Raw genomic sequence first — 115343 nt, 5'->3', positions numbered from 1 at the left:
AAACTTAAAAAGATATGGTTTGATAGAATTGTAATTTAGCATAGTCATCCACTTATTGAAAATAAGAGAGATTATACTAAATTAAAGGTAATAGTTTAATTATAGTTTTTGTGAGAGAGGAAAAGTTTTTCAAATTCTTCACATTTTAGAGGTTTAGAACAATAGTATCCTTGGTAGATGTGACATCCGAGTTGTTCCAACATAGTAAGTTGAGCTTTGAGTTCAACACCCTCTGCAACTACCGTTAAATTCATGGTTTGTGCAATATCTATAATGATTTGAACGAACATTTTATCTTTTGGATCTTCTAAAATATCATCAATGAAGCTTTTGTCGATCTTGAGAAAATCAAACGGGATGTTTTTAAGATACGATAATGACGAATACCCGGTACCAAAATCATCAAGAGAGAGTGTAAGCCCCATCTCTTTAAGTTTGTGAATTTTAGGAAGATCGTTTTTAAAGTTGTTCATAAGTACAGACTCTGTAAGTTCGATAGAGAGTTTTTTATGGTCAATATCTTGAATACTTTTTTCTACACTGCTTAGGAAATCTTTATGATTAAGTTCCAATGCAGAAACATTGATCGAGAGTTTTAATTCAGACAAAGGGGTGTTTTCCCATTTTTTGAGTTGTGATGTAGCTTCTTTTAGAATCCATTGCCCAAGAGGAACTATTAAGTTGTTCTGTTCAGCAATAGGGATAAATTTATTTGGCGGAACCATCCCCTCAATAGGATCAATCATTCTAATAAGTGCTTCACATCCTATGATCTTCCCTGAGCTAATATCAATCTGGGGCTGGTAATGGAGCTCAAAACCATTGTTTTTTAGAGCAAGTTCAATCATACTTTTTATACGAAGTTTCTCTTTAAGCTCTTCATTAAGCTCATTTGTAAAAAAGCTGAAACTATTTTTTCCTAGAGCTTTTGATTTATACATCGCTATATCTGCATTTTTCAGTAAAGAGGTGGCATCATCACCATCTTTAGGGTAGATAACAACTCCCATACTTGAAGTTGTATTGTATGTAAACTCTTGGTGGCAAATAGGCATAAAAAGCTTTTTCTGGAGTTTTGAAAGGACTTCTACAATATTTGTTACATCTGTAATGTTTGGTAAGATAATGACAAATTCATCACCACCGAATCTTGAGATGATATCGTTACTTCTTAAAGAGGACTGGATCACTTCAGAGATCTCTTTTAAAACCATATCTCCAAACTCATGACCGTAAGAATCATTGATGTTTTTAAAGTCGTCCAAGTCAAGAAAGATAAGGGTAAAACCTTGGTTCGTTCTTTTTGACTGTGCGATAAGCCAGTTGATTTTTTCTATCAGACTTAAGCGGTTGTATAGTCCGCTTAGCGGGTCTTTAGTAGAGAGATCGTAGAGTTTTTGTTGTTCCTCTTTCATCCTTTTAAATGTCATTGTAAGAGAGTAGCGTATACTTTCTATCTCTTGAATGAAAAAATTTAACGGCGGATTTTCACTATAGTAAGCATAATGTTTCAGCTCTTTAAGTGGAGTGATTACAATAGCTTTAAGGCTAAACCATAAAAGGAGTAAAAATATAAACGTTAAGAAGGTAAATAATATTGTATATTTTTCTACCTGTTTTTTTAGAAGAGAATCTTTATAATCTTTATTTGTGTATATATAAGTATAGTAGTAATAAGGCCGCAGTCTATCGTGTAGTTTTACGGTAAAGTAGTAACACTCTTCAGAAAAGATATCGGAACTAAGTGTTTGAGATATCTGTACACATTTTGTATCTTCGTGAAATTTAGAATTCTCTCTGTCTGAAGAGTAGAGTAGTTTGTTATGGTTGTTGACAATATGTACATCTTTCATAATCTCGCTTGATGCTACATAGTTGTCTAAATTGGCAACGATATTATTAACATTATCGATTTTAATGTTTTTCTCAATGATATGTTTGAGATTGATCATATTTGTTTGAATATTTTCTTTTAATAAAGTGGCAATACCAGTTTTTGATTTTTGATAATATGCGTAAAAGGCAATTGACTGATATACGATTGCTGTAATAATAATAAGGGTAAAAAATAGTTTTATAGAGATGGTTTTCATTGAATTAAGATAGTTTCCTCATAGCCTAGTTTGTTGATCTTTTTTAGGAGTTCTTGTGAAGGATTTTTGTTGATCCATTTGATAGATTTTACAGCATCTACATACTCATCATAACTGATGTTTCCAAGATATTTTCCTATAAGCTTATGCGCTTTTTGAGGATTTTGTTCTATCTCTAAAATAGCACGGTCTATCTGTACTTTTAGTTGTTGCAGGCGTGCTTTGTCTGAATTGTATATTGCTTTTTTTGTACAGAGGGCGTCAATTACTACAAGAGAATTAATATCTTTAGTTGAGGCAACTTCCTCAAAACCTCTTTTTTCAAGCTCTGTATTATAAGGAGCATAGGTTACTACAACCATTGCATTTTTTTCATTATTTTCTAAATCTGAGATTTGCAGTTGGTCTTTATTTGTATAGATAAGTTGTTTATTTTCAAGGTGGTGTGTTTGGATAAAAGATTTTAAAAGTTCACTGTTGATAGAGTCAATTTCTAAATAGGCATAAATAGTTTCGGCATTATTGATCTCATCAATAGTTTTATTTGAGAGGATCATATCTCCTCCGTTTGATCTATCGATCAAAATAACAGGAACAACATCTTGTATCACTTCTTTGAGTGTAAGGTATTCATATTGTGTCGTAGTAACCAGATCGGCTTTACCCACTTCAAAAATTTCAGAAGCTTCAGCCAAAGAAACATTTGTGATAAGTTTAATTCCCAGTTTATCAAGTTCACCTGTCTCTTTTGCATAAAATAACGGCGAGTAACCTACCCATGAATTGGTTGCTATTCGTATTTCACGCTGCTTTTCAGAAGAACAAGCACTAAACAGTAATAAAGAAAATAGTATAAATAGAAACTGCTTTATCATAGGTATGAAGCCTTGTTATTTTTCGTAGGGAAATAATAACGATAAAGAGTTTAATTATGCTTTAAAATATTGTTTAGTAGTATTGAGAAAAAAGGATTTTAAATGAATAAAGTATTGGTTCCGCTAGCAAAAGGTTTTGAAGAGATAGAGGGTATTACGATTATAGATGTATTAAGACGTGCAGGAATAGACGTTTTAGTGGCATCTTTAGATGCAAACAAATTGGTAAAAGGTGCAAACGGTATTACTGTGCAAACTGATCTAGAAGTTAAAGATATAACTTCTGATGAGATTGATATGATCGTACTTCCCGGAGGTTGGGACGGTACTCATGCATTAGCCGATGATGTAAATGTACAAAGACTGCTTAAAGAGATGGATGCAAAAGGGAAAAATATAGCTGCTATTTGTGCAGCTCCGTTTGCCCTTAATAAAGCGGGAGTGTTAAAGCAAAACTATACATGTTATCCTTCAGTTGAGGAGCAGATAAGAACTGAGGGATATCAGGGTGAGCGTACAATGGTAGTTGAAGATGCCAATGTCCTTACATCCCGCGGACCTGCTACGGCTATCTGTTTTGCTTTAGAGATCGTAAAGAAGCTCAAAGGTGAGGAAAAATATGAGATGCTTAAAGGCGGGCTTTTAGCGACTTACTGCGGAGAATAAAATGAGATGGTTGGTTGGAGTATCTTTAATATTTTTACTTGTTGGTTGTTCTACGGTTGAAGTGAATGTCGATTATGACCAAAAATTTGACTTTTTAAGTGTTTCTAACTTTAGTATTGAGCATAAGGCAAAAGAGGGTGAAAGCTCTTTGGTAAACGACAGAATAGTTAATGCTATAACAAAACAACTCAAGTTAAAAGGGTATAAAAATGCTGTAACGCCAAATGGACTGATTTTTCATTTTTACTACAGTGCAAAAGAGAAAACCGACTATAGAACAAGCTATGGATTAGCAAGCGGTTTTGGACGAGTAGGATGGGGTGGCGGAGTGATACTCTCAACAACTGATACATATAACTACACTGAAGGAACCTTGGTAATTGATGCACGTAATCCTAAAACAGATAAAATTGTGTGGAGAGGGATAGGGGTTTTAGAACTTAAAGAGCAAAAAACACCGCAAGAAAAGACAGAGTATATCAATAAAATCGTAGCTAAGATTTTAGAAAAATACCCTTCAAAAACATTAAAAGAGTAGGGAGGATTTCCTACTCTCTAATAAAGACAAGATTTTTTAAACTTCTTGCTTCATCTGCACTTTTAAACTCTTCAAGATTATCAAGTCGTTTTACAAATTTAAAGCTCGGTGCATGTCTTTTAATCATGTTGATAATAAATTCACTCTCTAAATCTGGTGAATTTAAACAAGATAATAAGATACAGTTTTCAGAAGCCAGTTGAGGTAATTTTATGATCAGTTTTTCATAATCTTTGGTTGCTTCAAAACTTCCGCGTTGAAAGCTTGGTGGATCGATGATGATAAGATCATACGGCCCTTTGCGTTTAAGCGATGCAAACGATTTTAGAATATTGTAAGGGAGAAAACTTACCCCTTTTGGATCGAGGTTGTTGATCGAGTGATTTGCCATTCCTACTTTGAGTGCACCTTTACTCATATCGACATTGACTACACTTTTTGCTCCACCGAATTTAGCAGCTACTGAAAAGGCACATGTGTATGAAAAGAGGTTTAAAACATGTTTGTCTTTTGCATTCTCTCTTACAAACTCACGTCCGTTTTTCATATCGGGAAAGTAGTAGTTGTTTTTGTTCGAGAGAAGATTAAGTTTTAACTTCATACCGTTTTCCATGATCGTGAGATCATCCGGAATTTCACCCATTAAAACTTCACTTGGAGCCCCTTGAAGGTAACGGCGCTGTACAACTAGGGTTGTATAGCCTGATGTCTCTACAAAACTTTTTAACATTTCGATCAGCTCTGCTTCATTATCCTCTTGGAAATAGAGTGCTACACTTAAAATATCTTTGTTAATATTATCTATCGTGAGGTGTTTTAAACCCTCGTAAAGTCCGCCTCGACCATGAAAAAGGCGTTGAAATTCATCTGTAGCGCTTTGTGCTTTTAAATGTTGTTGTAGTTCAGAAATAGTCATAATTACACTTTTTCCCAGAAAGTTCCTGCTGGTGTGTCCATTAGCTGTACACCGAAAGCTAAAATATCATCACGTAGTGAGTCTGAGAGTTCAAAGTTTTTCTCTTTTTTTGCTTCATTTCTTTGCTCGATCAAGCTGTCAATCTTCTCTTTAGTCTCTGCATCTATTCCGAACTGGAAATACTCAAACGGATTTTTTACGCCAAATCCCAGTACTTTTTCGATGTAAGCAAGGTTTGCCATAGTCTCACGTTTAAGTACTTTGTGTTTTCCTGCAGTGTCTAGTGTTTCATTCGCGTGAGCTGTCATCTCATCTATTAAAGAGAGTGCTTTAGAGATGTTTAGATCATCGCTAAGTGCCTCTAATAAATCTTTTTGAAACTGAGTTTGTTCATCTGATTCGGCAAGTCCGAAAAGGCGTTTTTTCAAACGATAAAGCTTATCGAGTCTTTTTTTACTTGCTTCGAGATCTTCAGTGTTAAAGTTGAAGTTTGAGCGGTAGTGTGTGCTTAAAAGATAGAAACGAAGAACCTCTCCGTCGTACTCTTTAAGGGCATCTTTTAGGAAAAAACTGTTGCCCAAAGATTTAGACATCTTCTCACCTTCAATGTTTACAAAGCCGTTGTGGATCCAGTATTTCGCCAAGTTGTGATCACTTGAACAACGAGTTTGTGCCGCTTCATTTTCGTGGTGTGGAAAAAGAAGATCTGCCCCGCCGCCGTGGATGTCGATCGCATATGGAGTATCTTTATACGCTAGATGCTCTTCGATCATTGCCGAACACTCTAAGTGCCATCCAGGACGCCCTGCACCAAACGGGCTTTCAAACGTCACACTACCGTCTTTTACAGACTTCCATAGTGCAAAATCAGCTGGATTTTTCTTGAAACCTGAAGACTCTACGCGGTTTTGTTTATCCTCCTCATCTTGAACGCGGTTAGAGAGTGAAAGGTATTCACCATCGCTTGCAGTATCGAAATATACATCGCCGTCTTCAGTTTTATAAGCGTGTCCGGAATCTATCAGCTTTTGGATCATTGCAAACATCGCTTGGAGATTCTCAGTCGCTTTTGGCTCTAAGTCGGGACGTTTTACACCGAGCAAGTCCATCTCTTTATGAAACGCTTCAGTGTAAAAGTCTGTAATTGTTTTAATATCTTGTTTTTGTTCAATAGCTTTTTTGATGATCTTATCGTCTATATCTGTAATGTTTCTCGCATACGTCACATCAAGATCGTTTGCTCTTAGAACTCGTGTTAAGAGATCAAAAACAAGGGCTGATTTTGCATGACCTAAATGGGCATCATCATACACTGTAGGACCACACACATAAAGTGTAACCTTACCAGGGACTAAAGGTTCAAACGGAAGTTTTGTTTTTTTGACGGAATCAAATAAATGCAAGTGTTTCCTTTACATATAAGCTTGAATAAAATTTTTAAATATCAATAATAAAAATACAAAAATAGTAGAGCTTATTAGAAGATATATCAGGTTTTTTGAGCGAATTATATCGAAAAAGTTTTTAAGCCCAAAAACTCGCACGGTCAGTGTAAAACTTACAAACCCGCCCATCGTACTAGCGAGTGCCAAACCACCTACACCTAAAGGTTGTATAAGTGCCAAAGCAAAAACAATATAAGTGAGCAGTGAAGCTGTCGCAATTTTGGCGGCACTAAGCTGCATCTGTTTTGCATAGAGCCACAGCACAAGCAGTTTTTGAAGACCGAAAGGGATGAGGCCTATAAGGTACATCATAAGTACAAGTGAAGTGTTTTTTGTATCGTTTGCATCAAAGGCACCGTGTTCAAACAAGAGCCATGTAATCTCATGGGAGAGTATCACTCCTCCAATAGTACTGAAAGTTAAAAGATAGGCTAAAAACCAAAACGCTTTTTTTAGGTTAGCCAGAGCTTTTAGTTCATTATTGTTCTTTAAGTAACGTGCAACACTTGGAAAAAGTGCTATTGAAGTTGCAATGGCAAAAAGAGCTAGAGGGAGTTGAAATATACGGTTTGCATAGTAAAGATATGAGATACTTCCCGTAAGTAAAAAAGAGGCTAAAAAAGTATCTAAAAATGCTGAAACCTGGGCGGTTGAATTTCCCCACATCGCAGGAAAAAACTCACGTTTAAATTTTGAAGTGTCTTTTTTAATAAGTTTGCTTTTTAACCGGAGGTGTTTAAAACCCCCAAAGAGGATCTTTGAAAGACCCAGTTGTCTGATCGCAATAAGATGTACTATCAGCTGTAAGATTCCGCCGATTACAACCCCATAGCTTAGATAGTAAACGATTTCAGGGGAGCTTTTTTCTTGTGCTAAAAGAAGTGCAACAATCAAAGAGATATTTAATAGTGATGTTGCAAACGCGGTAGTTGCAAAGTGGTTTTTATACTGAAGCATTCCGCTTAAAAAAGTCATGGCAAATATAAGTGGCAAATACCAAAAGTTGATCGCTACATAAGGGGATGCAATCTCAATGGTTTCACTTGAAAAACCCACAGCTATCGCTTTGGTAAATAGTGCAGGTAAAAGGTTTACTAATAATGTAAGTATTAAAATTATTGATATAAAAAGAAGAAAAATATTTGCAGAAAAAACCGCTTTTTTTGAAGTGCTTGCAAATGCGGGGATAAATACTTGTGTAAAAGCACCTTCGGCAAAGATACGGCGGAAGAGATTGGGGAGTTTAAAGGCGATAAAAAAGATATCGCTGTATATACTTGCCCCTAATGTTGAAGCAGTTAAAAGATCTCTGATAAACCCTAAAATTCTTGAGAATAATATTCCAAAACTATTGGTGAAAATTGCTTTAAACAAGGTACTTCTTTGTATTTTTACATAATTTTAACAAATTTTTGGTTAAAATGAACCCCTTTAAAATTTAAAATCTATTTGGGATGGTTGAAGTATGGCGTTATTTGGGTCTAAAAAAAAGCAGCAATCTGTCAAGAAAGTTCGTCCGACAGTAATAAGAACTCAAAATGTCGCAAAAGAGATATTTAATCTTGCCAAATCTTACGACGCAGATCCCGAAAAATTAGATTTTAACATTCTTGGAGTCCAAACCTATACGAGAGTAGCTGCCGAAGGCCAAGATATAGAATGGGAAGAGGTTGCTCCGGGTGGACTTCATGAACTAGATAACGACTCAACACTGCTAAACCCTGAATTTCAAATAAAGCAAACTTACGAGATTGAAGTTTTTTCAAGAGATAAAAATATTGAAGATATATGCAGTGAGTTCAAGGCTGCCGTAGGTGCAAATGCTACGAAGTGTAAAGTTTACTTGAGTATCTCTGAAGGCTCAAAACTAACATATGTTGAGAACCTTGAACATATTTTAAAAACATTGATTGATAAAAAGAAGATTCGTGCAGGTATTTTGATCGGTATTTTTGATGAGATGGTAGACGATCTGGTCTCTAAGCTCTCAGCTTCTGCAAGAATCAACGGCGTATTGGAATTTCCAAAGAGGGAGACACATCTGATCGCAGAAGGGTTTGAACCCACTGCGACAATAAATGATGCTTTAATACTTCACTATGAAAATCATAACGAAGTAGATGATAATGCAAAAGTAGATTACGCTTCAAGAGGGTTTATTCAAAGTGTTAAAGAGGGTGAACTCCTTATAGAGTATCAAAAACCGAAAAACGGAAAATACGGGAGAAACTGTCGCGGTGAGTTTATGCATCCTGCGGAACCTGTAGTCTCAAATGAACCCACTTTTAATGTTGAAGATACGATCAAGGTGGTTGAAACAGCGGAGTCTATAAAATATATAGCAAAAGAGAACGGATATATCGCACTTGAAGATAATAAATATATTATCAAGCAAGATGTTGACGTTTCAGAGATTAGTTTTAAAACAACGGGTTCTATCTCAAGCGGAGTTGACTCTGATGTTAATATCTCGGTTAAAGAGAGTGATGCGATCAAAGATGCCATCGGTACGGGTATGGTTGTAGAGGTATCAGAGATAGACATCGACGGAAATGTCGGCTCAAACGCAAAGGTTATAGCCAAGCGCGCAACAGTCGGCGGACAAACACACCAATCGGCATTGGTATCAGCTGATGATTTGGATATCAATGTACATAAAGGGCGTGCTGAAGGGAAAAAGATCCATATCACACGTTTGGAACATGGTTATGTAAAGGGTGATGATATAGAAGTCGCACAAGCATTAGGCGGTAATATATTCGGTAAAAATATTGTACTGGATGTGTGTACGTCACATGTAAAAGCAACGGCTACGAAACTTATTGAGATAAAAAAACTTCACGGAAGCGAGAACACTTTTACAATCGATCCAAAACTTAGTGACGATGTGCAAAAAGATCTCAAAAATAATGAAGATACAATCAAAGAGCTTGAAGTTGAGATACGTGAGCTGAAAAAAGAGGTTGAAAAATATACCAAGCTTGTAAAAGAGGGGACACCTGCATTTTTAGATATTAAAAAAAGACTTGTCCATTACAAGAAAAACGGTGTGAAAATGCCTGAGGCGTTTGTAAAAAAATATAAACAGTTTCAAGCAATGCAAGAACAGCTCAAAAGTTTGGAAGAGAAACTGGTTAAACAGCAGGACCATTTAAATCTGCTCGGCTCAAAAGTCTCCAGTTTTCAAGATAATATTTTCGATGCCAGAATTATTAACAGAGGGGAGTGGATAGGGTATAACGAGATCAAGTTTAAACTTGTTGAACCCCCTATAGAACTAGTGTACAAACCTACTGAGGGCTCAGAGGAGAAAATCTTCGGACTTAAAGAATTAGAAAGCGGCGAATATGTTATTCGCGCACTTATAGACTAAAAAGGAAAATATTTTTTAATGATAGTTGGATTACAAGGGAATGTTGTTTATAAAGAACCTAGTTTTGTACATATAGATGTAAACGGTGTAGTGTATGAGGTGTTTATATCACTTCAGACATTTTCTGCACTACCAAAAGAAAAAGTATCAATTTTTACAATGCAGATATTTCGTGAAGATGCACAGCTACTATTTGGCTTTTTAGATATAGCTGAAAAGAAGATGTTTGAAAGACTTATAAAAATTAACGGTGTAGGGCCGAAGGTAGCTATGGCAATATGTTCTACATATACACCTTCTCAGTTTGCAGTCGTGATCAATAATAACGATATTAACGGTGTAAAAAAAGTACCTGGAATCGGACCGAAGAGTGCAGGGCGTATCTTAGTGGAACTAAATGGCTTTGATACTGAACTCTTACAACAAACTCAGAGTCATGCTGAGGGCTCTAATACACAAGCATATGCACAGGCAAGTGAAGCACTGGAAGCTTTAGGATTTAAAAAAGATAAGATCTCCAAAGCACTCTCTTCACTCGAAGGCAATGATACTGCTGACCTTGTAAAAGGTGCTTTAAAACTATTACAAACAATTTGATAAAAGGATAAATATATTGAAATTAACTATATTATTTGGTGGAGCTAGTTTTGAACATGAAATTAGCATTGTAAGTGCAATCACATTAAAAGAGAAACTATCAAATTTTGATCTGACATTTATTTTTTGCGACAGCGATCATACTTTTTATCTTGTAGAACCTTCAAAAATGAAAGCGATCACTTTCTCAAAGGGCGAGCATAAAAAAATGGCTCAGCTTTCACTTACTCAGGGTGGTTTCATGCAAAAGTCGCTTTTTAGTAAAACTGCGTATACTAACGTTGTATTAAATCTTATCCACGGCGGTGATGGGGAAGATGGTACTATCTCATCTTTACTCGACTTTTATGCGATTAAATATATAGGGCCTCGTACAGATGCTTCTGTGTTTTCTTTCGACAAGGTATATACAAAATATTTGTGTGATGCGATCGGTGTAAAATCTGTACCGTATGAAGTGCTTAAAAAATCGGAGCAAAAAGATATTACTATAGGCTATCCGGTAATTGTAAAACCTTCTCGTCTTGGAAGCTCAATAGGTGTGAGTATAGTAAAAGATGAATCTGAGATGGATTATGCACTTGACACTGCTTTTGAATTTGACGACACTGTATTGGTTGAACCGTTTTTAGAGGGTGTAAAAGAGTACAACTTAGCAGGTTACAAATCAGGTGACGAGATAAAGTTCTCAATTGTTGAAGAGCCCCATAAAGAGGAGTTCTTAGACTTTGAGAAAAAATATATGGATTTCTCAAGAAGCGAGCAGGTTTTAAAAGCTGAGATCCCTGAAGACCTGGTTTTAAAACTACAAACAAACTTTAAAAAAGTGTATGATGGACTCTTTGAAGGTGCACTAATCCGTTGTGACTTCTTTGTTCATAACGATGAGGTATTGCTAAATGAGATTAATCCTATCCCTGGAAGTATGGCAAACTATCTTTTTGAAGATTTTGCAACTGCAATCGAAGAGTTAAGCGGCTCACTTCCACAGAAAAAAATGATCAGTGCGAGTTATGAGTATATTCACTCAATTTCAAAAGCAAAAGGGAAATAGATGGCGGTAAAGTCTATTCAGCATAAGCAACATACGTTTGATATTAGTTACGAGATTGTTAATCCAAGCGGTAAGGTTGATCTTATCATTTTACACGGTTGGGGCAGTAACAAAGAACTTATGAAAAAAACTTTTGCAAAAGAGATGGATAGTTTTAGACATATCTATATCGATCTGCCGGGATTTGGAAAATCAACTTGTCCTATGGCACTTACAACTGCCGATGTTGCAAGAATAGTGGAGCTTTTAATGATCCATATGAATGCTTCAAAAGATATCATTATGGGACACTCTTTCGGTGGTAAAGTAGCTTTACTCTTAGAGCCGAAAGTGTTGGTATTATTATCGAGTGCGGGTATATATATACCGAAGCCGTTGAAAATAAAAGCTAAAATTTTACTATTTAAAGCACTTAAAAATTTAGGTTTTACAAAACTAAGAGAGTTGTTTGTTGCCGATGATGCGAAAAAACTTTCAGAACATATGTACCAGACATTTAAAAACGTAGTTGATGAAGATTACAGCGATGAATTTTCAAAATATGAAGGTAAAGCACTTGTATGTTGGGGGAAAGCAGATACTGCCACACCTCTTAGCTCAGGGGAGAAGATAGCATCACTAATCAAAAACTCTGATTTTGTAGCGTACGAGGGTGATCATTACTTCTTTATGCAACAAAGTGATGACATAGCTCAAAAAATTGAAAAAACTTTTTTAGATACATTGGGACACTAGATGGAAAACTATGAAACTTTAGTCGCTTTTGTCGTAAACATTCTTTTTGTATTAGTACTTGGTTGGTATTTAATTACCAACTTACAGTGGTATGATTATAAACTTTCCCGTGTGGTTTTAAAACACCACAAAGCGCATTGGCATCTGTTCTATTTCATTATCCCTTTTATAGCTTACTATACAACGGGTAAGTTCTTTACGATCTTTTTTGTTTTTGCGGTGTTGCCGGCAATATATATCTGGCATAGAAAGTTGGATAAAAAGCTGGTACTTACATGGAGGGTTAAAAGATTTTTAATTCTTTTAATCGGACTGGTATTTTTTCAAGATATCTTATGTACTCTGAAAGATGGTTGTGCTACTTACGGTGTGTTTATGCCTTTAGCGGTAGCTTATGTAGGGAGTACTTTAATTGAGAAATATCTTTTTGCCGTTTATACAAAACAGGCTAAAGATAAACTCTCATCTATGAAAAATCTTGAGATTGTATGTATTACTGGGAGTTACGGAAAAACAAGTATTAAAAATTTTGTAGCACAGATTTTGGCTCATAAATTCAATGTTTATGCAACTCCAAGAAGTGTCAATACTATCGGCGGGCTTGTAGCAGATGTAAACAATAACCTGCCGCAAGATACACACGTGTATGTAGCAGAGGCTGGAGCGCGTGAAAGTGGTGATATCTATACGATTACAAACTTTTTAGAGCCTCAAACCGTAGTTGTTGGGCGTGTTGGTGAAGCACATATAGAATACTTTAAATCTCTGCAAAATATCATCGCTACCAAGCTTGAGATTATGCAGTCGCCTCGATTGAAAAATGCTTATATCCATACATCGGTAACGAACGAACCGCATGAGAAAGTGACTTTTTTTGGAGACGAGATCAGTGATATAGTTGCAGATATCAACGGAATAGATTTTACTATAGACCTTGACGGCGAAAAACTTACTTTACATACAAACGTATTGGGTGAATTCCAAACAATGAATATAGCTGTTGCCATCCGAATCGCAAAACAGTTTGGTATGAGTAATGATGAGATTAAAGAAGCGGTTGCAAACTTAGAACCGGTTGAACACCGTCTTCAAAAGATCGAAGCGGGCGGAAAAATAATCATAGATGATGGTTATAACGGCAATATTGACGGTATGCTTGAGGGTGTAAGACTTTGTTCCCTTCACTCCGGAGATAAAGTGATTGTAACACCGGGCTTAGTTGAGAGTAGTGATGAGTTAAATCTAAAACTGATTGAAGCGATCAATAAGGTGTTTGATACTGTGATCGTAACAGGTGCACTTAATGCCGACCTTTTTGATAAAAACCTGGATGTTAAACATAAATTTATCCTGGCAGACAAGTCAAAACTTACAGACTTGCTGACAAAACAGACAAAAGCCGGAGATATCATTCTTTTTGCGAATGATGCACCTAACTTTATATAATGAAGTTTATTGACACTCTAACAAAGTATATCTCATACTTTACCGCTTTTATTATGGCTTCGCTTGTAGTACTTGTAGTGTATGATGCAACTCTGAGATATCTTTTCTCGGAAGGCTCAACGGCACTTCAAGAGTTGCAGTGGCATTTTTTTGATGTGGTAATACTACTGAGCATCGCTTATACACTTAAACACAATGCCCATGTGCGGGTAGATATCTTTTATGATAAATTCTCTCGTAAAACACAATTAATGGTCAATCTTTTGGCCTATGTTTTATTTATCCTCCCTTTTGCATTTTTAATCATCTATATCTCTCTTGGGTTTGTTGAGATGAGTTTTGTACAAAATGAAGCTTCAAGTGATCCTGGAGGTCTGCCGTATAGATGGATCGTAAAATCTTTGATCCCTATAGCATTTGGACTAGTGGTATTGCAAGCACTAAAAGAGTTAGTCACTGATATACAAGAGTGGAGAAGTTTATGATAGCACTGATAATGTTTTTAGTAGCTCTTGCTCTTTTACTTTTTGGAATCCCGGTAGCATTTGCATTTGGTGCAGTTGCCATGATCTTTGCTTTTTTTACACCTGATGTAGGATTTGAAGTCTTTAACATCTTGCCGTTTAGAATTTATGGGATTATGAGTAACTCTACTTTGATGGCTGTCCCGCTATTTATAATGATGGGACTTATTTTAGAGAAATCAGGTATGGCTGAAAAGCTTTTACTCTCAATGTCTTCACTTTTTAAGGGTGTACGCGGTGGACTTGGAGTGAGTGTCGTACTGGTTGGAGCTATTCTTGCGGCATCAACGGGGATCGTCTCTGCAAGTGTTGTTATGATGAGTGTGATCGCATTACCATTAATGCTAAAAGCAGGGTACAATAAATCTCTTGCTGGCGGTACGATCGCTTCAAGTGGGACACTCGGTCAGATTATCCCTCCATCTATCATCTTGATTGTCCTTGGTGATGTGATGAGTGTGAGTGTGGGTGAGTTATTTATGGGTGCCGTATTACCGGGACTTGTACTAGTTGGGCTCTATATAGTTTATATTTTAATTCGCGCATTTATTAACAAAGAAGATGCTCCGGCCCTTGTGAGTGAAGAGAAAGTTTCTGTTTTTGAACTTTTATATGCCATTATCCCGCCGCTTCTTTTAATGGTAGCTGTTCTTGGAAGTATTTTTGCCGGAATCGCATCACCTACTGAATCGGCAGCTTTTGGAGTATTGGGTGGTTTTATTTTAGCTACGATAAATAAAACACTTAGTAAAAAAATGGTCAAGTATGCACTTTATGAGACGATGAAGTTAAGTGGTATGATTTTTATGATTTTAATAGGTGCAACCGCTTTTTCATTGGTTTTTAACGAACTTGGCGGAACTGATCTGATATTGGAATTTTTCTCTGAGGATATTGGAGATGTTTGGGTCTTTATAGCGATTGCAATGCTGAGTATTTTTATACTTGGATTTTTTATAGACTTTATAGAGATCAGCTTTATTATTGTCCCTATACTTGTCCCTGTTATGCATGCTTTTGGAATTGATCCTATCTGGTTTGCAATTTTAATAGCACTCAATCTGCAGGCTTCATTTTTAACGCCGCCGTTTGGACTAAGTCTTTTCTTTTTAAAAGGGGCGGCAAAAGATAGTATTACAACTATGCAAATCTATAAAGGGGTTATACCTTTTATTTTACTACAGTTGGTAGCTTTGGCTCTCGTGATCCTTTTCCCTGATTTGGTGTTTGCTTTTATTTAAAAAAGATCACGATATAATCTTTGTAAAAAAGGGAAAGTGTGGAAGATATCTTATATGCACCTTGGCGTGATGAATACGTAACAAACGAAAAGATCGAAGGGTGTGTGTTTTGCCATATAAGCACAAATTCCCAAGATGATGAAAAACTCCATGTAGTATATCGTGACGAACATTGTTTTATAGTTATGAATAGGTATCCTTATACACCTGGACATTTCATGATTATTCCTCATTATCATACAGATAAGTTAGAAGATTTAGAGAGTGATGTTTGGCTCCATATAACAGCTTTAGCACAAAAAGGTGTAAGACTCTTAAAAGAGGGTCTCGGTGCTCATGGTGTCAACCTTGGTATGAATTTAGGGAAAGCTGGCGGAGCAGGGATAGCAGAACATATACACTTACATTTAGTGCCACGTTGGGAGCGAGATACTAACTTTATAACTTCGATCGCAAACAACCGTGTATACTCTACGGATTTTGAAAAGATTTATAGGAAAATCAAAAAACTATCACAAGAGTATATTTAAGCGCAAAAATTCAAAACTCTTTAATAGAAAAGTGCTATAATTTTGCCGGACAATTATTATAATTATATTAAGGAAAATTTATGCAAAGAAGAGAGTTCCTAAAAAGTTCTCTTGTAGCTTCAGCAGCTGTTCTTGGCAGTACTGCTTTATCTGCGGGTGAAACAACACAACCAATCGATGGTAGAAAAGTCTCAAAAATGGCTTTTCCTGAAAAAAAACCACTTATTACATACTCTGACAGACCACCACTTTTAGAATCACCAAGAAGTGTATTTACTCAAGGATTAACACCAAATGATGAGTTCTTCGTAAGATGGCACTTACCGGAGATTCCACTTCATAACGATCCAGACAACTATACTATTAAAGTTAACGGTTTAGTTGAGAAAGAGTTAGAGATCTCACTAAAAGAGTTAAAAACTGAATTTGAACAAGTTGAAGTAACAGCAGTTCTTCAGTGTGGTGGTAACTCACGTTCAGCATTCCATCCGATCGCAGGTGGTATCCAATGGGGTAGCGGTGCTATGGGATGTGCTAAATGGAAAGGTGTAAGACTTCGTGACGTTCTTAATCGTGCAGGTATGAAAAAAGAAGCACACTTTATCGGCTTTAACGGAAAAGATAATGCAGCTTACTATGAAACACCAAACTTTGTTCGTGAGATTGAGACACATGAACTTGATGACCATGTTATCCTTGCTTATGAAATGAACGGTGAAGATTTACCATACTTAAATGGTTATCCGCTACGTCTTGTAATGCCTGGATATTATTCTGATAGCTGGGTTAAGATGTTAAGTAACATTACAGTGACAGATAAATATAAATCTCTTTTCTTTATGGATGTTGCTTATCGTATTCCTGATAATGAGTGTGAGTGTGAAGAGCCGGATAACAAATTCAAGCCTACAAAACCTATTACACATATGAATGTAAAATCTGTAATTGGTTATCCTGAAAACGGAATGAAGGTATATCACAACTCTCATTTAGTTGTTCGTGGTGTTGCATTTGACGACGGTACAGGTATTAGAGACGTTATGATCTCAACTGACGAAGGTAAAACTTGGGAGAAAGCATTGCTTAAACAAGGAAACGGTCGTTACTCATATACTGAATTCAGATATGCATTTAAACCGAATAAATACGGTAAATTATCGTTTATGGCAAAAGCTATCAACCGTTTAGGTGAAGAACAGCCATTTGCAAAAGATATCAAATGGAACCACGGTGGATACAAATATAACGGTATCGATGTAGTAACAGTTGAAGTGGTGTAAGGGTAAGTTATGAAAAAAATATTATTATTAGCAGTTTTATCGGTAGGTTCACTTTTTGCACAAGTAAAAGGTGATGTTGAAGTTCCTTACATAGCATATGAGATCAAGATGGGTCAAGGTTTTGATGCTATTCAGGCAAATTGTCTTATGTGTCACTCTTTTGGTTATATGATTAACCAAGGGCCACAGTCAAAAGAATTTTGGGCGAAAAAAGTAGATAAAATGATCACTCACTTTAAAGCACCAATTACAGATGAAGATGCAAAAATCTGTACTGAGTACCTATTTGAGCATTACGGTAACGGTAAGTTAAAATAAAGAGAGGCTTTTAGCTCTCTTTATCCCCTCCCTTTTTAGATCTTAAAACAAAGAAAAAAATCCCTGCAATAACTAAAAAAATTCCCACTCTGATTGTTAATGTTGTAAAGTCTGTTGTATCGTTCATTTTCTATCCTATTTTAATCTTAGGCGTATTATATAAATTTTTAGTATATAAAAAAGTAAAAGAGATACTTGTATCTTAGTAGCTTAATATTTAAGCTATGAAGCACATATTTCAAAAAGTTTTTATTGTATAATGTTACAAATTAATTTTGGAGAAATAAATGAAATTATTTGTAAAAGTAACTTCAGTATTAGGTTTAATGCTAATGATGGGATGTTCAAACAGTTCAAATGAAATTCGTCCTTTTGGCGGTGTATGTAACAATCCTGATTGTAAATGTGTAAAACCTTGTCAATGTGGTGCAGGTTGTCAGTGTGGTAAAAATGGCAACTCTAAAACTATGGCTGATGATACGGCAAAATAGTAAATCTTAATGTAGGGAGATATTCTCTGCATTAATAAAACCCTATTTGACATATCTTCAAAATATATACGTTTTATGTATATAAAATTGTGGATGTTTAATAATGAAACCAATGCTTGGCAATTTAAAAAGAAATATCTTTATCACTGTAGTAACCACAATAGCTTTACCTATTTTATTTGGTTATCTTTTAAATAGATATTTCCCTCTGAACTTTGTAAATATTCCTCTCCATTCTGCTTTAGAAGTAGCAGGTGGAACTATCGCTATTATTATCTCTTTAATTATTTTTTTAAAGTATGAAAGCAAACTTGTTTTTAATCATTATAACTATACAACAATAGCACTGTTAACGATGGGGATTATAGATATTTTTCATGGCATTATGATGCCTGGAAAGTTATTTGTATGGTTACACTCAACTGCAGTGTTTTTTGGTGGTATATTTTTTATGCTTGTATGGATGAATCAAAAGAAAACATCACAAAAAACATATAAGCTAGTTCCAGCTTCAGCAATTGTATTTGCTCTGTTTTTTTCTCTATTGTCAATTGTTTTTTCGGAATATGTTCCCGAGATGATTAATTCAGACAAATCGTTTAGTAGAGTTTCAAATTGGTTGAATATAGTTGGTGGAATGGGTTTTTTTATAGCATCGCTCAAGTTTGTTAAAGAGTACATAAATACACAAAAGCTAGATGAAATATTATTTGCCGGACACTGTATGTTATTTGGAATTGCCGGTGTATTATTTACATCATCTCTTTTATGGGATATGCAGTGGTGGCTATGGCATATTTTAAGATTTTCTGCTTACAGTGTAGCACTCTATTTTTTATATTTAGAGTTTAATAAAGATATACAGCTTATTGAAAATAAAAACAGGGAATTGGAACTAGCAGATAAAAAAATAAATCAATACCTTAATATACTCGATAAATATGTGATTACATCATCTACAGACCTTCATGGAGAAATAAGCGATGTCTCGGAAGCTTTTTGCAAGATCAGTGGTTATTCAAAAGAAGAGTTGATAGGTCAGTCACATAATATTGTCAGACATCCGGATATGCCGTCTAGTATATATAAAGAGGTATGGAAGAGCTTAGAGCGAGGAAGAACATGGCAAGGGGAAATAAAAAATAGAAAAAAAGATGGTTCAGCTTATTGGGTTGATACTAATATTACACCTGTATATGATGAAGAAGGGAAAAAAGTCGGATATACAGCAGTTAGACAAGATATAACAAATAAAAAAAGAATTGAAGAGATATCTATAAGAGACGGTTTAACAGATATATTTAATAGAAGATATTTTAATGAGATGTTTCCAAAGTATATCAATAGTGCAAAACGTAAAAATGGACTAGTTTCTTTTTTAATTTTAGACATAGATCACTTTAAAGAGTATAACGACACATATGGACATCAAAAGGGTGACGATGTACTTATAAAAGTTGCCAAAACATTGAAAAAATCTCTCAAAAGAGGTGATGATTATTGCTTTAGATTAGGCGGTGAAGAATTTGGGATACTTTTTAGTGTAGAAACAAAAGAGAAAGCAGATTTGTTTTCAAATGAGATTAGGGGAAATATAGAAAATTTAAAAATTGAGCATAAACATAATAGTGCGAGTAGATATATAACTGTATCTGTAGGGGTAGTATCTAGATATGCAAGCGATATCTCCCAAGTTGAAAAAATTTATGCTGAAGCAGATAAATTACTGTATGAAGCGAAAAAGAACGGTAGAAATAAAGTTATTTCAGAGTGAAAATAGCTCAGATTGAACTGAGTTGAGTTATCAAGAGAATAAGATTTATAACTGTCCCAAGGATAGGTACTATTAATGGATAGTTTATAATATTTTCTTCTCTCTTTTTTTGTTGTAGCTTGATCTTTATCAGTGAGATATTCATTATAGTAAAAATAATAAAGATAAAGAAACTAGTTAAACTAGCCAGAGTAATAATTGGAAGCCACAAAGCAAAGATGAGCACTAGTACAGAAGCAACAACTGTTGAGAAAATCGGGGTTGATGTTTTTTCATTGATACTTGAAAATATTTTTGGAAGGAGATTATTATTTGCCATTCCATAGAGTAGTCTTGAAACCATGATGATTTGAACCAATGCACCGTTTATAACAGCAAGTGAACTGATGATAGTTAATAAGTAAGGTTCATTATTTGTTAAGGCTTCATATACATCAGCTAAAGGTGCTTGAGAGTTTGACAAAACTTTTGGTTCTATTGCCAAAATAGATATTAATGCGACTAAGAAATACAATAGAGTGGAAATAAGTAAAGAGAGCATTATAGCTCTAGGCAAAGTTTTCGTCGGAGTTTTGACCTCTTCTGCGATATTGACAATATCTTCAAATCCTATAAAGGCATAGAAGGCCAGAAAAGCACCTAGCGAGATAATATAGAAGCTTGATAGTTCAAAGTTTGGAATAAATTTTTCGTACTGGATAGTTGTAAATTCAATGTTTATCAATCCAAAATAGATAATTATAAAGAGCCCTAAAAGTTCTGCAATAGTAAGTAAGGCGGCAATTTTGACAGATTTTGCAATACCGATCATGGCTGTTATACATAACATTAAAATTATAAAAACAGAGATGAACCAAGAGGGAAGCTCTATCATATTGGAAATATATCCATTGACACCGTTTACAATAGTTGCACTGGATAATATCCCGCTCAGTGCAATCATTGCACCTATACTAATAGAAAGAATATTTGAGTTGAAGGCTTCTTTTGAATATAAAGCTTCTCCTGCACTATATGGAAATCTAGATGAGAGTTCACTGTAACTAAGTGCTGTAAAAAAGACAACTATACAGGCAATGATAAAAGATAGAGGAGCATAGTAGCCTGATATAGAAGCTACTTTACCTACGAGTACATATATCCCTGCACCTAATATATTTCCTAATCCGTAAAAAACAAGTAAAGGTAAAGTTATATCTCTTTTTAGGGGCAAGTTATCTTCTTTTTGATTGTATTGCTAATATTTTATTGCATTGTTTATATTGAAATTCTTAAAAAAATTTATTTCGTTGAATTGAATCGCTATAATGTAGATATGAATAAAACAAAAAGTTTAAAGTTTATTGCTGATTGTCATTTAGGAAAGTTGGCAAAATATTTACGGATGATGGGATTTGACACCCTGTTTTTTAACTCTATTGATGATGACGAACTTATCGCATTATCAGCTCAAGAAGAACGTATAATCCTAACGCGTGACAAGTTGCTGCATGAAAATAAAACTTCCAACACATTTTATCTGCATTCAATCAATCATCTTGAACAGCTTCGTGAACTTAATAGAGCTTTTTTAATTAAAAACAAAAGAGAAAAACCTCGTTGTATTTTATGTAATGTAACACTTAAAGAGATTAATAAAAAAGAGATTTTGGACCAACTTCCTAAAAAGGTAGTAAAGTATTTTGATTTTTTTGAGGTCTGTTCCAAATGCGGACGCGTTTACTGGCATGGAAGTCATTTTAAACGTATGATGAATACAATAGAATCAATATAAAAAAGTAGTGGATGGGGTAGAGGGATTTTATAGTTAATCTCTTATACCCTCTAAAACACCCTAAAATATGAAGTTTTCACATTTAATAAATATTGTAGAAATGTATATAAATGGTATATACTGACACCAAATTGACACCAAAGTTTTGAATAGATTGAATGCTAGAAATAAAAAAACAGTGGCGGACAGAGAGGGAGCACGAATTTGCATTCACTCCATAGCACTTTATCCAAATAATACGGACTTCAAGAAAATAAATTTATTTAAAAAATAGTATTTTTTAGAGACTGTTCAGAGTTTTGTGTCAGGCACGATAGTAGAATAAAATTATAACATTAAAAATACTAAAATTTCGTGTATGATTTCATTCAAAAAGGATCATAATATATGATTGAACTAATTATTCTGGCAATTGCGTTAAGCATGGATGCCTTTGCTGTATCTCTTGGTTTAGGGACTAAAGAGTCTACTTTTAACAGATCGTTAGCCTTGAAAGCTGGATTATATTTTGGATTTTTTCAAGGTTTTATGCCACTGATTGGTTATCTTGCAGGAGTTGGTCTTTCAAGTTTTATTACATCGATCGATCATTGGGTTGCGTTTATTTTGCTTACATTAGTTGGATTAAAAATGATCTATGAAAGCTTTGGTGAACCTGTGGAAGAAGAGATTTCACAAGTTACCAACAAAGTATTGTTGTTACTTGCTATTGCTACCAGTATTGATGCTATGGCAGCAGGCTTTACATTAACTCTAATGGAAACAACTATAACTATTTCAGTCCTGATAATCGGATTCACTACTTTTATTTTTAGCTATATAGGTGTATTGATCGGGTCTCGTGGCGGAGCCTATTTAGAAAGTAAGGCGGAACTTTTGGGAGGTATTGTATTAATTGCAATTGGTTTGAAAATTCTTGTAGAACATACCCTTTTAAATTAAATAGAAAATAATGAAATGATAGATCAGTATTGGGTAGTCCTTCCCCAAGAAGGTCTCCTCTCATGAGCTAGATCCTATCTTTTTCTAAAATTGTTTTTAGATTCTCTCCTTCTTCTTTCATATGTTTTTTTATTGCTTTAACTCTATCTCTGAAAAACATTGAGAATACCCAACTCATTCTGAAAGATAAAGTGGCACTAAAGACAGAACTTTTGTCTTTTTGTTCTATGGTGAATGCCCCTCCTGGGCAAATTAGTGATGCAGGGAATAGTAGTCTAAATTCCACTTTTCTGTTTGGCTCTAAACGGATGCTCTTAAACTTTAGTTTATGTAGTTTTCCATGTAGATATTCCTCTACATAGAGCACTGACCCGACTTCAAATGCATTGCCTTTAAGCCATTGGCATCTTACGTGATCTTTATGCCATGTTTTAAAGTTCTCCGAGGTAGAAAATACCCAGATTAAAGCATTAAATATGGTCTCTGGTGATGCTTTAATTTCTATTGAATCTTTTAGAATCGTCATATCTCATTACCTAACATAACCATTTATTCACTCCTATAGACAGCAGAACATAATGTTCCGCTGAATAGGAAATCAGATTGGAGGGAAGCATAAATTTTGAGATGCATTTCCGAGTTCTGGCCTTTTTTTAACATGTTCTATCTTATTATTATTTCATAATCATAATAAAAAACAAATCAACTTAGATATCCAAATATGTGTTGATTCTTCCCTCAAAAAATATAGACAGCTGAGAGACGGTAAGGCTCCAGTTCCGCATTGGCATCGTCCATTTCTTTTGGGCATTCTGTATTCCCATAAAAAGCAGTTTTAGCAGGCTATTTTCATTAGGGAATGCACCTTTGGTCTTGGTCAGTTTTCTGAACTGTCTATGCACCGACTCTATGATATTGGTTGTATAGATAATACGTCTGATGTCTTCGGGGTATTTGAAATAGGTGGAGAGATTCTCCCATTTGGTTCTCCATGACTGTATCACAATCGGATATTTCGTTCCCCACTTCTCTTCAAGCCTATCAAGTTCCAGTTCGGCAGCTTCTTTGGAGATTGCCTGATAGATCAGTTTAAGGTCTTTCATGAATTCCTTTTGATTTTTGGAAGCAACATACTTAAGAGAGTTTCTGATCTGATGTACGATACATAGCTGTACTTCTGTTTTAGGGAATATAGCATTAATAGCTTCAGGAAATCCTTTGAGACCATCTACTGAAGCAATGAGTATATCTTCTACACCACGATTATTCAGATCAGTAAGCACCTGCAGCCAGAAGTTGGCTCCTTCACTTTCTGAAAGATAAAGGCCCAGTATCTCTTTCCTGCCATCAAGTTTGACACCAAGTATTGTATAAATGGCTTTGGCTACATATTTGCCATTCTCTTTGATCCTGTAGTGTATGGCATCGAGCCATACAAAGGGGTAGATACTCTCTAATGGTCTTTGTTGCCACTCTTTGAGTAATGGTATTACCTTGTCTGTTACAGCACTGATGGTAGCCTTTGAAAAGGAAACACCATAAAGTTCTTCAATATGCTCAGATATTTGTGAATAACTGTTGCCAAGGGCATACAAAGAAAGAATCTTCTGTTCAATATGGTCTGACATATGTGTCTGATGTTTCTTGATCAGCTGTGGTTCAAAAGAACCGTTACGGTCTCTTGGAACATCCAGATCGAATTCTCCGACACTGCTTTTCATGGTCTTGGAGGATTTACCGTTCTTTCTGTTTAGTATTTCTGTAGATAAGTGGGATTCAAGCTCTGCTTCAAGAGCTGCTTGGGTGAGTTGTTTGATAAGTGGAGCAAGGACTCCATCTTTACCTTCTATTTTTGCACCTGCCTTAATTTGTTCAAGGGCTTCATTTAGATCGAACTGTGTGTTCATGTGTTAATCCTTTAGAATATTTTATTCTATCGGACTGACACAAAATTTCTAACGCTCCCTTCAATTGCTCTCTATGTTCCAAAAATAAGAGATTCTTGAGTTAATATTCGTCTGACTCAGGGGAATATTCCACAATACTAAAAACATAATGTAACTTTAGTTCCTATTTCTTCTTTTGAAGAGATAAGAATTGATATGTTCAAGCTATTACATAGTCTATGAACAATATGCATTCCAATCCCATGTCCTAGGTCATTTTCTTTATAGCTTCTCTCAAAAACTTTTTCTGGATACTTTACCCCTTTACCATTATCTTCAATACTAAGACAATCATCTGCAAAATTGATCCATATTTTAGGGTTCTCTTCATTGGCATATTTGCAGGCATTAACAAGCAGATTGTCTAGTATCCTTGAGATAGCTTTCTTATTTGTAAAAAGTTGTGTATTTTTATCTACAGTGACATTAAAAGTGATCTTTGGATAGAGTAACTGAAAATCATCCACTTTATGTTCTAATAGCAGGGTAAGGTCTACTGTCTCTTTTTCAAGTTTGTGATCAAGTAATAGCTCGAGATTTTTATAAAGTGAACTGATTGTATCAGCACCCAGAACTATTCTATTGAGTCTTTTTTGTTTTTTAGGATCGTTTTCATATTCCATCAGGAGGTTTGTATTTAGCAGGATAGAAGTCGCTGGTGTGTTGAGATCATGAATAAGGTCAAGTACAAATCTATCTAAATGGGTAATCACATCTTTCATTGGACGCAGAGCTTGTTTAGCTAAAAAGTAGCTCAATACTAAAAGAATAATTAATAAAGCAACTTGTAAAGAGATAGTGAAAATTTTAACTTTGTCTATTGCATCATCTATCTCTTTTGCATCTTTATATATAACTATATAACCCTCTTTCTTTGCTATTGGAAATGCTTTCACATAGTCTTTTCCTATCTTTTGAGGGAATTCAAATGCCACTTTCTGATTTTTTTCCAAACTGTATGAAAAGCCTTTTTGAAGATGTTGAAAATCTGTTTTAGCCAATAATTCTGAGTATTGAAACATATCTGTAGCAGTTTGTTTTAGAATGAGATGTTTTTGTTGGTAAAAATAGAGGTACCCTAATACAATTACAAAAAATCCAGTAGTAAGGAAATAAATAAGTGTGAACTTGATTAAAGAAGATTTTTCATGGTTTTTCACATCTGTATCCTATTGCTCTAATATTTGTTATATCTAATCCAAGTTTTTTTAGTCGTGAGATTTGAACACGCAAGGAAGAATCACTTCCAAGTCCGCCATCATGTGTAAAATCCAAGATTTCATCTTTTGTGATTACCCGTCCAGTATTTTTGAGAAACAGTTCGAGAATTTTTAATTCCGTAGGTGTTAAGTGTTCTGTATCCCCATCTTTTGTAACGATCTTACTTTCTATATTGTACGATATATCTTTATAATGTACCTGTGTATTGTGTGATAAGAAGCTTTTTTGGATCTGCTTGTTAATTCTAACTAGTAATTCCCTCATATGAAACGGCTTACGAATATAATCATCCGCACCAACTTCAAAACCTTTTTCAAAACTTTCTATATCAACTTTGGCAGTAATAAATATGGCAGGTGTTTTATCACCGCTTTTTCGAAGATCATTTAAAAGTTCCAGACCATTGATAAAGGGTACATTAATATCGAACAAGTACAGATCATATTGATGCTCAAAACTTTTATCTAAAGCTTTTTTCCCATCTTTTACCCATGTAATGTCATAGTAGTTTTCATCTTCTAAAATATCAACTATGGTTTCCCCTAAAACAGTGTCATCTTCTACTAATAATATTTTTTTCATACAGTATTGTAAAAATGTTTTGTTAATGAAGTATTTATATGTAGGAACATTAATACTTTATTAACACTCATTTTTTAGGATTTTGAAAATAAAGAATCCAAATAGGAATTGAAATATGAAGAAAATTCTATTTATAGCAATGATAGGAATAAGCTTATATGCTAACGATAAAGCAAGTACAAACTTATCAGATGAATTGAGAGCACTTTTGTCTCAAGAGATGCAGTTTATAAAATCTGGAATGGATGATATGCTTTATGCGATTGTTTCAAACGATTATAAAACACTAGGTGAAACTGCTAAAAAAATTCAACACAGTTATATTTTAAAACAGGAAATCAAGCCTGAACAAAAACAGGAGATTAACCAGAAGCTTTCAACAAAGTTTATGGAGTTTGATCATGAGTTTCATGAAACTGCTCAAGACTTGGCATCATTTGCAGAGTTTGAAGACAGAGAAAATGTTATGAAGAGTTATTCAAGTATGATTAACCAATGTGTTCGATGTCATGAAAGCTTTGCAACACACAGATTTACAAATTTTGAGTCTGAATAATGCGTTACGTTCTCTTATTAGTGGTCATTCAACTCTCACTCTCTGCTTTAACTCTTGAAGAGGCTATAGAAGAATTAAAGAGTAACAACTTGAATATTCAGATAGCCCAACAAAATACAAGTGCCAGCCAAAGTAAACTTTCAAAAAAAAGATCTTCCTATTTTGGTTCAGTTGATCTTCTTGCCAGTTTTGCAAAGTATAGCGAGGGAAGAACATTGGAGCCGATCACTCCACCTATCACAAGCTCCATAGCTACAAGTGATGCTATAACGAGTGTCGGAGTTGCATATAAGGTAAATCTTTTTAACGGGATGAGAACATTGAACGAAACAGAGATGGAAAAACTCTCTGTTTCGATCGCAAAGGCCAAAGAAAATTTTACACAAAATGAACAGATATATATAACACAATCTATTTATCTTAATATCCTGTCATTGCAAAAGATACTATCTTCGCAAAATGAATACAAAAAAGCACTACAACACCTAAAAGTCATTGTAAATGAAAGTGTAGTGTATGGGAAAAAACCGCAGTTGGATATTTTAAAAATAGAGTCTCAAATACATAATATAGAAGATCAAATCACTCTACTGCAAACAAAGATAAATATCTCAAAGTCAAAACTAAGTCTCATTATATATGGCAGTTTTAAGCCTATTAATACACTTGAAGAAGTAGAACTTTCAGTCATGGAACCAAGCTATACGCTGGAGAACCTTCCCTCTATAAAAATGACACATTATAAGCTTGAAAAAACTAATAAAGCATATAAAAACACCTATAGCTCATACTATCCACAGATAAATTTCCAAGCAAGCTATATCGATAATTACGGTGATGGGAATAAAGAGAATGTTTCAAGTGCAGCGGTAAATCTACAATGGAAAATATTTGATTTTGGTGCTCGTGAGGATGGTGTAGAGCTTGCAAGAATAGAGAAAATTAAAAGTACTATAGAATCAAAACAATCGATATTAGAGTATGAAAATAGGATATATGAGGCTAAAGAAAAGGTACTTCAAAATCAGCAACTTGTACGATCAAGCAAATCACAAACACTAGTCGCAACAAAAATTAGAGAGATAGAAGCTCTCAAATATAATGAAGGGCAAAGCAGTATCAACGATCTGTTGTTTGCAAGTGCCGATGAGACACTTAGCCAATCAAAATTTATCGAGGCGAAGTATAAACTTTTAGAGTCTCAATTTTATTTAGCATTTTTAACAAAGGAATAAGCTATGACATTCACAAAAAAAATAACTATATTGATCTTTTTACTGATTCTGATCGCAGGCGGTTTTATTTTGATCAATTCAAAGAAAAAAGAATTTCAAGAGGAGGCGACTGCATACATCCACAAACATATCCCAATGAATATGGAAACTCAAAAGAGTAAAACAGATAATGAGATTTTTACAGCAAAAGTTGCAGCACAAAAAAATCCAAAGCTTAGTACGAAAATATCAGGATATATAGAAAAAATATATGTAAAAGAGAATCAGAGGGTAAAAAAAGGTCAGATCTTAGTTTCTATTGATGCAGGTGAATACCAAAACTCCTTAAAGCAGTTAGATTACAGTGTTCAGGCTGCAAAGAGAAATATCTCTGCATTGGAAAAAACGGTAGCATTTCAGAAACTTGACATGCAGCAAGCTTTTAAAACATACAAAAGCAATAAAAAGATATTTCAAGCAGGAGGGATCTCGCTAGATCAGCTAACTATCTCTGAAATAGTTTATGAGCAAAAAAATTCAAAATATCTTTCAACATTAGACCAAATCGAATCTAACAAACTTGCTCTGAAGTCACAAGAAGCACTTTTAAGTTCGAAGAAAAGTTTAGAAAAATACTATTCGATATATGCACCCTTTGATGGGATAGTGGAAAGCTTGTACTTATCGCAAGGGGATCTGACACAAGGGAATAAGCCTGTTTTATCTTTATTGTCACACAAACAAAAACTTACTTTTACTTATGCTAACGACTTGATAAAAGATGGGCAAGATGTATATTTTAAAGGGGGTAAGATTGGTAGTATCGGGATAATCTATCCAAGTGCACAAAGATATCTAAAAGTAGCAGAGATCTCGTTGGATAAGCCTTTAGATTTTACATATAACTCTTTAATATCAATTGAGGTAGATATAAAATGATTAAGAAAATTGTTCATGTAATATTAAACCGTCCCTATTTTATATACTCATTTTTAGCTCTGTTTGTATTTTTAGGTATTAATGGTTATTTTAAACTCGATCAAAAACTCTTTCCAAACTCAAATAGACCAGAAATTGCAGTAGTTCTTGTGCAACCTGGAAGCTCTGCAAAAGATATGGCGGCACATATCGCCATTCCTGTCGAAAAAGAGTTATACACGATCGATTATATTCGTAAAGTATCCTCTACAACAATTGATGAAGTAACTGTAGTTAGAGCTGAATTTGAATATGAAAAAGATCTAAATGATGCTGCACTCGATGTATCCAATACTATAGATAAACTAAAGTCACAATTGCCTCAAGATATAAAAGAACCGCAGATTCATAAAATTTCAGCAGCTACAGCTCCTATTATTACAATTGGAATTAGTTCGAGTACTTTTTCTATGATTGACTTACGTGAGCTAATAGAGGATGATATAAAAAGTGATATATTAAAGATCAAAGGTGTAGCCAATGTAGATATATTTGGCGGTTATACAAAAGAGTTGCAGATAATTTTGGATATCAATAAAATCAATGCTTTGCATGTCAGTACCAATGAGATAGTAGAGATTATAAAGGCTAATAACCAAGACTTTGCGATTGGAAATATTCAAGATCAAAAAAACAGAGTACTTCTAAAAAGTACAAATAAAGCAGATGCCCTTTATAAGCTTGAGAATTTGGAAGTAAAGCCCAATATCAGACTAAAAGATATTGCAAAAATCTCTTTTACGCACAATACAAACAATGCACTTTACAGAGGAAACTCTAAAGACAGTATCGCTCTAGCGGTACAAAGAAATTTAGATGCTGATGTTGTAAAAACGATTGAACAAGTAGAAGATGAACTAAAAGTATTAAAAAAACGATATCCGGAACTTAGTTTTGAGATTACAGATACACAAAAAACTACAATCGTACAAAGTAATCAAAACATGCTTGAATCACTTCGAGATGCGATCATAATGTCAACAATTGTAGTATTTATATTTTTGGCTTCTTTTAGACAGATATTGGTTGTACTGCTAACGATTCCAGTCGTATATCTCTCTACAATCGCACTGATGTGGTTATTTGGCTTAGAGTTCAACATCATTACGCTAACAGCAATTATTTTAGCCCTGGGACTCTTGCTTGACGATACCGTGGTTGTAGTAGAAAATATTCAAAGACATTATGAAAACCTTCATGAGAGTATGGAAAAAGCTGTAGAAGATGGAACTACCGAAATTATGTTTGCCGATTTTTCAGGGACGCTTACAACGATGATAGCACTTTTTCCTATTTTATTTGTAGGGGATTATCCTCAGACAATTTTTGGACCGCTTATTACTACTTTATTACTGGCGTTAACCGCTTCTTATATCATTTCGATCACTTTGGTGCCGCTCATTTCAAAATATATTTTAAAGATAAATACTCCTTTGATCATCTATTTGGAAAAAAAATTTCAAATAGTAAGTGATGCAATAAACAATGCCTTTAGTGGATTTTTTACACAGGCAGTTGTACTGGCACTAAAAAGCAGATGGGTATTTACTGGTTATATTGTTTTACTCTTGGCACTTTTCTTTGTAAGTGTAAAAGTGGTTATGCCTCTTGTTGGAAAAGAGTTGATGCCTGCGATGGATACTGGTTCTATCAAAATCAAAATAGCAACAACACCAAATATCAGTATCGATAAATCAAAAGAGATAGTTGTAGAGATTGAAAAAATTTTAAAAGATAATGGACAAATCATTTCTACATCAGCATCTATCGGTTCAGAAGCGGGAGTGTTGAGCATTGGCAGTGGCGGTGGAGCTAACGATATTTTGATATTGGCAAATTATATTAACAGATTTGAAAGATCTAACTCAATTTGGGAAATAGAGGAGAGACTAAAGCGTCAAATTTCAAAACTTGAGGGGATCAAAACCTTAGAGATTAGCGATGCAGGTGCAACAGCAATGGCAAGTATCAAGGCTAACATTGATGTAACTCTTTATGGTGATGACTTTGAAGAGTTGTATAAAAAAGCACAGGAATATGAAGCAGCAATGAATCGTACACAGGGAATAGTGACATCATCTTTGAGTTGGCATATGGATATGAAAACTTATGAATTAGAGATTGATACTCTAAAAGCACTTAATTTCGGGATCTCAAATCAGCAAATTACACGTTCACTTCAATCAGTTTTACGTGGAGCTGTAGTCTCGACATTTGATAAAAAAAACAAACTCTCTTTACCTGTGCGTATATGGGTACAAAACGATCAGATAAATTCTCCTAAAAAAATTGAGAGTCTATTGATACAAACACCTCTGGGTGAGATTCCTCTAAATGCTGTAGCTAAAATTAAAGAGGTGTATCAGCCCAATATCATTACTAGAGAAGGACTTTCTTATACAATCGATATATTTGGCTTTAGAAAGGCACAGAGTATTTCGAGACTAATGGAAAACTTTGCAGAGGCTTCTCGGGATATTGTTTTACCAGAAGGAATAACAATGAAACACTCAGGAGATATCGAACAGTTTAATGATTCATCTATTAGGATTATAAAAAGTGTAGCTATCGGAATAGTGTTGATTTTTCTTATTATGATTCCTTTATTCAACTCTGTAAAAATACCGTTGATGATTATATTTTCTATTCCATTAACAGTTGCAGGTGCATCGTGGATACTTCTGATATTTGATTATCATAGTTCTATGAGTGCGATGGTTGGATTTATTCTCCTTGCTGGTGTAATAGTAAATAATGCAATTCTCCTAATACATTTTGCATCTGAAAAACTTAAAGATGGTGCAGATGCTCAAGAGGCAATGATTGAGAGTATCAAAGTAAGAACTCGTCCCGTCTTAATGACGGCAATAAGTGTAAGCGTAGGGATGGTTCCTGTAGCTTTTGGGTGGGCTATAGGGATTGAACGTTTAGCACCTTTAGCGGCAGTGGTGATCGGAGGTTTGATTGTTGGGACATTTTTAACGTTACTTTTCATCCCTTTACTTTTTATACTAAGTATGAAAAATTCAAAGAAGGCTTAATCGCGATTTGGATAACTTCTATGTTTGGAGATGTTATTAACAAGTAATGCAATAAAGAATAAAATCACTGCCCCTGTAAAAACAGGGTAGAGAACATACAAAAAGCCTAGCTCATGGATCTTCTCGCTCCCTAAAACAGCAATCAATGCAGTTGCCCCTCCCGGAGGGTGTAAAGTTAAACTGAGTTGCATTGCAAGTATTGATGTTGAAACAGCAAAAGCAGCTGCAAAAAGCAAGTGATCGTGAAAGACTTTATAGGATATAACACCTATAATAGCAGATAAAACATGTCCACCTATTAAGTTTCTTGGCTGAGACAAGGGTGAATGTATAGCACCATATACTAAAACTGCACTTGCTCCAAAAGATCCAATGACTAAATTAAGATCATTATCACCTAGAATACCGTTATGTACTACTACAATCGTGAAAATCCCCAAAAAAGAACCGATCCAAGACCAGATCATATTTGATTTTTCAAGAGGTTCGGTATTTATTTTTTTAAACTGTTTAAAAAATTTCTTCATATTTTTTTTTTACACATGCCACATTACTTGCGAAAGGATAACGATAAAAATCACTAAAATAAATGGTAATTTATGGCTCTTAAAGATCAAAGGCTGAATATTAAAAAATACTTGTAGAACTCCTCTTAGTCCTAACCATGAAGCAAGAAAAGCCTTTAGTATAAGTAAAACTTGGAAGTTTGAAAGTCCATCTGCAGATATCTCTCCAAAATTGACATAAAAAAGATATATACCACTCAAAACCACTAAGATTAAAGCTTTTGGAACCAACACTTTTGTAAACTCTTTAAAGTATGATCTTACCTCTGCATATTTTTGTGTGGATAATGTTTTTTGCATTCTCATTAAAATAAGATTATCTGTAAATAAAAAACCTCCATAAATAAGAACAGAAAAAATATGAATAAGTTTCGCAATAAGGTACAACATTAAGAACTCCCTATCTTTTTGCCATTTAATAACACAGACCCATATCGTCCTATCCAAAGTATATAAAGAATCATCCATGCTGTTGCAGCTGCATCAAAAAGCCAAAGTTTATCTATAAAGAGAGAGTAAGCAGCTCTTAAAACTACGATAACCTGAACAAAATAAAAAAGATTTGTCACATAACGATCTGCATGAGGTGCTTGTCCTGAATGTCCAAGTGTTACACGTGTTCCAAAACCTATCAGTATAGTTGTTAAAAACCCTATTGCCATTACATGTAATGACAAAAAGTTTATAGAAATAATACTTACGATTAAAGCTATAGGTACCCAATAAAGAGCTAGATGTAATATCCATAAAATTGCAGGTGATTGTAATGTGTCAAATTTCCATCGACGCAACTCAACGAAAATATAAATACCTAATACAACGTCGATAATCATTTGTGGAAATTGTAAGGCAGTAATTGAAAAAACTGTATGCAACAATAATCCGCTAAAAACGACTGTATTAAATCCGCGTCTTTTTTCGACAGTAACATGACTAAAGAATGGAACCATTCTTTGAGCAACTGTAAAAGCGATAAAAATAAGATAGTTCCAAAAGCCTATAGTAGCTGCAATATTAAATATATTGAGATCATATTGAAAGATTGAAAGATTGCTATCTACTAAGAAAAGAGCATGTGTAAAAAGACCCATATAAAATCCTATTAGAATCCATAAAGTATCACTACTTGCTCTAGAAGTATGCCCTTCATTATATATCTTTTGCAACTCAATCACAACAAGTATATCTGAAAAAAATATTACTAGGATAGATGCATTTACAAGAATAGGATTAGTAAAAGCTCCGATGATAAATAGAATACTGCCAAATTGTAAAAAAGAAAAAATACGTATATAAACCTTTCTTTCTATAACAGAACTTTGGCAAAAACGGGGAAAAGTAGTAAATAGAAAACCAATAAAAAAAGGTGTAAAGATCATAAAAAACATTGTGTATACATGGAAAAATATCGGAGAAATATTTAATGTAAACACTCCATGATACATCAATGCAAAGAACAACATTGAAATCACTGCCCACACCGTTCCTGAAAGAAAAAATGGTTGATGGGGCTGCGATAAAAAATAGTTTTCTTTTATCATACCTTAGTTCCTTGGTTGGCGATCTGTTCCAACGTAGTCTCTTTAAACATTTGTTCAATTAAAGTTTTAGGTTGCATCCATTGATCATGTAAAGCACATTTATTTACTTTATTACAAAAGCCAATTCCTAATATACATTGTTCTTCATGTAAAGGATCATTAAAAACATCTAATATATCTGATATTTTTATTTCTGATGCAGATTTTTTTAGCTCATATCCACCTTCTCGTCCTCTTATTGACGTAACAAAACCTGCTTTAGTAAGTTCACCCATAATTTTTGTTAAAAATTTATATGGTATTTCCAATCTTTCTGCTATCTCTTTAGCGCTCAGTAAATAATTTACACTATCACCTTCTTGTTGAGTCAGATAACTTAAAATTCTTATAGCATATTGTGTTGTATTGTGTAGTTGCATTTCTATTCTCCAATTTAATTATCATAGTTTAATAAAAAAATATTTAATTCTACCTTTAAGTAGTAATTAAATATTTTCCTGTTAGCATTATAATTACCACTAAAAGGTAGTATTTAAATAAGGAGTTTAAAATGATTGATTTAACACTGATTCCAAAAGTTGCCTATGATGAAATGAATGCTGTTCATGCTGAAGAAGTAGAACTACTTAATAATATTGAGAATTTACTTGAAAATAGTGCACCACCAGAGCAGATAAATGTGGCTGTAGACTTACTATTAGACCATACTCGTGAACATTTTGCAAATGAAGAACGTCTCATGCAAGAAATTAATTTCCCTGCATTCAGAATGCACAAGCATGAGCATGACCGTGTATTAACAGAATTTCAATATGTTATTTTAGATTGGCGAAATAAAAAAGACAACTCTATTTTAGAGGAATATTTGACCTCAGATATACCAGCATGGCTACATCAACATATCTCTAGTATGGATACTGTGACAGCACAGTTCATTGCTATGTCAAAAAAGGATATATGATGGATATAGTCTCTTTTTTAAACGTTAGCACTAGTGAAAAAAAAGTGCAAATAGATAAGCTATCCGAAACATCTTTTTCCAAAGAGATACGTATCTGCATGGCAAAAGACAGTGTAATGCAAGAACATACAGCTCCCGATGCCATAACGATTCTAATCATCAAAGGCAGAGTACGTATTGATTCTTTAGAAGAAAGTAAAGAGTTAAACAATGGGGATATGGTTTATTTTAACGCCAAGGTACCACACTCCTTAGAAGCACTTGAAGATAGTGTAATACGCCTTACGCTTTCAAAACATGATTCCGAGCAAAGAGTCTTTTCGCTTGTAGAAAATATTCCAAGCCATAGGACTTTTTGACATCTTATTCATAGCAATTTTCAATAATATTCAAAACCCATAATAACCTCTTTGTTATAGTTCATTTAAACGATAAAACAATATACAAAAGTACTTATTTATGGGAACTTACTGAATTCCGATACATTACCATTTTTATTTAAATTAATAATGGTTAACCATTACATCTTGTTGCAGCATACCAAATATATTGTTTAATTTGAAAAGTTTAAATAAAAAAGTTTCACATTCAAATATTTATATTCTACCTTTAAGTAGTAATTAAATATTTTCTTGTTAGGATTCCAATTACTACTCATAGGTAGAATTTAAATAAGGAGTTAAAAATGAGTGAGCGTATAACGAAAAATATGGCCAGAAACATTTACTTTGGTGGTGGCCTTTTCGCTATTTTGGTATTTACAGGACTTACCTTTGACACTGTCAATCAAATACCAAAGTTAAGTCATGAAAATACAATGACTAAATCCGTAGCTCTAGGTAAAAAGGTTTGGGAAGACAATGACTGTATCGGTTGTCATACTCTCATGGGTGAAGGAGCTTACTATGCACCAGAATTAGGAAATGCGTATAAACGTTTGGGTGCAGGTGATGAAAAAACATTTAAAGAGTATTTATCAGGATGGATGGCAGCACAACCGTTAGACGTTCCAGATAGAAGAAAAATGCCTCAATTTCATTTGACTCCTGAGCAGATAGATAATCTTGCTGATTTCTTGATTTGGACTTCCAAAGTGAACAATCAAGAATGGCCACCAAATATTCAAGGATAAGGGGAATTTATGAAATATTCATCTCAAATGGTCGCAAAACCGTATTTCATTTTTGCATTGATTCTGCTCGCAGGCGAGATTCTTTTCGGTATAAGTATGGGAATACAATATTTATATGGCGATTTTTTATTCCCTGCTATACCGTTTAATGTTTTAAGAATGGTACACGTTAATTTACTAATAGTTCTTTTATTATTTGGATTTATGGGAGCAACTTACTATCTGATTCCAGAAGAAAGTGAAAGAGAATTATGGAGCCCACTATTAGCGAAAATAACATTTTGGGTATTTGCAGTAGCAGGTGTACTTACAATTCTTGGTTATTTATTTGTACCGTATGCAACACTGGCACAAATAACTTTTAATGATTTATGGCCAACTATGGGTCGTGAGTTTCTAGAACAACCTACTATTACAAAAATTGGAATTGTATTTGTAGTATTGTCATATATTTTGAATGTCACTATGACCGTATTAAAAGGACGTAAAACAACTATTTCAATTATATTGTTAACTGGATTATTTGGTTTGGCATTTTTCTTTTTATTTGCTTTTTATGTACCTGACAATCTAGTTATGGATAAATTTTTCTGGTGGTTTGTAGTCCATTTATGGGTTGAAGCTACATGGGAACTTATTTTAGGGGCACTTTTAGCATTTGTATTGATTAAAACCACTGGTGTTGACCGTGAACATATCGATAAATGGCTTTACCTAATTATTGCAATGACACTTATTTCAGGACTTGCAGGAACTGGGCATCACTTTTTCTATATAGGTACTCCAGGTTACTGGTTATGGATAGGTTCTATCGCATCGGCAGCAGAGCCAATACCATTTTTCCTGATGATTCTTTTTGCATGGAATATGGTGAAAAATCGTCGTATTCAACACAATAATCATGCCGCATTGACATGGGCAAAAGGGACAGCTGTAATGGGATTTTTAGGTGCTGGTGTATGGGGATTCTTACACACGCTTGCTCCAGTTAACTATTATACCCATGGTACACAGCTTACTGCTGCACATGGTCACTTGGCATTCTTTGGTGCATACGTAATGATTTGTTTTACATTAATATCATACGCTATGCCAATTCTTCGTGGTCGTCCTCATGGTAACGGTCCTAAAGCACAGAAAGTAGAATTAATTAGTTTTTGGTTGATGGTTATAGGTATGATAGGACTGACTTTGGCATTGACTGTTGCTGGTGTAATGCAAATTGAAATGCAAAGAATTCCTGATTCTGTAAATGCTCTAAGCTTTATGGATACTCAGACTAGAATCGCCACTGTATATACAGTACGTTTATTATTTGGACTTATGGTACTTTCCGGATTGCTGACATACTTTTATAGTTTCTTTGTAAAAGAACCAAAGGTGAGTATGTAACATGGATGAAAAAGTCGGTAAACTCTGGAACAGTTTTATAACAAAAAAAGTCTCTCATCTATATGAAGATGAGCAGATATTTTTTACCCACAAGAGTAGACCGTTAAAACTTTTTTATCATATTTTAGGAGGTGACAAAACTAAAGATATATATATTACTGACAAAAGAAGTATCAAAACTACTCGAACGTTTCTTGAACAAATTTCAGGAGCAGGAAAAACTTTTCATCTTGCTTGGCAGGATGAAAAAGGTATATACCTTCCTGCTTCACTAGCCTACTTCCCATCAAAAAAATATAATGAAATACATTACTATTGGCTTGTAGCAATGATAAGTCATATCAATGTTAATAATCAAAATATTGTCGAAGAAAATATAATTACAACTAATTTACTTTTAAAAAAATATTTTGGTTTTGGAGATTTTTATAAATATGCACAAAAGTTTTTGACACAAAACTATCCACAATTATCAGATCCTCAGTATCCGAATCCTTTATGGATATATCCATCTATGGCCAATAGTGGGAAATCACTTGACTTTGATATTGAAGATGAAGTAAATGCTACAGAAAATAAGCAACATAAACGTGATACATTAACAATGAAAAAAAAGGCTAATCAGATTGATGATACAAAAGAAACGGACGGACTCTTATTGTTTTTACCAGAGTCTGTATTAAGTTTTATGGAGCAAGTAAGTGTAGATAGACAAGAAAATGATAGCTACGATGAAGATGCAATTTATAATGCTGAAGAGTTAGATGAAATAACTCTAGGACAAAAAGATCCGAATCTCTCAGCAAGAGTCAAAATGGATCTCGACATTAAAGGCAATGAGCTCATAGAATATCCCCTTGGAAAAGGTATTCTGATAGATGAATGGGATTACAAAAAAAAGTCTTATTTAGAAAAATATGTTCTCATTCAACCTCATGTTACTCTAAATGTAGGACCAATTAAACTACCACAGAGACTTATCAAGACAATGAAAAAAATTCAAAACGAACTTGATTTAATCCATCTTGATCGTATAAAAAGAAATTATCTTCCTTATGGAGATGATATCAATATCAATACATGGATTGATTATAAAAGTGATAAAAATCAATCAAATTATTCTCAAAAGTTTTTTGAGAGTTATGAGAAATATACAAGAAACATGTCAACACTGATACTAGCAGATGTATCCCTCTCAACAGAAGCTGGAATTACTCAAGAAATACGTGTTATTGATATGATCAAAGATTCTCTTATGGTATTTGCAGAATCACTATATAAACTCAAAGATCAGTTTTCTATATATACCTTTTCATCCGTAAAAAATACGAAGGTTAATTTTCACGTTATCAAGAATTTTAAAGAGAATTACAATGATTTAATACGAGGACGTATAGAAGCAATAAAGCCTGGCTATTACACTCGAATGGGAGCTGCTGTAAGGGAAAGTAGCAAAATTTTAAATCAACAACAAAGCCAAAATAAATTATTACTTATTCTGAGCGATGGCAAACCAAACGATGTCGACAGGTATGATGGACGATACGGTATTGAGGATACTAAAAAAGCGATAGAAGAAGCAAAGAAAAAAGGAATTATCCCTTTTTGTATCACGATTGATACTGATGCCAAAGATTACTTGCCATATCTTTTTGGTAAAAATGGATATGCACTTATTCGTGACCCTAAAAAACTTCCTAAAGTGCTACCAGAAATCTATATGAATTTAACAAAAGGAAATTAATATGTCTAAAATTTACTATTTACCTCAAACAAATGAAGTGGAACTTTTCAAAGCTGCTGCATCAATGAATCTGCCTGTCTTGATAAAAGGGCCTACAGGTTGTGGAAAAACACGTTTTATTGAAGCAATGGGAGAAGAGCTAAAACGTGATGTATATACCGTTGTATGTCATGATGATCTTAGTGCAGCAGATCTAATTGGCCGACATTTAATAGATGAAAATGGTACCTATTGGCAAGATGGACCACTGACAAAAGCTGTACGAAATGGTGGTATATGCTATCTTGATGAGATTATAGAAGCAAGAAAAGACACTACTGTAGTTTTGCATTCACTTGCTGATTATCGTCGTAGTCTGTCTATAGACAGAACAGGCGAAACCATAGAAGCTCATCCCGATTTTATGTTAGTGGTTTCCTACAATCCTGGATATCAAAATATTTTAAAAGGAATGAAGCCCAGTACTAAACAGAGATTTATTTCATTAAGTTTTAGCTATCCAGACCAAAAAGTAGAACAAGAAATCATTATAAAAGAGAGTGGAATTTCTGAGCAACTTGCACAAAAACTTGTCATGATTGCGGGAGAAATTCGTCAACTAGACGACAGTGATATTCAAGAAGTAGTTTCTACAAGACTACTTGTGTATGCGGCCAAACTAATTACGGGAGGGTTCACACCGTATCAGGCTTGTATTCATTGTTTGGTTGAATCTCTTAGCGATGATCATGATCTTCTCGCAGTACTTGAAAAAGTAATATCTTTACATTTTCCAAAGAGTTAAAATGATTCAATCTAAGGCTATTAAAAAACAGTATCCTCCAGGAGATTTTGCTATTTGGATTGTGATCTATATTGAGCTAATAACTTTTGGACTTTTTTTTATAGGATATGCTTTTTCACGTAGACTGAATGTCGATATGTTCAATAATTCACAGCTTTTATTAGATAAAAATTCTGGTTTTATTGATACTCTTTTATTGCTCACCAGTAGTTATTTTATTGTTAAAGCTATTCAAAATATAAAAGATAAAACACTAACAATAAAAAAAGCCAACGAGATTGCTTCGAAATGGTTGTTCTCAGCAATAGGATTTGGTAGTATTTTTTTAATCAATAAATTACTAGAATTCTCAAATTTATTTGAACATGGTATCACTCTTAGTACAAACACTTTTTTTATGTTCTATTTATTGTTGACAATGTTTCATTTTATGCATGTTTGTTTAGGTATTGTAATTCTCATCGCTATCTTCAAACAAACAAAACTTTATAGTTATACTTCTAATGAATGCAGTGGACTAGAAACAGGTGCATCTTATTGGCATTTAATAGATTTATTGTGGATTGTTTTATTTTCACTTGTGTATATAATTCGATAAAGGGCAGAAATGAAACGAACTGTTGATGTGATATGGATAAATTTATTATTACTTTCTCTTGCCTCTTTTTTAATAGGAAAATTTGAGTTATCAAATATCAGTATCTTTATCATACTTCTTATAAGTATTTTCATCAAGGGAGAATTAGTTATCGATTATTTTATGGGACTTAAAGATGTTGATTGGAGATATCGTAGCATTCCTATACTTTGGTTAGTAATCATTTTATTATTAATTTTTATCGCTTATTATCTTCCCGAACAATCTTAATATGAAAAGAATATTCTTATAGCTCGTTAAAATTTGAACTTCTATAATTTTTGTAAAGTTCTTTGTCTTGGATAATCTTTTGTATAATTCACTTTAATCAAATCTAATGAACTATGATTATTGACAGCGGATGAGCAAATTACTTTGAACAAACAAGAGGTGTCTCTAAAATGGTCGCTAGACATGCAAGGTTTAGAATCAATGCAAATGGAAGATACATTTGGCTTGCCTCATATAAAATACTTTTAGAGGATTTAGAAAATGAAGGTATTGATGAAAAATATATTAAATCTTTTTGGAACTATTTAAATAATTTTTCTATGGTACTTGTTAATACATAAAGTAATTTTTGTATTCACTTCCAAGTTGTTCATCAAATAGTTCTTTTTGGAGCATGTTCAATAACCCAAGTCTTTTTAGAGCAAGATTTTTAACAGTAAGATTTGCTCCAAAAGTAAGAATTTATGGAAATATCTGTACAACCATAAAAGGAACCAAAATTCCATCCTTACTATGAGATCAACAGAAAATATTTTAAACAGCTAGAGCATATGATACAGGTGCGCGAGGAAACTTGTAAGTTTATTATTGAGGCTTTGTTGGAGCAGTTGGAAAACAAAGATGAAGCGGAGCTTGAGATCTCAACCAATAAACTCAAAATAAAGTTTGACGGAGATAAGAAAAAGATCTCATTAGAGGGATTTCATCACTCTTTGGTCTATCTTCACGAACTGCTTAAAACGAGTTTTGCACTCAGACGTGGAAGGCTTATATATTACCAAGCGTATAAGATCACTAAAAAAGAGAATATTCAAGAGAATACCCCATACAGAAAAAGAGATCATTACAACAAGAGTTTAAAGCCCTATTATGAAAGAAAGATAGAGTCGATCCATATTCAGATCAGTTTTATAGAGAGGTTGATCAAAGATGGATGGGGGAAAACGTCAGAGTTTGTAAAAGACTACTTTGGGATGGAGTATGCAAAATTTAAAAAGCGATACAAGTTTGATGAGAAACATATAAAACTGCCAGTAACTCAGGAGCGGCTCAAAGAGATTATCTACGATCTCAATAATGAGCAAAAACAGATATTTGAAGATGATAAGAGTGATTCTATAATGGTGTTAGCAGGTCCGGGGAGTGGAAAAACAAAAACTTTAGTGCATAAGATAGCTTCCCTAGTAACTATTGAGAACAATAAACCTGAGTACTTTTTAATGCTTGCACACTCAAGGGTGGCAGTTGCGGAGTTTAGAGACAGACTCCATAAACTTATAGGCAATCAAATATATGAGATGAAGATCTTTACCTTTCACTCTTTTGCGATAAACCTACTAGGGAAAAAACTAGATAACGAAAACATCTCTTTATACAATGTAATTGAAGAAGCTACAAGATTACTTGAAAACGGGGATATAGAACTCCCCTATATTCAGATGCTAGTACTCGATGAGTATCAAGATGTCGGTGCAAAAACATATAGGTTTATACAAGCCATATACTCGCAAATGGCAAAAGATAAAAAGATAATTGCGGTAGGAGATGACGATCAGTGTATAAATAACTTTGGTGCAGATAGTGCAGATATACGCTATATAAATCAGTTTCAAAAAGATTTTAAAGAGTTTGATGAGGAGAAAAACTTTCAGTTTACGCAGTACTCGTTACTGACCAACTATAGAAGTAAAAAAAATATTGTCGATTTCTCCAATAGATACAGAGAACTAATCCCAAATAAACTGAAACTTGAGCCTCTTTTACCAAAAGCGGGAGATGATGGGGAAATAAATATAACTCATTATCAGAACAGAAGTTTTATTCAAAACATAGTAAGAGGTGTGCAAAAAGATGATTCAGAAACTATAGCGGTATTGATGAGAAACAATGAAGATGTTTTAACAATCTTCTCGGAGCTTCTAAACAGTGGCATAAATGTTAAGTACATCACCTCCAAAGATGGTTTTAGTCTGGGGAACTTGATAGAACTACAGGAGTTTTTAGAGTATTGGAAGACAAGTACGCTTACAGATGCAAAAAACTATTTTGATAAGGCCTATAAAAACTCTAAGAACTATAAACTAGCAGATAAAGTGATCGAGAAGTTTATGCACCAGTACGAAGAGGAGATGCAGACGAATCCTGATCATTTTACCTCTTTGTTTGAAGAGTATTTAAAAGAGATAGAGTTTGAGGAGTTTGAGTATACAAAAGCAAATGTACTAGTTTCTACAATGCACAAGGCAAAAGGGAAAGAGTTTGATAGTGTTTATATAGGAATAGAACAAGATTTTATTCAAAACGATTACGATAAAAGGTTATTGTATGTCGCTATGACAAGGGCAAAAAATAGTTTGCATATCCATACTAAAAATCATATGTTCGATTCTTTACATCATTATTGTACGAATAATTTTCAGTATACTCAATTTGATGAAGAACCAAATAGGGTTGTCTTTCTTATGGGACTAGGGGATATCGCACTTTCAGATAAATATTCAGCCGATGGAATAAAAAGAGTTGGTCCGCAAGCGGGAGATAAATGTCAAATAGTTCAAAATAGATTTGGTTTTGAAATTTATAAAGATCATGTGAAAATAGCAAGATTGGCAAAGCCATCCACTTCAGATAAAGAAGATAAATTGTCTAATAAAATATATGAAAAACTTCAAAATGGCTATCAGCTAAAAGAGAAAGTTGAAATAGACTATATTGTTCAATGGTATAACTCAAAAAATGACAAAAATTATCGGCAAGTATTATGTAAAATTTATATGCAAAAGGTTGAAAATAATGATAAATAATATAGATAAGTCTCTTTAAAGTATGTTTACTTAATCAATATTTACCGAAAATTAAGGTGCTAAGCATTGATGACTGAAAAAGGAAAGATAGGAGTTAGTTTAGTATAAAATTAAATACTCCATCTTTTTAATCCTCTGATTGAAGAAGTAATCTCTAATTGTTCAGACACAGCTAAAATCAATTTGTCTTTCCAGCTCTCAGATATTGGATCTAAATTAAAAGAGCTGTATATCTCATGCTCAAATCTGTCAGGGGCATTGTCTTTAACATATTCCCAGTAAGTAATGATCTGATTTTTTTGTTTATGTAATAGCTCACTACTTACCAGCTTATCACTCTTGGTATTGTTTTCCTGTTTTGAAGCAGGAAGAAGATTCCATAAATCATTATTTGAATATATTGAATATGGCAATACATGGTCAACTTCATATGAAGATATCTTGTCTGAACTCCATACAGATCTGAGTTCTCCATGTTCTTTCTTATACTTGTCATATATTTTTCTAGCTAACTGTGTATCCCGTTTCACTTCATAATCTTTTGAAAGAAGTGTAACTATATCTCCAGAAGATATGTTTGAACCGCTGATTTTAGACAAGTTTTCAGTAAATCTAGCCCATCTAAGTGTAATAGAGTCTTCTATCCATGAACCGTATCTGTAGAGTTCATAATAAGCATCCTGTTTTATACCAATAGTTGTACAGCTGTCTATGAGGGATTTTGGATTGATTGACAAATTCTTTTTAGGAAAACTTTTTGCACCGTTGCCGACAATAAAAAAACTCTGGTCATCAAATGAGCTTCCCGAGTATTTTACTGGTCCGCTGATAATTGTATTAATTATCGTATTTACTAAATTTCTAACGATATCATATTCTTCAGTGTTACTAGCTATTCCATTTTGAAATTCATTGTAAAATGAATAATATGAATTGTTTTTATTCTTTGTATTATAAGTATCTATCGCATTTTCCAGTGTTTTTCTGAATGCCAGTTTTTTGGCAGACTTTTCCTCACCGTTTCTCTGGGGGATAAATGTTGTGTTTTCCATTAGTTTCCAATAAGCTTCAATCCATTTTTCAACTATCATACCTATAGGGAAAAAAACATATCCTTCTTTAAATGATGCAAACCTGTTTAACGGTGATGAAGCTATCTGAGCAAAAGACCTGAGTAGTGCAAATTTATATGTTGAGTCTTTTGAATCTTGAGAGAGTATTGACTCTATCTGATCAATACCTTTTTTAGAAATGTCTGTATACTGAAATACTTGTGTAATCCAAGTTATGTTATTTCTACCAAGACCGTCTGCAGAGGTTGTGGTTTCTACTAAACTAAAGCCGAAAGTTTCAAATAAAAGAGACAGTTGTTCCTGATTTATATCTTCAAAATAACGAGGGTCGTTCTCTCTAGTCGTAATTGAATAACTGATTATTACTTTTCCGCCGGGCTTTAAATACTTTTTTATATTTAGTATCGCTTCAAAGTGCTCCTCTTTTGGCAAGTGCATCCATGTTGCAATTGAATATATAACACTGAAAAATTCTTTGAATTCATCTGATAAATTCAGTGATGGTAAAACAGAGTGAAATATTCTTTCTTTAAAAGATTGGTAGTCTGCAGTAAATAGATTTATAAATGATTTAGAACCGTCTACACCCCATCCTGTGATACCTCTGCGTTTTAGATGTAAAAGATCACGTCCTGATCCAAATCCAATATCGAGTACTTTATCGGAACCGTTAATATGCTTATCAAGTACTTTATGAACTTTGGTCATATCTGCTGAATTATAGCGTTCATAGAGGTTTGAAGCATTTTTATTGTAATAATCTAAGGTATTTGATTTCATATTATTAGTTTATCTAAATATTTTTGATTTATTTTATAGTTATATTTTATTTGTATTGAAAGTGTCAGTGGAATTGTCAGTAAAAATCCTATAAAATCAGCTGACAGTTGTTAAATCAATTATGTTGAATTAAATTCAATGTATTGAAAGACAATTATGGGGTAGAGGGATTCGAACCCCCGAATATCGGTACCAAAAACCGAGGCCTTACCGCTTGGCGATACCCCAATATTTAAAAAAATTAGTTTGTTTTGAAGTTTATTTGTGTGGGTGGATGGGGTAGAGGGATTCGAACCCCCGAATATCGGTACCAAAAACCGAGGCCTTACCGCTTGGCGATACCCCAATATATTAATATGTATGCGAAAGTTTAGTTTGGTTGCGGAAGCTGGATTTGAACCAGCGACCTTCGGGTTATGAGCCCGACGAGCTACCGAACTGCTCTATTCCGCGGTGTTTCAAAGACTTCTGTTTGTCTTTGTAGGCGGAATTATAGACGATTTTTTTTTCTATGTCAAGAGTTTTTTGAAAAAATTTCAAATTTCTTTTTGAACTACAATTAATCAATAATTTTATATAATATATGTAACAAAATAAAAAGAGATATAATGACACCAATTGATAGAGTTTTAAAAGCTATAGAAGAGATAAAGAAAGGAAATATGGTCATCATGTGTGATGACGAAGATAGGGAGAATGAAGGCGACTTAGTTTATGCTGCAGCATTTTCGACACCAGAACATGTAAACTTTATGGCTACACACGCACGCGGCCTTATATGTGTAGCACTTTCAAGACAAATTGCTAATAGACTTGAACTGAATCCTATGGTCAGTTCAAATACTTCGTCATATGAAACGGCATTCACTGTTTCAGTAGATGCTACTACCGCAACAACAGGTATATCTGCCAAAGAGAGAGACGATACGATCAAAATACTAGCAAATCCAATTTCAAAGAGTGAAGAGCTAGTACGCCCTGGACACATTTTCCCACTTATTGCAAAAGAGGGTGGTACATTAGTAAGAACAGGGCACACGGAAGGTTCAGTTGATCTTTGTCGTTTAGCAGGTCTGAGTGAAGCAGGTGTTATTTGTGAGATCATTAAAGAAGACGGTACAATGGCTAGACGTGATGATCTTGATATTTTTGCAAAAGAACATAATCTTCATACAGTATTTATTTCTGACCTTGTAGAGTATCGTTTGGCAAACGAATCACTTGTAAAAGAGTTACATGTTGAAGAGGTAGAGTTTTTTGGGGTAAAAGTAAGTCGTCATACATTTGCTGATCATGATGGGATTAACCATACAGCAATCTCATTTTACAATCCTAAAGAGATCGCAAATGTAAGGGTACATAATGTAGTCCCAGACTGTGAGTTACTGCTGAATCAAGATAAATACAATCACTTGATTCATTCTATAGAGTATTTAAAGCAAAATAGCGGGCTTTTAGTATTTATAAACAAGACACATCACCAAGACAACTCAGCTCCAAAAGAGTTTGGAATCGGTGCGCAGATCATTAAACATTTTGGAATCTCTAAAATGAACTTAATTACGTCAATGAAAAAAACAGATTTTGTAGGACTCAGTGGTTTTGGACTTGAGGTTAATGAGCTTATAACAGTATAGTAATGAGATATCTATACCTCCTTCTTCTACCGTTATTTTTATATGCTGTAAAACCTGAGCTTTTACTGCTTCAAAAGTATGATGAAAGTATGGATGTTTCGGGTTGGTTAATGAGTGAAAAACTTGATGGGGTAAGAGCGTATTGGGATGGAGAAAAACTAATCTCAAGAGGTGGTAAGGAATTTTTTGCTCCAAAAGAGTTTACAAAAGACTTTCCACCTTTTGCGATCGATGGGGAACTCTGGAGTAAAAGAGATGATTTTGAAAATATTAGCTCTATCACTTCACAAAAAACTCCCCATAAAGGATGGAAACAGATAACTTATAATATATTTGAAGTACCCTATCAAAAAGGTGGACTTTTACAAAGAATTAACATATTACAAAACTATCTCAAAACACATCCAGAAACTACGATCCGAATGATAAAACAGATCAAATGTAAAAATAAAAATCATCTTAGAAATTTTCTTAAAGAAGTCGAAGAAAAAGGTGGTGAAGGGGTAGTGATCCGAGAACTAAATGCTCCATATATAGCCAAAAGAACAAATAAATCCCTCAAAGTAAAAAGTTTTGATGATACTGAATGTAAAGTTATAGGTTATAAACAGGGGAAGGGAAAGTATAGTCAAAAAGTGGGCTCTTTAACGTGTCAACTAGAAAACGGTAAAGTTATATATTTAGGAAGTGGACTGGATGATTTTCAAAGAGAAAATCCACCAGAGATAGGGACAGTGGTGACTTTTAAATATTATGGCTTGACGAAAAATGGAATTCCCAGGTTTCCAGTGTTTCTTAGACTTAGAAAGCAGTAGTGTTTAGGGTAATTCTAAGAGAGATTGAAGTTGAAACAAAATATAATCAATTTCATTAAACAATAAGGATACAGTTTATGACTAACATAATTTTATGTGGAGGTAACGGTACAAGACTTTGGCCGATAAGTCGTACACTTATGCCAAAACAGTTTGTAAAGTTATTTAACGAACAATCCCTTTTTCAATTAACAGTTCAAAGAAACTCTAAAGTATGTGAATCTCAATTTATAGTCTCAAATGCTGAACAATATTTCCTTGCAATTGATCAGCTTGAAGAGTTAAAACAAGTTAATAATAAATATCTTTTAGAACCTATAGGTAGAAATACAGCTCCAGCTATTGCTTTGGCTTGTTGGGCATTAGACCCAAATGAGACAGTCTTAGTAACTCCATCAGACCATTTAATTAAAAATGAAGTAGAGTATCAAAAAGTAATTTCAAGAGCGAAGGAACTTGCACAAGAAGATAATCTTGTAACATTTGGTATAACTCCAACATTTGCTGAAACAGGTTTTGGATATATTGAAGCACTTAATGAAGATGTAAAAGCCTTCCACGAAAAACCTGATGAACAAACGGCAACCAATTATTTAGCAGCTGGAAATTACTATTGGAATAGTGGAATGTTTATGTTTAAGGCTGGTGTTTTTTTGGAAGAACTTAAAAAATATTCACCTGAAATTTATAATGGATCAATGCAGGCATATAAAAATGTCAACAATCACGGGATGATTAGAATTAAACATGAAGATATGTTAAATATTCCTGAAGATTCTATAGACTATGCCGTTATGGAAAAATCTGACAAAGTAAAAGTAATAGCATCAGATATAGACTGGTCAGATCTTGGAAGTTTTGATGCTCTATATGAAGAGCTTCCAAAAGATGAAAACGGCAACACTGTTAATGAAAATCATGTTGCAATTGATAGTAAAAACAATTTAATCCACGGAGATCAAAGAAAAATAGCGACAGTAGATATTGAAGATACTATTATTGTAGATACGGGAGATGCATTACTTATTAGTAAAAAAGGTTCCTCACAAAAAGTTAAAAAAGTTGTAGAGGAAGTTAGAAAAAATTCTGAACTTCATAATATACACCTTACAGGTTATCGTCCATGGGGTACATATACTATTTTAGAAGATTCTATTGGATATAAAATAAAGAAAATTCTAGTAAAACCGGGAAAAAGACTCTCTTTACAAAAACATTTCCATAGAAATGAGCATTGGATAGTTGTAAGTGGAACTGCAACAGTTCAGGTTGAAGATAAAACGTTTTTAGTACGCCCGAATGAAAGCACTTATATAAAAGCAGGTGAAATTCATAGACTTTCTAATAATGGAAAACTTCCTTTAATACTTATAGAAGCTCAAGTCGGTGAGTATACAGGTGAAGATGATATAGTTCGTCTAGATGATGATTATAAAAGAGATTAAATGATTCCTGATAGAGAATTTAAAATAATTATTAAACATACACCTTTAGTTTCTATAGATTTCATTGTGCAATCTCATAATAAAGTATTACTTGGAAAAAGAGTGAATAAACCTGCCCAGAATTATTATTTTACAATGGGTGGTATTGTAAAAAAAAATGAAAAGTTTCAAGATGCAATGAAAAGAATTGCTCAAAATGAATTAGGTATTGAATTATGTCAGAAACCAAAATATATTGGTGTATTTGAACATTTCTATGACGATAGTATTTTTGAAAGTGTTTCTACACATTATGTAAATCATGGATATTTACTTGAAATGAAAGAAAAACTTGTCAATCTGCCTATAGAACAGCACAATAATTATAAATGGTTTAGTGTAGAAGAATTACTTCAAAGCAATGAAGTACATCAATATGTAAAAGATTATTTTACTAAAGGAGAAATTTAGATATATGTCACAACAAAAAGTAGCATTAATAACGGGAATTACAGGTCAAGATGGTTCATATTTAGCGGAGTTTTTACTTAAAAAGGGTTATATTGTTCATGGTATAAAAAGAAGAAGTTCTTTATTTAATACGGATCGTATAGATCATCTTTACCAAGATCTACATGAAAAAGATGTAAAGCTTCATCTTCATTATGGTGATATGACAGACTCTATGAACTTAACTCGTATTATTCAAGAAACGCAACCTGATGAGATTTATAATCTTGCAGCAATGTCTCATGTACATGTTTCATTTGAAACACCTGAATATGTAGCCAATGCTGACGGAACAGGAACACTTAGAATCCTTGAAGCAGTAAAATTACTAGGTTTTGAGAAAAAAACAAAAATATATCAAGCATCTACTTCTGAACTTTATGGAAAAGTTCAAGAAACTCCTCAAAGCGAAACAACACCATTTTATCCACGATCTCCTTATGCAGTAGCAAAAATGTATGCTTACTGGATTACAGTAAATTACCGTGAAGCTTATGGAATGTTTGCTTGTAATGGAATTCTCTTTAATCATGAATCACCGGTACGTGGTGAAACATTTGTAACAAGAAAAATTACTCGTGCAGCATCAAAAATAGCTTTAGGACTTCAAGATAAACTTTTTCTTGGAAATCTTGATGCTAAACGTGACTGGGGACATGCAAAAGACTATGTAAGAATGATGTGGATGATTCTGCAAGCTGATGAACCGGAAGATTGGGTAATTGCAACTGGGCAGACTACAGCAGTTCGTGACTTCGTAAAATTTGCATTTGCATATGCAGGAGTTAACTTAAGGTTTGAAGGTGAAGGTATAGATGAAAAAGGTATCATTGAAAGTTTTAATGAAGAAAAAACAAAAGCATTAAGTTTAGATTTGACTCATTTATCTATTGGTCAAGAAATAGTGGTAGTAGATCCTAGATATTTTAGACCTACTGAAGTTGATTTACTTTTAGGAGATCCTACAAAAGCGGAACAAAAATTAGGTTGGAATAGAGAATACAATTTACAAGATTTAGTGAATGATATGATGAAATCAGATTTAAAGTTAATGACAAAAGACCAATACTTAAAAGATGGCGGATACACAATTATGAATTATTTTGAGTAAGGAAGTAATTTGAAAAAAATACTTGTAACAGGTGCTAATGGAATGGTTGGAAGAAATATAGTTGAGTTTGAAAAATCAAAAAACTATATGCTTTTAACTCCATCAAGTAAAGAGCTTAATCTATTAGATAGAAGCTCTGTTGACTCTTACATACTTAAACATCAACCAGACATTGTAATTCATTGTGCAGGAAGAGTTGGTGGTATTCAAGCAAATATGGCACACCCTGTAGATTTCCTAGTCCAGAATACTCAAATGGGTTTAAATATTATTATGGGTGCATACGAAGCCGGTATAAAAAAGTTTGTCAATATGAGTAGTTCTTGTATGTATCCAAGAAACGCTCAAAATCCTTTAAGTGAAGAATTGATTTTACTGGGGGAGCTTGAACCGACAAATGAAGGTTATGCTATAGCAAAAGTAACTTCAACAAGACTTTGCGAATATATAAATAGAGAACATCAAGAGTGTCAATATAAAACGATTATCCCTTGTAATCTTTATGGTAGATATGATAAATTTGATCCAAAACATTCCCATATGCTTCCGGCAGTTATAAAAAAAATATATGAAGCAAAACAGAATAACTTAGATGAAATAGATATTTGGGGTGACGGTAAAGCAAGACGTGAGTTTATGTATGCTCAAGATTTAGCTGACTTTATATACTATGCGATTGAAAATTTTGAATCTATGCCACAAAATATTAATGTAGGTCTTGGACATGATTATACTATTAACGAATATTACCAGGCTATTGCAGATGTAATTGGATTTGAAGGAAAATTTATTCACGATTTAAGTAAGCCTGTCGGTATGAAACAAAAACTTATAGATGATACCAAATTACAAAAATTTGGCTGGAAATATAAAACATCTTTACAAGATGGAATAGAGAAAACATATAAATATTTTATAAACGAGGTATTAAATGGTAAATAGTTATCCATTAGCATCTTCAACATGGAATGAAAAAGAATTAGCAGCTATTCAATCTGTTATTAATAGAGATATGTATACAATGGGTGAGAGTGTAGCCCAATTTGAAAAGGATTTTTGTAAATTTACGGGAAGTAAATATGCTGTAATGGTCAGTTCAGGTTCTACTGCAAATCTAATAGCAACTGCTTCACTTTTTTATACAAAAAATCCAAAGTTAAAAAGAGGGGACGAAGTTATAGTTCCGGCAGTTTCATGGTCAACTACATACTTTCCACTCCAACAGTATGGACTTAAATTAAAGTTTGTTGACATTGACTTAGAAACATTAAACTATGATTTAGAAGCTTTATCATCTGCTATAACTGATGATACAAAAATGATTATGACAGTGAACCTTCTTGGAAATCCGAATGATTTTGATGCAATCTATGGAATTATAGAAGATAAAGATATTTTTATTTTAGAAGATAACTGTGAATCTATGGGTGCAGAATATAAAGGAAAACAAACCGGTACATTCGGTGTTATGGGGACTTTCTCAACTTTCTTTTCTCATCATATGGCAACAATGGAAGGTGGCTTTGTCGTAACAGATGATGAAGAACTTTACCATGTTCTTTTATCAATGAGAGCTCATGGATGGACTAGAAATCTTCCAAAAGAAAATAAAGTGTGTACTAAAAGTGATGATTGGTTTGAAGAATCATTCCGTTTCGTACTTCCCGGTTATAATGTAAGACCTGTAGAGATGAGTGGTGCAGTAGGAATAGAACAACTTAAAAAATTGCCAAACTTTTTAAAAACTAGAAGAGAAAATGCGAAGTTGTTTGTAGAGCTTTTTGAAAATCATCCTGACATTATGATTCAAAAAGATATAGATAGTAGTTCATGGTTTGGATTTTCATTAATTATTAAACCGGAATCAAAGCTAAAGAGAGAAGATATTGTTAAAAAGCTGCAAGAAAATAATATCGACTGTAGACCAATAGTTACAGGAAACTTTACGCGTAATGAAGTTATGAAGTATTTTGACTATACAATTCACAATGAATTAAAAAATGCAGATTATCTTCATCAAAATGGATTATTTGTAGGAAATCATCAGGTTGGTTTGGAAGAAGAAATTAGATATTTGTCAGAGGTATTATTATAAGCTCATTTAAAAAAGACCTGATTATTTTAGGTATAGGGAAAGTTTTACAAGTTATTATTGCATTAATCTCTATCAAAATATTGACAACACTGCTTAGTGAAGAAGAAGTGGGTAATTATTATTTACTTCTTACTATCCTTACACTTTTTAATTTTGCTTTTTTAAATCCATTGGGTCAATACTATGGAAGACATTTAATTGCTTGGGAGCATAGCAAAAATTTACTCAATGCCACAAATGTACTTTTATTTTTAAGAGTTAGTGCTATAGTATTTTCACTTTTTATTGCTTTTGGAGTGTATCAAATATTTGGTTATGGTAAATATTATAATTTAAGTACCTTTTTGTTATTCATATTTATAGCCCTTGTAGCAGGAACACATGGAGTTCTTATTGGTGCAGTAAATAGTTTAGGAGATAGAGTTAAATTTACTATCAATATGGTTTCTACATTAGTACTAGGTTTAGTACTATCTCTTATTATTGTAAATTTCATTGATAAGTCTGGTATGGGCTGGCTCTATGGTTTAGCTATAGCTCAATTTATTTTTTCTATAGGTTTATATAAGTTTGTGGTAAAAAACAATAGTTTTTCACTTCAAAGAGTAAAATATGCTTTTCAAAAAAAGTATATAAAAAAGATAGCTATCTTTATCATACCTGTAACTCTAACTCTATTCTTACAATGGGGACAGAACCAATCATATAGATTTATAATAGAAGCGAAGTATTCTCTCGAAGTACTTGCTTTTATAGCTGTTGGTCTTGCTGTTTCTGGAGCGATATTTAGTGCAGTTGAAAGTCTTGCAACTCAATTTTACAATCCAATATACCTAAGACAAATAACTCATGCCACTAAAGAGAATAGGTCAAAAGCATGGAATGAACTTGTAAGCTATATGATACCTATTTATATTATTTTGGCAGTTTTTGTGATACTTTTATCACCTTATCTTACAAATCTATTAGTCGCAGAGAAATTTTACGAAGCATATATTTATGCTATGTTTGGAGCGATAATAGAATTTTTTAGAGTTATGACGAATCTCGTGTATATGGTGTCTCAATCAGAGGTTAAAACAAATACTACAATATTACCTTACAGTATAGGATTTATTTTTACTATTGGATCACTTTATTTTTTTGATATGTCTGAAAAACTTTGGATGATCCCCTTTTTTATTGCGATAGCAAATGGAGTGATATTTTTATTATTATATAGAAATATGAAAAAACTGCTTGATATAAAGATAGATTTTACAAATATTATAAAGTCATTGATTTTAGCATCGCCACTATTGCTAAATATATTTATACAAAACAGTCACACTTTTTTGCAAAATATTTTGATGATGACTACGAGTGGGGTATACTTTTTATTTTTAATATATCTTGTAGCACAAAAAAGAATTTTAGGAAAGATTAGATGAAAAAAGCTTGTATTGTTGTTCCCAGTTATCAGCAAAAAAATGTAATTTTTGATAAAGATAATGAGCAAAATAGAGATAATATCTTTAATAAATATATTGAATTAAGAAAAGAACTACGGAAATATAACTTTGATTTATCTACAAATGATATAAATAGTATAGAAGATTCAGAATTAATATTTTACTTTGATATGCCAAATAGGTTGCCTGACAATGATAAGGTCAAAAATTCATATTTAGTTTTAAGAGAAAGCGAGATAATTCGATCTGACAACTATATAAAAGATAAACATAAATATTTTAGTAAGATATTTACTTGGCATGATGAATTAGTTGATGATATAAAGTATTTTAAATTAAATTTCTCTCATCTATTTCCAAAAAATATCAATAAGAACTTATCAAAAAAAGAAAAATTGTGTACATTGATTGCCGGAAATAAAAAAGTAAGTCATCCGCTTGAATTATATAGTAAAAGAGTAGAAGCTATAAGATGGTTTGAGAAAAATCATCCGAACGATTTTGATCTCTATGGTATAGGCTGGGATAAGTATAGATTTAGTGGACCTATTTTTATAAGAGCTTTTAATCGTATACCATACTTTCCAGAGCTTTTTGCAAAAATCACAGGACAGTCTTATCGATCATATAAAGGCACCGTAGATAATAAAAAAGAGACTATGGAAAAGTATAGGTTCTCTATCTGTTATGAAAATGCAAAAGATATACCAGGATATATCACTGAAAAAATATTTGATAGTTTTTTTGCTGGATGTGTACCTGTATACTGGGGTGCTAATAATATTTTGGATTATGTACCAAAAGAGTGTTTTATCGATTTTAGAGATTTCACATCATATGAAGAACTTTATAAATTTATAAAAAATATGAGTAATGAAGAATATATGCGATATTTAGAAAATATAGAGAAATACTTAAATAGTGAGAAGTCTTTTCAGTTTCAAGGGAAAGGTTTTGCTCAAAAAATTTCATCGGTGTTATTTGAGGAAAAACTTAAATGATTAAAAAAATACTTTTTATTGGTCTTAAATATAGCTATGGTAAAAAAGAGCTCGGAGAGGCTTTGAATAAAAAAGCTCATTCTGATATGTTAAAAGAGATTGGATACGAAGTTGAAAATATATGGTTAGATGATTATGAAACAAATGAAAAATTACAAGAAGCAATATTAAACAAAGCACATGATTATAATCCAGATATGATATTTTTTAAAATTTTTAAATTTGAAGTACAATTTGAAACACTTCAAACTTTAAAAAAAGAGTTTTTTTTAGTAAATTGGTTTGGAGACGATCAATGGAGATTTGAAACTTTTACCAGTAAATATGCCCCTTATTTTGATGTTTGTATAACTACAGATAAATTTAGTATTGAAAAATATAAAGCAATAGGACAAAATAATGTTATTAGAAGCCAGCATGCTTCATTTGAGAATTTTAATGATTTTGAAAATATAGAATATAAATATGATGTTAGTTTTATTGGTGGAGCAAATCTATTTAGAAAATGGTTTGTAGATGAACTGAAGAAAAAAGGCATAATAGTGGAGTGTTTTGGTAGTGGATGGTTAAATGGTAGAATCACTTATGAACAAATGAATGACATTATGCTTAAAAGTAAAATAAACTTGAATATATCTAATAGTATAAGTTATGATATAAGATATCTACTGCATCATCCTAAAAATATATTGAGTTTTTTTAAGTCTTTAATTCGATCGGGTTCTAAAAATATAAGTCAAACAAAAGCGAGAATATTTGAAATACCAGTGCGTGGTGGATTTGAAATAACAGAATATGTACCAAGTTTGGAAGACTATTTTGACATTGGCAAAAATATAGTTTGCTACAGTAGTGTGGATGAAGCTGCACTCTTAATAAAGTACTATTTAAATAATGACAAAGAGAGAGAAAACATAAGAACATTATCTGTTGAGAAAAAGCAAGAACTGAGCATACATATAAGCAAAGAACAATAAAGTTCATGGATGAAATAGAAAAAATCTATCAAAAGAGAATTTAATGCATACTGATCAAAATATTTACAACTATTGGCAAAGTTTTCAAGAGTTTATAGAGGTTGCAAATAACAAATGTAATTGGCTTGTATTAAGAAATTTTGAGTATTTACCTAATGACTTTTTTGGAAATGATAAGGATGTAGATGTTTTGTGTGAAGACTTAGAACATTTTACAAAAACAATGAAGTTAAAAAAAAGATCATGGGGAATAGCTTCATATGAGACTATTATTGATAATAAAAGTTGTGCATTTTGATATTAGGTTTTTAGGAGATGGGTACTATGATAAACTATGGCAATATAGAATGTTGGAAAATAAAAAGTATACATCAGACGGAGTCCCTAGAATGGGTGATGAAGATTATTTTTATAGTTTAATCTATCATTCAAAAATACAAAAATATGAAGTAAAGGAAGTATATAAAACAAGATTTTATAGTTTGGCAAAATCTTTAAATATTAAGGATTACGACATAAATTCTATAGAGAATGAACAGTATATAGCCAATTTACTTAACTGTTTTATGAAAAACAACCATTACAATTTTAGTGTTCCTTTAGATATTAATGTACCAAAAAATAAACTTTTTTTTGCTTTACTAGATCAAAACATTCGAGAAGGGTACACTTACAAAACGCCTAATTTCATAAGCATTATGAATTATACTCCAAACTGGATACTTAAAATTATGCCTCAGTGGTTGAAAAGTATTGTAAAAAAGATTGTTAGATGAAAGTCAATAAGTTTGAATTAAAGAGGTTATTGGAATCTCATTTTGACAAAGATTTAGTTCAAGATAAATATGAACTTAAAGATATAGATGCTAAAAACCTTTTAACGAATACAAGATTCGATTTGGCTTTTAAAGTTTTGTATCTTGAAATGATTGATAGAGATGTAAAATTTGCTAAAGAGATCTATACGGAACATATTAGGGCTTTTAGTCTCGGTAAATTTACAGAACCTGGCAATGCAGATAAAAATAGTTTAGATAGATTTATAGAAGATTTTCATAACATCTTTGAAGATATTAAGTGTAATGGATTTGATAGTAGTAAAACAGTTATACCACTGTCTAAAAATGGTTCTATAGCAAATGGCGCCCATAGAGTTGCTAGTGCTATTTATCTTAATAAGAAGCTAAAGTGTGTCAATATAAATACGGCTGATCATATATATGACTACAAATTTTTTTATAGTCGAAATGTACCGGATGAGGCGCTAGATATAGCAGCGACAAAATTTGTAGAGTATGCAGATAATATACATGTAGCTTTTGTATGGCCTACCGCGCAAGGTTACGACAAAGAGATCGAGGAAATAATACCAAATATAGTCTATAGAAAAGAGATAAAACTCACGCCTAATGGTGCGCATAATTTACTTTCTCAGATATATTACGGTGAAAAGTGGCTAGGAAGTGTAGAAAACGACTTTAAAGGCTCACAAGGTAAATTGTTAGAGTGTTTTAAAAGTTTTGAACCAGTTAGGGTAATAGCTTTTCAAGCTGATAGTTTGGATGAAGTTTTAAGGATAAAAGATAAAATACGGGATGTTTTCAATGTCGGAAAACACTCTATACATATTACAGATACTAAAGAGGAAGCTATAAGAGTAGTAAATATGGTTTTTAATAACAACAGTATCCATTTCTTAAACAATGCCAAGCCAAATAAATATCTAGATACCCATACAAATCTTACTAAGTTTAAAGATTTTATGGTGCAAAATAAACTTAACGTAGAGAATATAGTATTAAACAATAGTGTTATTTTATCTGTTTATGGATTAAGAGAATCAGGAGATATAGACTACTTTGTAGATGATAAAAAAGAATTAAAATATAACAATGATGAACTGGAGTATTACAATAACAAAAAGTTAGAGTTGATCTATAATCCTAAAAACTATTTTTATTTTAATGATTTGAAATTTATATCGTTCACTCAGCTTTATAAAATGAAAAAAAACCGGGCTGAGGAACAAGATAAAAGTGATTGCAAGATGATGGAAGTTCTAATGGAGAATAAAGGGTTTAAAACCTTTATTAATAAGTGGAAACAAAGTCTGTATTATGGTAAGATAAAAATTAAAGCTATCTTGATAAAGTTTTTGACAGACATAAGATTGTATGAACTAACTAAGAAAATCTATAAGGCAATAAAAAAATGACTCAATTTACTATATCGGTAATAATGCCTGTATATAATGCCGAAAAATATCTTGATGAAGCAATTCAAAGTATTCTTAGTCAAACATATAGAGATTTTGAATTTATCGTAATTAATGATGGTTCAACAGATAAAAGCTTGGAGATTATAGAAAAATATAAAAATCAAGATGAGAGAATAGTATTAATAAGCAGAGAAAATAAAGGACTTGTTGAGAGTCTTAACGAAGGTATTAAAAAAGCAAAAGGAAAATATCTTGCTAGGATGGATGCAGATGATATAAGTTTGCCACAAAGATTTGAAAAACAGATTCAACTTATGGAAACAGAGAAGTTAGATATTTGTGGATGCCATTTTTTTATTGTAGATAAACAATGTAAATATTTGTCTGCACGTGTTGTATCTTGTAAAAGTGATTTTAATAACATGGTCTTATCACGTTCAGTTCCATTTGCACATGGTTCTGTAATGATAAAAAAAGAATTTTTAATTTTACATAAATTATTTTATGGAGAAACGATTTTCAATAAAGCTGAGGATTACGCTTTGTGGATTAGGTTTGCAGAAAATAATGCAAATATTTCAAATGCAGATGAGTTTTTATTCAAGTATAGACACTTAGATGATTCTTTATCAAAACAAAGTATAAACTATAAGCATGCATTAGCTTTATCTAAACATTATATAAGAATGAACTATGAGCAGTTAGATAGAGTTTTTGAAAAATATAAGAACAAGATGAACTTGTTAAATGATTTTGAACTTGAACAGTTTTCATATTTTATGATCAAAACTATTTTTAAAGATAAAACTGTAGAGAAGTTTCGATGTTTAAAACAGGTACCTGTTACTATTAAACTTATTAATTTGATTAGGATTTTATTTGGAAAATAAAATCATGATTTCAATAGTTATTCCGTGCTTTAATTCTGAAAAAACTATTACAAGAACACTGCTCTCTGTAGCATCTCAATCGTATAAAAATTATGAAGTTGTAATTATTGATGACGGAAGTACCGATCGTACTAAAAAGCTTATAGAAGATTTTTTTGAGATTTATGATTTAAACTATAAGTATATATATCAAGAAAATAGGGGGCCTTCAAAAGCAAGAAATTTAGGTGTATCTAATGCTGTAGGTGATTATATAGCATTCTTAGATAGTGACGATACATGGCATAAAGACAAGCTTAGTATTCAAATGAAGCTAATAAAAGAAAATAATTTGAATTTTTTAGGTTCTACATATCAATATAGTGAATTTAATTATAATGAAAACTCAAATATAGTTCTTAAGAGATTTACTTTTCAAGAATTATTAATAAAGACACAATTTTCAACACCCGGAGTAGTTATAAAAAAAGAACTGTTTTTGAATTTAGGTGGCTTTGATACACATATGAAGTATTCAGAAGATAACGATTTATGGCTACGGGCCTCATTAATAACAGATTTATATTTAATTGTAGAGCCAAAACTGGTCAGACTACATAAAAGAGCATATGGTGATTCAGGGTTATCCGGCAATATGTTTGGTATGTATAAAGGGGAACTTTTTAGTTTAAAAAAGTTTTGGAAACAAGGAAACTTGAAAAGCCTGAACTATGTATTCTTAATCATTTTTATTACAATGAAACTGATTAGAAGAGTTGTAAAGAACTTTTTAGGAAAAAACTAAAATGAAAAAACGATTTGCTTTCCTTTCACACTTGGACTTGAACCTTTATCTCTTTAGAACACCTATTATGAAAGAGCTTTTGAAAAAAGGTCATAAAGTATATGCTATATGTCCAAAAGGGGATAAAAATAAAGCTTTAAAAGATATAGGTTGTGAAGTAATAAACTATGCAATCGATAGGAAAGGGCTCAACCCGTTTTCTGAAAAAAAGTCGATTGATAATATTTATCATGCTATAAAAAATTTAAAAATAGATGTTTTACATACTTTTACTGCAAAACCAAATATATATGGTACTTTCGCAGCTAAAAAAGCCGGTATACCAATCGTACTAAATTTAGTAGAAGGGCTCGGGTCTTTTTATATTAATAATAGTATGAAAAATATTATAGTCAGAAATATTATGGAGAGACTTTACAAAAAAGCTTTTAAATTATCTGATGGTTGTGTATTTGTTAACACAAGTGATCCGGATTATATGCTAAAAAAACATATAATAAAAAAAGAGAAAGTCAAGATCATTAAAAGTGTAGGGATCGACACACAAAAATTTTCTATGGATAACTATTCTCAAGCTATACTTCTAGATATTCGCAAAAAGCTAAGTTTAGAAAACAAAACAGTTGTGTTAATGGTGGCAAGAGCTATTTGGGATAAAGGTATAAAAGAGTATTATGAAGCAGCAAATAGCTTAAAAGCTAAATATAGTGATATCGAGTTTTTGTTAGTTGGCGGAACAGATGAGGGTAATCATTCTTGCGCAAGTACTGAGTTCTTGCAAAATGGAGTTGTAAAATGGTTAGGACATAGAGATGATATTGTTGATATAACGGCTATAAGTGACATCTATGTTTTACCAAGCTACAGAGAAGGGTTACCGGCTACATTAATGGAAGCAAGCTCTATGTCAAAGCCTCTGGTAACGACAAATACTTTTGGATGTAAAGATGTTGTAGAAGATGGTATGAATGGATTTTTGGTACCAGTTAGAAATTCAAATATACTAGCCGAGAAAATAGAGATATTGTTTAAAGATAAAGACTTAAGAGTAGAGATGGGGAAAAAAGCATTGCAGAAAGCTCAGAATGAGTTTGATGTTAGAAAAATAGTAGAACAATATATGGAGTATTATGAAACGTTTATTTGATTTTTTATTGGCTTTTATTTTGATCATACTTTTTTCACCTCTTTACATCGTTATAAGCCTGCTTATTTGGCTAAATATGGGACGACCTATATTATTTAGACAAAAAAGACCCGGATATAAAGAAAAGATATTTAGTATATATAAGTTTCGTACAATGACAAATGAAAAAGATCAAAATGGAGACTTATTACCAGATAAACAAAGATTGGTAGGTTTAGGAAAATTTATAAGAACTACTAGCTTGGATGAATTGCCTCAACTTTTGAACGTTTTAAAAGGTGAGATGAGTTTTGTTGGACCTAGGCCACTTCTTATAGAATATCTAGACCTTTATAATGAACAACAAAAAAAACGGCATGATGTGAAGCCAGGCATTACGGGATGGGCACAAGTAAACGGTAGAAATGCTATATCATGGGAGCAAAAATTTGAGTATGATGTATGGTATGTAGAGCATCAATCTTTTTGGTTAGATATGAAAATATTGTGGATGACATTTTTAAAAGTTCTAAAAAGAAGCGATATCAGTTCATCATCACATGTAACGATGGAAAAGTTTAAGGGAAGTGTATAATATGGAAAATCGATTTGATAACTGGAAGTTTCCTGAAATTGAAGAGGGTAAACCTACAAAATATAATTGGGTTGTTCAAAATAAAGATGGACTTACATTAGGCTATAAAACAGATATAGGTGCATTTAGTTATATCAATGCAAAATATGGTGTAGTGATCGAAGATGAGGTACAGATAGGATCGCATTGTTCACTCTACTCAATCTCAACTATAGATAATAAGCAGGGTAAAGTTCTTTTAAAGAAAAACTCTAAAATAGGAAGTCATTCAACTATTTTACCGGGTGTAACTGTTGGTGAGAATTCGATTATAGGTGCACATAGTTTAGTAAACAGCGATATTCCTGATAATGTAATAGCATTTGGAGTACCTGCAAAAGTGGTGAGAAATATTGATGAAAAATAAGAGAATTTTTTTAAGTGCGCCGCATATGAGTGGCAATGAACTAAAATATATTGAAAAAGTTTTTGAAAGTAACTACATCGCTCCACTTGGTGAGTATGTAAATAAGTTTGAAGAGAGTATAAAAAATTATACTGGAGTGAAAAATGCACTTGCAGTTGTCAGTGGAACAGCTGCTATACATTTAGCCTTAAGAGTTCTTGGAATTAAAGAAGGGGATGATGTTTTAGCATCTACATTTACATTTATCGGTTCAGTGAATGCTATTTTGTATCAAAGAGCAAATCCTATATTTATAGATAGTGATAATGATAGTTGGAATTTATCACCAAAGTTGTTAAATAAATATTTATGTACATGTGAGAAAAAACCTAAAGCTTTAATCGTAACACACTTATACGGGATGTGTGCCGATATAGAAAAGATAGCTGATATCTGTAATTTACATGGTGTGTACCTTATAGAAGATGCAGCTGAGAGTTTAGGTGCAACGTATAACGGAAAACATACGGGTACTTTTGGAGATTTTGGAATTTATAGTTTTAACGGTAATAAAATTTTGACTACATCAGGTGGTGGTATGTTAGTCAGTAACAATGCCAAATGGATAGAAAAAGCAAAGTTTTATTCTACACAAGCAAAAGAGGACTTTATTCACTATGAACATGAAGAGTACGGTTACAATTATCGTATGAGTAATGTTTTAGCAGCTATAGGCGTTGCTCAGATGGAAGTTATTGAAGAACGTGTAGCTAAAAAAAGAGAGATCTTTGGCTGGTATGAAGAGTATCTATCGAATATAGATGAAATAATATTTATGCCTGAACTCTCAAATAGTAGAGGAAATAGGTGGCTCACTGCATTAACATTTAGTAAAAGTGATTATAATAAGGTGATGCAGGCATTGGATAAAATAAATGTAGAAAGCAGACCATTATGGAAACCTATGCATATACAAAAACTATTTGAGGATGCAAAATGTATAGTAGATGGTACAAGTGAAAAATTGTTCTCTCAGGGTTTATGTTTAGCTAGTAGTACAACAATGACAAGAGATGATGTAGAGATGATATGTAAAACGATAATTGATAGTTTGGATTAATATGATTTTAGATAAAAGAATTCTCAATGTTCTAATTATTATAACATTTACAATTATTACTTTTGTATGGACTTTTTTTATATTCCATCAAACAATTAACTGGCAAATTATTAGTATTGTTATTATTTTGAGAATAATCGCTTCATTTTTTGTATATAAAGACTATTCTCTCTCTTGGTCTAAAGCAACCCAGAAGACGTTTTTACTAAAAAGTATTGTAGTATTAGTACCACTTGTTATATATATGCCTATTTTTTACGGAGAGATTCGTATAGCATTTATGTTAAGTGAAGCGATGACGTATTTAGTTACTATAAGCTTCTTAATGTATGTTTATTATTATATAGTCAATAGAAGTCATGTAGCTAAAACAAAAACATTAGTTATCTACGGTGCAGGAAAAGCCGGTATTAAAATAGAAGAAGAGTTTCGTAATACTAAATATAAAGTTACTTATTTCTGTGATGATGATGAGGTGGTACAGGGAAGAAGTATAGATGGAATCCAAATTCTTTCACCTAAAGAGTTGGAGGCTAAACTACCTGCTAAAAAATATGACTTGTTAATTGTTGCAATGCCAAGTGCTCCAAAAGATGTAATGCAAAAAATTTATAATCGTTTTCACCACTCTTTTCATTCGGTAAAAATTTTACCCTCTTTAGATGAAATATTAAACAGTCAATCACTCTCTCAACAATTAAAAGATATCTCTGTTGAAGATCTTTTAGCACGCCATCCAAAAGATTTAGACAAAGGTGCTATTGAGGCTTTTATTAAAAATAAAAAAGTTCTTATTACCGGTGCCGGCGGTAGTATTGGAAGTGAGATAAGTAGACAATGTAGCTCTTATGGAGCTAGTAAGTTAATACTGCTAGATCATAGTGAGTTTAATCTCTATCAAATTGCTGAAGAGCTCTCAAGCTATAATCCAGAAATTGTTATGCAGTCTGTTGTGGACAAAGAATTACTTGATAAAACATTTGAACACTATAAGCCCGATATAGTAATCCATGCAGCCGCATATAAGCATGTGCCTTTGGTTGAAGAGAATGTCCGTGAAGCAATTATAAATAATATTATTGGGACAAAAAATTCGATCGATTGTGCGATCAAGCATAATGTTAAGAAGTTTGTTCTTATATCTACAGATAAGGCAGTTCGTCCAGCGAATGTGATGGGGACTACAAAACGTATTTGTGAACTTTATGCCCAGAACTGTAAAAGTAATTCTACAGAAATAGTCGCAGTTCGCTTTGGAAATGTACTTGGAAGTAGTGGAAGTGTTATTCCGAAGTTTAAATCACAAATAGAAAAAGGTGGTCCTATTACCGTAACACATCCTGATATTACGAGATATTTTATGCTTATCCCAGAAGCATGTGAATTGGTTTTACAGGCTGCAAGTATCGGTAAAGGTGGAGAGATCTTTATACTTGATATGGGTGAACCTATTAAAATTGTTGATCTAGCTAAAAAGATGATTGAACTCAGTGGTAGGGAAGATATTAAAATTGAGTTTTCCGGACTTAGACCTGGCGAAAAACTTTATGAAGAGCTCTTAATTAACGATAGTGATACAAAAACAGAGTACGAATCTATTACGGTTGCGGGCAAAACAGAGTATAATATTGAAAAATTAACAGATGATATTAATGAATTGATAACTACAAAAGAACAATTGGCAAAATTAAAAGAGATAGTGCCGGAGTTTAATCATCAAAATGGAAAGATATGACACAACAATATTATAAACAAGAAGACGGACAAAAAATATACACGGAAGTGAATTTAAATGCATTTGCGTACTCTCAGAAATATTCGTGGCTTTTTAGTGTGTTTATCAAGTTTGACTTAGAAGATAAAGCACAAGAGGAGTATGAAGAGTTTTTAGATACAAAAGCATCTATTATCATGAGTATTTAGCATGATGATGCGGCAAAATATGTAGGAAGCAGGGTAGTTGATGGTTGGACGGAACTTTATTTTTATTCAAAAGATTCTAAATCTTTAAGCAATAAAGTTTCATCGATCCTAAGTTCACTAGAATACCCTTACGAAGCAAATGTTGTAAGAGACAGCAAATGGGATTTTTACAATCATAATCTGTATCCGACGGAACTTGAATCTCACCATATTCAAAGCAGAGATGTTTTAGAGATGTTAATAGATGAAGATGATGATCTTACTATTGCACGTCCTGTAGAACATTATGTTTATTTTGATACTCCAACGCAAAGAGAGCGTTACGTGAAAAATTTATCGCTTGAGGGTTTTGAGTATAAAGATGATATCGATTCTGAGGATTTTGAAAACGGTGTCGCACTTGTCAAAACACACCAACTCTTACCTGAAGTTGTGGATGAAGTTGTAGAAACTATTTATGAAAGTTTACAAAAAGATTACGGTCATTATGAAGGGTGGAGTACTACTCTTGCGAATGATTTATTAGAAGATTAATGAATAAAAAAGAGAAAATATTCGCTATTACGGGGATGATTAACTATATTTTTGTAGTTTTTCTCAATGCTTTTACCGATCTTGGACATAAGATCATAGTTCAAAATACAATTTTTAAAATCTATGACGGCTCAACACAGATCATGCTTACGGCAATTGTAAATGCATTGATCTTATTTCCTTTTATTTTAGTTTTTTCTCCGTCGGGATTTTTAGCTGATCGATTTGCAAAAAGTAAAGTTATGCAGTATTCGGCACTTTTTGGAGTGATCCTTACTCTGCTAATTACATACGCCTATTATCAGGGCTGGTTTTTGTTTGCATTTGCTATGACATTTTTATTGGCTCTTCAGAGTGCTATTTATTCTCCGGCAAAATACGGATATATTAAAGAGTTGGTTGGGGTAAAGTTCATAAGCAGTGGAAATGCTGCCGTTCAAGCAACTACAACCGTTGCCATTTTAAGTGGAATCATCACATATACTATCTTTTTTGAATCTCTTTACTCAGATGATCTGAAAACGAAAGAGGAGATCTTACGTGCGATCGCACCTTTAGGGTGGTTTTTGGTACTTGGTATGACGATAGAATGGTTTTTAACCTTTAAACTGCCAAATACACAGACACAGGCAAGCAGTAGGAAGTTTGCGTTTAAAAGATATTTAAAAGGTATATACCTTAAGAAAAATATCAAAGCGATCACAAGAAAAAAAGAGATTCTACATGCGATCATATCATTAAGCCTTTTTTGGTCGATTTCACAAGTTGTTTTAGCGGTATTTGGAGAGTATGCAAAAACAGAGCTTGGAATTACAAACACGATCTATGTACAGGGTGTAATGGCTTTAGCGGGAATCGGCATTGTGCTTGGCTCGATCATAGCGGCAAAATTCTCAAAGTACCATATTAACTTAGGTTTAACAGGAATTGGTGCATTTTTTATTACGGTGATCGTATTTTTAGTACCTTTTGTACACTCTATGGGAATTATTGCCTTTATGTTTACAGCTTTTGGTATTTTTGCCGCTTTTTTACTTGTACCGTTAAACGCTCGTATTCAATACCTCTCTTCCAATGTACATCTAGGGGTTATCTTAGCAGCAAGTAATTTTGTTCAAAATATTTTTATGTTCTCTTTTTTAGTGTTGACAACTTTTTTTGCATATTTTGGGATGAATGGGGAGCTGTTGTTCTATGTGATGGGCGTTGTAGGAGTTTATCTTATCTATACGATATTTTCAGAGTATTTGGTTGAGATATTTTGGAATTTTGTAGGAATACTTTTATCGCTTAGATATAAACTGGAGTATGAAGGGCTGGAAAATATACAAGACGAAAAAGGTGTCTTACTTCTTGGAAATCATGTTAGCTGGGTTGATTGGGCTCTTTTACAGTTACCGATCAGACGAAAAATAAACTATATGATGGATAAAGATATCTATTCGATCAAGTGGTTACAACCGGTACTCAAAAAAGGGGAGGTGATACCTCTTTCTTCTCGTGCATTTAAAGATGCATTTAAAGAAGCTTCTCGAAGGTTAAAGCGTGGAAGAATAGTGGCTGTTTTTCCTGAAGGTGCCATAGCAAAAAACACCGATATAACAACTTTTCAAAAAGGGTTTGAGCTGATAGACGGTGGCTATGATGGTTATGTCGTTCCTTTTTTCATAGATGGTATGTTTGGCAGCAAATTTGCAAAAAATAAAACACCAAACCAACACAATGGTTTTTTTTCAAGACGTACTGTGAAAGTGGTGTTTGGAACACCTCTTTCTAAAAATATAAAAGCAAATGAATTAGAAAAGAGAATAAAACAGATGAAGGATGAATATGGAATTAAATAAACCGAAACATAATCTTTTTAGAAACGGTAAATATGCACTTGAAGGGTTTGTAGATATCGTAAAACATGAAACATCATTTAAGTGGCAGCTTTTAATGCTTTTTAGTATGGGGATAATCGCATGGGTATTGCCGATAGATTTTACATATTCGGCTATTTTATTTATCTCTTTATTTATACCGGTTGCTTCAGAGGTAGCAAACTCTGCGATCGAGAGAGTTGTAGATCTTGTAACACTTGACTATCACATCATGGCAAAAAAAGCAAAAGATGTCGGGGCTACACTTGTTCTGCTCAGTTTAATTGTGACGGGCATGATTTGGATTTTTGTCCTGCTGATCGCATTTAAGATGGTCTAAACTTAATATTTCATGTGCTAAAATATCAGTACAAAATATAGGAGAACACTGCAATGAATACAACATTGATTATTGGTGCCGGTGGAGTAGGAAGAGTTGTTGCGCATAAATGTGCAATGAATGCTGATGTATTTGGAAAAATCATCCTTGCAAGCCGTACAAAATCTAAGTGTGATGAGATCGCTTTAGAAATCAAAAATGTAACTATTGAGACAGCAAGTATTGATGCTGATAATACTAATGAGCTTATTGAGTTTATAAAACAAGTTGGTGCCGATATTGTTATTAACGTGGCATTACCGTATCAAGATTTAACTATTATGGATGCATGTATAGCTACAAATACACCGTATTTAGATACTGCAAACTATGAACATCCTGATGAAGCTAAGTTTGAGTATAAAGAGCAGTGGGCTAGAGATGATAAATTTAAAGAAGCCGGAATTATGGGACTGCTTGGAAGTGGCTTTGATCCTGGCGCTACAAACGTATTTTGTGCATATGCGCAAAAGCATTATTTTGACGAGATCCACTACATTGACATTTTAGATTGTAATGCAGGTGATCACGGATATCCGTTTGCTACAAACTTCAACCCAGAGATTAACCTTCGTGAAGTAAGTGCTAAAGGGCGTTACTGGGAAAACGGTGAGTGGATAGAAACTGAGCCTATGGAGATTATGCAAGTTTGGGATTATCCTGAAGTAGGGCCGAAAGACTCTTATCTTCTTTACCATGAAGAGATGGAATCGCTTGTACAAAATATTAAAGGTTTAAAACGTATCCGTTTCTTTATGACATTTGGACAAAGTTATTTAAAACATATGGAAGTGCTTCAAAATGTTGGTATGCTAGGGATTGAGCCTGTTGAACACCAAGGGCAAAAAATTATTCCGATCGAGTTCTTAAAAACATTGCTGCCAGATCCAGCATCTCTTGGTCCTAGAACTAAAGGGAAAACAAACATCGGTATTGTTGCTGAAGGGCTCAAAGACGGTGTGAAGAAAAAAATCTATATCTACCAAGTAAAAGATCACGAAGAGTGCTATAAAGAGGTACTTTCTCAGGGAGTTTCATATACAACCGGAGTTCCTGCAATGATTGGTGCAAAATTGATGTTAGAAGAGATTTGGAGTGGTACAGGTGTGTTTAATATGGAACAGCTTGATCCCGATCCGTTTATGGAAGAGATGAACAAACAAGGACTTCCTTGGAAAGTTAAAGAGCTGGAAGTGTAAGTTATGACTTTTGCCGACATAGCACAAAAGATTGAAACTCTCCCTTCACTTTCTTCGATAGCCGATGAGATAGAAGCTGTTTATAACAGTAATACCAGAGATATCGATATAGTAAAGTTGTCTAAGGCGATAGAGTCAGATGCTATGTTAACGGCAAATATTTTAAAGATGATCAACTCTCCGTATTACGGATTTAAAAATAAAATTTCATCTATTACTTTGGCAATTACACTGCTAGGGGCAAGAAAGATTATAGTTTTAGTGATCCACTACGCTTTGTTAAACAATGTAAAAGCTGATATGAGTGTTTACAACCTTACGAATGAGCAGTTTAATGAACTGTGTCACTTGCAAAGTGCATTAATGTTACAGTGGTTTTCTCAAATTGATATTCAAGAAGCAGGCTTTTTATCATCGCTGGCTCTTATTATGGAGGGTGGAAAACTCATCTTAGCACATGAGGTTATAGAGAGTGAGTATACAAGTGAGTTCCGTGAAGGCTTTAATGAGTGTGACAATTCAGATGAGTATGAACGGGAACTTTTAGGAGTAACAAGTTACTACATCTCGGCAAAGTTGTTTGAGCACTGGAATCTGGATGGACTATATATTAAAATTTTAGAAGGACTTAATGAGCAAGAGTGCTCTCAAAATGATAAAAAAATTTGTGAATTTATTAAGGCCCTTAACATAGTCCGCACAGCCATTAATGTCAAAGAGGTTTTAACCGAAGACTCTATTTCAAAAAGTGTGAAGCTTGTTGAAGAGATGGGGTATGACCATAGATACTTTGAACATACGGCACATAGATTACAGACAGAATATCTAAGTTTAAGTATTGAAGATTAGAAAGGGATCTAAGTTGAGAGATATACCTACACCGGCATATGTATGTGAAGAGGAGTTATTAGAGAAAAATCTAAAACTACTTGAGTATGTACAAGAAGAAAGCGGTGCAAAAATTATTTTAGCACTTAAAGGTTTTGCTATGTGGTCTACTTTTGACCTTGTTGCAAAATATTTACAAGGGTGTACTGCAAGCGGTTTACACGAAGCAAAACTGGCTCGTGAAGAGTTTTGCAGACACAACGAAAAAGCAGAAGTGCATACATACTCACCAGCTTTTAAAGATGAAGATATTGAAGAGATTGCACAAATCTCTGATCACATAGTGTTTAATTCTCCAAATCAATTAAAAAGATTTGTTTTAAAAGTCAAAGAGATAAATCCGAATATCGAAATCTCTTTACGTCTTAATCCTGAAGTTTCATCCTCTCCGGTGGATATATATAACCCTTGCGGTCTTTATTCACGCCTTGGAACAACACTTGCAAACTTTGATGAGAGTATACTTGAACACCTTGACGGGCTGAATTTCCATGCCTTATGTGAGCAAGATGCTGATGCACTTGAAGAGGTTTTACTCTCTTTTGAGGAAAAGTTTGGAAAATATTTTAAAAATTTAAAGTATGTAAACTTCGGAGGAGGACATCATATTACTAGAAAAGATTATGATGTTGAAAAACTTATTTGGTTAATCAAAGAATTTAAGAAAAAATATAACAATATTGATGTTTATCTAGAACCAGGTGAAGCTGTCGGTTGGCAAACTGGATATCTTGTTTCAACAGTCTTAGATACATTTCACAACGGTATGGATGTAGCTATTTTAGATACGTCAGCCGAGGCTCATATGCCGGACACTTTAGCGATGCCTTATCGTGCAGATGTAAGAGGCAGCGGTGAAGCGGGTGAAAAGCCTTACACATATAGAATGGGTGGAAATACTTGTCTTGCAGGTGATATTATGGGGGATTACTCTTTTGATGAACCGTTAAAGATTGGTGATAAAATAATTTTTGAAGATCAAATACACTATACTTTTGTGAAAAATACAACTTTCAACGGAATAGCTTTGCCATCATTGGCAATTAAAAGAAAAGATGGTACGATAGAAGTTATTAAACAGTTCGGATACGATGATTATAAAGGGCGATTGTCATAAAATAGTGACAAAGTAAGATATTATGAAAAAAATTAAAAATATATGGTCATTGTTCTTTATACTATTTTCATTTATCTCAATAGTCTTTCTATATATCGCTTATCTTAGATATAACGCAATTTTAGAAACAAATAAAACTCTTACATCTTCGTACAATAAAATTTTATATAACAGTTTAGATACAACACTGAGTCAAAATGAGGTATTGTTAGATACATTGGCTCAAGAACTTTTATCTTTTGAACTCTTAAAAAATAAAGAGAATTCAAGAGAACTTCTTCAAAAAGCTTTAGAAAATTCCAAATATGTTATTGGCTTTGGACTCACAGATACAAAAGGGAACCTTTTAGTAACAAGTGCAAATATCGACATAAAAAAGACACCAAATATTTTAACAAACGATGCAGTGAGAACGACATTTGAAAAAGCTTTAAAGAGCGATCGAATGGTGGTCGGGCGTACATATTTTTTCCCACCTTTAAACTCTTGGGTTATCCCTGTAAGAAAAGCTGTACGTGATCATGAGGGAAATGTTTTAGGAGTTATGATCGCGGGTCTTGTAAACAATAAGCAAAACAATATTTTTAACGGTATCTCTTTAGATGATGAAAGAACAATACTTTTAGTACATGATTTAGATAAAAATAATCAGTATTATAGAATGTATTTTAGCAATAAACACGACTCTGACTATAAGAAAATGTATGAAAATCCCCTAAAGAAAACCACTTATGCTGTACTTATGGAGAATTTACAAAAAGAGTTTCATATCTCAAGCATTGACGAGATCAAAGATGGCAAGATCTATTATACATCTACAAAACTGCCAAATCATAAAAGTATATTTTTATCGATCTCTTATAATCAAAAATACAAGATCTGGGTAGTAGTGTCTCAAAAACAAGCGTTTGTAAACACGGTAGTATTTGACAACTTATTGTCAATTTTTACTATTTACTTCTTTATTATTATAAGTTTTGTTCTTTTCTTTAGAACTATTGCAAGAAAAGAGAAGGAAAAAGAGGCAGAGTTGATCTATAAAGTGAACCATGACACTTTAACAGGTCACTACAATAGGGATTATATAGGGAATGATACTGCTGTAATTGAAGGTTTAAAAGACAAAGAGTTTGAAGTGATATTTTTAGATATAGACAATTTTAAAAATATCAATGATCGCTTTGGTCACCATGTTGGAGATAAAGTACTTGTAGGACTCTCTCGGAAGTTAAATAAATTTTTTAACAGTGATGATATCATTATCCGTCACGGCGGTGATGAGTTTATCGTCCTTAGTTTTTCTAAGATCGATCATAATGAGCTTATTGAACTGATATCAACTCCTTGTACGGTAGATGAACTAGAATTTCGTCTTGGAGTGAGCATTGGGATCTCTAAATATCCATACGATTCCGTGAATCTTGATGAGCTTTTTAGTATGGCAGACATCGCTATGCATGAAGCAAAAAAAGTGCGTAACTCCTACAAGTACTTTAACCAAGAGATGTATCAAAAATCTATGGAAAATTCAGATATAGAACATCAGCTTAGACACGCTTTGGATAATGATGAATTTTACATGATGTATCAACCGCAAATATCTTCAGATATGCAGATATACGGCGTAGAAGCTCTGATCAGATGGGAAAACAAAAAGCTGGGCTTTGTACCGCCTGACAAGTTTATATCTGTTGCCGAAGATAACGGAATGATCTTAAAGATCGGTGAATGGGTCATAAATAGATCTTTACGTGATATAAAAGAGATTTGGGAAGAGACGGGACATAAGTTTCATATCTCGTTAAATATATCTGTTATACAGTTTATGGAAGCAGGGTTTTTAGAGGTACTTTTAGATGCGATTTCTGAGATAGGGATAGATAAAACCTATGTTACTCTTGAAATTACCGAAAGTTTGGCTATTGAAGAGTTTAACTATGTAATTCCACTCTTAAATAAAGTAAGAGAAAACGGGATCGAGATCTCTCTTGATGACTTTGGTACGGGGTACTCTTCACTCTCGATCTTAAATAAGCTTCCGATCTCTGAAATTAAGATCGATAAACAGTTTGTAGATGGTGTTCTGAAAAATACTGAGAACTCCTTGATAAAGACCATATTCTCTATCGGGAAAAACTTCTCGTTTAAGATCGTATGTGAGGGAACTGAGACAGCAGCCCAAGTGGAAGTACTTAAAGAACACGGATGTGATATTTTTCAAGGGTATCATTTCTCAAAACCGTTAAAAAAAGATCAGTTGATTAGATATATAAAGGACTTTTATGATCGAAGATAAAGAGCGATGGAATAAACGACATGTTGAAAAACCTATGCGTCACAGTGTAGAACCTCTTTTAGAAAAGTATATGAAAGAGGCGAATGTTGGAAAAGCTTTAGATATAGCTTGCGGAATAGGGCGTAACACTCATTTTATGCACGAGCAAGGATTTGAAGTAGATGCGGTAGACATAAGTGACTATGCACTCTCTCAGATCAAAGAAGATGAAAAGATCAAGAAAATTGAAACCGATTTAGATACTTACAATCTTGAGTTAGAAAACTACGATCTAATCGTTAATATTAACTTCCTAAGCAGACGTTTACATCCACAGATCAAAGATGCACTCAAACCTGAGGGAGTACTAATTTATGAGACTTTTATTATAGCTCACGGAGATTTTAAAAACCCTTCAAATCCAGAGTTTTTACTGAGAAAAAATGAACTTCTGCATGCCTTTATAGGTTTAGATATTATCTATTATGAAGAGCGTGATGACATTAATTTACGTGGTGAAAACACGAGAGTTGCCTCACTTGTGGCTAGAAAGTCTTAAGCTTTTTTTACTATAATAATACTTTATTAATTTAAACAACTAAGGTATCTATGACAAAGAGAACATCATTTGCTATTTTCAAGTCGGTTGTTATTGCCCTTTTTTTAAGAGAGGTACAAACTCGCTTTGGAACTAAAAAGATGGGATATTTTTGGGCAATTTTTGATGCAATGTTAATGGTTCTAATTTTTGCCGGTTTAAAAACTGCTATTGCTGAAAACTCGATGCCTGGGATTGACTTTCCAGTGTTTTTGGCGACAGGTTTTTTAGCATTTTTTCTCTGGAGAAACATTGTTAAGAGTTCTATAGGAGCTTTTTCAGCAAATCAGGCACTTTTTGCCTATAGACAGGTAAAACCTTTTGATACTATTGTAACTCGTGTAGTTTTAGAGATGTTAGTGAGCAGTATTGCTACACTTGTATTTTTAGCGATAGGATGGTATTTTGACTACGATATTGCCATCAAAGATTTCAATATGGTGATGTTGGCAGTTATTTGGCTCTGTATTTTTGGTTTTGGACTTGGGCTTATGTCTGCCGTATTTTCTTACTTTTATGAAACCTTTGGAAAAATGATGAATATAATCATGACACCGTTGCTTTTTATATCTGCCCTTATGTATACGGTAGATTCTCTGCCACCGTTACTTAGAGAGATTATCCTTTACAACCCGCTTGTTCATTTTATAGAGATGATTCACGGTTACTATTTTAATACTTTAGATACCTATTATGTTAATTATGAGTATATGATGTATTGGACAATTTTACCGCTTTTTATTGGACTGTTTTTTTATGTAAGAAGTGAGAAAAGGATCCTCTCTTCATGATAGAACTTCGCAACGCTACAAAATATTTTCAGACAAAACATGAAAAAAAGTACATTTTAAACAATGTTTCTATTACAATTCCTTCAGGAAAAAATGTAGGGATATTAGGGCGTAACGGTGCGGGCAAGTCAACACTGCTTCGAATGCTTGGTGGTATAGATTTTCCAAATTCTGGGGTAATAAGTTCAACGAACAGTTTCTCTTGGCCGATGGGGCTTGCAGGTGGTTTTCAAGGTTCTATGACAGGACGCCAAAATGTGAAGTTTGTATGTCGTATTTATGGAAAAAGTGAATATGAGATTGAAGAAGCGGTGGAGTCTGTTAAAGATTTTGCTGAGATTGGAGACTATTTTGATATGCCGATCAAAACATATTCTAGCGGTATGAAATCGCGTCTTAGTTTCGGGCTGAGTTTAGTTTTTGATTTTGATTATCTAATTATAGATGAAACACTTTCAGTTGGGGATAAAAACTTTCAAGAGAAGTCAAAAAAAGCATTAAGAAAAAAGATCGAGAACTGTAATGTTCTGTTGGTGAGCCACTCCATGCCGGTACTTAAAGAGATCTGCGATGCAGGGATAGTTGTACATCAAGGACAGATTCACTATTGTGATGATATAAATGATGCTATAACTACATACAATAAGATAAATAAATAGAGAGATTTTAAATGATAAAAAAACTTATACAACTATTTTGGTTTGAAAAAACAAAAAAAGAGGAAGAACACAGAACTCTACGAAAAAACTTTGCTCGGATTAGACGTCACGGTTTACTAGGTATGATAGAGCGACTTAATAAAGAGTACGAACAGATCGATCAAGACTACATTACAAAAAGCATTTTAAATGCTAGATATGCGAAGCTTAAATTACGCTCAGTATTTTTAGTGGGATTTTTGTTGAGTAGTTTTTATATAGTCTTTTTAAAGTCAGAACTTTACGAGTCAAAAACAGCACTTATAGTACGAGATATGAATCAAAATCCTACAACTTCAACATTGGGACTTTCACTTCTTGGAATGGGAAGTTCTTCTCAACTGCAAGACTCGAAAATTGTAGAGGAGTATTTGAAGTCACTTGATGTATATACACTTGTTGATCAAAAATTTCATTTGACAGAACATTATAAAAGTGATGCTATAGATTTTGTAGAGAGACTATCAGACGATGCAACACAAGAAGAGGTATTAGATTTTTATAATAAACACCTTATTGTGTACTATGATGAAGTTTCAGGGATCTTAAGTGTGGCATTCGCTCATGTTGATCCCAAAAAAGCTCAAGAAATTTTAGAGTTTTTAGTACAAAATGTAGACTACCAGATCAACGAGTTCAACAGAAAAAAAGCGAAAAAACAGTTAACCTTTGTAGAGGGTGAGTTTTCTAAAGCAAAAGAGAAGATGGAACATTCAACTGCAGAGCTTGAAGCCTACCAGAATAAACATCTTTTACTAGATCCTACTACAGAAGCGATATCATCAAGCGGGATAATTGCAGAACTTGAAGCAAGTTTAACACAGAAACAGATAGAGTATGCTACAAAAAAGAGTTATCTTAACGAAGATAACTTTGAACTTGTGAATCTAAAAAATGAGATCATACAAATTAAACAGACGATCGAAAAAACTAAAAAAAGTTTAACTGGAAATGAAAAAAACCCATTAAACAAAGTGCTTATAGCGTATGAGAAATTAAAAATGCAACTAGAGTTTGACACTGAGGTATATAAAAATGCTCTCATTCAGCTTGAAACCACAAAGATAGATGTTGCAAAAAACGACAAGACACTTAGTGTTGTAAGTAAACCTAACCTTCCAGACGGTTATACGTATCCAAATAAACCAAAAGCATTTATAACGATACTGATCATTACATTGTTGATGTATGGTATATTTTCAATGTTAAGTCAGATAATTAAAGATCATAAAGAGTAGAAAATGAAAAAAATATTAGTAACAATTTTAATCCTTTTAACAAGTTTAGCAGCTGTAGAGCTAGATGTGGCTCCAAAAGAGACAGAAAGTAATGTAAGTATGATGCAGGAAAGTAAGAAAGTATTTGGTAACAGACTTTTTAACGGTTCTTTTTCTCAAAATAAACAGCACCGTTACAATCCAAACTATCTGATCAATATTGGTGATGTAGTAAACATCAGACTTTGGGGTGCTTTTGATTTTAATGCTAGTATTCCAGTTGATTCACAAGGAAACATCTTTTTACCAAAAGTGGGAACTATCAAGTTAGTAGGTCTGAAAAACGAAGAGCTTTCACGTACATTGCAAAGTAAGATCAAAAGTGTATTTAAAACAAATGTCTATGTGTATGCCGATCTTGGAAACTATCAGCCCGTAAGTGTATTTGTAACGGGTGCCGTAAATAAACCGGGACTTTACGAAGGACTTTCATCTGACTCAATCATACAGTTTTTAGATAAAGCTAGAGGAATAGAAAATGAGTTTGGAAGTTATAGAAATATAACAGTTTTACGTGACAATAAAACTGTAAAAAGTGTCGATCTATATAATTTTTTACTTAATGGGAAGCTAGACCTGTTTCAGTTTCAAACAGGCGATGTTGTTAATGTAGAGAGTGTAAAAAACTATGTTGAAATCAACGGTGATGTAAAACGCCCTTACAGATTTGAAATGAAAGGTGCTAGCATTGAGCTTAGTGAACTTCTAAAAGCTGCACTTCCAAATCCTACAGCTACAAATTTTACCGTAACTAAATGGAATCAGGAAAATGAACAAAGTGTAAGTATTCATAGTATTAAAGGAAATGAACATTTTACAGTGCATAGCGGCGAAGTTGTAGAGTTTCTACCAGATCATAATGCAAAAAGTATAGCTGTTAAAATTAGTGGAGAGCATTTGAGTCTTCATAATATTGTTGTTCCAAAAGGTTCAACTCTTGGTGAAGTATTTGAAAAGATTAAGCCTTCTATACTTTCAGATATGGACTCGTTTCAGCTCTATAGAAAAAGCATAGCCGAAGAGCAAAAAAAACTACTCGATGCACAACTTAACGATTTAGAAGCAAAAACACTTACAACGGGTTCTATGAGTAGTGAAGAAGCTACCATAAGAGCACAAGAATCACAACTTGTTATGAACTTCATTGAGCGTGCAAAACAAGTAGAACTTAAAGGGAAAGTAGTGATCAACAAAGATACAAATCTCTCTCTTATAACATTAGAAGATGGAGATGAGATCTACATTCCGAAAAAAAGCCATATGGTTATAGTTCAGGGGGAAGTTATGTTACCTGGTGCACAAAGCTATGTAGATGGAATGAGCTTTGAAGAATACATAAATTCATGTGGTGGGTACAGTTTTAGAGCAAATACTGATAATGTTCTTATTATCAAGAAAAATGGTCAGGTAGTAAGCTATGATCCATCAAGTTCATTTGGTGAAAGTTACAGTGTAAAACCTGGTGATGCCATACTTGTAATGGGTAAAGTAGATACTAAATATTTACAAGTGATCAAAGACATAACACAGATAGTCTACCAAATCGCTGTAGGTGCGGCAGTTGTTCTTAGATATTAATAACAATTTTTAATAATATAAGCAGATTGTAATAGTTTTTGATATATCATTATAAAGTTTTATTTAGGTAGAAATTTTAGTTATAAGTATAAAGATATTTATAAAATTGAAAAGAACACTAAAAAAACACTTTTTTGTGATACCAAATCGTAACCAAAGTGTAGTAAAGTTTCATTAAAAGATAATAATTAGATAATTTTAGGAAGTTAAATAAATTGTGTGGAATAGTTGGACATTTAGGATGTCAAAATACAAAAGGTATCTTGTTAAACGGATTAGCAGAATTAGAATATCGTGGATATGATTCTGCCGGTATAGCAGTACTAAATAATAAAGATCGACATATATTTAAAGCAGTTGGAAAACTTGAGAACTTAAAAGAGAAGACTACACAACTTTCATTAAATGAATTTAGTGTAGGAATAGGGCATACACGTTGGGCTACACATGGAAAACCTACAGAAGAAAATGCTCATCCTCATTATGGTTCAGATACGTACATAGTTCATAATGGAATCATAGAAAATTATCAGGAACTTAAAACTGTACTTCAAAAAGATGGCTTTACATTCGTAAGTCAAACAGATACTGAAGTGTTTGTTCATCTTTTTGAAAAATATCAAAAAAATCATACTAACAATTATGACGCATTTAAAAGTGCTTTATCAGAAATAGAAGGTGCTTATGCGATCTTACTTATCACTGACTCTGATCCTGAGACGATTTACTTCGCAAAAAAAGGTTCACCATTAATTCTTGGGCTAAAAGGAGATGAAAAGTATTTTGCGTCTTCCGATGCTGCACTTTTAGGACAATGTAGTGATGTTCACTTTTTTGAAGATGGTGAATTTGGTTATGTAACGAGAAATGAAGTACATATAGAATCAGTCACAGAAAAACAGATCAAGTTTCAAAATGCAAAACTTCCATCTGATAAGCTCTCTGCTCAAAAAGAGGGATATAGATTTTTTATGGAAAAAGAGATCTATGAACAAGCAGATGTTCTTGCAGATACTCTTCGTGGGCGTGTACTTGATACAGGAATAGAGTTTGATGAACTAGATGAAAATCTATTTGACGGTATAAGTGAAATTAAGTTGTGTGCATGTGGAACAAGTTATCATGCAGCACTAACATCTAGTTACTTGTTTGAGAGACTTGCTAAGATAAAGTCAAGTGTTGAGATTGCAAGTGAATTTCGTTATAAAGAGCCGTTACTTACAAAAGATACACTTTTTTTAGCGATCTCGCAAAGTGGTGAAACTGCCGATACATTAGAAGCTCTTAAAATGGCCAAACAAGCAGGACTTAAAACACTTAGTATTTGTAATGTAGATAATTCCAGCATAGTACGCTTAAGTGATGCAAGTATATTAACTCGTGCCGGAATAGAAAAAGGTGTGGCAAGTACAAAGGCATTTGCAACTCAAGTAGCAGTACTATGGATGTTAAGTTTATATGTTGCACAATTTAAAAAGAGTCTAGATACAAAAGAGTTACAAAATGAGCTTCATACTCTTAGAGAAGTACCGAATGTAACTGTTATTAAAGATGCAATTCATGAAAAAACAAAACGTCTAGCAAAGCGTTACTTGCATGGGCATGGATTTTTCTTTATAGGAAGAGATGTGTTCTACCCGTTAGCACTAGAAGGTGCACTTAAACTTAAAGAGATTAGTTACCTACATGCTGAAGGCTACCCTGCTGGGGAGATGAAACATGGTCCCATAGCTTTAGCAGACCCGGAACTTTTTACCATAGCGCTCTTAAGTGAGAATTTACTCTTTGAGAAAACAAAGAGTAATATGGAAGAGTTGGGTGCAAGAGACTCTACGATATGTTGCGTTAGCTCATACATGTACGATAAAGCAGATGATTTTATAGTGCTACCAAAGTGTAATCATTACATGTTAGAGTTCTATGAAATGATGACAGCTACACAGTTACTTGCTATGGAGATAGCAATAAAACTGGAAAATGATGTAGATATGCCAAGAAACTTGGCAAAGTCTGTCACGGTTGAATAAATTAAAAAAAGAGGTTTTAGATAAAGATGTTAAATAAAAAAATATGTTTAGTTGGTTTAGGTTATGTTGGTTTACCTTTGGCGCATGCTTTTTCAAGTAAATATGAAGTTATAGGCTTAGATATTTATCAAGAAAGGATTGAAGAACTTTCAAATGGTTATGATAGAACATTAGAACTATCGAATGAGCAGATGCAAGAAGCTATAAATAACGGTATGAAATTTACAACAAGTTATGATGATGTTAAAAATTGTAATGTATATATAGTTACAGTTCCAACACCCATTAATAAAGATAATGAACCTGATTTAACTCCTATAATAAAGTCAACAGAATCTATTTCGAAAATTATTAAAAAAGATGACATTATTATTTATGAAAGTACAGTTTATCCAGGTGTAACAGAAGAAGTATGTGTGCCAATACTGGAAAATGGAAGTGGATTGAAATTTAATGAAGACTTTTATTGTGGTTATAGCCCCGAGAGAATTAATCCAGGGGATAAAGAGCATACTGTAACTAAGATACTAAAAATTACTTCAGGGAGTACACCTGAGATCGCAAACGTTGTTAATGAACTTTATAAGTCTATTATTACAGCAGGCACACATTTAGCTCCTACTATTAAAGTTGCAGAAGCAGCAAAAGTGATCGAAAATACTCAACGAGATGTAAATATAGCTTTAATTAATGAATTGGCTATGATATTTGACCTTATGGGAATTAATACACATGATGTTATAGAAGCTGCAGGTACTAAATGGAACTTTATAAAATTAATGCCTGGACTTGTAGGTGGTCACTGTATAGGTGTTGATCCATATTATTTATCTCATAAAGCACAAGAACTAGGCTATATGCCAAACCTTATACTTGGTGCTAGACAAATCAACAATGGAATGAGTAAACTCATAGCAGATAAAGCTCTTAAACTAATGGTTAAAAATGATAAAAAGTTAAATGGTTCAAATGTACTTGTGATGGGTGTAACTTTTAAAGAAAATTGTCCGGATACTCGTAATTCTAAAGTTTTAGATATCATCCAAGAGTTAAAAGAATTTGAATGTAATGTAGATGTGTATGATTACTGGGTTGATCGTGATGACCATGAAATTCAAGAGTTAAATATGATCGAAGAATTACCATTGGACACTCATAAATATGACTCTATCATTGTAGCTGTAGGGCATGATAACTTTAAAGAGATAACAACTGAACAATATAGATCAATGTCAAAAGGTGATGCTATAGTTATAGATGTTAAAGGTATTGTAGAAAATCCAAGTTGGAAATTATAATTTTATATAGAAGGAAGATGAATTATGAATAGTAAAAATTTTGCACTTATTGGAGCAAGTGGATATATAGCGCCAAGACATATGAAAGCTATTAAAGAAACTGGGAATGAGTTAGTTGCTGCTTTAGACCCATATGATGGAATAGGAATTATGGATAGTCATTTTCCTCAGGCATCTTTTTTTACTGAATTTGAAAGATTTGATCGATTTGTTGATAAGTGGCATAGAGATGGTAATAAAAAAATAGAATACATTGGAATTACTACGCCAAACTATTTACATGATAGTCACATTAGATTTGCTTTAAAAAGTGGAGCTCATGCTATATGTGAAAAACCTTTAGTATTGAATCCTCATAATATTGATCAATTAAAAGTCATTGAACAAGAAACAGGAAAAAAAGTTTATAACATTTTACAGCTTCGTTTACATGACTCAATTATCGCTTTAAAAGAAAAAGTAACTAAGGAATTGGAAGAGAATCCAGATAAAATGTACGATATTGACCTTACATACTTAACAAGTCGTGGGAAGTGGTACTTTGAATCATGGAAGGGTAAAGAGGAAAAATCTGGTGGCATAGCATCAAATATTGGTGTGCACTTTTACGACATGCTTTGCTGGATTTTTGGAGATGTGGAAGAAAATATCGTACATGTTAAAACGGCAGATACAAATGCAGGATATTTCAAATTGAAAAATGCAACTGTAAGGTGGTTTTTATCGGTAAATTATGATTATATACCAGATGAGATAAAAGCTACTGGTATGCGTACATATCGTTCCATCACTGTAGATGGTGATGAGATAGAATTTAGTGGTGGATTTACAGACCTACATACTAAAAGTTATGAGCACATTTTAAACGGTGGTGGATTTGGACTTGATGAAGCATATGGTTCTATCAGAACAGTTTCAACTATTCGCCATTTACCTGCTATAGGTCTTCATGGGGAATATCATCCTTTTTGTAAAAAGGTACTAAACTAATGGCTTCATATTTTGCTCATGAGTCTTCATTTGTAGATGAAAATGTAACTATAGGGGAAAATACAAAAATCTGGCATTTTTCACATGTATTGTCAAATACGACAATTGGTTCTAATTGTTCTTTCGGTCAAAACTGCGTAGTAGGACCTAAAGTAAAAATTGGAAACGGTGTAAAAGTACAAAATAACATCTCAATTTATGAAGGTGTAGAGATTGAAGATGATGTATTTCTAGGACCATCTATGGTTTTTACAAATGTTATAAACCCTAGAGCATTTATAGTTAGACGTGAAGAGTTTAAAAAAACACTTTTAAAACAAGGTTGTTCAATTGGTGCAAATGCTACTATTGTTTGTGGTATAACAATTGGTGAATATGCTTTAATTGGTTCAGGTGCAGTTGTGAATAAAGATGTTAAACCATATGCTTTGATGGTAGGTGTTCCTGCAAAACAAATAGGATGGGTTGGAATCTCTGGAAATACATTAGAGTTTAAAGATAATCATGCAGAAGATGAATATGCGTATTATGAACTATTAAATGAAGATATTAAAATAATAAAACGTAAAATTACATAAAGGCTAAAAATGATTTCAAGTTTTAAAAATGTTTTAGTTCTTGCACCACATACAGATGATGGAGAGTTGGGAGCAGGAGGAACAATTACATCCTTAATAGAAAATGGTGTAAATGTATATTATGCAGCATTTTCAACTGCTGAAGAATCTGTACCAGAAGGTTTTCCAAAAGATATCTTAAAAACTGAAGTAAAAAAAGCGACTGAACAATTAGGAATTAAAGAAGAAAATTTATTTATTTATAGTTATCCAGTTCGAAAATTGAACTATTCTAGACAAGATATTTTAGAAGATATGATAAAACTTAGAAAAAAGTATAACTTTGATTTAATTTTAACACCATCTCTCCATGATATTCATCAGGATCATTTAACTGTTGCTCAAGAGTCTGTTAGAGCCTTTAAAACAAAAACAATTTTAGGCTATGAATTAATTTGGAATACTTTGTCTTTTGATTTTACTATGTTTGTTAAACTAGAAGAAAAGCATATTGAAAAAAAATCTTTAGCTTTACAAGAATATAAATCTCAAGGTGTAAGGGATTACATGAGTAAAGAATTTATATATTCACTTGCTAAAATACGTGGTGTACAAATAGGTGCAGAATATGCAGAGACTTTTGAAGTGATTCGATGGATTATCTAATGATTAAAGCATCAATAATAGCTGAATTTTTAGCAGAAAATCTAGCAGGAAATGATATAGAGATCAATGAAGTGGCATCTGTCGATAAATTAAAAAATAATGCTATTGCATTTTCAAAGAAGGGTTTTACAAATTCAACAATTACAGCTTTGATTATAGTACCAAAAAATTTTGTTATTCCAAATGACAGTTCTCTGAGTTATATTAAGGTTGATAATCCTCGTTTGTCATTTGCAAAAATAGTGACAAATTTTTTTCAAGAAAAAAGAAAGATAAATATCCACGAAACTGTTATAATTGGAAATAATACAGAAATTGCCCCTACAGTTTCCATAGGAGCAAATTGTGTAATTGGTAATAATGTTAGAATAAAAGCCAATAGTGTTTTAAATAACAATATTATTATAGCTGACAATACAGAGATTGGTGAAAACTGTTATATTAAGTCTGGTAGTATTATTGGAGAAGATGGGTTTGGATTTGATTTTGATGGTGATATTCCTATAAGGATTCCTCATATTGGAAAAGTTGTGATTCATGATAATGTAGAGATAGGTTCAAAGAATACAATAGCTAAAGGTACAATAAATGATACTATTATATTCGATAATGTAAAAATTGACGATCAAGTTCATATAGCTCATAATTGTGAGATAGGAAAAGGAACTATTATTACAGCATGTGCTGAAATAAGTGGTTCTGTTAGAATAGGAATGAATTGTTGGATTGGGCCGAACTGTTCAATTATTCAAAAGGTAGTAATTGGTGATAATGTAACGATAGGTATTGGAACAGTTATTACAGATAATATAGCTAATAACAAAAAAATTATGGGATTAGAAAGTTTAGAATTGAAACCTTTAATTAGACTAAAAAAACGTATTAACTATGGGGGATGAAATGAAGATAGATTTTGCAAACTTAAAATATCAACATGAAATTTACAAAGATGAGATAGAAGAAGCTATCATAAAAGTAGCGAGGAATTGCAATTTTATCATGGGAGATGAAGTTCAAGAACTGGAAAAAAATCTTGAAAAATTTACAGGTGCGAGATATGCAGTTACATGTAGTTCAGGCACAGATGCACTTTTACTCGCTATGATGGCTTTAGATATAAAACCTGGTGATGAAGTGATTACTACACCATTCACATTTATAGCTACAGCTGAAACTATTGCGTTTTTAGGTGCTAAGCCTGTATTTGTTGATATAGATGAGAAAACATACAATATTGATCCAACTAGAATAGAAGAAAAAATTACAGAAAACACAAAAGCTATTATTCCAGTAAGCTTATATGGACAACCTTCTGATATAGATACAATTCAAGCTATAGCAAATAAACATAATTTACAAGTGATTATAGATGGTGCACAATCTTTTGGAAGTACTTATAATGGAAAAACAGATTCTTCTTTAGGAAATATATCAACAACTTCTTTTTTCCCGGCTAAACCATTAGGATGTTATGGTGATGGTGGGGCAGTATTTACTAATGATGAAGAGTTGGCAAATAAAATGAAATCACTTAGAGTGCATGGCCAATCTAAAAGGTATCATCACAAGTACATAGGTATGGGTGGAAGACTTGATACTATACAAGCTGCTGTTTTAAATGTTAAACTAAAATATTATGAAAAGGACTTGGTTCTTAGACAAGAAGTGGCTTCTAAATATACCAAAGCTTTCGAAAATAAATTAGACATAACTCTTCCATTTGTAGAAGAAAAAGCAACATCAGGTTGGGCACAATACTCAGTTAGAGTAAAAAATAGGGATGAATTACAGGCAAGACTAAAAGAAGTAGGAATACCTACAGCAGTACACTATCCTATGCCTTTACACTTACAAGAATGTTTTCAGTATTTAGGATATAAACAAGGTGATTTCCCAATATCAGAAACAGTTTCAAATGAAATTATGAGTTTACCCATGAATCCTTATGTTACTGATGAAGAAATAGAATATATTAGTAGTAAGTTATAGGAAGGATGATCTAAAAACAATGCAAAAAGAATTATTACAAATAATAGAAGAACATAAACTTTGGCTTGAAAGTGAAGGTGAAGCTGGTGAGCAAGCTAATTTTGAAAATCAAAATTTAGAAGGTATGGATTTTCATAATGTTGATTTTAGATATGCAATATTTAAAAATGCAAATTTAATTCGTACAAATATATCAGATTCAAACTTTATTGGAGCAGATTTAGAAAATACTAATTTGAGCTATTCTAAAATTAGCAATTCAGATTTTTCAAATACGAATTTAAAACATACAAACTTTGATGGTAGTAGTATTGTTCACTCTGATTTTAATAGTGCTAAATTTCATCAAACAAACTTTTATAATGTTAGAGCAAGGAAACTGTCCTTTAAAAATGTTTTTATGAAAAAAGTTAATTTTAATAATTCATATTTAATCAGTTGTCTTTTTCAGAATGCTACATTGGAACAAACAGCGCTATATCGTACAAATATTACAAATATATCGTTTGATGAAGTGAGTTTAATAGAAACAAGTTTAGAAAATGTTATTGGTGTCCCAAGATTAAATAAGATTAATCAGGAAGAAGAACATGAAATACACTTTATTAATAGAAATAATCAAGTTAAAGCTTTGAAAAAACTTGCTAAGGTATTTTTCTTGATAAGTTTAGGTACTTTTGTTCTCATATTGATTTCTATAGGAGTTGATATTTACGAAATTTTTTATAGTGTTAAAATCTTTATTAATGATGATATTAATTATTTTATATGTATATCTTTAGGAATTGGAACTTATATAGTCTCAACCTTAATTCAGGTATTTGTTTTTGGAATTCTACGAGAAGATAAAATTAAACAAGAGGAGTTGCTAAATGCTTAAAATAGCAATTATAGTATCAAATCCTTGTACAGGTGATGCAAGAGTAATAAAGATGGCAGAAGCAGCAGTTGAAAATAACTACGAAGTACATATATTTGCAACTCAAGGAAAGAACACTCCTGCAGTAGAAGTAAAAAATGGAGTGTATTATCATAGACTTGAATGGAAAATTCCTTTATTGGTAGGGGATAAAATATATTTTAAAGTATTAAGATATATAAATAAAAAACTTTTTAGTAGTATTATTAAAAAACTAGCTCCATTTATTAAATATGATCTGTTTACAAAAGTATTTTCAGATGCTATTATAGAATTGAACCCTGACTTGGTCCATGCACATGATTTGATATGTTTACCTCTTGGATCTAAAGTGGCTAAAAGTTGTAATGCAAAGTTAGTATTTGATGCACATGAATTAGAAGTACATAGACATCCTCCATTACCATTTATACAAAAAAAATTTGTTTCTTATATCGAGAAAAAATATGCTTCAAAAGCTGATGCAGTTATAACAGTCGGCGAACATATATCACAGGTTTTGAATCAAGAATTGAAAAGAAATGATATACATGTTTTATATAATAGCCCTATTATTAAGGAATCACAACGAAATATTCGTGAAGATTTGAAAATATCAAAGCAAGTTCCTTTAATTATATATGTGGGAAAAGTTACACCAGGGCGAGGCGTCGAAGATATTTTAAACATGTTACCTAATCTGGTTGGTGTTAAATTTGCAACTATTGGACCATGTGACGAGAGAGTAAGAAGTAAATTAAATATGATGGCATCAAAACTAGGGATTTCGAATAGATTCGAAATATTACCTCCTGTACATTATGAAGAAGTAGTGAATTACATAAAAGGTGCTAATATTGGAGTAATTGCTTCAGATTTAACAGCTCTGTCTTATAAGTTAGCAATGCCAAATAAACTTTTTGAATTGACATTTGCAAATATACCGATTATAGCAAGTGAATTTGTTGAAATTAAAGAGTTTTTAAATGATTATGGTAATGGTACTACTACAGATTTTACAAAATTATATACAAATGTTTATAATATTTCGAAATTTTTAAAAAATAATGAAGATTACTTACTTGATCATGATAAATACCAGTTAATTGAAGATAAGTATTCTTGGAATACTCAAAAACAAAAACTTGCAAAAATATATGCTTCGTTATTAAAATAAAAATTATGCAAAAAACTTTAATACTTATTGATGAACCCTATGAATTTGATCATAGAGTATTGGAAGTAATTAAAAACTCTAAAAATCCAGAGATAATAAATTGTAAAGAAATAAAGATTAATAGTAATATTAGTTTGAATTTTCCTTTATTACTAGAATTATTTTTTGTTTTCTTTGCATCTTTTTATTTTTGGATAATACTTTATTATAATTATAATATTAAACCATTTGGCTTGTTTAAAGGATTGAAAAAATCATTATATGATTATCAAAAATCGAAATTAGTAGCTAAAAAAATTTTAAGAGAATATAATAAATCAGAAATAATAACAATACACGCAAATGACTTATTCTGTGGATTAGTTGGAAAATGTTTAGCAAAAGAATTAGAATCTGATTTAATTTATGATGCTCATGAAGTTGAATTTCATCGGAATAGAAAAAATAGTTTTTTTAGGGTTAGTTTAGATATTTTTTTAGAAAAACAAGTTCTAAAGAAAGCTAAAAAAGTAATTGTTGTTAATTTAGCAATAAAAAAACTATATATGCATTTATATAATATTAAAGAATATAAAATTAAAATCGTTACAAATAATCATTTTAAAATGTATTTAGGATTTGCATTAGAAAATTATTTCAAAGATAATGATGAAGTTAAAATTATATATGTAGGTGCTGCAACAAACAATAGAATGCTTGAAAATTTAGATAAAGAAATAAAAAAAAGAAAGATATATGTAAATGCATTCTTCTTAAATAAAATACCTTCTTTCATTAATGATGACAATTGGATTATTGGTGAGAAAGAATATTTGGGTAGTCTTCTTAATTTATGTAAATATAATAAAACAGTAATGTGGTGTTGTGCTGAAAACATTTGTTTAAGTTATCAATTTGGATTATCAAATAAATTTTTTCAAGCAATTGCATTAGGAATTCCTGTAATTGTAAGTGAAAATACTTATTTATCTTTGATCGTTACTAAATATAATTTAGGATTTATTTATGATGGAAGAAATTTTGATATTATTATTAATAGAATAAAAAATGAATATGAATATAAAAAACTCTTAGATTCTATTTATATTTTTCAAAAGAAAGTTCTCAATGAAGAAGTAATATTATGATAATAAATAAAAAAGTTATGTTTATCAAGTTTTGTTTTATTATTTTATTTTTAAGTTCTTGTGGGGAGAATTCATTAGATAAAAATACATATATGATTCATTTTGAAGATTATTCTTTTGATATTGAATCTAATAGTTTTGTTTTTGACTCTAAAATAATTCTAAATCCTTATGAAGTAGATAATAATGATAACTATTTAGTCTATTCGGCAATAAATATTGGTGATGAACCTGAACTTTATATTTATGATAAAAGAACTAAAATAGAAAAACAAATAACAAATAATGATTTTATAGAATTTTCTCCAGTTGTTAATAAAAATGGTGATTTTGCATATTTATTATCAGAATTATTTGTCAGTAAGTCAAAAGTTTTTTTTAACAATATAGAGCTTAACTTGGATGAAAAATTATATAAAAATTTATTACTCTCAGAAACGGATTTTATTTTTAATGATGATGAAAACAATATTTATTTTTATGATATTGATTTAAATTTAATTAAAATAATAAAGTTTGATCATCATATAGAAAAATTCCTTAAAATTACAAATAAGTTACTCATACAATACTATTCAGAAAACACTGAATCGATGGATATCGGTGTTTATAATTTAGATAAAAATAGTTTTAACATCTTATATGAATCTACTGATGATGAATTATTAGTAAAAAATTCAAATAAAATAATGATTCATAAAATATCTTCAAATCAAAAAAATATAAAACTATTTTTTAATGCATTATATATTTATTATAATGACAAGTTAGCTAATCCATTTTCTTTGTCTAATAATTTTTTAGGAAGAGTTGGATGGAATCAATCTGAAAAACTTGAAGAATTAATTGATATGTATCAAACTATAAAAGATGAACGTATAAGAAAACAAATTGATTTAATTGTAGAAAACTTGTTAAATATTACTAATTTAAAACTAGGATATGTTGATGTATATAATAACAATTATTCTTATACTACAAAAAAATACTCATTAGATAATAAAACTAAAATAAGTTTTTTAGTTCATGATTCTAAAATATATTATGCTTTGTTAAGGTATGCAAATGAATTTGAAGATGTTAAACCCAATGTTAAAGCTGAAATTATCAATAATGTAGAAAGTATATATAAGTTTTATGAGAAATATTACGATAATGAAGAAAAACATTATAAGTTTCAGTATGGAATGCCCTATAAATATGATGGTGTATTGGTTCCATATAATATGCAAAATTCTTTTGCCTTAATGCTAATAGAACTATACATTGCTTCAGGTAATGAAGTTTATAAAAATAGATTATTGGAATTAGCAAGTAAGTTTAAAAGCGAATGGGTATATATTGATAACAAAATTTTATGGCATTATATGCCATTAAAATATTATGATGGATGGAATGAAGATGAAAACCAAAGTGTTCATTTACCTTCAAAAAATATTAGCGTAGATACAAGATTCGAAGATACAGCTCATGCTGGTTTAAATGTGAAGTTTATTGTAAAATTTCATCAAAAGTTTACAAATGAAATTTTTGATGAAAGTGATATAGATAAGATAAACAATACATTAAATGATACCATAAATATTAATGGGTTTGCTAAGTATATAAATGTCTTAGATTCAGCAAATTATTTTTCATATAAAAATTTTAATAGTATGAAAATAGGATGGACTTTACTGAATAACGAAAAATTGAAATCTAAATTTGTCAATCTAACACCTAATAATATTCCAAATTTTGATAACATCACTAACAGTTATATTCAATATGTTAACAGAAAAGCATTATTAAATGAAGATTTAATCGTTGAAGAGATTACATTAGACCAAGATCTTATAGTGCAAGGTTCTAAATTTAAAAGTTATAATTTCAACAACATTATTACATACTTTGAGTATTGAAATTTTTCTATGTACTATCTAACAAACATACGTTCTCTTTTAACTACTAAAAATTTTAAAGGCTGGGGAAGAAAAAAAACAGGTCGTTTTGCCGTATGGTGTCATAAAATTTTTGGTGGAACATTAAATTTACAAGAAGACGGCTTTATACGCTCGCTTGGTCTTGGAGTAGATGGCTCACCATCTTTTTCTTTAGTAGAGGACGATGTCGGAATCTATTACGATGCTACAGTGCCTAGCAGACTGGAAAATATTTTAAACAGCTATGACTTTTCTAGTGACCTTTTATTGTTGAAAGATGCTCGAAAAGCCATAGAACTTATAAAACAGTACCACATCTCCAAGTATAACAATGCTCCAGATATCTCTGAAGACTTCTTTGTAAATGAAAATGAAAAAAGAGTCCTTGTAATTGCCCAAACTGCTGGGGATACTTCTCTGGAATATGGGATGTTAGATTCTTTTACGACAGAAGATATGATCCGTTCAGCTATAGAAGAAAACCCAGATGCAAAAGTTTACATAAAGATCCATCCAGATGTACTAAGTGGTAAAAAAGTTTCAGATATAGACCCTAGTACTATAGATAAACGTTGTACAATTATTACGGAAAATGTAAATTCAATCTCACTTTTAAAACATTTTACTAAGGTTTATACAAAAACATCTCAAATGGGTTTTGAAGCGTTGCTTGTTGGGTGTGAATGTGTTTGTTTCGGTATGCCATTTTATGCAGGGTGGGGGATAACAACCGACAAGTCAAAGTGTGAAAGACGTATAAGAACACTTAGTGTAGAGGAAGTGTTTGCAGCAGCTTACATACTTTATACCCGTTACTACAATCCTTACACAAATAAACCAAGTGACATATTTGATACAATAGAAACAATTTCAAAGCTCAAAAAAGAGAATACAATCGATAACAAAGCATACTTCTTCGGTTTTTCAAGATGGAAACATGGGTTTATCCGACCGTTTTTTAGTGAGTATGATCCAAAATATATCTGCTTTATAAATCCAATTCTCTCAACACATCTCAAACTTGCACTTAAAAAAGGTCTTGGACAGGACTCTCAAATATATTTTTGGGGCAGAAAATCATTTCCTGAAATCGAGAAGTTTGCTGAAGAAAATGGCATAAAAATTTTTCGTGTAGAGGATGGATTTATCCGTTCAGTCGGGCTAGGCTCCGATCTTACACAGCCTTACTCACAAGTGATAGATAAAAGGGGAATATATTTTGATCCTACGCAGGAGAGTGATTTGGAAAATCTTCTGCAAAATTATGATTTTGATAATGATAAAGAGCTGTTACAAAGAGCTTCTGCGCTAAAAGAGGAGATTGTCAAAAACAAGATCTCTAAGTATAACTCCGATGCCGTAAAAGCGTTGAACTTTCCAAAAGATAAAACTGTCGCCCTTGTAACTGGACAAGTGGAAGATGATGCTTCGATTAGATTTGGTGCAAACGGGATGACAAACTTGGAACTTTTACAAACGGTGAAGAAAAAATATCCTGACAGATATATAATCTTTAAACCACATCCTGATGTTTTAAGCGGTAACAGAGTAGGAAATATTCCTCAGGAAGAAGCATTAAACTATTGCGATGAGATCGTAAGTGATATTTCTATGGCAAGTGTTTTAGAAGCAGTCGATGAAGTACATACACTTACATCATTAACAGGTTTTGAGGGGCTTGTATACGGCAAAAAAGTTTACACATACGGTATGCCGTTTTATGCGGGTTGGGGACTAACTATAGATGAGCGTAATTGTGAACGAAGAACAAGAGTCTTGACGTTAGAGCAACTCATAGCAGCTACTTATTTACGCTATCCAAGGTATATCTCTCCTAAAACAAAAAAGTTATGTGAAGCCGAAGATGTGATAAAAGAGCTTAAAGAGCAAAAAGATGCGTTAGAAAGTTCTGTTTTATTACGAATTAAATTCAAATTTTATAGTTATTTGAGTAGAATTTCTCAAAAATTACTCTCTTTGGTGGCATAGATTTGCAGATATTTGATATAGTCGGTGACGTAGCAGGAAAAAACATACTTTTATTTCAAGGACCAATGGGTGATTTCTTTAATGTACTTGATCAAAAGTTTGCAAAACATGGTGCAAAAACTTTTCGCATAGGCCTGAATGCAGGAGATCAGTTTTTTGCCGATGCGCGACATTTTACTCCTTACAAAGGGACATTATATGACTGGAAAAAGTACATTAAAGAGTATCTCCAATCTTATTGGATAGATATGATCTTTGTATTTGGCGATTGCCGCATCTATCAAAAACAAGCTATAGAGATCGCAAAAAAATTAGGAATCAAAGTATTTGTTTTTGAAGAAGGATACATTCGTCCCGACTTTATTACCCTAGAAGAAAATGGTGTTAATGACAATTCATCTCTTCCAAGAGAACGTCAGTTTTACGATGCTTTAGAGTATGATGAAACAAAGATCTGTAATAGTAAAAATGTAGTGCATATTGGCAGCACATACTTAAAAATGGCAAGACAGGCTTCGATTTATTATCTGGTATCTAATCTTTTCTTTTTCCATTATCCGCATTATCAACATCACAGAAATTTTTCGAGTTTACTTGAACATCTCTATGGATGGAGAAACTTCTTCAGAAAACAGTTATACAGAGTGCTTGAATGGAACAAAGATAAGCTCTATAAAACAACATTATCTAAAAAGTACTATTTTGTAGCACTACAAACTTTTGAAGATTTTCAGATCTCACACCACTCTGATTATAACTCGATCGAGGAGTTTATTTTAGAAGTACTAGAATCTTTTTGTATACATGCTCCAAAAGATAGTTATATCGTTTTTAAACATCACCCTATGGATCGTGGTAAAAAGAACTACAAAAGACTGATACAAAACTATGCAGAGAAAAAAGGGTGTGCCCAGCGTGTAAAAGTAGTATATGACTTGCACTTGCCAACTTTACTGAAAAATGCGATAGCAACTGTCACGATCAATTCAACTGTCGGGATATCTTCTCTTTATCATCAAACACCGACGATCTGTATGGGAAGAAGCTTTTACGATATAGATGGGCTTACTTCAAAAGGTGTAGCACTAGATAAATTTTGGACGGAGTATAAAGAGGTTGATCAGGAACTTTTTAATAAGTTTAGATGTTATTTGATCGAAAAGACTCAAATCAACGGAAGTTTTTATAAGTCTCTATAAACCCTCTAAAAGTACGTACCACAACCTATCTACCTCTTTATCGCTTAAGAAGAGAGAGCTTTTGTTTGTATAGAGTTCTTTAAGAGCTTTTTGACTTATGGTCATTGTTTTATTACAGTGAAAATGGGTAGGCAGATATGCTCTTATGATTGAAGGATCCCCCTCAATTTTGTTGGAACATAAAAAACAGATATTGTCATGGTGTAATCTTCCCTCATATTCTAAAAGTTCCATATAAAGCTCTATAGCTATCCTTTTAGGGTTCTGTTTATCCCATTGTGCAGAAGCTCTTTCTAAAAGCTCAAAATAAAACTCACTTAACTCTTCAGCCTCTTTTAGGTGTTGATGGAAAAGTGAGATGAACTGTTGCCATAGTTGGAGTTTATTTGGGTTGTTAATCCATTTATACCCAATATGGATCACATCTTTTAGTCTTGATATCGTCGATTTTGAAGAGGGTTCAATCTCGTAATCTATTTTAAAACCTATGTTGATCGTACCGTGGCGAGAACCGTAAAACCTATAAAGGGTGTCTAAGCTTGATTTCGATATGATAGTAACAATTAAGTCTTCCTCTTTCACACGATTGAGATTTATAATAAAACCTTGCATAAAATGCTTCCTAACGATACAAATTTGTAAAATTATACAGAAAATATTCCAATTATAATAAAATTTTAATCAACTCTTGTGTACAATATATACGCTTAAAATCTCTAAATAAGATAAGTTTCTTTAAAAAGAGATTAAATTTATACTTTTTTTGTATAAAATTTAAAATTTTGGAGTGAAAATGGTAGAACATCATGATTTATTAAGATCATTTAAAGATAACTGTGGATTTGGACTTGTTGCAAACATCAAGAACAAACCATCTCGTAAAGTCTTAAATGATGCGATCACAGCATTAGAACGTATGATGCACCGCGGTGCAGTTGCTGCTGATGGAAAAACTGGGGACGGAAGTGGACTACTACTTTCTATGCCTGAAGAGTTTATTAGAAAAGAAGCAGAAAAAAATGGTGTTGAGTTACCAAAACAGTTTGCAGTAGCATCTGTATTTACAAAAGATATTAAACATTTAGACGTAGTTGAAGAAACATGTGCAAACAATGACTTAAAAGTTGTACTACGTCGTGAAGTTCCAGTTGATACTAAAGCGTTAGGGGAACAAGCTATTGAGTCTTTACCAAATATTGTACAACTTTTTATAGTTCCAAACTCTATTATGGCTACAAACAGATTCGATGCCCTTTTATACCTTTCTCGTAAAGAGGCTGAACATCAACTGATCGATGATAGAGACTTCTACATCGCTTCTATGAGTTCAAGAGTTTTATCGTATAAAGGTCTTGTTATGCCGACGCATATTAAAGAGTTTTATAAAGATTTAACAGATGAAGCGTTTAAAATTTCATTTTCACTTTTCCACCAAAGATTCTCTACAAATACATTACCGGAATGGCGTTTAGCACAGCCATTTAGAGCAGTAGCACACAACGGTGAGATCAACTCTGTAGAAGGAAACCGTATTAACGTAGAGATCAAATCTGAATCTATTACGTCAGAAGTATTTAGCAACGAAGAGATCCAAAGACTTCTACCAATCTTACAAAAAGGTGCATCGGATTCTGCTAGTGCAGATAACTTCTTAGAGTTTTTACTTGTAAACGGTATGGACTTCTTTAAAGCTGTACGTGCAGTTATCCCTTCAGCGTGGCAAAATGCTCCGCATATGGATCCTGAACTACGTGCATTCTATGAGTATCACTCAACAGTATTTGAAGCATGGGACGGTCCTGCAGCATTCTCTGTAACAGACGGTAGATATATCGGTTGTGCACTTGATAGAAACGGTCTACGTCCATCTAAATACATCGTTACAAAAGATGATAACCTTTTAATTGCATCTGAATACGGTGTAATCGACATCGCTGAAGAAGATATTAAAGAACGTGGGCGTCTTCAATCTGGTCAAATGATCGGACTTGACCTGAAATATGGAAAACTTTTAAAAAGTGATGATATCGACAACTATCTAAAATCATCTAACCCATACATGAAATGGTTAAATGAGCACATGATCTATCTTCAAGAGCATGTAGAAGATCAATATGCTGCAATCGATACTTTAGAAGGTGATGACCTTATCAGAAGACAAAAATTCTTCAATATCACTCAAGAGGTTGTAGAACAAGTAATCGAGCCTATGATCACTGAAGGTAAAGAGGCAGTTGGTTCTATGGGTGACGATACACCTATGGCCGCTTTTTCTGACAAACAAAGAAACTTTACAGACTTCTTTAAACAAAAATTTGCGCAAGTTACGAACCCGCCAATCGATCCGATTCGTGAAAAAGTTGTAATGAGTTTAAATACAGGTTTCGGTGAGATTCACAACATCTTAAACGAGATCCCAACTCATGCACATAGATTAAAATCTATTTCACCGATCATTACGGCTGAAAAACTAAGAGTATTAAAATCTTTCGGTGATGAAAAGTCTCCAAGTTACCAAAGTTTTTACAAAAATAAAACATTCTCAACTGCATATAAAGGTGAGTTAAGAGCTGCTTTAGACACTTTAGTTGAATCAATCATAGACTCAGTTAAAAACGAGGGAGCTAGAATTGTTATTTTAGACGATGCAGATTTCAGTGCAGAAAATAAAGTTATCCCTATGGCTATGGCTGTTGGACGCGTTAATTTCGCACTTTTAAAAGCAAAAATTCGTCACCTTGTATCGATCGTATCTGTAACAGGTGAGGTAACAGACTCTCACTCTGCTGCAGTACTTCTTGGATATGGTGCAAGTGCGGTATATCCAAACTTACTATTTAGTACAATTGCTGATCAGTTAACTCGCGGTAAAAACAGCAATATTGAGCAAAGTGAAGCACTAAAAGCTGCACACTCTGCACTTAACGGCGGTCTTTTAAAAATAATGTCTAAAATGGGTATTGCGACAATCGCTTCGTACAGAAACTCTGGACTATTTGATGTTATGGGTCTTTCTCGTGAGATCGTACAAGATTGTTTTGAAACATCAAATGTTGCAGTTCCAGGTTTAACATATGAAGATATCGATGAAAGAGTTGAGAAATTCCATAAGTCGGCATTTAAAGATGACGGCTTTAAGAAAATCTTCCCATTAAACATCGGTGGATTCTATAAGTTCTATACTGAACAAGAACACCACGATTTCGGTCCATCAGTTATTCATGCTATCCATGCAGCTGTTGACAGTGGAAAAACTGAAGATTTCGAAAAATTAAAAGCTATAGTAAACAAACGTGGTCTGAAATTTATTCGTGATTTCTTTGATCTTAAATCTGATAGAAAAGCTATTGATATCTCTGAAGTTGAGCCAAAAGAGGCTATCTTCAAACGTTTCGTTTCTGCGGCGATGAGTTTAGGTTCTATCTCTCCTGAAGCTCACGAGACATTAGCGATCGCTATGAACACTATCGGCGGTCAATCTAACTCAGGTGAGGGTGGAGAAGATAAAGCTCGTTTTGGAACAAACAGAGTTTCTAAAATTAAACAAGTTGCATCTGGACGTTTTGGTGTTACTCCTGAGTACCTAAGAAGTGCTGAAGAGATTCAAATTAAAGTTGCTCAAGGTGCTAAACCGGGTGAGGGTGGACAGCTTCCAGGTCATAAAGTTACGGGTCTGATTGCAAAACTTCGTCATACGGTTCCTGGTGTTACACTAATTTCACCTCCGCCACACCACGATATCTATTCGATCGAAGATTTAGCACAGCTTATTTTCGACCTTAAACAAGCTAACCCTAAAGCGAGAATTGCGGTTAAACTTGTTTCAACTATCGGTGTTGGTACAATTGCAGCGGGTGTTGCAAAAGCGTATGCGGATAAAATTATTATCTCTGGTGGTGACGGTGGTACTGGTGCTGCTCCACTTACATCTATTAAATTTGCGGGTAACCCATGGGAGCTTGGTCTTTCTGAAGCGCATAATGCTCTTAAAGCAAATAACTTACGTGGTTTAGTTGAAGTACAAACAGATGGTGGTTTAAAAACTGGTTTAGATGTTGTTAAAGCTGCATTACTTGGTGCTGAGTCTTATGCATTCGGTACAGGTGTTCTTGCGATCATCGGTTGTAAAATGCTTAGAATCTGTCACGTAAATAAATGTTCTGTAGGTATTGCAACTCAAAACGAAAAACTTCGTCAAGAGTTCTTTAAAGGGAAAGTTGAACAAGTTATCAACTACTTTACACTTTTAGCTGAAGATGTACGTACAATTATGGCTGAACTTGGTTTTAAAACTATGGAAGAGATGATCGGACGTGTTGATCTACTGAAAGTGAAAGAGGATGAGTTCGCTCAAAAATTTGACTTCTCAGCAGTACTTCACCAAGAGGACGGTGTAAATACTTGTCAACAGCCTTTCAACCCTCCATTTGATGACAACAGTTTTGAAAAAGGTATCTTACAACAAGCTCGTGAAGCTATTAAGTATCCTGACCATCCGGTGAAAATCAATGCTGAGATCACAAACTTACATAGAAGTTTCGGTACATTAATCTCTGGTGAAATCGCTGAGTACTATGGTGATGAGGGATTAAAACCAGATACTATTAAACTAAACCTTACAGGTGTTGCTGGGCAGGCTCTTGGAGCATTCCTAAACAACGGTATCTCTATCTACCTACAAGGTGTAGCAAATGACTATATCGGTAAAGGTATGCACGGTGGTAAAATTATCATCACTTCTAAAAATGAGGGTGAAGAGTACAGTGCAGGTGGTAATACTTGTCTTTACGGTGCAACTGGCGGTAAGCTTTACATCTCTGGAAGCGTTGGTGAGCGTTTTGCTGTAAGAAACTCTGGTGCACTTGCTATCGTTGAAGGTACAGGGGATAATGCTTGTGAATATATGACAGGCGGTGTTGTAACTATCCTTGGAAAAACAGGTATCAACTTTGGTGCAGGTATGACAGGCGGTGTTGCATTTGTTTATGATGAGGAACACCACTTTATTGAAAATGTTAACCACGAGTTAGTTGAAGCGGTAAGAATCGATACTGATGAGGGTGACGAAGCTAGACATTACCTAAAACGTTTACTAAAAGACTATATTGTTGAAACTGGTAGTGAAAAAGCAAAAGAGATACTAGAGAACTTTAGAGTAGAGGTAAGAAATTTCTGGTTAGTAAAACCTAAGAACTTAACGAAATTACCTCTTAACTTAGAGAATGGAGATTAATAATGAGAGAATTTTTATCAGTAGAAAGAATCGATCCTACAAAAAGATTAGTAGTTGAAAGAACAAAAGATTTTAAAGAGATTTATGAAGTTTTCACTACAAACGATGCATCTACACAAAGTGACAGATGTATCCAATGTGGGGATCCTTATTGTTTAAATAAGTGTCCACTTCATAACTACATTCCACAATGGCTAAAAGCTGTAAGTGAAAAAGATCTTGAATTTGCATTTAAACTCTCAAATGAACCTTCTCCATTCCCTGAAGTTATGGGAAGAGTTTGTCCACACGACAGACTTTGTGAAGGTGACTGTACACTAAACGACGGACACGGTGCAATCACTATCGGTTCTGTTGAGACGTATATCAATGAAGAGGGGTTTAAAGCTGGATTAAAACCGGACTTCCCGGGAATTACGACAGATAAAAAAGTCGCAGTAATAGGAAGTGGACCTGCAGGACTTTCAGCAGCGACATATCTTCTTCGTTCAGGAATTGCGGTAACTATGTATGAAAGAGCTGACCGTGCAGGTGGTCTTTTAACTTACGGTATCCCTAACTTCAAACTTGATAAGAAAATAGTTGATCGTCGTGTAAAACTTCTTCAAGAAGCTGGACTAGAGTTAGTTCTTAACTGTGAAGTAGGAAAAGATATCACTTTTGAAGAGATTGCAGACAAGCATGATGCTATGTTTATCGGTATAGGTGCTACAAAACCAAAATCAGCAGGTATTGCAGGTGAGAAAGCTCCTAATGTTTATGCAGCTATGGATTACCTTACAAATATTCAGAAAAAGAATTTTAGTGCTGAATATGACAAAAAGTTTGACTTTAAAGACTTAAATGTTGTAGTTGTTGGTGGTGGTGATACTGCTATGGACTGTTTACGTACAGCGAAACGTGAAGGTGCTAAATCTGTTACATGTTTATACCGTCGTGATGAGCACAATATGCCGGGTTCTAAAAAAGAGTATAAAAATGCTATGGAAGAGGGTGTTGACTTTACTTTCTTAGTATCTCCAAAAGATATTATTCTAAATGAAAACGGGAATGCTGTAGCAGTTGAAGTTGTAAAAACAACTCTTGGTGCTAAAGATGAGTCTGGTCGTCAAAGAATGGAAGAGGTAAAAGGTAGCGAGTATCGTGTAAATGCTGACGTTATCATTATGTCTTTAGGATTTGACCCTGTAGTTCCGTCATTCTTAGCAGAAAACGGAATCGAGACAAACGGTTGGGGTGGAATCATTATTAATGATGAAACTCATGAAACATCTACTTCTGGTGTATACGCAGGGGGAGACTGTTTCCGTGGAGCTGATCTTGTTGTAACTGCTGCTTATGACGGTCGTGAAGCTGCGCGCAGTATTGTTGATTCTCTACTAAACTAAATTATATCTCCATCTTTGGAGATATAAACTTTTTAAATAAACCTTCTCTAAAAACTTCAATTATAAGTATAAATTTGCTATAATTCCCCACTATAATTAATTAAGGATATTTTTTTGAATTTATTAAACCTTTTTACGAGATCATCACAAACTAAAGAACCTGAAAAAGTTGAGGCTTCTGCTCAGTGGATAAAATGTAAATCTTGTCACTCTTTAATGTACTATAAAGAGGTTGAAAATCAAAACTATGTATGTCCTAAATGTGGATTTCATATCCGTATAGGTGTGAAAGAGCGTATCGCTTTACTTGCGGATGAAGGAACATTTGTTGAATACGATGCATCTTTAGAACCTGTAGATCCACTTAAATTTGTTGACAAGAAACCATATACAAAACGTGTAGAAGAGGGTTTTGCAAAAACAGGCAGAAAGTCTTCAGTTGTGAGCGGTAGTTGTACGATGAACGGAGTAGGTGTAGAAGTTGTAATTTTTGACTTCTCATTTATGGGTGGTTCACTTGGATCAGTGGAGGGTGAAAAAATTGTTCGTGCGGTAAATCGTGCAATCGAGAATAAACACGGGCTTATCATCTTCTCAGCTTCAGGTGGAGCAAGAATGCAAGAGAGTACATTCTCACTTTTACAGATGTCTAAAACTTCTGCAGCACTTGCAAAACTTGGACAGCATAACCTTCCGTACATCTCAGTACTGACTGACCCTACAATGGGTGGTGTATCTGCGTCATTTGCAACATTAGGTGATATCATCATCGCTGAACCGGGAGCACTTATTGGTTTTGCAGGGCAGCGTGTTATCGAGCAAACTATCGGTTCTGAACTTCCAGATGGCTTCCAGAGAGCTGAGTTCTTACTTGAAAAAGGTTCTATTGATATGATCGTTAATAGAAATGAGTTAAAAAAGACACTTTCAGACCTCCTTACACTTCTTAAAAAAGATTAAAATGCGTTTATATGCACTTTGCGATCAAGAGATGCTCGACAGTCGTGGCATCTCTGTAGAAAAGTATATAGAACTAGCAAAAGCAAAAAATGCTGAAATAATTCAGTACAGAAACAAATCTGCAGATATATCTCTTATTAAACAACAACTTATCAACATCAGAAAAATCTACGACGGCTTTTTAATTGTAAACGATGCATATGAACTTATAGAGTTTTGTGATGGTGTACACGTTGGACAAGAAGATCTTGAAGAGATCGACAAAGATACAAAAAAAGCGGTAAAGATTTTACGAAACGTAATTGGAAAAGATAAGATACTTGGAATCTCCACACACAATAATGAAGAGGTTTTAGCAGCTAACGATATGGATCTAAACTATATAGGTTTAGGTGCCTATAGAGATACCTCTACAAAAAAAGATATCTCACATGTATTAGGGGATAACTTAGATGCTATTGCAAAGCTGTCCAAACATTATGTTGCTGCAATCGGCGGTGTAAAAGAGGAAGATAGTTTTAATCATGTTACATATCATGTAATAGGAAGTGGACTGATCAAATGAATATAGAGATAATTTCCATCGCAAAAAAAGAGAAATCTATTTACGATCCCCTCTATAAAGACTTAACAAAGATGATTTCTCGCTTTGCAAAAGTGAGTGATACTGAAATTTTTACCAAAGATGTAACAAAAGCACACACTATATCACCAGATGCCTCACAGAGGGCATATACAAAGGTTTTAGAACCTCATATAGGGAGCGGATTTAGCGTAACTTTGCATCCTGATGGAAAATTAATCGACAGTTTTGAATTTAGTAAGCTTTTAAATGATAAAATGTCGGTGAAATTTTTCATCGGCGGAGCTTACGGCTTTGAAGATGAGTTTTTAAAAAAAAGTGATGCAGTTATAAGTTTAGGTAAAATCACTATGAGTCACAAAATAGCAAAAGCTGTTTTGCTAGAACAGATCTATAGAGGGTTTTCTATACTAAGCAATCATCCATATCACAAATAAGGGAAACAAGTAAGTGCAAGCAAGTGAATTAGAGTTTTTTAAAGAGATACTAGAGAGTCGTAAAGAACAGATTGAAAAAAACATCAATGGTGTTAACGACGAACTTAACGGGCTAAGTTCTCTAGAACTAAACGATGAAGGCGATCATGCTTCAGTAAATAATAATTCAATGGTAGAGAGTGCTATAGTAGAGCAACAACAAAAAGAATTGAATGAGATAATGGTTGCTCTAGGAAAGATATCTAAAGGCGGATATGGTATCTGTGAGATGTGTGAAGATGAGATAGGTTTTCAAAGACTAAAAGTAAAACCTCATGCTGTTTATTGTATAGACTGTAGAGAGATAGCAGAAAAGTCTAAAAAATAAAGGATTTTAAAATGATGTACTTAAAAAGATACACAATAGCCTCGTTAATATGGATGGCAATAGTTGGTTGGTTTGTTTATGCTTATGTAACGCCAGAAACTTTTGCAGTTAACCTATTTGGCACACAAATGCCAGCTTTATCGATCGCATTATTGGTTGTTATTCCTGTTTTTATATTGTACATCGCTAGTACTGCACACATGTGGTTTCACTCACTTGTGCGTACTTTTCAAGATCGCAAGTATCAAAAAGATTATGACAAAATTATAGATGCAATCGTAGATGCTTATGTTGGTAAAGCAAATAGACATTACGAATTTAGAACACCAAGATACAAACTTCTTGGAATGTTACTTGAAAATACTGCAATAGCACCTTTAAAAGATATTGCAGGAATAACAAAAAATGAAAAAATCGACACTATTTTAGAAGTTATCAATAAAATCAAAGCAGGTGAAGTTGTTGATTTAAAACCTTACGGTCTTAAAGCTGAGAACGAACTTGTAATAGCAAATAAAAGAAACAAATATAAAAATGGCGGACTTACTGCAGAAGCGATTTTAAGCAACTCAACAAAATATGCAGATGTACTTTGTAAAGAGGTGTATGTTGATTTTGTTCAAACAGCTCCTCTAGAAGGTATTGAAAAATATAAAGAGTATATGAGTGAAGAGGCTTTAAATATTATTTTTGCACGTATCAACGCTGATGAAAATCGTATAGAGATTCCAAATGAGCAGCTTATTGCACTTATGAATATGTTGAAACTTGACAAGAAAAATCTAATCAATATCTCTCGTACACTTTCAAAAAGCGGTATGATTCCGGAACAAAGAATGAAACTGTTTGAAACTCTTATTGAATCAAATGAAGATGCAATGGATGCTTATCTTTATACACTATTTGATCTAGAGATGTTAGCTCCAGCTGATGAGATCTTAGATATCGCTTCTGCTGATGAATATTTAAACTTTAGAGCATACCGTGCACTTAAAGAGTGTGGGAAAAACTTCCATATCGATATGTTTATATAGAGAATTATGTCACAAAAAATATCTTTTGAAAAACCTATTTATGTTTTAGCACCGTTAGCAGGTTTTACTGACCTGCCTTTTAGAAGTGTTGTAAAAAAGTTTGGAGCTGACCTTACTGTAAGTGAGATGTTAAGCTCTAATGCTTTGGCTCACGGCTCTAAAAAAACTCTTCACATGATTGAAAAATCTCCACTCGAAGATCCTTATTCTGTTCAGATAGCTGGTGCAGATACAAATATTGTTCGCCAGGCGGTTGAAGTACTCAACGAGCAAGAGGGGATAGATATAATTGACCTTAACTGCGGTTGTCCGGTTCCAAAGGTAGTAGGGCATGGAAGCGGAAGTTCTCTTCTATTAGATCTGCCTTTAATGGGTGATATTATAAAAACCATCAAAGATACCTCAAACAAGTCTATGACTTCGGTAAAAATCAGACTTGGATTTGAAGAGAAAAACCATGTTGATATTGCAAAAATTGTTGAAGACAGCGGGGCTGATTTTTTAGCAGTTCACGGCCGTACACGTGCAGGAAAATTTAAAGCACCGGTTGACTATGACGCAATAGCAGAGATCAAAAAAGCTGTTAATATTCCGGTAATTGCAAACGGTGATATCGACTCTTTTGAAAAAGCGCAGTGGGTGCTGGAGCACACAGGGGCTGACGGTGTTATGATCGGACGCGGTGCCGTTGGAGCACCTTGGATTTTTCACCAGTTAAAAACGGGTAATGAGCATATAGATCTTAGCCTAAAACATGAGATAATTATGGAGCATTACGATAAGATGATCGAGTTTTACGGTGCTCACGGTGTAGCGATGTTTAGAAAACATACCCATACATATTCAAAAGGGTATCGTGGTGCTTCAGCACTTAGAAACCAAGTAAATACAATCGTTGATATTCAAGAGTATCGAGATGTAATTGATGAGTTCTTCAAGAACTCTGAAATGGTATCTTAATGCTTGAGATTAGCGAATCGATCAAAAACCTGGATAAAGAAGATATCGCTGATAACTTACTTCACTACGACTACAATACAAAACACTTACTCTCTTTAATAAAAAAGGGAGTTGACCAAGAAGATCCCTCATATTTAAGTTCATACCGCTCTTTTGAAGGTGAAGCGTTTGAAAACTTTATCTATGAAAAACTCCTTCGTTATGCCGAAGAGAATGACTACATTACAAAGTTTATTTTAAAAGGGTTCCACCAAAATAAGCAAAAAGCGTATGCAAATACTCTCTCAATCAGTGAAAAAGAGCAAATCGTTTACAGAACAAAATCGCGTGAGATCAGTGAGTTTGACGCGATGTTTATTACAAAAAAGAATGAACTCTATTTTGTAGAGATGACGCTTGTAAAAAATGTGCTTAAACTTCGTAAACGTTTACGAAAGAAAAAAGCTCTTTTGGAGATTATATTTCCAAATTACGAGATTAAAGCGCTTATTATTTTAAACCACGGTGCAGCAGGCTATAAACAGTTTCCTTCATATTGTAAAGTTTGGTTTACAAAAGAGTTCTCAGCTACAGAAGTATTAGAATACATCATGGACCTCGATAAGCAAAAACTACAGCCAAAAGAGAGAGTGAAATCTCCTAAAATGATTGAAGCGCATACACTGAAACTTCATCCGTTTAGATACTATAACACTATGAGCTGGATTACAAAAACACTTAGAAGTCATAAAAAACATATTTTAGATATGGGGTTTTTATATAATCCGAAAATTCAAAGATATCATGATCTATACAATAAGTTTTATATAGGGTATATCTCGACACAAAGTGCGCAAAAAATTATAGGAATTGATCCAAAAGATTATAAAGAGGATCAAAGGGTTGTTGTTGCAATCGAGAAAAAACACTCTGATGAGATCGTACTTACATACTACATTCAAACAGCAAGAAAAAATCTTTATCTGTACAGTTTTAACGATGACGGCAAAGTTGTTAAAGAGAAAAAAGATCCTTACGGCATTACGGTTACAGAAGTATTTCATATCAATAAGATGATGGATGAGAACTATAAGCTAAGTATTGCTAACATAAATGTTATAAAAAAACTTCTTCTTGAGAGGTTTCAAAGAAAAAGATAACCAGTTGTTTATTTTTTCAACAATGAAAAGGACGGTATGTAATAATAATATATTACACTATAAGTATGAAAAAACTGATATTTACAGATTTAGACGGTACTTTGTTAAATCACGATGATTACTCTTTCGAACCGTCCCTCCAAGCCCTCAACAAAATCAAAGAAACACAAACCCCTCTTATATTTACAACAAGCAAAACAAAAGCTGAAGTTATCCAATTGCAAAAAAAAGTTGGTATAATAGAACCATATATAACTGAAAACGGTGCAGCTTTGTTTATACCAAAAGGGTATCAAGGTCTGGCTTTAGAAGAGTTAGAAGAGTACGAAGGGTATAAAATAATTCTCTTTGGAAAGCGTTATAGGGATATACTGAACTTTTATGAAAAGTATAAAAAAGAGTTTGGTATGAAAGGGTTTAGTGAGATGAGTATCGATGAAATAATGGAGTTAACACAGCTGGATTATGAACATGCCGAGTTGGCTAAACAAAGGGACTTTACAGAACCTTTTGTTATCGAAGACCCCGCTAAAATAAAAGAGCTGCAATCTCTGGCTCAGAGTTACGGTTTACAAGTAACACAGGGTGGACGTTTTTATCATCTTATAGCAAAAGAACAAGATAAAGGTGTAGCGGTTAAAGAAACCACACGTCTTTTTCAAAAACTTTTTAATGAAGATGTAGAGACCTTTGGTTTTGGAGACAGTTACAATGATATCCCAATGTTTAAAAATGTCGATAACCCCATTATTATTCAAAACCACTGCGGTAGGTACGTGACCACCGATATAGAAAATATTGAAAAATCGACTTATCAAGGGAGTGCAGGATTTAACGAAAAGGTGTTAAGTGATGTCTTCTAAAATACTCTTGCAAAAGATATTTTATAAAGCGCTCAAAAATGTACAAGCTAAAACAATTATACAAAAAAACATTGCAATAGATGAAAACCTTTTACATATAGCAGATCAAAATATTCCCCTTAAATCTTTTAAAAATCTTTATATTTTCAGTGTCGGAAAAGCCGGGTATGATATGGCCAAAGAAGCTGAACATATTCTAGGTTCTTATATAAAAGGGGGAGTTTCCGTCTCTTTAAAAAATAAAAAACTCTCCTATATAAAAACCTGTCAATCCTCCCATCCAAAAGTATCAGCAAAAAGCTTCAAGTGTGCAACACAGATGATAAAGGAACTCAAAAAACTTACAAGTGATGATCTATTTATTTTCTTTTTAAGCGGTGGTGCTTCTGCCATGATCGAAAAACCGATTGATAATTTATCATTGGAGGAGTTTCAAAAGATATCGGACGCTTTACTTGTATCAGGGGTAGATATTAAAGCGCTTAACACTGTGAGAAAATCGATCTCTGCCATTAAGGGCGGAAAGTTGGCAAAGGTGTGTAAGGCACAAGGGTATGTATTGGTTTTAAGTGACGTAATTGGTGATGATCTGAAAACGATTGGTTCAGCCCCTATGTTAGATAAAAGATTCCCACATTATATTATCGGTAACAATACAATAGCTCTAGAGGGTGCAAAGAACTATATAAAAAACTATGTAGAAAAAACAAAGATCTTGACTACGTCTTTAGATACAAATTCTAAAAAGGGAGCGAAGTATATCTGTAGCGAGATAGAAAAGTATGATAAATTGTATGACTCTTTTTGTCTCTTAATCGGAGGAGAGACAATTTTAGAGGTCAAGGGTGACGGAGTCGGCGGACGTAATAGTGAACTGGCACTACGGCTGTTAATGAGTAAGTGTGTGACAAAAGATATCTCAATCTTATGTGCCGGAAGTGATGGAGTAGATGGAAATTCGAGTGCAAATGGAGCATTTGTTGAATATGAGCTTTTGAACAAAAGCAAGAAGAAAAAGCTTGATCCAAAACGCTATCTTAAAACTAATGATAGTGCTACATTTTTTCAAAAACTCGGGTCTGGATTTATTACAGGTTTGACAGGGACAAATGTTATGGATTTTGTAATTATTTTAAAACAAACAAAAAGGGAGTAAATATGGCAGATTTTTTTCAAAACGGGATTATTACGACATTGCAAAATGTTTCAGAGAGAAGTTTAGAGGATATCGAACAAGAGTTGGAAAAGTTTGCTAAACGACGCAATATGGTGTTGTTGTTACCGGCACTTTACTCTGAATTTGAAACACCGGCAATGCAGACTATACTTAATGAACTAAAAGGTGTAAAGTATATCTATAAAATTATTTTAGGACTTGACGCGGCAACAAAAGAGCAGTATGAAAAAGTAAAAGAGATTATGTCTGTTCTTGATATTCCTGTAGATATTTTATGGAATGACGGTCCTGAGATACAAGCTCTCTATAAAGAGATAGCAGAGGTTGGTTTTGGAAGTTTAGATATAAAAGGGAAGGGGAGAAATGTTTGGACAATGATAGGTCACGCTCTCTCAGACCCAAATGCCCATGCTTTTGCTTTACATGACTGCGATATTGTTAACTATTCCCGTGAAATCCCTGCGAAACTATTTTATCCTATTGTACACCCCGCACTAAATTTCGAGTTTAACAAAGGCTACTATTCAAGAGTTACAAATAAGCTTCACGGTAGAGCTACAAGACTTTTCTATTCACCGCTGATAACGGCATTGCGTTTAACTTACGGAGATTGCAGATACTTAGAGTATATGGGAAGTTTCCGTTATGCACTCTCTGGAGAGTTTTCATTTATCAGAACTTTAGCCCGCAGTATCAGAATCTCACCTACATGGGGACTCGAGGTCTCAACACTCAGTGAAGTGTTTGACAATACATCGGTCAGAAGAATTTGTCAGACGGAGATTATGCACAGTTACGAGCATAAGCATCAAGAACTTAAAAGTGAAGATAAAGAGAATGAGCTTGACGGCGGTATAGCAAAAATGGCTATCGATATCGCACAAACTATTTTTAGAATTATGTCGCAACAAGGGATCATTTTTTCTAATGAATCTTTAAAAACATTACGTGCAACATTTTTCCATGAGAGTAGAAAAGCGATAGGTAAGTTTGACGCCTTGGCAAAATTAAACGGTGTAACATACGATCGTAAAAAAGAGATAGATGTTGTTGAAAACTTTGAAAAAGCATTAGAGAGAGCTTGTGAGGAGTTCTCGGTAGATCCTCTTGGAGTTCCGGCACTCTCTGCATGGACAAGTGTACGTTCAGTATTTCCTGAAATATCGGAATCTTTCATTAATAGTGTCAAATCTTAATCATAGGAGAATAAGATGTCAGAAGCATTGAATGAGACGAAAGACAGACTGCAACTCATTAAAGATGCATTGGTTTTAATCTACAGTGGAAGCGATGCGGTAAAAGCATATGAAAAGATTATGGACCTTATCAATAAATATAAAAAACTTATTGAAGCAGAGCCTTATACTTTGACTCAAAAAGATATAATACTTATCACCTACGGTAACCAAATATTTCATGAAGAGGAAACTGCTCTTGCTACATTAAAGAGGTTTTTAGATGAATATGTTGAAGATTATATAAATACTGTACATATCTTGCCGTTTTATCCATATTCAAGCGATGACGGTTTTTCAATAGTAAACTATAAAGGTGTCTCTCCGCTTATGGGTTCATGGAGAGATATTAAAGCTTTGAGTAAAGATCACAGGTTAATGTTTGATGGAGTGATCAACCATATTAGTCAACTGAGTGAATGGTTTAATAAATATCTTGCAAACCATCCAAATTATTTGGACTTTTTTATAGAATTAGACCCCTCTACCGATCTCTCTGCCGTAGTAAGACCTCGAACAATTCCACTGCTTAGTGAATATACAGATGATGAAGGGAAAAAGAGAAGTATCTGGACAACTTTTAGTCGCGATCAGGTTGACCTTAATTATGCGAACTATAAAGTACTCATTAAAATTTTGGATGTACTGCTGTTTTATGTACAACACGGTGCATCCCTCTTACGTCTCGATGCCATAGCCTTTATCTGGAAAGAGGTGGGAACAAAATGTGTCCATCTGCCCCAAACTCATGCATTAATCCAGTTAATGAGACAGGTGATTCATGAAGTTGCTCCAGAGGTATTGATCATCACTGAAACAAATGTACCGCATGATGAGAATATCTCCTATTTCGGTGAAGGGGATGATGAGGCGCAAATGGTATATAACTTTGCATTACCGCCGCTTCTTGCCTTTTCAATATTAAAAGGGGATACGACCAAGCTGACACAATGGGCAAAAGGTTTAAAACTGCCTAGTGACAAAGTTTGCTTCTTTAACTTTACGGCAAGCCATGACGGAGTCGGATTACGTGCAGTAAGTGATATACTGACTCATGATGAGATAGAGTTTTTAGTTGAGTCCTGTTTAGCACATAACGGTTTAGTCTCATACAGAGCGATGAACGGAGGTGATGAAAAAGCACCGTATGAATTAAACAGCAGCTATATAGATATATTGACTCATCCTGATGCTGAACAAAGTCTGCGTGTTAAAAGGATGATGCTCTCTCAAGCTGTAACACTTACAATGCCTGGAGTTCCGGGAATATATTTTCATTCATTGGTTGGTTCTGAGAGCTATTTTGAAGGTGCTAAAAAGACGAGAAGAAATAGAGCCATAAACAGAGAGAAGTTGAACTTTGATAATGTTAAAGAGGAACTGGAAGATGAAAACGGTTTACGCAACAGCATATTTAAAAGATACAAACAGCTGATCTCTATCCGTATCAATGAAAAAGCTTTTGATCCGTATGCTACGTTTGAGACGTTGGAGTTAGGGAATGATATCTTTGCTATAAAACATTTTTCCAGAGATAAAAGTGAAGCTATTATTACGCTGTATAACTTCTCAGATCGTACGATCGAGATAGATATATCAGATCATTGTGATACAAATCTTTTAGAGATTATTACACATAAACCGTGTACTGAAAAGATGCTTACTATTGAAGCATACGGGATGTTGTGGTTAAAACAGGTTTAGCTTATTCTCCGTAAGCTAAACTTGCTGCTCTCTCTTTATAAGATTGTAGAGGCTCATTAAGATCTAAATGATGAGATTGAGGTGTGGGATTTTCTAAAAACTTCTCAAGTTCTGCATGTCTGTCTCGAAGAATAGTCTCAAACTCTTGTTGAGTTGATGGTTTATTATCCGTAAATTTATCAAGCAAGATGTTTCCGTTACCGAGTAATACAAGATAACTTTGGTTAAGAAAGTCCAGCATAACAACATTATTATGCTCATCTAGGCTTTTTTGAAAACGGATAGAAATTTCGTTGTTTTTATTATTGTTTTCATTGTTTTCAGGAGCTGCTGCTTCTTGCATCTGCTTCGCCTCTTCTTGCTTAAATAACCAAGAGTTTTGCTTTTGCTGTGTTTTTGGTGTCTGTTTCGTTTGTATTTTAGTTTTCAGATAGAAAAGGATGATGATACCGATAATTAAGATAGCAATAACTACATAGTAACTCATAGATAAGTCATCACCCTGTTTTGTCGGTAAAGCTGAAAGGTCAGGTGATGAAGATGTCGTAGTTTGTTGCGTTGTTTTTGCAGCAGAGTGCTCTGTAAAACGTAATCTAAGCCCATATCCGTCAGATGTTTTTGAAGCTGCCAGTTTTACATAACTTGGAGTTACAGCTACGATCTGAGTATAGTCTGCAAGAGGTGTAATAGTTAACGATTTAAGGTACTTAGAGTTTACTTTTTTGATTTTTGAAGACTCTATAGAAGCATCTGAAAGTTTTAAAACGGTTTTTGATTTCCCTTTACTTTGTTTAATCACTCCGGAGTAGGGTGTATCAAATGTGATCATTACATCTGCGCGGTCTGTTCTTTCGTAGATATTGTAACTAAGTATTTTAGAGGCATAGAGTGAAAAAGGAAGTAGAAATAGAAGTAAATATTTGATCATAATCTCTCTTTAGATAAGTAGTATAAAACAGCTGATGAATCTAAAACTTCATTAATACGGATAGCAAGGTTTTTCTCATATACCATAACTTCGCCTTTTCCTAAAATACGACCGTTTACATAAGCTTCTACACTTTCACCTGCAGGTTTTTTAAGATCAATAATAGAACCTTTTTCAAGTTTGAGAATTTCTCTAAGTGAGAGGTCTGTTTCACCGAGATCAGCTATAAACTCCACCTCCATATCGAGAATTCCGGAGTAGTCCATCCATGATAAGTCTTCTTTATTGTTAAAAGGTTTTTTAGGCATTGACTTCCTTAAGTGCTATAGTTATTTCATCATCGCCGACTTGAATAGTTTTAGCATCGTCATATTCAAGATCAAATTCCCCGATTTTTTCAAAATACGGTGTATTTATCGTATATGGGTTTTGACTTTTTTCTTCAGCTATAACTTTAGCACTTCCAATGATTAAGTTGGCTGTTTCTAATGTCATATCTGTAAGTGTCTCTTCATCACTCTCATCCTCTTCAAGAAAAAGTTTTGAAACTCTTTGCATAAAGCCTGAATCTGATGCGATATATGCTCGATATTTTTTTCCGTCTTGAGCATCTAAATCTATGTAAGCAATAAGTGTTCTCTTTTTTGTAATACCCTCTTTTACCCCATGATCTTCACGAATTTGATGGATACAAAAGTTTACCGCTGCTTCTTCAATACTATTTAACATTTTTAACCGCCATAATTTATTATAGGGATGATTATACTTTATGCAAACACAAATGAAAATTAAATTGTATTAGAATTCGCTATAATTGCACTTATGATTGAATTATTGACAGTTGGGCTGCTTACAGGGTTTTTATCCGGGTTTTTTGGTATAGGTGGAGGGACTATTTTGGTCCCTTTGCTTTTAATGCTGGGGATTGATACAAAAACAGCGATCGGTATCTCTGTTGTACAGATGGTTTTTGGATCGATCTTTGGAAGTTACATAAACCATAAAAAAGGTACCCTTGATGTTGCCATGATTACTTTCATAGGCCTTGGTGGCTTTGTTGGTGCTTCACTTAGCGGTTTTATAACGGCAGCATTTAGTAATAAAACTTTAGAAGTTTTTTTCCTACTTTTTGCTACATTTGCACTCGTTAGACTGTTTATGCCTGTAAAAGAGGCCGCAGAACCTAAAGAGGTAAAAAAAAGTATCCTTTTTATTATCGGGATATTTATAGGTATGATGAGTATTACCATCGGTGTAGGCGGTAGTATTATGCTTGTACCTATATTGGTAGGATTCTTGCATGTAGAACTAAAACGTGCAATTTCTGCAGGTTTATTCTTTGTTGTGTTCTCTTCAATAGCGGGGCTTATTTCCCATACGCTTGAAGGACATGTTGATTTTCAAAGAGGTATTATTATAGGTATTATATCCCTGTTAGGTGTGTATATAGGGATACATTTTAAAGATAAAATAGAAGTAACACTACAAAAAAAACTGATAGTTATATTTTACGTATTTGTAGTGGCTTATTTAATGAAGAGAGTGTTTATAAATGGGTAAAAAAGATGTTATCAAAATAACAGGTGCAAAAGAGAATAATCTTAAAAATATAGATTTAACAATTCCGAAAAATGAACTGATAGTTATGACAGGGCTTAGTGGAAGTGGTAAATCAACACTCGCTTTTGATACTTTGTATGCAGAGGGGCAGCGCCGCTATATGGAGTCGTTGTCATCATATGCAAGACAGTTCTTAGACAGAGTGGGCAAGCCCGATGTAGATAAGATCGAGGGTTTAACTCCTGCGATCGCAATTGATCAAAAAACAACTTCTAAAAACCCGCGCTCAACAGTTGGAACAATTACGGAGATATACGACTATTTCAGACTTTTATATGCACGTGTAGGGGTACAACACTGTCATAAATGTGGCAAGGTGATCTCTCAGATGTCTGCTTCAGATATCATAGCCGAGGTGGCAAAACTCCCAGAAGGTGCAAAGCTTGTAATGCTTGCACCTCTTGTTCGTGAAAATAAAGGCTCATACGCTGATCTTATCGAATCATTGGTACATAAAGGGTATGTGCGTGCAATGATCGACGGTGTAATGGTAAGACTTGATGATGAGATCGAGCTTTCAAAAACGAAAAAACATACGATCAAGGTTGTAGTGGATCGTGTAGTTGTTAAAGAGGACAACAAAGATCGTATTGCATCGTCTGTAGAAAAAGCACTTAAAGAGAGTTACGGTGAGTTAGAGATCGATGTACTAAACCATAAAGAGGTAGATTGTAAAGAGCATATTCACTACTCTGAACACAATGCATGTTTTGACTGTAAGATCAGTTTTGACCCATTAGAACCACTTAGTTTTTCGTTTAACTCTCCAAAGGGTGCATGTAGCGAATGTGACGGTTTAGGGCTTCGTTACACTTTAGATATT

Annotated in this window: 111 protein-coding genes, 3 tRNA genes and 1 pseudogene (2 of these 115 cut by a window edge); 92 read left to right on the top strand and 23 right to left on the bottom strand. The window is 33.3% G+C overall.

The window, feature by feature from the left end:
* The 3 genes in view from FJR03_RS07080 to FJR03_RS07070 are tightly spaced (at most 53 nt apart) and all read right to left on the bottom strand, a layout consistent with a single transcriptional unit that may run on beyond the window.
* Positions 1-42 carry the beginning of a quinone-dependent dihydroorotate dehydrogenase gene (locus tag FJR03_RS07080; protein WP_193112830.1) on the bottom strand. Its footprint begins 1017 nt before the window's first position, so only the first 42 of its 1059 coding nucleotides appear in the window; it begins with the start codon at positions 40-42; the stop codon falls past the left edge of the window.
* Between the two features lie 53 nt (positions 43-95).
* On the bottom strand, positions 96-2093 hold the full coding sequence (locus tag FJR03_RS07075) for a putative bifunctional diguanylate cyclase/phosphodiesterase (protein WP_193112829.1): 1998 nt from the start codon (positions 2091-2093) through the stop codon (positions 96-98).
* Positions 2090-2968 (bottom strand): substrate-binding domain-containing protein, encoded by an 879-nt coding sequence (locus FJR03_RS07070; protein ID WP_193112828.1) that lies wholly within the window; start codon positions 2966-2968, stop codon positions 2090-2092. The genes FJR03_RS07075 and FJR03_RS07070 overlap by 4 nt, the downstream gene beginning before the upstream one ends.
* Before the next feature lie 102 nt (positions 2969-3070).
* On the opposite strand from FJR03_RS07070, the gene FJR03_RS07065 reads away from it, so the two are divergent.
* Positions 3071-3634 (top strand): DJ-1 family glyoxalase III, encoded by a 564-nt coding sequence (locus FJR03_RS07065; RefSeq protein WP_193112827.1) that lies wholly within the window; start codon positions 3071-3073, stop codon positions 3632-3634.
* Between the two features lies 1 nt (position 3635).
* Entirely contained in the window at positions 3636-4172 is a 537-nt protein-coding gene (locus FJR03_RS07060) for a DUF4136 domain-containing protein (RefSeq protein ID WP_193112826.1), read from the top strand.
* Positions 4173-4182: 10 nt separating this feature from the next.
* Here FJR03_RS07060 and FJR03_RS07055 read toward each other — a convergent pair whose 3' ends face one another.
* From FJR03_RS07055 to murJ, 3 genes are read right to left on the bottom strand one after another with little or no spacing between them, the layout of a single operon-like run.
* Complete coding sequence (locus FJR03_RS07055) at positions 4183-5088, bottom strand: class I SAM-dependent methyltransferase (RefSeq protein ID WP_193112825.1); 906 nt, start codon at positions 5086-5088, stop codon at positions 4183-4185.
* Between the two features lie 2 nt (positions 5089-5090).
* A complete protein-coding gene (cysS, locus tag FJR03_RS07050; RefSeq protein WP_193112824.1) occupies positions 5091-6491 on the bottom strand; it encodes a cysteine--tRNA ligase in 1401 nt (466 codons plus the stop codon).
* A 9-nt stretch (positions 6492-6500) separates the two neighbouring features.
* A complete protein-coding gene (gene murJ, locus FJR03_RS07045; protein ID WP_193112823.1) occupies positions 6501-7907 on the bottom strand; it encodes a murein biosynthesis integral membrane protein MurJ in 1407 nt (468 codons plus the stop codon).
* 91 nt (positions 7908-7998) lie between these two features.
* Between murJ and FJR03_RS07040 the strand changes: the two genes are divergently transcribed.
* From FJR03_RS07040 to FJR03_RS06985, 12 genes are all read left to right on the top strand, one after another.
* Positions 7999-9906, top strand: a complete 1908-nt coding sequence (locus FJR03_RS07040) for a flagellar assembly protein A (RefSeq protein ID WP_193112822.1) — start codon at positions 7999-8001, stop codon at positions 9904-9906.
* 18 nt (positions 9907-9924) lie between these two features.
* A complete protein-coding gene (gene ruvA / locus FJR03_RS07035) occupies positions 9925-10503 on the top strand; it encodes a Holliday junction branch migration protein RuvA (RefSeq protein ID WP_193112821.1) in 579 nt (192 codons plus the stop codon).
* A gap of 16 nt (positions 10504-10519) precedes the next feature.
* Complete coding sequence (locus tag FJR03_RS07030; RefSeq protein WP_193112820.1) at positions 10520-11557, top strand: D-alanine--D-alanine ligase; 1038 nt, start codon at positions 10520-10522, stop codon at positions 11555-11557.
* On the top strand, positions 11558-12292 hold the full coding sequence (locus FJR03_RS07025; protein WP_193112819.1) for an EstV family lipase: 735 nt from the start codon (positions 11558-11560) through the stop codon (positions 12290-12292). It begins immediately after the preceding gene.
* A complete protein-coding gene (locus tag FJR03_RS07020; protein ID WP_193112818.1) occupies positions 12293-13738 on the top strand; it encodes a Mur ligase family protein in 1446 nt (481 codons plus the stop codon).
* Positions 13738-14223 carry a TRAP transporter small permease subunit gene (locus FJR03_RS07015; RefSeq protein ID WP_193112817.1) on the top strand — a complete coding sequence of 162 codons (486 nt, stop codon included), beginning with the start codon at positions 13738-13740 and terminating at the stop codon, positions 14221-14223. The genes FJR03_RS07020 and FJR03_RS07015 overlap by 1 nt, the downstream gene beginning before the upstream one ends.
* Complete coding sequence (locus FJR03_RS07010; RefSeq protein WP_193112816.1) at positions 14220-15503, top strand: TRAP transporter large permease; 1284 nt, start codon at positions 14220-14222, stop codon at positions 15501-15503. The genes FJR03_RS07015 and FJR03_RS07010 overlap by 4 nt, the downstream gene beginning before the upstream one ends.
* 38 nt (positions 15504-15541) lie before the next feature.
* A complete protein-coding gene (locus tag FJR03_RS07005) occupies positions 15542-16033 on the top strand; it encodes an HIT family protein (RefSeq protein WP_193112815.1) in 492 nt (163 codons plus the stop codon).
* A gap of 80 nt (positions 16034-16113) precedes the next feature.
* Positions 16114-17313, top strand: a complete 1200-nt coding sequence (locus FJR03_RS07000) for a molybdopterin-dependent oxidoreductase (protein WP_193112814.1) — start codon at positions 16114-16116, stop codon at positions 17311-17313.
* Between the two features lie 9 nt (positions 17314-17322).
* Positions 17323-17631, top strand: a complete 309-nt coding sequence (locus FJR03_RS06995; protein ID WP_193112813.1) for a sulfite:cytochrome C oxidoreductase subunit B — start codon at positions 17323-17325, stop codon at positions 17629-17631.
* A gap of 287 nt (positions 17632-17918) precedes the next feature.
* The gene (locus tag FJR03_RS06990; protein ID WP_193112812.1) at positions 17919-18122 is read left to right on the top strand and encodes a hypothetical protein; all 204 of its coding nucleotides are present in this window, start codon (positions 17919-17921) and stop codon (positions 18120-18122) included.
* A gap of 103 nt (positions 18123-18225) precedes the next feature.
* The gene (locus FJR03_RS06985; RefSeq protein ID WP_226962095.1) at positions 18226-19896 is read left to right on the top strand and encodes a diguanylate cyclase; all 1671 of its coding nucleotides are present in this window, start codon (positions 18226-18228) and stop codon (positions 19894-19896) included.
* A gap of 7 nt (positions 19897-19903) precedes the next feature.
* Here FJR03_RS06985 and FJR03_RS06980 read toward each other — a convergent pair whose 3' ends face one another.
* On the bottom strand, positions 19904-21109 hold the full coding sequence (locus FJR03_RS06980) for an APC family permease (RefSeq protein WP_193112811.1): 1206 nt from the start codon (positions 21107-21109) through the stop codon (positions 19904-19906).
* Between the two features lie 102 nt (positions 21110-21211).
* Between FJR03_RS06980 and FJR03_RS06975 the strand changes: the two genes are divergently transcribed.
* Both FJR03_RS06975 and FJR03_RS06970 read left to right on the top strand, forming a co-directional pair.
* Positions 21212-21670: a Mut7-C RNAse domain-containing protein gene (locus FJR03_RS06975; RefSeq protein WP_193112810.1), complete on the top strand. Its 459-nt coding sequence runs from the start codon at positions 21212-21214 to the stop codon at positions 21668-21670.
* Positions 21671-22057: 387 nt separating this feature from the next.
* Positions 22058-22612: a manganese efflux pump MntP gene (locus FJR03_RS06970; RefSeq protein WP_193112809.1), complete on the top strand. Its 555-nt coding sequence runs from the start codon at positions 22058-22060 to the stop codon at positions 22610-22612.
* Positions 22613-22679: 67 nt separating this feature from the next.
* Here the strand turns inward: FJR03_RS06970 and FJR03_RS06965 are convergent, their stop codons facing one another.
* From FJR03_RS06965 to FJR03_RS06950, 4 genes are all read right to left on the bottom strand, one after another.
* Positions 22680-23138: an SRPBCC family protein gene (locus FJR03_RS06965; protein WP_193112808.1), complete on the bottom strand. Its 459-nt coding sequence runs from the start codon at positions 23136-23138 to the stop codon at positions 22680-22682.
* Positions 23139-23319: 181 nt separating this feature from the next.
* Entirely contained in the window at positions 23320-24519 is a 1200-nt protein-coding gene (locus FJR03_RS06960) for an IS256 family transposase (protein ID WP_193112807.1), read from the bottom strand.
* Between the two features lie 137 nt (positions 24520-24656).
* Complete coding sequence (locus tag FJR03_RS06955) at positions 24657-25718, bottom strand: sensor histidine kinase (RefSeq protein ID WP_193112806.1); 1062 nt, start codon at positions 25716-25718, stop codon at positions 24657-24659.
* Positions 25705-26361, bottom strand: a complete 657-nt coding sequence (locus FJR03_RS06950) for a response regulator transcription factor (RefSeq protein ID WP_193112805.1) — start codon at positions 26359-26361, stop codon at positions 25705-25707. Before FJR03_RS06950 ends, FJR03_RS06955 begins: the two co-directional genes overlap by 14 nt.
* A 115-nt stretch (positions 26362-26476) precedes the next feature.
* Between FJR03_RS06950 and FJR03_RS06945 the strand changes: the two genes are divergently transcribed.
* The 4 genes from FJR03_RS06945 to FJR03_RS06930 are packed head-to-tail and all read left to right on the top strand — an operon-like array spanning position 26477 to position 32150.
* A complete protein-coding gene (locus FJR03_RS06945; RefSeq protein ID WP_193112804.1) occupies positions 26477-26917 on the top strand; it encodes a cytochrome c in 441 nt (146 codons plus the stop codon).
* Positions 26917-28152 carry a TolC family protein gene (locus FJR03_RS06940; RefSeq protein ID WP_193112803.1) on the top strand — a complete coding sequence of 412 codons (1236 nt, stop codon included), beginning with the start codon at positions 26917-26919 and terminating at the stop codon, positions 28150-28152. Before FJR03_RS06945 ends, FJR03_RS06940 begins: the two co-directional genes overlap by 1 nt.
* Before the next feature lie 3 nt (positions 28153-28155).
* The gene (locus FJR03_RS06935; RefSeq protein ID WP_193112802.1) at positions 28156-29070 is read left to right on the top strand and encodes an HlyD family secretion protein; all 915 of its coding nucleotides are present in this window, start codon (positions 28156-28158) and stop codon (positions 29068-29070) included.
* On the top strand, positions 29067-32150 hold the full coding sequence (locus FJR03_RS06930) for an efflux RND transporter permease subunit (protein ID WP_193112801.1): 3084 nt from the start codon (positions 29067-29069) through the stop codon (positions 32148-32150). Before FJR03_RS06935 ends, FJR03_RS06930 begins: the two co-directional genes overlap by 4 nt.
* On the opposite strand, the gene FJR03_RS06925 is transcribed toward FJR03_RS06930, so the two are convergent.
* The 4 genes from FJR03_RS06925 to FJR03_RS06910 are packed head-to-tail and all read right to left on the bottom strand — an operon-like array spanning position 32147 to position 34676.
* Positions 32147-32677 (bottom strand): HPP family protein, encoded by a 531-nt coding sequence (locus FJR03_RS06925; protein WP_193112800.1) that lies wholly within the window; start codon positions 32675-32677, stop codon positions 32147-32149. The genes FJR03_RS06930 and FJR03_RS06925 overlap by 4 nt on opposite strands.
* A gap of 9 nt (positions 32678-32686) precedes the next feature.
* Entirely contained in the window at positions 32687-33106 is a 420-nt protein-coding gene (locus FJR03_RS06920) for a hypothetical protein (RefSeq protein WP_193112799.1), read from the bottom strand.
* Complete coding sequence (locus FJR03_RS06915; RefSeq protein ID WP_193112798.1) at positions 33106-34257, bottom strand: NnrS family protein; 1152 nt, start codon at positions 34255-34257, stop codon at positions 33106-33108. The genes FJR03_RS06920 and FJR03_RS06915 overlap by 1 nt, the downstream gene beginning before the upstream one ends.
* Positions 34254-34676, bottom strand: a complete 423-nt coding sequence (locus FJR03_RS06910) for an RrF2 family transcriptional regulator (RefSeq protein ID WP_193112797.1) — start codon at positions 34674-34676, stop codon at positions 34254-34256. Before FJR03_RS06910 ends, FJR03_RS06915 begins: the two co-directional genes overlap by 4 nt.
* 131 nt (positions 34677-34807) lie before the next feature.
* On the opposite strand from FJR03_RS06910, the gene FJR03_RS06905 reads away from it, so the two are divergent.
* From FJR03_RS06905 to FJR03_RS06860, 10 genes are all read left to right on the top strand, one after another.
* Positions 34808-35218, top strand: coding sequence for a bacteriohemerythrin (locus FJR03_RS06905; RefSeq protein ID WP_193112796.1), 411 nt, complete (start codon positions 34808-34810; stop codon positions 35216-35218).
* Positions 35218-35577, top strand: a complete 360-nt coding sequence (locus FJR03_RS06900) for a cupin domain-containing protein (protein ID WP_193112795.1) — start codon at positions 35218-35220, stop codon at positions 35575-35577. Before FJR03_RS06905 ends, FJR03_RS06900 begins: the two co-directional genes overlap by 1 nt.
* Before the next feature lie 326 nt (positions 35578-35903).
* The gene (locus FJR03_RS06895) at positions 35904-36350 is read left to right on the top strand and encodes a c-type cytochrome (protein ID WP_193112794.1); all 447 of its coding nucleotides are present in this window, start codon (positions 35904-35906) and stop codon (positions 36348-36350) included.
* A gap of 27 nt (positions 36351-36377) precedes the next feature.
* Positions 36378-37742, top strand: coding sequence for a cbb3-type cytochrome c oxidase subunit I (locus tag FJR03_RS06890; RefSeq protein ID WP_283949387.1), 1365 nt, complete (start codon positions 36378-36380; stop codon positions 37740-37742).
* Between the two features lies 1 nt (position 37743).
* The gene (locus tag FJR03_RS06885) at positions 37744-39486 is read left to right on the top strand and encodes a nitric oxide reductase activation protein NorD (protein ID WP_193112792.1); all 1743 of its coding nucleotides are present in this window, start codon (positions 37744-37746) and stop codon (positions 39484-39486) included.
* Position 39487: 1 nt separating this feature from the next.
* Positions 39488-40270, top strand: coding sequence for a CbbQ/NirQ/NorQ/GpvN family protein (locus FJR03_RS06880; RefSeq protein WP_193112791.1), 783 nt, complete (start codon positions 39488-39490; stop codon positions 40268-40270).
* Position 40271: 1 nt separating this feature from the next.
* Complete coding sequence (locus tag FJR03_RS06875) at positions 40272-40868, top strand: cytochrome c oxidase subunit 3 (protein WP_193112790.1); 597 nt, start codon at positions 40272-40274, stop codon at positions 40866-40868.
* 9 nt (positions 40869-40877) lie between these two features.
* Positions 40878-41138, top strand: a complete 261-nt coding sequence (locus FJR03_RS06870; RefSeq protein WP_193112789.1) for a cytochrome C oxidase subunit IV family protein — start codon at positions 40878-40880, stop codon at positions 41136-41138.
* 170 nt (positions 41139-41308) lie between these two features.
* Positions 41309-41479 carry a globin family protein gene (locus tag FJR03_RS06865; protein ID WP_193112788.1) on the top strand — a complete coding sequence of 57 codons (171 nt, stop codon included), beginning with the start codon at positions 41309-41311 and terminating at the stop codon, positions 41477-41479.
* A gap of 210 nt (positions 41480-41689) precedes the next feature.
* Positions 41690-43942: a UvrD-helicase domain-containing protein gene (locus FJR03_RS06860; RefSeq protein WP_193112787.1), complete on the top strand. Its 2253-nt coding sequence runs from the start codon at positions 41690-41692 to the stop codon at positions 43940-43942.
* 110 nt (positions 43943-44052) lie between these two features.
* On the opposite strand, the gene FJR03_RS06855 is transcribed toward FJR03_RS06860, so the two are convergent.
* From FJR03_RS06855 to FJR03_RS06840, 4 genes are all read right to left on the bottom strand, one after another.
* Entirely contained in the window at positions 44053-45795 is a 1743-nt protein-coding gene (locus FJR03_RS06855) for a class I SAM-dependent methyltransferase (RefSeq protein ID WP_193112786.1), read from the bottom strand.
* A gap of 156 nt (positions 45796-45951) precedes the next feature.
* Positions 45952-46023, bottom strand: a tRNA-Gln gene (locus FJR03_RS06850).
* 43 nt (positions 46024-46066) lie between these two features.
* Positions 46067-46141, bottom strand: a tRNA-Gln gene (locus FJR03_RS06845).
* A gap of 30 nt (positions 46142-46171) precedes the next feature.
* A tRNA-Met gene (locus FJR03_RS06840) sits at positions 46172-46248 on the bottom strand.
* Positions 46249-46403: 155 nt separating this feature from the next.
* Between FJR03_RS06840 and FJR03_RS06835 the strand changes: the two genes are divergently transcribed.
* The 47 genes and pseudogenes from FJR03_RS06835 to FJR03_RS06615 all read left to right on the top strand — a co-directional run bounded on the left by FJR03_RS06835 (position 46404) and on the right by FJR03_RS06615 (position 94892).
* Positions 46404-47432, top strand: coding sequence for a bifunctional 3,4-dihydroxy-2-butanone 4-phosphate synthase/GTP cyclohydrolase II (locus FJR03_RS06835; protein WP_193112785.1), 1029 nt, complete (start codon positions 46404-46406; stop codon positions 47430-47432).
* A 2-nt stretch (positions 47433-47434) separates the two neighbouring features.
* Positions 47435-48247 (top strand): DNA ligase, encoded by an 813-nt coding sequence (locus FJR03_RS06830; protein ID WP_193112784.1) that lies wholly within the window; start codon positions 47435-47437, stop codon positions 48245-48247.
* A gap of 77 nt (positions 48248-48324) precedes the next feature.
* Entirely contained in the window at positions 48325-49692 is a 1368-nt protein-coding gene (locus FJR03_RS06825) for a mannose-1-phosphate guanylyltransferase/mannose-6-phosphate isomerase (protein WP_193112783.1), read from the top strand.
* The gene (locus tag FJR03_RS06820; RefSeq protein ID WP_193112782.1) at positions 49693-50142 is read left to right on the top strand and encodes a GDP-mannose mannosyl hydrolase; all 450 of its coding nucleotides are present in this window, start codon (positions 49693-49695) and stop codon (positions 50140-50142) included.
* Positions 50143-50146: 4 nt separating this feature from the next.
* Entirely contained in the window at positions 50147-51292 is a 1146-nt protein-coding gene (gmd, locus tag FJR03_RS06815) for a GDP-mannose 4,6-dehydratase (RefSeq protein WP_193112781.1), read from the top strand.
* A 9-nt stretch (positions 51293-51301) separates the two neighbouring features.
* Positions 51302-52234, top strand: a complete 933-nt coding sequence (locus tag FJR03_RS06810) for a GDP-L-fucose synthase family protein (protein ID WP_193112780.1) — start codon at positions 51302-51304, stop codon at positions 52232-52234.
* A complete protein-coding gene (locus tag FJR03_RS06805) occupies positions 52224-53387 on the top strand; it encodes a DegT/DnrJ/EryC1/StrS family aminotransferase (RefSeq protein WP_193112779.1) in 1164 nt (387 codons plus the stop codon). Before FJR03_RS06810 ends, FJR03_RS06805 begins: the two co-directional genes overlap by 11 nt.
* Before the next feature lie 80 nt (positions 53388-53467).
* Positions 53468-54817: an MATE family efflux transporter gene (locus tag FJR03_RS06800; protein WP_193112778.1), complete on the top strand. Its 1350-nt coding sequence runs from the start codon at positions 53468-53470 to the stop codon at positions 54815-54817.
* Positions 54814-55839, top strand: a complete 1026-nt coding sequence (locus FJR03_RS06795) for a glycosyltransferase family 10 domain-containing protein (protein ID WP_193112777.1) — start codon at positions 54814-54816, stop codon at positions 55837-55839. Before FJR03_RS06800 ends, FJR03_RS06795 begins: the two co-directional genes overlap by 4 nt.
* Complete coding sequence (locus FJR03_RS06790) at positions 55836-56816, top strand: CgeB family protein (protein WP_226962094.1); 981 nt, start codon at positions 55836-55838, stop codon at positions 56814-56816. The genes FJR03_RS06795 and FJR03_RS06790 overlap by 4 nt, the downstream gene beginning before the upstream one ends.
* 43 nt (positions 56817-56859) lie before the next feature.
* Entirely contained in the window at positions 56860-57114 is a 255-nt protein-coding gene (locus FJR03_RS06785; protein ID WP_193112776.1) for a hypothetical protein, read from the top strand.
* The gene (locus tag FJR03_RS06780; RefSeq protein WP_193112775.1) at positions 57104-57592 is read left to right on the top strand and encodes a hypothetical protein; all 489 of its coding nucleotides are present in this window, start codon (positions 57104-57106) and stop codon (positions 57590-57592) included. The genes FJR03_RS06785 and FJR03_RS06780 overlap by 11 nt, the downstream gene beginning before the upstream one ends.
* Complete coding sequence (locus FJR03_RS06775) at positions 57589-59031, top strand: hypothetical protein (protein WP_193112774.1); 1443 nt, start codon at positions 57589-57591, stop codon at positions 59029-59031. Before FJR03_RS06780 ends, FJR03_RS06775 begins: the two co-directional genes overlap by 4 nt.
* Positions 59028-59924 (top strand): glycosyltransferase family 2 protein, encoded by an 897-nt coding sequence (locus tag FJR03_RS06770; protein ID WP_193112773.1) that lies wholly within the window; start codon positions 59028-59030, stop codon positions 59922-59924. The genes FJR03_RS06775 and FJR03_RS06770 overlap by 4 nt, the downstream gene beginning before the upstream one ends.
* Entirely contained in the window at positions 59914-60708 is a 795-nt protein-coding gene (locus tag FJR03_RS06765) for a glycosyltransferase family 2 protein (RefSeq protein ID WP_193112772.1), read from the top strand. Before FJR03_RS06770 ends, FJR03_RS06765 begins: the two co-directional genes overlap by 11 nt.
* 1 nt (position 60709) lies before the next feature.
* On the top strand, positions 60710-61855 hold the full coding sequence (locus FJR03_RS06760) for a glycosyltransferase family 4 protein (protein WP_193112771.1): 1146 nt from the start codon (positions 60710-60712) through the stop codon (positions 61853-61855).
* Positions 61839-62429 carry an undecaprenyl phosphate N,N'-diacetylbacillosamine 1-phosphate transferase gene (gene pglC, locus FJR03_RS06755; RefSeq protein ID WP_193112770.1) on the top strand — a complete coding sequence of 197 codons (591 nt, stop codon included), beginning with the start codon at positions 61839-61841 and terminating at the stop codon, positions 62427-62429. Before FJR03_RS06760 ends, pglC begins: the two co-directional genes overlap by 17 nt.
* Before the next feature lies 1 nt (position 62430).
* A complete protein-coding gene (locus tag FJR03_RS06750) occupies positions 62431-62835 on the top strand; it encodes an acyltransferase (protein ID WP_193112769.1) in 405 nt (134 codons plus the stop codon).
* Positions 62825-63934, top strand: coding sequence for a UDP-N-acetylbacillosamine transaminase (gene pglE / locus FJR03_RS06745; protein ID WP_193112768.1), 1110 nt, complete (start codon positions 62825-62827; stop codon positions 63932-63934). The genes FJR03_RS06750 and pglE overlap by 11 nt, the downstream gene beginning before the upstream one ends.
* A gap of 1 nt (position 63935) precedes the next feature.
* Positions 63936-65669, top strand: coding sequence for a polysaccharide biosynthesis protein (locus tag FJR03_RS06740; RefSeq protein ID WP_193112767.1), 1734 nt, complete (start codon positions 63936-63938; stop codon positions 65667-65669).
* Positions 65666-65857 (top strand): hypothetical protein, encoded by a 192-nt coding sequence (locus FJR03_RS11655; protein ID WP_226962093.1) that lies wholly within the window; start codon positions 65666-65668, stop codon positions 65855-65857. Before FJR03_RS06740 ends, FJR03_RS11655 begins: the two co-directional genes overlap by 4 nt.
* Positions 65858-65881: 24 nt before the next feature.
* Positions 65882-66031, top strand: a pseudogene (locus tag FJR03_RS11650) (DUF695 domain-containing protein); the annotation flags it as partial.
* Positions 66032-66037: 6 nt separating this feature from the next.
* The gene (locus tag FJR03_RS11645; protein WP_347402144.1) at positions 66038-66391 is read left to right on the top strand and encodes a ribonuclease E inhibitor RraB; all 354 of its coding nucleotides are present in this window, start codon (positions 66038-66040) and stop codon (positions 66389-66391) included.
* Positions 66391-68235 carry an MFS transporter gene (locus FJR03_RS06730; RefSeq protein WP_226962092.1) on the top strand — a complete coding sequence of 615 codons (1845 nt, stop codon included), beginning with the start codon at positions 66391-66393 and terminating at the stop codon, positions 68233-68235. Before FJR03_RS11645 ends, FJR03_RS06730 begins: the two co-directional genes overlap by 1 nt.
* Entirely contained in the window at positions 68222-68593 is a 372-nt protein-coding gene (locus tag FJR03_RS06725) for a diacylglycerol kinase (RefSeq protein WP_193112766.1), read from the top strand. Before FJR03_RS06730 ends, FJR03_RS06725 begins: the two co-directional genes overlap by 14 nt.
* A 53-nt stretch (positions 68594-68646) precedes the next feature.
* Entirely contained in the window at positions 68647-69831 is a 1185-nt protein-coding gene (locus tag FJR03_RS06720; protein ID WP_193112765.1) for a saccharopine dehydrogenase family protein, read from the top strand.
* A gap of 3 nt (positions 69832-69834) precedes the next feature.
* Positions 69835-70680 carry an HDOD domain-containing protein gene (locus tag FJR03_RS06715; RefSeq protein ID WP_193112764.1) on the top strand — a complete coding sequence of 282 codons (846 nt, stop codon included), beginning with the start codon at positions 69835-69837 and terminating at the stop codon, positions 70678-70680.
* Between the two features lie 13 nt (positions 70681-70693).
* Positions 70694-71836 carry a carboxynorspermidine decarboxylase gene (gene nspC / locus FJR03_RS06710; protein WP_193112763.1) on the top strand — a complete coding sequence of 381 codons (1143 nt, stop codon included), beginning with the start codon at positions 70694-70696 and terminating at the stop codon, positions 71834-71836.
* A gap of 22 nt (positions 71837-71858) precedes the next feature.
* A complete protein-coding gene (locus tag FJR03_RS06705; RefSeq protein ID WP_193112762.1) occupies positions 71859-74132 on the top strand; it encodes a bifunctional diguanylate cyclase/phosphodiesterase in 2274 nt (757 codons plus the stop codon).
* A complete protein-coding gene (locus FJR03_RS06700; RefSeq protein ID WP_193112761.1) occupies positions 74119-74670 on the top strand; it encodes a class I SAM-dependent methyltransferase in 552 nt (183 codons plus the stop codon). The genes FJR03_RS06705 and FJR03_RS06700 overlap by 14 nt, the downstream gene beginning before the upstream one ends.
* Positions 74671-74720: 50 nt before the next feature.
* Positions 74721-75500, top strand: coding sequence for an ABC transporter permease (locus FJR03_RS06695; protein WP_193112760.1), 780 nt, complete (start codon positions 74721-74723; stop codon positions 75498-75500).
* Positions 75497-76159 carry an ABC transporter ATP-binding protein gene (locus FJR03_RS06690; protein ID WP_193112759.1) on the top strand — a complete coding sequence of 221 codons (663 nt, stop codon included), beginning with the start codon at positions 75497-75499 and terminating at the stop codon, positions 76157-76159. Before FJR03_RS06695 ends, FJR03_RS06690 begins: the two co-directional genes overlap by 4 nt.
* 11 nt (positions 76160-76170) lie before the next feature.
* On the top strand, positions 76171-77436 hold the full coding sequence (locus tag FJR03_RS06685; protein ID WP_193112758.1) for a KpsE/RkpR family capsule polysaccharide export protein: 1266 nt from the start codon (positions 76171-76173) through the stop codon (positions 77434-77436).
* A gap of 3 nt (positions 77437-77439) precedes the next feature.
* On the top strand, positions 77440-79053 hold the full coding sequence (locus FJR03_RS06680) for a polysaccharide biosynthesis/export family protein (protein ID WP_193112757.1): 1614 nt from the start codon (positions 77440-77442) through the stop codon (positions 79051-79053).
* A gap of 215 nt (positions 79054-79268) precedes the next feature.
* Positions 79269-81080, top strand: a complete 1812-nt coding sequence (gene glmS / locus FJR03_RS06675; protein WP_193112756.1) for a glutamine--fructose-6-phosphate transaminase (isomerizing) — start codon at positions 79269-79271, stop codon at positions 81078-81080.
* 26 nt (positions 81081-81106) lie between these two features.
* A complete protein-coding gene (locus tag FJR03_RS06670) occupies positions 81107-82378 on the top strand; it encodes a nucleotide sugar dehydrogenase (protein ID WP_193112755.1) in 1272 nt (423 codons plus the stop codon).
* A gap of 21 nt (positions 82379-82399) precedes the next feature.
* Positions 82400-83368, top strand: coding sequence for a Gfo/Idh/MocA family protein (locus FJR03_RS06665; protein ID WP_430739135.1), 969 nt, complete (start codon positions 82400-82402; stop codon positions 83366-83368).
* Positions 83368-83946 carry an acyltransferase gene (locus FJR03_RS06660; RefSeq protein WP_193112753.1) on the top strand — a complete coding sequence of 193 codons (579 nt, stop codon included), beginning with the start codon at positions 83368-83370 and terminating at the stop codon, positions 83944-83946. Before FJR03_RS06665 ends, FJR03_RS06660 begins: the two co-directional genes overlap by 1 nt.
* Before the next feature lie 9 nt (positions 83947-83955).
* Positions 83956-84591 (top strand): PIG-L deacetylase family protein, encoded by a 636-nt coding sequence (locus FJR03_RS06655; protein WP_193112752.1) that lies wholly within the window; start codon positions 83956-83958, stop codon positions 84589-84591.
* Positions 84591-85490 (top strand): DapH/DapD/GlmU-related protein, encoded by a 900-nt coding sequence (locus FJR03_RS06650; RefSeq protein ID WP_193112751.1) that lies wholly within the window; start codon positions 84591-84593, stop codon positions 85488-85490. Before FJR03_RS06655 ends, FJR03_RS06650 begins: the two co-directional genes overlap by 1 nt.
* Before the next feature lies 1 nt (position 85491).
* Entirely contained in the window at positions 85492-86580 is a 1089-nt protein-coding gene (locus FJR03_RS06645) for a DegT/DnrJ/EryC1/StrS family aminotransferase (RefSeq protein WP_193112750.1), read from the top strand.
* Positions 86581-86599: 19 nt separating this feature from the next.
* Positions 86600-87460: a pentapeptide repeat-containing protein gene (locus FJR03_RS06640; RefSeq protein ID WP_193112749.1), complete on the top strand. Its 861-nt coding sequence runs from the start codon at positions 86600-86602 to the stop codon at positions 87458-87460.
* Complete coding sequence (locus tag FJR03_RS06635) at positions 87453-88655, top strand: glycosyltransferase family 4 protein (RefSeq protein WP_193112748.1); 1203 nt, start codon at positions 87453-87455, stop codon at positions 88653-88655. The genes FJR03_RS06640 and FJR03_RS06635 overlap by 8 nt, the downstream gene beginning before the upstream one ends.
* Positions 88656-88660: 5 nt before the next feature.
* Positions 88661-89782 carry a glycosyltransferase family protein gene (locus tag FJR03_RS06630; protein WP_193112747.1) on the top strand — a complete coding sequence of 374 codons (1122 nt, stop codon included), beginning with the start codon at positions 88661-88663 and terminating at the stop codon, positions 89780-89782.
* The gene (locus FJR03_RS06625; RefSeq protein ID WP_193112746.1) at positions 89779-91683 is read left to right on the top strand and encodes a hypothetical protein; all 1905 of its coding nucleotides are present in this window, start codon (positions 89779-89781) and stop codon (positions 91681-91683) included. The genes FJR03_RS06630 and FJR03_RS06625 overlap by 4 nt, the downstream gene beginning before the upstream one ends.
* Before the next feature lie 9 nt (positions 91684-91692).
* Positions 91693-93693, top strand: coding sequence for a capsule polysaccharide biogenesis protein (locus FJR03_RS06620; RefSeq protein WP_193112745.1), 2001 nt, complete (start codon positions 91693-91695; stop codon positions 93691-93693).
* A 2-nt stretch (positions 93694-93695) separates the two neighbouring features.
* Complete coding sequence (locus FJR03_RS06615) at positions 93696-94892, top strand: capsule polysaccharide biogenesis protein (protein ID WP_193112744.1); 1197 nt, start codon at positions 93696-93698, stop codon at positions 94890-94892.
* Here FJR03_RS06615 and recO read toward each other — a convergent pair.
* Positions 94887-95504, bottom strand: coding sequence for a recombination protein RecO (recO, locus tag FJR03_RS06610; RefSeq protein ID WP_193112743.1), 618 nt, complete (start codon positions 95502-95504; stop codon positions 94887-94889). The genes FJR03_RS06615 and recO overlap by 6 nt on opposite strands.
* 181 nt (positions 95505-95685) lie before the next feature.
* On the opposite strand from recO, the gene gltB reads away from it, so the two are divergent.
* The 13 genes from gltB (at position 95686) to FJR03_RS06545 (ending at position 111972) form a co-directional block, all read left to right on the top strand.
* Entirely contained in the window at positions 95686-100125 is a 4440-nt protein-coding gene (gltB, locus tag FJR03_RS06605; RefSeq protein ID WP_193112742.1) for a glutamate synthase large subunit, read from the top strand.
* 2 nt (positions 100126-100127) lie between these two features.
* Positions 100128-101513: a glutamate synthase subunit beta gene (locus tag FJR03_RS06600; RefSeq protein ID WP_193112741.1), complete on the top strand. Its 1386-nt coding sequence runs from the start codon at positions 100128-100130 to the stop codon at positions 101511-101513.
* A gap of 114 nt (positions 101514-101627) precedes the next feature.
* Positions 101628-102473: an acetyl-CoA carboxylase, carboxyltransferase subunit beta gene (accD, locus tag FJR03_RS06595; protein ID WP_193112740.1), complete on the top strand. Its 846-nt coding sequence runs from the start codon at positions 101628-101630 to the stop codon at positions 102471-102473.
* Position 102474: 1 nt separating this feature from the next.
* A complete protein-coding gene (locus FJR03_RS06590; protein ID WP_193112739.1) occupies positions 102475-103038 on the top strand; it encodes a thiamine phosphate synthase in 564 nt (187 codons plus the stop codon).
* Complete coding sequence (locus FJR03_RS06585; RefSeq protein ID WP_193112738.1) at positions 103035-103493, top strand: 23S rRNA (pseudouridine(1915)-N(3))-methyltransferase RlmH; 459 nt, start codon at positions 103035-103037, stop codon at positions 103491-103493. Before FJR03_RS06590 ends, FJR03_RS06585 begins: the two co-directional genes overlap by 4 nt.
* A gap of 13 nt (positions 103494-103506) precedes the next feature.
* A complete protein-coding gene (gene dksA / locus FJR03_RS06580) occupies positions 103507-103860 on the top strand; it encodes an RNA polymerase-binding protein DksA (protein ID WP_193112737.1) in 354 nt (117 codons plus the stop codon).
* Positions 103861-103871: 11 nt separating this feature from the next.
* The gene (locus tag FJR03_RS06575; RefSeq protein ID WP_226962091.1) at positions 103872-104894 is read left to right on the top strand and encodes a hypothetical protein; all 1023 of its coding nucleotides are present in this window, start codon (positions 103872-103874) and stop codon (positions 104892-104894) included.
* 6 nt (positions 104895-104900) lie between these two features.
* Positions 104901-105854 (top strand): tRNA dihydrouridine synthase DusB, encoded by a 954-nt coding sequence (gene dusB / locus FJR03_RS06570; protein ID WP_193112736.1) that lies wholly within the window; start codon positions 104901-104903, stop codon positions 105852-105854.
* Positions 105854-106993, top strand: coding sequence for a hypothetical protein (locus tag FJR03_RS06565; protein ID WP_193112735.1), 1140 nt, complete (start codon positions 105854-105856; stop codon positions 106991-106993). The genes dusB and FJR03_RS06565 overlap by 1 nt, the downstream gene beginning before the upstream one ends.
* Positions 106994-107058: 65 nt before the next feature.
* A complete protein-coding gene (locus FJR03_RS06560) occupies positions 107059-107856 on the top strand; it encodes an HAD-IIB family hydrolase (RefSeq protein ID WP_193112734.1) in 798 nt (265 codons plus the stop codon).
* The gene (locus FJR03_RS06555; RefSeq protein WP_193112733.1) at positions 107846-109012 is read left to right on the top strand and encodes a glycerate kinase type-2 family protein; all 1167 of its coding nucleotides are present in this window, start codon (positions 107846-107848) and stop codon (positions 109010-109012) included. Before FJR03_RS06560 ends, FJR03_RS06555 begins: the two co-directional genes overlap by 11 nt.
* Before the next feature lie 2 nt (positions 109013-109014).
* Positions 109015-110229 carry a glycosyl transferase gene (locus FJR03_RS06550; RefSeq protein ID WP_193112732.1) on the top strand — a complete coding sequence of 405 codons (1215 nt, stop codon included), beginning with the start codon at positions 109015-109017 and terminating at the stop codon, positions 110227-110229.
* Between the two features lie 15 nt (positions 110230-110244).
* Positions 110245-111972 (top strand): sugar phosphorylase, encoded by a 1728-nt coding sequence (locus tag FJR03_RS06545; protein WP_193112731.1) that lies wholly within the window; start codon positions 110245-110247, stop codon positions 111970-111972.
* Between the two features lies 1 nt (position 111973).
* On the opposite strand, the gene FJR03_RS06540 is transcribed toward FJR03_RS06545, so the two are convergent.
* The 3 genes from FJR03_RS06540 to FJR03_RS06530 are packed head-to-tail and all read right to left on the bottom strand — an operon-like array spanning position 111974 to position 113629.
* Positions 111974-112900 carry a hypothetical protein gene (locus tag FJR03_RS06540; RefSeq protein WP_193112730.1) on the bottom strand — a complete coding sequence of 309 codons (927 nt, stop codon included), beginning with the start codon at positions 112898-112900 and terminating at the stop codon, positions 111974-111976.
* Complete coding sequence (gene fliN / locus FJR03_RS06535) at positions 112897-113208, bottom strand: flagellar motor switch protein FliN (protein WP_193112729.1); 312 nt, start codon at positions 113206-113208, stop codon at positions 112897-112899. The genes FJR03_RS06540 and fliN overlap by 4 nt, the downstream gene beginning before the upstream one ends.
* A complete protein-coding gene (locus tag FJR03_RS06530) occupies positions 113201-113629 on the bottom strand; it encodes a chemotaxis protein CheX (RefSeq protein ID WP_193112728.1) in 429 nt (142 codons plus the stop codon). The genes fliN and FJR03_RS06530 overlap by 8 nt, the downstream gene beginning before the upstream one ends.
* Positions 113630-113722: 93 nt before the next feature.
* Between FJR03_RS06530 and FJR03_RS06525 the strand changes: the two genes are divergently transcribed.
* Complete coding sequence (locus FJR03_RS06525) at positions 113723-114460, top strand: sulfite exporter TauE/SafE family protein (protein ID WP_193112727.1); 738 nt, start codon at positions 113723-113725, stop codon at positions 114458-114460.
* Positions 114453-115343, top strand: partial view of an excinuclease ABC subunit UvrA gene (uvrA, locus tag FJR03_RS06520; RefSeq protein ID WP_193112726.1) — the 5' portion only. Its footprint extends 1935 nt past the window's final position; the window shows 891 of its 2826 coding nt (coding positions 1-891); its start codon is at positions 114453-114455; the stop codon falls past the right edge of the window. The genes FJR03_RS06525 and uvrA overlap by 8 nt, the downstream gene beginning before the upstream one ends.

It is taken from the genome of Sulfurimonas marina (assembly GCF_014905095.1).
Classification (GTDB): Bacteria; Campylobacterota; Campylobacteria; order Campylobacterales; family Sulfurimonadaceae; genus Sulfurimonas; species Sulfurimonas marina.
Note: the sequence above shows the minus strand (reverse complement) of the source record. Positions and strands in the feature narration are given on the sequence as shown.

What these genes read in the sequence shown, in the direction of transcription:
- FJR03_RS07075 (WP_193112829.1), bottom strand. Translation starts at nt 2,093, where the DNA reads ATGAAAACCATCTCTATAAAACTATTTTTTACCCTTATTATTATTACA.
- FJR03_RS07070 (WP_193112828.1), bottom strand. Translation starts at nt 2,968, where the DNA reads ATGATAAAGCAGTTTCTATTTATACTATTTTCTTTATTACTGTTTAGT.
- FJR03_RS07065 (WP_193112827.1), top strand. Translation starts at nt 3,071, where the DNA reads ATGAATAAAGTATTGGTTCCGCTAGCAAAAGGTTTTGAAGAGATAGAG.
- FJR03_RS07060 (WP_193112826.1), top strand. Translation starts at nt 3,636, where the DNA reads ATGAGATGGTTGGTTGGAGTATCTTTAATATTTTTACTTGTTGGTTGT.
- FJR03_RS07055 (WP_193112825.1), bottom strand. Translation starts at nt 5,088, where the DNA reads ATGACTATTTCTGAACTACAACAACATTTAAAAGCACAAAGCGCTACA.
- FJR03_RS07040 (WP_193112822.1), top strand. Translation starts at nt 7,999, where the DNA reads ATGGCGTTATTTGGGTCTAAAAAAAAGCAGCAATCTGTCAAGAAAGTT.
- ruvA (WP_193112821.1), top strand. Translation starts at nt 9,925, where the DNA reads ATGATAGTTGGATTACAAGGGAATGTTGTTTATAAAGAACCTAGTTTT.
- FJR03_RS07025 (WP_193112819.1), top strand. Translation starts at nt 11,558, where the DNA reads ATGGCGGTAAAGTCTATTCAGCATAAGCAACATACGTTTGATATTAGT.
- FJR03_RS07020 (WP_193112818.1), top strand. Translation starts at nt 12,293, where the DNA reads ATGGAAAACTATGAAACTTTAGTCGCTTTTGTCGTAAACATTCTTTTT.
- FJR03_RS07015 (WP_193112817.1), top strand. Translation starts at nt 13,738, where the DNA reads ATGAAGTTTATTGACACTCTAACAAAGTATATCTCATACTTTACCGCT.
- FJR03_RS07010 (WP_193112816.1), top strand. Translation starts at nt 14,220, where the DNA reads ATGATAGCACTGATAATGTTTTTAGTAGCTCTTGCTCTTTTACTTTTT.
- FJR03_RS07000 (WP_193112814.1), top strand. Translation starts at nt 16,114, where the DNA reads ATGCAAAGAAGAGAGTTCCTAAAAAGTTCTCTTGTAGCTTCAGCAGCT.
- FJR03_RS06995 (WP_193112813.1), top strand. Translation starts at nt 17,323, where the DNA reads ATGAAAAAAATATTATTATTAGCAGTTTTATCGGTAGGTTCACTTTTT.
- FJR03_RS06990 (WP_193112812.1), top strand. Translation starts at nt 17,919, where the DNA reads ATGAAATTATTTGTAAAAGTAACTTCAGTATTAGGTTTAATGCTAATG.
- FJR03_RS06985 (WP_226962095.1), top strand. Translation starts at nt 18,226, where the DNA reads ATGAAACCAATGCTTGGCAATTTAAAAAGAAATATCTTTATCACTGTA.
- FJR03_RS06975 (WP_193112810.1), top strand. Translation starts at nt 21,212, where the DNA reads ATGAATAAAACAAAAAGTTTAAAGTTTATTGCTGATTGTCATTTAGGA.
- FJR03_RS06970 (WP_193112809.1), top strand. Translation starts at nt 22,058, where the DNA reads ATGATTGAACTAATTATTCTGGCAATTGCGTTAAGCATGGATGCCTTT.
- FJR03_RS06965 (WP_193112808.1), bottom strand. Translation starts at nt 23,138, where the DNA reads ATGACGATTCTAAAAGATTCAATAGAAATTAAAGCATCACCAGAGACC.
- FJR03_RS06960 (WP_193112807.1), bottom strand. Translation starts at nt 24,519, where the DNA reads ATGAACACACAGTTCGATCTAAATGAAGCCCTTGAACAAATTAAGGCA.
- FJR03_RS06950 (WP_193112805.1), bottom strand. Translation starts at nt 26,361, where the DNA reads ATGAAAAAAATATTATTAGTAGAAGATGACACTGTTTTAGGGGAAACC.
- FJR03_RS06945 (WP_193112804.1), top strand. Translation starts at nt 26,477, where the DNA reads ATGAAGAAAATTCTATTTATAGCAATGATAGGAATAAGCTTATATGCT.
- FJR03_RS06940 (WP_193112803.1), top strand. Translation starts at nt 26,917, where the DNA reads ATGCGTTACGTTCTCTTATTAGTGGTCATTCAACTCTCACTCTCTGCT.
- FJR03_RS06935 (WP_193112802.1), top strand. Translation starts at nt 28,156, where the DNA reads ATGACATTCACAAAAAAAATAACTATATTGATCTTTTTACTGATTCTG.
- FJR03_RS06930 (WP_193112801.1), top strand. Translation starts at nt 29,067, where the DNA reads ATGATTAAGAAAATTGTTCATGTAATATTAAACCGTCCCTATTTTATA.
- FJR03_RS06925 (WP_193112800.1), bottom strand. Translation starts at nt 32,677, where the DNA reads ATGAAGAAATTTTTTAAACAGTTTAAAAAAATAAATACCGAACCTCTT.
- FJR03_RS06920 (WP_193112799.1), bottom strand. Translation starts at nt 33,106, where the DNA reads ATGTTGTACCTTATTGCGAAACTTATTCATATTTTTTCTGTTCTTATT.
- FJR03_RS06915 (WP_193112798.1), bottom strand. Translation starts at nt 34,257, where the DNA reads ATGATAAAAGAAAACTATTTTTTATCGCAGCCCCATCAACCATTTTTT.
- FJR03_RS06910 (WP_193112797.1), bottom strand. Translation starts at nt 34,676, where the DNA reads ATGCAACTACACAATACAACACAATATGCTATAAGAATTTTAAGTTAT.
- FJR03_RS06905 (WP_193112796.1), top strand. Translation starts at nt 34,808, where the DNA reads ATGATTGATTTAACACTGATTCCAAAAGTTGCCTATGATGAAATGAAT.
- FJR03_RS06900 (WP_193112795.1), top strand. Translation starts at nt 35,218, where the DNA reads ATGGATATAGTCTCTTTTTTAAACGTTAGCACTAGTGAAAAAAAAGTG.
- FJR03_RS06895 (WP_193112794.1), top strand. Translation starts at nt 35,904, where the DNA reads ATGAGTGAGCGTATAACGAAAAATATGGCCAGAAACATTTACTTTGGT.
- FJR03_RS06890 (WP_283949387.1), top strand. Translation starts at nt 36,378, where the DNA reads ATGGTCGCAAAACCGTATTTCATTTTTGCATTGATTCTGCTCGCAGGC.
- FJR03_RS06885 (WP_193112792.1), top strand. Translation starts at nt 37,744, where the DNA reads ATGGATGAAAAAGTCGGTAAACTCTGGAACAGTTTTATAACAAAAAAA.
- FJR03_RS06880 (WP_193112791.1), top strand. Translation starts at nt 39,488, where the DNA reads ATGTCTAAAATTTACTATTTACCTCAAACAAATGAAGTGGAACTTTTC.
- FJR03_RS06875 (WP_193112790.1), top strand. Translation starts at nt 40,272, where the DNA reads ATGATTCAATCTAAGGCTATTAAAAAACAGTATCCTCCAGGAGATTTT.
- FJR03_RS06870 (WP_193112789.1), top strand. Translation starts at nt 40,878, where the DNA reads ATGAAACGAACTGTTGATGTGATATGGATAAATTTATTATTACTTTCT.
- FJR03_RS06865 (WP_193112788.1), top strand. Translation starts at nt 41,309, where the DNA reads ATGGTCGCTAGACATGCAAGGTTTAGAATCAATGCAAATGGAAGATAC.
- FJR03_RS06860 (WP_193112787.1), top strand. Translation starts at nt 41,690, where the DNA reads ATGATACAGGTGCGCGAGGAAACTTGTAAGTTTATTATTGAGGCTTTG.
- FJR03_RS06855 (WP_193112786.1), bottom strand. Translation starts at nt 45,795, where the DNA reads ATGAAATCAAATACCTTAGATTATTACAATAAAAATGCTTCAAACCTC.
- FJR03_RS06835 (WP_193112785.1), top strand. Translation starts at nt 46,404, where the DNA reads ATGACACCAATTGATAGAGTTTTAAAAGCTATAGAAGAGATAAAGAAA.
- FJR03_RS06830 (WP_193112784.1), top strand. Translation starts at nt 47,435, where the DNA reads ATGAGATATCTATACCTCCTTCTTCTACCGTTATTTTTATATGCTGTA.
- FJR03_RS06825 (WP_193112783.1), top strand. Translation starts at nt 48,325, where the DNA reads ATGACTAACATAATTTTATGTGGAGGTAACGGTACAAGACTTTGGCCG.
- FJR03_RS06820 (WP_193112782.1), top strand. Translation starts at nt 49,693, where the DNA reads ATGATTCCTGATAGAGAATTTAAAATAATTATTAAACATACACCTTTA.
- gmd (WP_193112781.1), top strand. Translation starts at nt 50,147, where the DNA reads ATGTCACAACAAAAAGTAGCATTAATAACGGGAATTACAGGTCAAGAT.
- FJR03_RS06805 (WP_193112779.1), top strand. Translation starts at nt 52,224, where the DNA reads ATGGTAAATAGTTATCCATTAGCATCTTCAACATGGAATGAAAAAGAA.
- FJR03_RS06795 (WP_193112777.1), top strand. Translation starts at nt 54,814, where the DNA reads ATGAAAAAAGCTTGTATTGTTGTTCCCAGTTATCAGCAAAAAAATGTA.
- FJR03_RS06790 (WP_226962094.1), top strand. Translation starts at nt 55,836, where the DNA reads ATGATTAAAAAAATACTTTTTATTGGTCTTAAATATAGCTATGGTAAA.
- FJR03_RS06785 (WP_193112776.1), top strand. Translation starts at nt 56,860, where the DNA reads ATGCATACTGATCAAAATATTTACAACTATTGGCAAAGTTTTCAAGAG.
- FJR03_RS06775 (WP_193112774.1), top strand. Translation starts at nt 57,589, where the DNA reads ATGAAAGTCAATAAGTTTGAATTAAAGAGGTTATTGGAATCTCATTTT.
- FJR03_RS06770 (WP_193112773.1), top strand. Translation starts at nt 59,028, where the DNA reads ATGACTCAATTTACTATATCGGTAATAATGCCTGTATATAATGCCGAA.
- FJR03_RS06760 (WP_193112771.1), top strand. Translation starts at nt 60,710, where the DNA reads ATGAAAAAACGATTTGCTTTCCTTTCACACTTGGACTTGAACCTTTAT.
- pglC (WP_193112770.1), top strand. Translation starts at nt 61,839, where the DNA reads ATGAAACGTTTATTTGATTTTTTATTGGCTTTTATTTTGATCATACTT.
- FJR03_RS06750 (WP_193112769.1), top strand. Translation starts at nt 62,431, where the DNA reads ATGGAAAATCGATTTGATAACTGGAAGTTTCCTGAAATTGAAGAGGGT.
- pglE (WP_193112768.1), top strand. Translation starts at nt 62,825, where the DNA reads ATGAAAAATAAGAGAATTTTTTTAAGTGCGCCGCATATGAGTGGCAAT.
- FJR03_RS06740 (WP_193112767.1), top strand. Translation starts at nt 63,936, where the DNA reads ATGATTTTAGATAAAAGAATTCTCAATGTTCTAATTATTATAACATTT.
- FJR03_RS11655 (WP_226962093.1), top strand. Translation starts at nt 65,666, where the DNA reads ATGACACAACAATATTATAAACAAGAAGACGGACAAAAAATATACACG.
- FJR03_RS06730 (WP_226962092.1), top strand. Translation starts at nt 66,391, where the DNA reads ATGAATAAAAAAGAGAAAATATTCGCTATTACGGGGATGATTAACTAT.
- FJR03_RS06725 (WP_193112766.1), top strand. Translation starts at nt 68,222, where the DNA reads ATGGAATTAAATAAACCGAAACATAATCTTTTTAGAAACGGTAAATAT.
- FJR03_RS06720 (WP_193112765.1), top strand. Translation starts at nt 68,647, where the DNA reads ATGAATACAACATTGATTATTGGTGCCGGTGGAGTAGGAAGAGTTGTT.
- FJR03_RS06715 (WP_193112764.1), top strand. Translation starts at nt 69,835, where the DNA reads ATGACTTTTGCCGACATAGCACAAAAGATTGAAACTCTCCCTTCACTT.
- FJR03_RS06705 (WP_193112762.1), top strand. Translation starts at nt 71,859, where the DNA reads ATGAAAAAAATTAAAAATATATGGTCATTGTTCTTTATACTATTTTCA.
- FJR03_RS06700 (WP_193112761.1), top strand. Translation starts at nt 74,119, where the DNA reads ATGATCGAAGATAAAGAGCGATGGAATAAACGACATGTTGAAAAACCT.
- FJR03_RS06695 (WP_193112760.1), top strand. Translation starts at nt 74,721, where the DNA reads ATGACAAAGAGAACATCATTTGCTATTTTCAAGTCGGTTGTTATTGCC.
- FJR03_RS06690 (WP_193112759.1), top strand. Translation starts at nt 75,497, where the DNA reads ATGATAGAACTTCGCAACGCTACAAAATATTTTCAGACAAAACATGAA.
- FJR03_RS06685 (WP_193112758.1), top strand. Translation starts at nt 76,171, where the DNA reads ATGATAAAAAAACTTATACAACTATTTTGGTTTGAAAAAACAAAAAAA.
- FJR03_RS06680 (WP_193112757.1), top strand. Translation starts at nt 77,440, where the DNA reads ATGAAAAAAATATTAGTAACAATTTTAATCCTTTTAACAAGTTTAGCA.
- FJR03_RS06670 (WP_193112755.1), top strand. Translation starts at nt 81,107, where the DNA reads ATGTTAAATAAAAAAATATGTTTAGTTGGTTTAGGTTATGTTGGTTTA.
- FJR03_RS06660 (WP_193112753.1), top strand. Translation starts at nt 83,368, where the DNA reads ATGGCTTCATATTTTGCTCATGAGTCTTCATTTGTAGATGAAAATGTA.
- FJR03_RS06655 (WP_193112752.1), top strand. Translation starts at nt 83,956, where the DNA reads ATGATTTCAAGTTTTAAAAATGTTTTAGTTCTTGCACCACATACAGAT.
- FJR03_RS06650 (WP_193112751.1), top strand. Translation starts at nt 84,591, where the DNA reads ATGATTAAAGCATCAATAATAGCTGAATTTTTAGCAGAAAATCTAGCA.
- FJR03_RS06645 (WP_193112750.1), top strand. Translation starts at nt 85,492, where the DNA reads ATGAAGATAGATTTTGCAAACTTAAAATATCAACATGAAATTTACAAA.
- FJR03_RS06640 (WP_193112749.1), top strand. Translation starts at nt 86,600, where the DNA reads ATGCAAAAAGAATTATTACAAATAATAGAAGAACATAAACTTTGGCTT.
- FJR03_RS06635 (WP_193112748.1), top strand. Translation starts at nt 87,453, where the DNA reads ATGCTTAAAATAGCAATTATAGTATCAAATCCTTGTACAGGTGATGCA.
- FJR03_RS06630 (WP_193112747.1), top strand. Translation starts at nt 88,661, where the DNA reads ATGCAAAAAACTTTAATACTTATTGATGAACCCTATGAATTTGATCAT.
- FJR03_RS06625 (WP_193112746.1), top strand. Translation starts at nt 89,779, where the DNA reads ATGATAATAAATAAAAAAGTTATGTTTATCAAGTTTTGTTTTATTATT.
- FJR03_RS06620 (WP_193112745.1), top strand. Translation starts at nt 91,693, where the DNA reads ATGTACTATCTAACAAACATACGTTCTCTTTTAACTACTAAAAATTTT.
- recO (WP_193112743.1), bottom strand. Translation starts at nt 95,504, where the DNA reads ATGCAAGGTTTTATTATAAATCTCAATCGTGTGAAAGAGGAAGACTTA.
- gltB (WP_193112742.1), top strand. Translation starts at nt 95,686, where the DNA reads ATGGTAGAACATCATGATTTATTAAGATCATTTAAAGATAACTGTGGA.
- FJR03_RS06600 (WP_193112741.1), top strand. Translation starts at nt 100,128, where the DNA reads ATGAGAGAATTTTTATCAGTAGAAAGAATCGATCCTACAAAAAGATTA.
- FJR03_RS06590 (WP_193112739.1), top strand. Translation starts at nt 102,475, where the DNA reads ATGCGTTTATATGCACTTTGCGATCAAGAGATGCTCGACAGTCGTGGC.
- FJR03_RS06585 (WP_193112738.1), top strand. Translation starts at nt 103,035, where the DNA reads ATGAATATAGAGATAATTTCCATCGCAAAAAAAGAGAAATCTATTTAC.
- FJR03_RS06575 (WP_226962091.1), top strand. Translation starts at nt 103,872, where the DNA reads ATGATGTACTTAAAAAGATACACAATAGCCTCGTTAATATGGATGGCA.
- dusB (WP_193112736.1), top strand. Translation starts at nt 104,901, where the DNA reads ATGTCACAAAAAATATCTTTTGAAAAACCTATTTATGTTTTAGCACCG.
- FJR03_RS06565 (WP_193112735.1), top strand. Translation starts at nt 105,854, where the DNA reads ATGCTTGAGATTAGCGAATCGATCAAAAACCTGGATAAAGAAGATATC.
- FJR03_RS06560 (WP_193112734.1), top strand. Translation starts at nt 107,059, where the DNA reads ATGAAAAAACTGATATTTACAGATTTAGACGGTACTTTGTTAAATCAC.
- FJR03_RS06555 (WP_193112733.1), top strand. Translation starts at nt 107,846, where the DNA reads ATGTCTTCTAAAATACTCTTGCAAAAGATATTTTATAAAGCGCTCAAA.
- FJR03_RS06550 (WP_193112732.1), top strand. Translation starts at nt 109,015, where the DNA reads ATGGCAGATTTTTTTCAAAACGGGATTATTACGACATTGCAAAATGTT.
- FJR03_RS06545 (WP_193112731.1), top strand. Translation starts at nt 110,245, where the DNA reads ATGTCAGAAGCATTGAATGAGACGAAAGACAGACTGCAACTCATTAAA.
- FJR03_RS06540 (WP_193112730.1), bottom strand. Translation starts at nt 112,900, where the DNA reads ATGATCAAATATTTACTTCTATTTCTACTTCCTTTTTCACTCTATGCC.
- fliN (WP_193112729.1), bottom strand. Translation starts at nt 113,208, where the DNA reads ATGCCTAAAAAACCTTTTAACAATAAAGAAGACTTATCATGGATGGAC.
- FJR03_RS06530 (WP_193112728.1), bottom strand. Translation starts at nt 113,629, where the DNA reads ATGTTAAATAGTATTGAAGAAGCAGCGGTAAACTTTTGTATCCATCAA.
- FJR03_RS06525 (WP_193112727.1), top strand. Translation starts at nt 113,723, where the DNA reads ATGATTGAATTATTGACAGTTGGGCTGCTTACAGGGTTTTTATCCGGG.